This window comes from Nocardioides sp. SR21 (genome assembly GCF_022761125.1).
GTDB lineage: Bacteria > Actinomycetota > Actinomycetes > Propionibacteriales > Nocardioidaceae > Nocardioides.
Map to the genome: position 1 here is coordinate 55,267 of NZ_JAKWJR010000003.1, position 111,330 is coordinate 166,596.

112 protein-coding genes (2 of these 112 cut by a window edge) are annotated in these 111,330 nt (G+C 71.5%); 64 read left to right on the top strand and 48 right to left on the bottom strand.

The features are described 5' to 3' along the window. The 3 genes in view from MJ604_RS06255 to MJ604_RS06265 are tightly spaced (each overlapping or abutting the next) and all read left to right on the top strand, a layout consistent with a single transcriptional unit that may run on beyond the window. Positions 1–728, top strand: partial view of a glycosyltransferase family 4 protein gene (locus MJ604_RS06255; RefSeq protein WP_243057451.1) — the 3' portion only. 532 nt of this gene lie to the left of the window's left edge; 728 of the gene's 1,260 nt are visible here — the last part of the coding sequence; its start codon lies off the left edge, out of view; its stop codon occupies positions 726–728. After that, on the top strand, positions 728–1,480 hold the full coding sequence (locus MJ604_RS06260) for a class I SAM-dependent methyltransferase (protein WP_243057452.1): 753 nt from the start codon (positions 728–730) through the stop codon (positions 1,478–1,480). The genes MJ604_RS06255 and MJ604_RS06260 overlap by 1 nt, the downstream gene beginning before the upstream one ends. After that, complete coding sequence (locus MJ604_RS06265; protein ID WP_243057453.1) at positions 1,477–2,604, top strand: prenyltransferase; 1,128 nt, start codon at positions 1,477–1,479, stop codon at positions 2,602–2,604. Before MJ604_RS06260 ends, MJ604_RS06265 begins: the two co-directional genes overlap by 4 nt. On the opposite strand, the gene MJ604_RS06270 is transcribed toward MJ604_RS06265, so the two are convergent. Then, entirely contained in the window at positions 2,575–3,219 is a 645-nt protein-coding gene (locus tag MJ604_RS06270) for a class I SAM-dependent methyltransferase (RefSeq protein WP_243057454.1), read from the bottom strand. The two genes, MJ604_RS06265 and MJ604_RS06270, sit on opposite strands and share 30 nt — an antisense overlap. A 49-nt stretch (positions 3,220–3,268) precedes the next feature. Between MJ604_RS06270 and MJ604_RS06275 the strand changes: the two genes are divergently transcribed. Together MJ604_RS06275 and MJ604_RS06280 are read left to right on the top strand one after the other, a co-directional pair. Then, complete coding sequence (locus tag MJ604_RS06275; protein ID WP_243057455.1) at positions 3,269–5,317, top strand: acyl-CoA dehydrogenase; 2,049 nt, start codon at positions 3,269–3,271, stop codon at positions 5,315–5,317. A 10-nt stretch (positions 5,318–5,327) separates the two neighbouring features. After that, positions 5,328–5,843: a hypothetical protein gene (locus MJ604_RS06280; protein WP_243057456.1), complete on the top strand. Its 516-nt coding sequence runs from the start codon at positions 5,328–5,330 to the stop codon at positions 5,841–5,843. A 27-nt stretch (positions 5,844–5,870) separates the two neighbouring features. Here MJ604_RS06280 and MJ604_RS06285 read toward each other — a convergent pair whose 3' ends face one another. Further along, a complete protein-coding gene (locus MJ604_RS06285) occupies positions 5,871–6,884 on the bottom strand; it encodes a S1C family serine protease (protein ID WP_243057457.1) in 1,014 nt (337 codons plus the stop codon). A 134-nt stretch (positions 6,885–7,018) separates the two neighbouring features. Here MJ604_RS06285 and MJ604_RS06290 point away from each other — a divergent pair, with 134 nt between their 5' ends. Beyond that, complete coding sequence (locus MJ604_RS06290; protein ID WP_243057458.1) at positions 7,019–7,393, top strand: YciI family protein; 375 nt, start codon at positions 7,019–7,021, stop codon at positions 7,391–7,393. A 48-nt stretch (positions 7,394–7,441) separates the two neighbouring features. On the opposite strand, the gene MJ604_RS06295 is transcribed toward MJ604_RS06290, so the two are convergent. Together MJ604_RS06295 and MJ604_RS06300 are read right to left on the bottom strand one after the other, a co-directional pair. Further along, positions 7,442–8,110, bottom strand: coding sequence for a Type 1 glutamine amidotransferase-like domain-containing protein (locus MJ604_RS06295; RefSeq protein WP_243057459.1), 669 nt, complete (start codon positions 8,108–8,110; stop codon positions 7,442–7,444). Between the two features lie 112 nt (positions 8,111–8,222). Next, complete coding sequence (locus tag MJ604_RS06300) at positions 8,223–8,558, bottom strand: VOC family protein (protein WP_243057460.1); 336 nt, start codon at positions 8,556–8,558, stop codon at positions 8,223–8,225. 67 nt (positions 8,559–8,625) lie between these two features. Between MJ604_RS06300 and MJ604_RS06305 the strand changes: the two genes are divergently transcribed. Further along, entirely contained in the window at positions 8,626–8,826 is a 201-nt protein-coding gene (locus MJ604_RS06305; RefSeq protein ID WP_243057461.1) for a helix-hairpin-helix domain-containing protein, read from the top strand. A 17-nt stretch (positions 8,827–8,843) separates the two neighbouring features. On the opposite strand, the gene MJ604_RS06310 is transcribed toward MJ604_RS06305, so the two are convergent. Further along, on the bottom strand, positions 8,844–10,082 hold the full coding sequence (locus MJ604_RS06310; protein WP_243057462.1) for an alpha/beta hydrolase: 1,239 nt from the start codon (positions 10,080–10,082) through the stop codon (positions 8,844–8,846). A gap of 121 nt (positions 10,083–10,203) precedes the next feature. Here MJ604_RS06310 and MJ604_RS06315 point away from each other — a divergent pair, with 121 nt between their 5' ends. Continuing rightward, the gene (locus tag MJ604_RS06315) at positions 10,204–11,667 is read left to right on the top strand and encodes a wax ester/triacylglycerol synthase family O-acyltransferase (RefSeq protein ID WP_243057463.1); all 1,464 of its coding nucleotides are present in this window, start codon (positions 10,204–10,206) and stop codon (positions 11,665–11,667) included. Here the strand turns inward: MJ604_RS06315 and MJ604_RS06320 are convergent. Further along, complete coding sequence (locus tag MJ604_RS06320; protein WP_243057464.1) at positions 11,630–12,541, bottom strand: alpha/beta fold hydrolase; 912 nt, start codon at positions 12,539–12,541, stop codon at positions 11,630–11,632. The two genes, MJ604_RS06315 and MJ604_RS06320, sit on opposite strands and share 38 nt — an antisense overlap. Positions 12,542–12,643: 102 nt before the next feature. Here MJ604_RS06320 and MJ604_RS06325 point away from each other — a divergent pair, with 102 nt between their 5' ends. Genes MJ604_RS06325 through MJ604_RS06345 form a run of 5 tightly spaced genes read left to right on the top strand, consistent with a single transcriptional unit; the run spans position 12,644 to position 17,247 of the window. Further along, the gene (locus MJ604_RS06325; RefSeq protein ID WP_243057465.1) at positions 12,644–14,806 is read left to right on the top strand and encodes an acyl-CoA dehydrogenase; all 2,163 of its coding nucleotides are present in this window, start codon (positions 12,644–12,646) and stop codon (positions 14,804–14,806) included. Continuing rightward, the gene (locus MJ604_RS06330; protein ID WP_243057466.1) at positions 14,803–15,288 is read left to right on the top strand and encodes a MaoC family dehydratase N-terminal domain-containing protein; all 486 of its coding nucleotides are present in this window, start codon (positions 14,803–14,805) and stop codon (positions 15,286–15,288) included. The genes MJ604_RS06325 and MJ604_RS06330 overlap by 4 nt, the downstream gene beginning before the upstream one ends. Beyond that, positions 15,285–15,713 carry a Zn-ribbon domain-containing OB-fold protein gene (locus tag MJ604_RS06335; protein WP_243057467.1) on the top strand — a complete coding sequence of 143 codons (429 nt, stop codon included), beginning with the start codon at positions 15,285–15,287 and terminating at the stop codon, positions 15,711–15,713. Before MJ604_RS06330 ends, MJ604_RS06335 begins: the two co-directional genes overlap by 4 nt. Continuing rightward, complete coding sequence (locus MJ604_RS06340; protein ID WP_243057468.1) at positions 15,710–16,087, top strand: MaoC family dehydratase; 378 nt, start codon at positions 15,710–15,712, stop codon at positions 16,085–16,087. The genes MJ604_RS06335 and MJ604_RS06340 overlap by 4 nt, the downstream gene beginning before the upstream one ends. Continuing rightward, positions 16,084–17,247, top strand: coding sequence for a lipid-transfer protein (locus MJ604_RS06345; RefSeq protein WP_243057469.1), 1,164 nt, complete (start codon positions 16,084–16,086; stop codon positions 17,245–17,247). Before MJ604_RS06340 ends, MJ604_RS06345 begins: the two co-directional genes overlap by 4 nt. Before the next feature lie 112 nt (positions 17,248–17,359). Here MJ604_RS06345 and MJ604_RS06350 read toward each other — a convergent pair whose 3' ends face one another. Together MJ604_RS06350 and ppk2 are read right to left on the bottom strand one after the other, a co-directional pair. Next, positions 17,360–18,091, bottom strand: a complete 732-nt coding sequence (locus tag MJ604_RS06350) for a dienelactone hydrolase family protein (protein ID WP_243057470.1) — start codon at positions 18,089–18,091, stop codon at positions 17,360–17,362. Next, positions 18,088–18,897, bottom strand: a complete 810-nt coding sequence (gene ppk2, locus MJ604_RS06355; protein ID WP_243057471.1) for a polyphosphate kinase 2 — start codon at positions 18,895–18,897, stop codon at positions 18,088–18,090. The genes MJ604_RS06350 and ppk2 overlap by 4 nt, the downstream gene beginning before the upstream one ends. 16 nt (positions 18,898–18,913) lie before the next feature. On the opposite strand from ppk2, the gene MJ604_RS06360 reads away from it, so the two are divergent. From MJ604_RS06360 to MJ604_RS06385, 6 genes are read left to right on the top strand one after another with little or no spacing between them, the layout of a single operon-like run. After that, positions 18,914–19,420 carry a 2'-5' RNA ligase family protein gene (locus MJ604_RS06360; protein WP_243057472.1) on the top strand — a complete coding sequence of 169 codons (507 nt, stop codon included), beginning with the start codon at positions 18,914–18,916 and terminating at the stop codon, positions 19,418–19,420. An 11-nt stretch (positions 19,421–19,431) separates the two neighbouring features. Beyond that, the gene (locus tag MJ604_RS06365; protein ID WP_243057473.1) at positions 19,432–20,316 is read left to right on the top strand and encodes an aminoglycoside phosphotransferase family protein; all 885 of its coding nucleotides are present in this window, start codon (positions 19,432–19,434) and stop codon (positions 20,314–20,316) included. A 9-nt stretch (positions 20,317–20,325) separates the two neighbouring features. Next, positions 20,326–21,516: a DUF480 domain-containing protein gene (locus MJ604_RS06370; protein ID WP_243057474.1), complete on the top strand. Its 1,191-nt coding sequence runs from the start codon at positions 20,326–20,328 to the stop codon at positions 21,514–21,516. Next, complete coding sequence (locus MJ604_RS06375; RefSeq protein WP_243057475.1) at positions 21,513–21,860, top strand: glutaredoxin domain-containing protein; 348 nt, start codon at positions 21,513–21,515, stop codon at positions 21,858–21,860. Before MJ604_RS06370 ends, MJ604_RS06375 begins: the two co-directional genes overlap by 4 nt. Positions 21,861–21,913: 53 nt before the next feature. Beyond that, entirely contained in the window at positions 21,914–24,661 is a 2,748-nt protein-coding gene (locus MJ604_RS06380; protein WP_243057476.1) for a LuxR family transcriptional regulator, read from the top strand. Continuing rightward, positions 24,658–27,381, top strand: a complete 2,724-nt coding sequence (locus tag MJ604_RS06385; RefSeq protein WP_243057477.1) for an AAA family ATPase — start codon at positions 24,658–24,660, stop codon at positions 27,379–27,381. Before MJ604_RS06380 ends, MJ604_RS06385 begins: the two co-directional genes overlap by 4 nt. A 76-nt stretch (positions 27,382–27,457) precedes the next feature. Here MJ604_RS06385 and MJ604_RS06390 read toward each other — a convergent pair whose 3' ends face one another. Further along, positions 27,458–28,264, bottom strand: a complete 807-nt coding sequence (locus MJ604_RS06390) for an alpha/beta fold hydrolase (protein WP_243057478.1) — start codon at positions 28,262–28,264, stop codon at positions 27,458–27,460. Between the two features lie 65 nt (positions 28,265–28,329). On the opposite strand from MJ604_RS06390, the gene MJ604_RS06395 reads away from it, so the two are divergent. From MJ604_RS06395 to MJ604_RS06410, 4 genes are all read left to right on the top strand, one after another. Then, a complete protein-coding gene (locus MJ604_RS06395; RefSeq protein ID WP_243057479.1) occupies positions 28,330–31,056 on the top strand; it encodes a LuxR family transcriptional regulator in 2,727 nt (908 codons plus the stop codon). 89 nt (positions 31,057–31,145) lie between these two features. After that, positions 31,146–31,970: an alpha/beta fold hydrolase gene (locus tag MJ604_RS06400; RefSeq protein WP_243057480.1), complete on the top strand. Its 825-nt coding sequence runs from the start codon at positions 31,146–31,148 to the stop codon at positions 31,968–31,970. A gap of 11 nt (positions 31,971–31,981) precedes the next feature. Next, positions 31,982–32,809 (top strand): alpha/beta hydrolase, encoded by an 828-nt coding sequence (locus MJ604_RS06405; protein WP_243057481.1) that lies wholly within the window; start codon positions 31,982–31,984, stop codon positions 32,807–32,809. 20 nt (positions 32,810–32,829) lie between these two features. Next, a complete protein-coding gene (locus tag MJ604_RS06410; RefSeq protein WP_243057482.1) occupies positions 32,830–33,558 on the top strand; it encodes an MBL fold metallo-hydrolase in 729 nt (242 codons plus the stop codon). Here the strand turns inward: MJ604_RS06410 and MJ604_RS06415 are convergent. Further along, the gene (locus MJ604_RS06415) at positions 33,545–34,978 is read right to left on the bottom strand and encodes a glycoside hydrolase family 5 protein (RefSeq protein WP_243057483.1); all 1,434 of its coding nucleotides are present in this window, start codon (positions 34,976–34,978) and stop codon (positions 33,545–33,547) included. The genes MJ604_RS06410 and MJ604_RS06415 overlap by 14 nt on opposite strands. Before the next feature lie 33 nt (positions 34,979–35,011). After that, complete coding sequence (locus MJ604_RS06420; RefSeq protein ID WP_243057484.1) at positions 35,012–36,034, bottom strand: PP2C family protein-serine/threonine phosphatase; 1,023 nt, start codon at positions 36,032–36,034, stop codon at positions 35,012–35,014. A gap of 95 nt (positions 36,035–36,129) precedes the next feature. Between MJ604_RS06420 and MJ604_RS06425 the strand changes: the two genes are divergently transcribed. Continuing rightward, on the top strand, positions 36,130–36,477 hold the full coding sequence (locus tag MJ604_RS06425) for a RidA family protein (protein ID WP_243057485.1): 348 nt from the start codon (positions 36,130–36,132) through the stop codon (positions 36,475–36,477). Between the two features lie 2 nt (positions 36,478–36,479). Here MJ604_RS06425 and MJ604_RS06430 read toward each other — a convergent pair whose 3' ends face one another. Together MJ604_RS06430 and kstD are read right to left on the bottom strand one after the other, a co-directional pair. Continuing rightward, entirely contained in the window at positions 36,480–37,325 is an 846-nt protein-coding gene (locus MJ604_RS06430) for a MaoC/PaaZ C-terminal domain-containing protein (protein ID WP_243057486.1), read from the bottom strand. Then, positions 37,326–38,990 carry a 3-oxosteroid 1-dehydrogenase gene (kstD, locus tag MJ604_RS06435; protein ID WP_243057487.1) on the bottom strand — a complete coding sequence of 555 codons (1,665 nt, stop codon included), beginning with the start codon at positions 38,988–38,990 and terminating at the stop codon, positions 37,326–37,328. It abuts the gene before it with no gap. 35 nt (positions 38,991–39,025) lie between these two features. Between kstD and MJ604_RS06440 the strand changes: the two genes are divergently transcribed. From MJ604_RS06440 to dmpG, 3 genes are read left to right on the top strand one after another with little or no spacing between them, the layout of a single operon-like run. Next, positions 39,026–39,832 carry a 2-keto-4-pentenoate hydratase gene (locus MJ604_RS06440; RefSeq protein ID WP_243057488.1) on the top strand — a complete coding sequence of 269 codons (807 nt, stop codon included), beginning with the start codon at positions 39,026–39,028 and terminating at the stop codon, positions 39,830–39,832. 1 nt (position 39,833) lies between these two features. Then, a complete protein-coding gene (locus MJ604_RS06445; protein ID WP_374458339.1) occupies positions 39,834–40,730 on the top strand; it encodes an acetaldehyde dehydrogenase (acetylating) in 897 nt (298 codons plus the stop codon). Continuing rightward, positions 40,727–41,794: a 4-hydroxy-2-oxovalerate aldolase gene (gene dmpG, locus MJ604_RS06450; protein WP_243057490.1), complete on the top strand. Its 1,068-nt coding sequence runs from the start codon at positions 40,727–40,729 to the stop codon at positions 41,792–41,794. Before MJ604_RS06445 ends, dmpG begins: the two co-directional genes overlap by 4 nt. 11 nt (positions 41,795–41,805) lie before the next feature. Here the strand turns inward: dmpG and MJ604_RS06455 are convergent, their stop codons facing one another. Further along, complete coding sequence (locus MJ604_RS06455) at positions 41,806–42,099, bottom strand: hypothetical protein (RefSeq protein ID WP_243057492.1); 294 nt, start codon at positions 42,097–42,099, stop codon at positions 41,806–41,808. Positions 42,100–42,400: 301 nt separating this feature from the next. Here MJ604_RS06455 and MJ604_RS06460 point away from each other — a divergent pair, with 301 nt between their 5' ends. Beyond that, entirely contained in the window at positions 42,401–43,648 is a 1,248-nt protein-coding gene (locus tag MJ604_RS06460) for an HNH endonuclease signature motif containing protein (RefSeq protein ID WP_243057493.1), read from the top strand. A gap of 267 nt (positions 43,649–43,915) precedes the next feature. Here MJ604_RS06460 and MJ604_RS06465 read toward each other — a convergent pair whose 3' ends face one another. Both MJ604_RS06465 and MJ604_RS06470 read right to left on the bottom strand, forming a co-directional pair. Further along, complete coding sequence (locus tag MJ604_RS06465; RefSeq protein WP_243057494.1) at positions 43,916–44,638, bottom strand: SDR family NAD(P)-dependent oxidoreductase; 723 nt, start codon at positions 44,636–44,638, stop codon at positions 43,916–43,918. Then, entirely contained in the window at positions 44,635–45,657 is a 1,023-nt protein-coding gene (locus MJ604_RS06470) for an alcohol dehydrogenase catalytic domain-containing protein (RefSeq protein ID WP_243057496.1), read from the bottom strand. Before MJ604_RS06470 ends, MJ604_RS06465 begins: the two co-directional genes overlap by 4 nt. 54 nt (positions 45,658–45,711) lie before the next feature. Here MJ604_RS06470 and MJ604_RS06475 point away from each other — a divergent pair, with 54 nt between their 5' ends. From MJ604_RS06475 to MJ604_RS06485, 3 genes are read left to right on the top strand one after another with little or no spacing between them, the layout of a single operon-like run. Then, positions 45,712–47,631 (top strand): NAD(P)/FAD-dependent oxidoreductase, encoded by a 1,920-nt coding sequence (locus tag MJ604_RS06475; RefSeq protein ID WP_243057497.1) that lies wholly within the window; start codon positions 45,712–45,714, stop codon positions 47,629–47,631. Continuing rightward, positions 47,628–48,209, top strand: coding sequence for a TetR/AcrR family transcriptional regulator (locus tag MJ604_RS06480; RefSeq protein WP_243057498.1), 582 nt, complete (start codon positions 47,628–47,630; stop codon positions 48,207–48,209). The genes MJ604_RS06475 and MJ604_RS06480 overlap by 4 nt, the downstream gene beginning before the upstream one ends. Next, the gene (locus MJ604_RS06485) at positions 48,202–49,116 is read left to right on the top strand and encodes an alpha/beta hydrolase fold domain-containing protein (protein WP_243057500.1); all 915 of its coding nucleotides are present in this window, start codon (positions 48,202–48,204) and stop codon (positions 49,114–49,116) included. Before MJ604_RS06480 ends, MJ604_RS06485 begins: the two co-directional genes overlap by 8 nt. Here the strand turns inward: MJ604_RS06485 and MJ604_RS06490 are convergent. Then, positions 49,113–50,120, bottom strand: coding sequence for a lysylphosphatidylglycerol synthase transmembrane domain-containing protein (locus MJ604_RS06490; protein ID WP_243057501.1), 1,008 nt, complete (start codon positions 50,118–50,120; stop codon positions 49,113–49,115). The genes MJ604_RS06485 and MJ604_RS06490 overlap by 4 nt on opposite strands. A gap of 116 nt (positions 50,121–50,236) precedes the next feature. On the opposite strand from MJ604_RS06490, the gene hsaA reads away from it, so the two are divergent. Genes hsaA through MJ604_RS06510 form a run of 4 tightly spaced genes read left to right on the top strand, consistent with a single transcriptional unit; the run spans position 50,237 to position 53,844 of the window. Further along, positions 50,237–51,403 carry a 3-hydroxy-9,10-secoandrosta-1,3,5(10)-triene-9,17-dione monooxygenase oxygenase subunit gene (hsaA, locus tag MJ604_RS06495; RefSeq protein ID WP_243057502.1) on the top strand — a complete coding sequence of 389 codons (1,167 nt, stop codon included), beginning with the start codon at positions 50,237–50,239 and terminating at the stop codon, positions 51,401–51,403. Next, a complete protein-coding gene (hsaD, locus tag MJ604_RS06500) occupies positions 51,404–52,300 on the top strand; it encodes a 4,5:9,10-diseco-3-hydroxy-5,9,17-trioxoandrosta-1(10),2-diene-4-oate hydrolase (RefSeq protein WP_243057503.1) in 897 nt (298 codons plus the stop codon). Next, entirely contained in the window at positions 52,297–53,196 is a 900-nt protein-coding gene (gene hsaC / locus MJ604_RS06505) for an iron-dependent extradiol dioxygenase HsaC (protein ID WP_243057505.1), read from the top strand. Before hsaD ends, hsaC begins: the two co-directional genes overlap by 4 nt. 12 nt (positions 53,197–53,208) lie before the next feature. Then, entirely contained in the window at positions 53,209–53,844 is a 636-nt protein-coding gene (locus MJ604_RS06510; RefSeq protein WP_243057506.1) for a flavin reductase family protein, read from the top strand. A gap of 236 nt (positions 53,845–54,080) precedes the next feature. Here MJ604_RS06510 and MJ604_RS06515 read toward each other — a convergent pair whose 3' ends face one another. The 7 genes from MJ604_RS06515 to MJ604_RS06545 form a co-directional block, all read right to left on the bottom strand. Continuing rightward, complete coding sequence (locus tag MJ604_RS06515; RefSeq protein WP_243057507.1) at positions 54,081–54,224, bottom strand: hypothetical protein; 144 nt, start codon at positions 54,222–54,224, stop codon at positions 54,081–54,083. Between the two features lie 140 nt (positions 54,225–54,364). After that, on the bottom strand, positions 54,365–55,495 hold the full coding sequence (locus MJ604_RS06520; RefSeq protein WP_243057509.1) for an NAD(P)/FAD-dependent oxidoreductase: 1,131 nt from the start codon (positions 55,493–55,495) through the stop codon (positions 54,365–54,367). A gap of 17 nt (positions 55,496–55,512) precedes the next feature. Beyond that, positions 55,513–55,908, bottom strand: a complete 396-nt coding sequence (locus MJ604_RS06525; protein WP_243057510.1) for a cupin domain-containing protein — start codon at positions 55,906–55,908, stop codon at positions 55,513–55,515. 4 nt (positions 55,909–55,912) lie between these two features. Continuing rightward, the gene (locus tag MJ604_RS06530; RefSeq protein ID WP_243057511.1) at positions 55,913–56,866 is read right to left on the bottom strand and encodes an acyl-CoA dehydrogenase family protein; all 954 of its coding nucleotides are present in this window, start codon (positions 56,864–56,866) and stop codon (positions 55,913–55,915) included. Beyond that, the gene (locus tag MJ604_RS06535; protein WP_243057512.1) at positions 56,866–57,711 is read right to left on the bottom strand and encodes an acyl-CoA dehydrogenase family protein; all 846 of its coding nucleotides are present in this window, start codon (positions 57,709–57,711) and stop codon (positions 56,866–56,868) included. The genes MJ604_RS06530 and MJ604_RS06535 overlap by 1 nt, the downstream gene beginning before the upstream one ends. Next, positions 57,708–58,862, bottom strand: a complete 1,155-nt coding sequence (locus MJ604_RS06540) for an acyl-CoA dehydrogenase family protein (protein ID WP_243057514.1) — start codon at positions 58,860–58,862, stop codon at positions 57,708–57,710. Before MJ604_RS06540 ends, MJ604_RS06535 begins: the two co-directional genes overlap by 4 nt. After that, positions 58,863–60,314, bottom strand: coding sequence for a FadD3 family acyl-CoA ligase (locus MJ604_RS06545; RefSeq protein ID WP_243057515.1), 1,452 nt, complete (start codon positions 60,312–60,314; stop codon positions 58,863–58,865). A gap of 21 nt (positions 60,315–60,335) precedes the next feature. Between MJ604_RS06545 and MJ604_RS06550 the strand changes: the two genes are divergently transcribed. From MJ604_RS06550 to MJ604_RS06565, 4 genes are all read left to right on the top strand, one after another. Next, positions 60,336–61,514: an acyl-CoA dehydrogenase family protein gene (locus MJ604_RS06550; protein ID WP_243057516.1), complete on the top strand. Its 1,179-nt coding sequence runs from the start codon at positions 60,336–60,338 to the stop codon at positions 61,512–61,514. Next, the gene (locus MJ604_RS06555) at positions 61,511–62,293 is read left to right on the top strand and encodes an SDR family oxidoreductase (protein ID WP_243057517.1); all 783 of its coding nucleotides are present in this window, start codon (positions 61,511–61,513) and stop codon (positions 62,291–62,293) included. The genes MJ604_RS06550 and MJ604_RS06555 overlap by 4 nt, the downstream gene beginning before the upstream one ends. Continuing rightward, positions 62,286–62,855: a TetR/AcrR family transcriptional regulator gene (locus tag MJ604_RS06560; RefSeq protein WP_243057518.1), complete on the top strand. Its 570-nt coding sequence runs from the start codon at positions 62,286–62,288 to the stop codon at positions 62,853–62,855. Before MJ604_RS06555 ends, MJ604_RS06560 begins: the two co-directional genes overlap by 8 nt. 76 nt (positions 62,856–62,931) lie before the next feature. Next, positions 62,932–64,080 (top strand): acetyl-CoA C-acetyltransferase, encoded by a 1,149-nt coding sequence (locus tag MJ604_RS06565; RefSeq protein ID WP_243057519.1) that lies wholly within the window; start codon positions 62,932–62,934, stop codon positions 64,078–64,080. Here MJ604_RS06565 and MJ604_RS06570 read toward each other — a convergent pair. The 7 genes from MJ604_RS06570 to MJ604_RS06600 form a co-directional block, all read right to left on the bottom strand. Beyond that, the gene (locus MJ604_RS06570) at positions 64,064–64,291 is read right to left on the bottom strand and encodes a hypothetical protein (RefSeq protein WP_243057520.1); all 228 of its coding nucleotides are present in this window, start codon (positions 64,289–64,291) and stop codon (positions 64,064–64,066) included. The two genes, MJ604_RS06565 and MJ604_RS06570, sit on opposite strands and share 17 nt — an antisense overlap. Further along, positions 64,288–64,458 carry a hypothetical protein gene (locus MJ604_RS06575; RefSeq protein ID WP_243057521.1) on the bottom strand — a complete coding sequence of 57 codons (171 nt, stop codon included), beginning with the start codon at positions 64,456–64,458 and terminating at the stop codon, positions 64,288–64,290. Before MJ604_RS06575 ends, MJ604_RS06570 begins: the two co-directional genes overlap by 4 nt. After that, complete coding sequence (locus tag MJ604_RS24165; RefSeq protein WP_243057522.1) at positions 64,455–65,504, bottom strand: Rho termination factor N-terminal domain-containing protein; 1,050 nt, start codon at positions 65,502–65,504, stop codon at positions 64,455–64,457. The genes MJ604_RS06575 and MJ604_RS24165 overlap by 4 nt, the downstream gene beginning before the upstream one ends. Positions 65,505–65,596: 92 nt before the next feature. Further along, positions 65,597–66,379 carry an isocitrate lyase/phosphoenolpyruvate mutase family protein gene (locus MJ604_RS06585; RefSeq protein ID WP_243057523.1) on the bottom strand — a complete coding sequence of 261 codons (783 nt, stop codon included), beginning with the start codon at positions 66,377–66,379 and terminating at the stop codon, positions 65,597–65,599. A gap of 14 nt (positions 66,380–66,393) precedes the next feature. Then, positions 66,394–66,750: a hypothetical protein gene (locus MJ604_RS06590; RefSeq protein ID WP_243057524.1), complete on the bottom strand. Its 357-nt coding sequence runs from the start codon at positions 66,748–66,750 to the stop codon at positions 66,394–66,396. 12 nt (positions 66,751–66,762) lie between these two features. Beyond that, positions 66,763–67,212: a hypothetical protein gene (locus tag MJ604_RS06595; protein WP_243057525.1), complete on the bottom strand. Its 450-nt coding sequence runs from the start codon at positions 67,210–67,212 to the stop codon at positions 66,763–66,765. A 9-nt stretch (positions 67,213–67,221) separates the two neighbouring features. Continuing rightward, complete coding sequence (locus tag MJ604_RS06600; protein WP_243057526.1) at positions 67,222–68,469, bottom strand: hypothetical protein; 1,248 nt, start codon at positions 68,467–68,469, stop codon at positions 67,222–67,224. Positions 68,470–68,542: 73 nt separating this feature from the next. On the opposite strand from MJ604_RS06600, the gene MJ604_RS06605 reads away from it, so the two are divergent. Next, a complete protein-coding gene (locus MJ604_RS06605; protein ID WP_243057527.1) occupies positions 68,543–69,529 on the top strand; it encodes a GNAT family N-acetyltransferase in 987 nt (328 codons plus the stop codon). Here the strand turns inward: MJ604_RS06605 and MJ604_RS06610 are convergent. From MJ604_RS06610 to MJ604_RS06625, 4 genes are read right to left on the bottom strand one after another with little or no spacing between them, the layout of a single operon-like run. After that, positions 69,526–70,608 (bottom strand): nitronate monooxygenase family protein, encoded by a 1,083-nt coding sequence (locus tag MJ604_RS06610; RefSeq protein ID WP_243057528.1) that lies wholly within the window; start codon positions 70,606–70,608, stop codon positions 69,526–69,528. The two genes, MJ604_RS06605 and MJ604_RS06610, sit on opposite strands and share 4 nt — an antisense overlap. Further along, positions 70,605–71,360, bottom strand: a complete 756-nt coding sequence (locus MJ604_RS06615; RefSeq protein WP_243057529.1) for a CoA-transferase subunit beta — start codon at positions 71,358–71,360, stop codon at positions 70,605–70,607. Before MJ604_RS06615 ends, MJ604_RS06610 begins: the two co-directional genes overlap by 4 nt. Positions 71,361–71,371: 11 nt before the next feature. Then, positions 71,372–72,265 carry a CoA transferase subunit A gene (locus MJ604_RS06620; protein ID WP_243057530.1) on the bottom strand — a complete coding sequence of 298 codons (894 nt, stop codon included), beginning with the start codon at positions 72,263–72,265 and terminating at the stop codon, positions 71,372–71,374. Continuing rightward, positions 72,262–73,017 carry an enoyl-CoA hydratase family protein gene (locus tag MJ604_RS06625; RefSeq protein WP_243057531.1) on the bottom strand — a complete coding sequence of 252 codons (756 nt, stop codon included), beginning with the start codon at positions 73,015–73,017 and terminating at the stop codon, positions 72,262–72,264. The genes MJ604_RS06620 and MJ604_RS06625 overlap by 4 nt, the downstream gene beginning before the upstream one ends. A 45-nt stretch (positions 73,018–73,062) precedes the next feature. Here MJ604_RS06625 and MJ604_RS06630 point away from each other — a divergent pair, with 45 nt between their 5' ends. Further along, on the top strand, positions 73,063–73,812 hold the full coding sequence (locus MJ604_RS06630; RefSeq protein ID WP_243057532.1) for an SDR family oxidoreductase: 750 nt from the start codon (positions 73,063–73,065) through the stop codon (positions 73,810–73,812). Next, positions 73,809–74,696 (top strand): SDR family oxidoreductase, encoded by an 888-nt coding sequence (locus tag MJ604_RS06635; RefSeq protein WP_243057533.1) that lies wholly within the window; start codon positions 73,809–73,811, stop codon positions 74,694–74,696. The genes MJ604_RS06630 and MJ604_RS06635 overlap by 4 nt, the downstream gene beginning before the upstream one ends. A gap of 8 nt (positions 74,697–74,704) precedes the next feature. Here MJ604_RS06635 and MJ604_RS06640 read toward each other — a convergent pair whose 3' ends face one another. Continuing rightward, positions 74,705–76,951, bottom strand: a complete 2,247-nt coding sequence (locus MJ604_RS06640; RefSeq protein WP_243057534.1) for a TIM-barrel domain-containing protein — start codon at positions 76,949–76,951, stop codon at positions 74,705–74,707. A gap of 36 nt (positions 76,952–76,987) precedes the next feature. Then, positions 76,988–78,151: a steroid 3-ketoacyl-CoA thiolase gene (locus tag MJ604_RS06645; protein WP_243057535.1), complete on the bottom strand. Its 1,164-nt coding sequence runs from the start codon at positions 78,149–78,151 to the stop codon at positions 76,988–76,990. A gap of 109 nt (positions 78,152–78,260) precedes the next feature. Between MJ604_RS06645 and MJ604_RS06650 the strand changes: the two genes are divergently transcribed. Next, positions 78,261–79,499, top strand: a complete 1,239-nt coding sequence (locus MJ604_RS06650) for a cytochrome P450 (RefSeq protein ID WP_243057536.1) — start codon at positions 78,261–78,263, stop codon at positions 79,497–79,499. Between the two features lie 13 nt (positions 79,500–79,512). Here MJ604_RS06650 and map read toward each other — a convergent pair whose 3' ends face one another. After that, positions 79,513–80,280, bottom strand: coding sequence for a type I methionyl aminopeptidase (gene map / locus MJ604_RS06655; protein WP_243057537.1), 768 nt, complete (start codon positions 80,278–80,280; stop codon positions 79,513–79,515). Positions 80,281–80,369: 89 nt separating this feature from the next. Between map and MJ604_RS06660 the strand changes: the two genes are divergently transcribed. Genes MJ604_RS06660 through MJ604_RS06670 form a run of 3 tightly spaced genes read left to right on the top strand, consistent with a single transcriptional unit; the run spans position 80,370 to position 82,347 of the window. Further along, positions 80,370–80,960, top strand: a complete 591-nt coding sequence (locus MJ604_RS06660) for a ClpP family protease (protein WP_243057538.1) — start codon at positions 80,370–80,372, stop codon at positions 80,958–80,960. Next, a complete protein-coding gene (locus tag MJ604_RS06665) occupies positions 80,957–81,559 on the top strand; it encodes a ClpP family protease (RefSeq protein ID WP_243057539.1) in 603 nt (200 codons plus the stop codon). Before MJ604_RS06660 ends, MJ604_RS06665 begins: the two co-directional genes overlap by 4 nt. Positions 81,560–81,588: 29 nt before the next feature. Beyond that, positions 81,589–82,347 (top strand): maleylpyruvate isomerase family mycothiol-dependent enzyme, encoded by a 759-nt coding sequence (locus MJ604_RS06670; RefSeq protein WP_243057540.1) that lies wholly within the window; start codon positions 81,589–81,591, stop codon positions 82,345–82,347. A 67-nt stretch (positions 82,348–82,414) separates the two neighbouring features. On the opposite strand, the gene MJ604_RS06675 is transcribed toward MJ604_RS06670, so the two are convergent. After that, positions 82,415–82,717 (bottom strand): helix-turn-helix transcriptional regulator, encoded by a 303-nt coding sequence (locus MJ604_RS06675; protein WP_279235507.1) that lies wholly within the window; start codon positions 82,715–82,717, stop codon positions 82,415–82,417. A 204-nt stretch (positions 82,718–82,921) separates the two neighbouring features. Here MJ604_RS06675 and MJ604_RS06680 point away from each other — a divergent pair, with 204 nt between their 5' ends. Next, the gene (locus MJ604_RS06680) at positions 82,922–83,461 is read left to right on the top strand and encodes a GNAT family N-acetyltransferase (protein ID WP_243057541.1); all 540 of its coding nucleotides are present in this window, start codon (positions 82,922–82,924) and stop codon (positions 83,459–83,461) included. Here MJ604_RS06680 and MJ604_RS06685 read toward each other — a convergent pair. The 4 genes from MJ604_RS06685 to MJ604_RS06700 are packed head-to-tail and all read right to left on the bottom strand — an operon-like array spanning position 83,431 to position 87,280. Further along, positions 83,431–84,078, bottom strand: a complete 648-nt coding sequence (locus MJ604_RS06685; protein WP_243057542.1) for a DUF402 domain-containing protein — start codon at positions 84,076–84,078, stop codon at positions 83,431–83,433. The genes MJ604_RS06680 and MJ604_RS06685 overlap by 31 nt on opposite strands. Positions 84,079–84,082: 4 nt before the next feature. After that, positions 84,083–85,249, bottom strand: a complete 1,167-nt coding sequence (locus MJ604_RS06690) for a thiolase domain-containing protein (protein ID WP_243057543.1) — start codon at positions 85,247–85,249, stop codon at positions 84,083–84,085. Then, positions 85,249–86,301, bottom strand: a complete 1,053-nt coding sequence (locus MJ604_RS06695; RefSeq protein WP_243057544.1) for a thiolase domain-containing protein — start codon at positions 86,299–86,301, stop codon at positions 85,249–85,251. The genes MJ604_RS06690 and MJ604_RS06695 overlap by 1 nt, the downstream gene beginning before the upstream one ends. A gap of 25 nt (positions 86,302–86,326) precedes the next feature. Next, the gene (locus MJ604_RS06700; protein ID WP_243057545.1) at positions 86,327–87,280 is read right to left on the bottom strand and encodes a Zn-ribbon domain-containing OB-fold protein; all 954 of its coding nucleotides are present in this window, start codon (positions 87,278–87,280) and stop codon (positions 86,327–86,329) included. 81 nt (positions 87,281–87,361) lie between these two features. Between MJ604_RS06700 and MJ604_RS06705 the strand changes: the two genes are divergently transcribed. Genes MJ604_RS06705 through MJ604_RS06725 form a run of 5 tightly spaced genes read left to right on the top strand, consistent with a single transcriptional unit; the run spans position 87,362 to position 92,072 of the window. Continuing rightward, positions 87,362–88,405, top strand: coding sequence for an LLM class F420-dependent oxidoreductase (locus tag MJ604_RS06705; protein WP_243057546.1), 1,044 nt, complete (start codon positions 87,362–87,364; stop codon positions 88,403–88,405). A 45-nt stretch (positions 88,406–88,450) separates the two neighbouring features. Further along, positions 88,451–89,113, top strand: a complete 663-nt coding sequence (locus tag MJ604_RS06710; protein ID WP_243057547.1) for a sortase domain-bontaining protein — start codon at positions 88,451–88,453, stop codon at positions 89,111–89,113. Between the two features lie 21 nt (positions 89,114–89,134). After that, positions 89,135–89,884: an NAD(P)-binding domain-containing protein gene (locus MJ604_RS06715; protein WP_243057548.1), complete on the top strand. Its 750-nt coding sequence runs from the start codon at positions 89,135–89,137 to the stop codon at positions 89,882–89,884. 22 nt (positions 89,885–89,906) lie between these two features. Further along, positions 89,907–91,511 (top strand): fatty-acid--CoA ligase FadD8, encoded by a 1,605-nt coding sequence (gene fadD8 / locus MJ604_RS06720; protein WP_243057549.1) that lies wholly within the window; start codon positions 89,907–89,909, stop codon positions 91,509–91,511. Between the two features lie 33 nt (positions 91,512–91,544). After that, a complete protein-coding gene (locus tag MJ604_RS06725) occupies positions 91,545–92,072 on the top strand; it encodes a cytochrome b/b6 domain-containing protein (protein ID WP_243057550.1) in 528 nt (175 codons plus the stop codon). On the opposite strand, the gene MJ604_RS06730 is transcribed toward MJ604_RS06725, so the two are convergent. Continuing rightward, positions 92,029–92,871, bottom strand: coding sequence for a phosphatase PAP2 family protein (locus tag MJ604_RS06730; protein WP_243057551.1), 843 nt, complete (start codon positions 92,869–92,871; stop codon positions 92,029–92,031). The genes MJ604_RS06725 and MJ604_RS06730 overlap by 44 nt on opposite strands. Before the next feature lie 181 nt (positions 92,872–93,052). Between MJ604_RS06730 and MJ604_RS06735 the strand changes: the two genes are divergently transcribed. From MJ604_RS06735 to MJ604_RS06760, 6 genes are read left to right on the top strand one after another with little or no spacing between them, the layout of a single operon-like run. Then, the gene (locus MJ604_RS06735) at positions 93,053–94,348 is read left to right on the top strand and encodes an ABC transporter substrate-binding protein (RefSeq protein WP_243057552.1); all 1,296 of its coding nucleotides are present in this window, start codon (positions 93,053–93,055) and stop codon (positions 94,346–94,348) included. 34 nt (positions 94,349–94,382) lie between these two features. Next, positions 94,383–95,336, top strand: a complete 954-nt coding sequence (locus MJ604_RS06740; protein ID WP_243057553.1) for a carbohydrate ABC transporter permease — start codon at positions 94,383–94,385, stop codon at positions 95,334–95,336. Positions 95,337–95,346: 10 nt separating this feature from the next. Next, positions 95,347–96,186 (top strand): carbohydrate ABC transporter permease, encoded by an 840-nt coding sequence (locus MJ604_RS06745; RefSeq protein ID WP_243057554.1) that lies wholly within the window; start codon positions 95,347–95,349, stop codon positions 96,184–96,186. Positions 96,187–96,200: 14 nt separating this feature from the next. Then, positions 96,201–97,217, top strand: coding sequence for a LacI family DNA-binding transcriptional regulator (locus tag MJ604_RS06750; protein ID WP_243057555.1), 1,017 nt, complete (start codon positions 96,201–96,203; stop codon positions 97,215–97,217). Then, complete coding sequence (locus MJ604_RS06755; protein WP_243057556.1) at positions 97,214–99,499, top strand: glycoside hydrolase family 3 N-terminal domain-containing protein; 2,286 nt, start codon at positions 97,214–97,216, stop codon at positions 99,497–99,499. Before MJ604_RS06750 ends, MJ604_RS06755 begins: the two co-directional genes overlap by 4 nt. Next, positions 99,499–100,467, top strand: a complete 969-nt coding sequence (locus MJ604_RS06760) for an alpha/beta fold hydrolase (RefSeq protein ID WP_243057557.1) — start codon at positions 99,499–99,501, stop codon at positions 100,465–100,467. The genes MJ604_RS06755 and MJ604_RS06760 overlap by 1 nt, the downstream gene beginning before the upstream one ends. A gap of 7 nt (positions 100,468–100,474) precedes the next feature. On the opposite strand, the gene MJ604_RS06765 is transcribed toward MJ604_RS06760, so the two are convergent. Beyond that, positions 100,475–101,266, bottom strand: coding sequence for a crotonase/enoyl-CoA hydratase family protein (locus MJ604_RS06765; protein WP_243057558.1), 792 nt, complete (start codon positions 101,264–101,266; stop codon positions 100,475–100,477). A gap of 46 nt (positions 101,267–101,312) precedes the next feature. Between MJ604_RS06765 and MJ604_RS06770 the strand changes: the two genes are divergently transcribed. The 3 genes from MJ604_RS06770 (at position 101,313) to MJ604_RS06780 (ending at position 104,401) form a co-directional block, all read left to right on the top strand. Continuing rightward, the gene (locus MJ604_RS06770) at positions 101,313–102,974 is read left to right on the top strand and encodes an acyl-CoA synthetase (RefSeq protein WP_243057559.1); all 1,662 of its coding nucleotides are present in this window, start codon (positions 101,313–101,315) and stop codon (positions 102,972–102,974) included. 31 nt (positions 102,975–103,005) lie between these two features. Beyond that, a complete protein-coding gene (locus MJ604_RS06775; protein WP_243057560.1) occupies positions 103,006–104,109 on the top strand; it encodes a nitronate monooxygenase family protein in 1,104 nt (367 codons plus the stop codon). Between the two features lie 142 nt (positions 104,110–104,251). Beyond that, positions 104,252–104,401, top strand: coding sequence for a hypothetical protein (locus tag MJ604_RS06780; protein WP_243057561.1), 150 nt, complete (start codon positions 104,252–104,254; stop codon positions 104,399–104,401). Here the strand turns inward: MJ604_RS06780 and MJ604_RS24170 are convergent. From MJ604_RS24170 to MJ604_RS06795, 3 genes are all read right to left on the bottom strand, one after another. Continuing rightward, the gene (locus MJ604_RS24170) at positions 104,398–105,447 is read right to left on the bottom strand and encodes a hypothetical protein (protein WP_243057562.1); all 1,050 of its coding nucleotides are present in this window, start codon (positions 105,445–105,447) and stop codon (positions 104,398–104,400) included. The genes MJ604_RS06780 and MJ604_RS24170 overlap by 4 nt on opposite strands. A 165-nt stretch (positions 105,448–105,612) precedes the next feature. Next, positions 105,613–106,866 (bottom strand): DUF1501 domain-containing protein, encoded by a 1,254-nt coding sequence (locus tag MJ604_RS06790; protein ID WP_243057563.1) that lies wholly within the window; start codon positions 106,864–106,866, stop codon positions 105,613–105,615. A gap of 5 nt (positions 106,867–106,871) precedes the next feature. Next, positions 106,872–108,422: a DUF1800 domain-containing protein gene (locus MJ604_RS06795; RefSeq protein WP_243057564.1), complete on the bottom strand. Its 1,551-nt coding sequence runs from the start codon at positions 108,420–108,422 to the stop codon at positions 106,872–106,874. A gap of 237 nt (positions 108,423–108,659) precedes the next feature. On the opposite strand from MJ604_RS06795, the gene MJ604_RS06800 reads away from it, so the two are divergent. From MJ604_RS06800 to MJ604_RS06810, 3 genes are all read left to right on the top strand, one after another. Continuing rightward, on the top strand, positions 108,660–110,006 hold the full coding sequence (locus MJ604_RS06800; RefSeq protein WP_243057565.1) for a hemolysin family protein: 1,347 nt from the start codon (positions 108,660–108,662) through the stop codon (positions 110,004–110,006). Further along, positions 110,003–111,094, top strand: a complete 1,092-nt coding sequence (locus tag MJ604_RS06805; protein ID WP_243057566.1) for a hemolysin family protein — start codon at positions 110,003–110,005, stop codon at positions 111,092–111,094. The genes MJ604_RS06800 and MJ604_RS06805 overlap by 4 nt, the downstream gene beginning before the upstream one ends. An 85-nt stretch (positions 111,095–111,179) precedes the next feature. Then, positions 111,180–111,330: the start of a CDP-alcohol phosphatidyltransferase family protein gene (locus MJ604_RS06810; protein ID WP_374458334.1), read on the top strand. The gene runs 413 nt beyond the window's last position; 151 of the gene's 564 nt are visible here — the first part of the coding sequence; it begins with the start codon at positions 111,180–111,182; its stop codon lies beyond the right edge, outside the window.

A 111,330-nucleotide genomic window follows, 5' to 3' on the forward strand; every position in this document is an offset into this window, starting at 1 on the left:
CCCGCCAGGCGCGCAAGATCCTGACCCCGTCGGAGACGTCGAAGCGCGACATCGCCAAGGACTTCGGCGTGGACCCGGCCCGGATGCAGGTGATCCTGCTCGGCGTCGACGACCTCTTCGTGCCGCCGACCAAGCCGCGCGTGCCCGGCCGGATCATGGCGATGGCCAGTGCCGACGCGCCGATGAAGGGCATCTCCACCCTCCTCGAGGCGTTCGCCAAGCTGCGCACCGAGCGCGACGTCGAGCTGTTCCTGGTCACCAAGCCCAAGCCGGGTGGCCGCACCGAGAAGCTCATCGACAAGCTCTCGATCCAGGACTCCGTCCGCTTCGTGCACGGCATCAGCGACGCCGAGCTGGTCGAGCTGATGGGCTCCGCCGAGCTCGCCTGCGTGCCGTCGCTCTACGAGGGCTTCTCGCTCCCGACCGCCGAGCTGATGGCCTGCGCGACCCCGCTGGTCGCCTCCGACGCCGGCGCGATCCCCGAGGTCGTCGGCCCCGACGGCCTCTGCGCCGACCTGGTCACCGCCGGTGACGTCGGCGAGCTCGAGCAGGCGATCGCGGCCCTGCTCGACGACCCCGAGCGCCGGGCGCGGTACGGCGCCGCCGGCCGCAAGCGGGTCGAGGAGATGTTCAGCTGGCGAGCCGTGGCGCAGAAGGTCGCCGTGGCGTACGAAGAAGTGATCGCGGACTTCCGGGTCTCGACGAGCTCGACCACCGAGGAGAACTAGTGCTGACCGTTGACTTCGACCGCCTCGGGCTGCTGCCGGGGGACCGCGTGCTCGACATGGGCTGCGGCGGCGGGCGGCACGCATTCGAGATGTACCGCCGGGGCGCCGACGTGATGGCCTTCGACATGGACGCCGACGAGCTCGCCGGCGTGCTCGAGATCTTCGGCGCCATGAAGGAGCAGGGCGAGGTCCCCGAGGGCGCCCATGCCGACATCAAGCAGGGCGACGCGCTCGCGCTGCCGTTCGCGGACGGCGAGTTCGACCGGATCGTCGCGGCGGAGGTGCTGGAGCACATCCACGCCGACGTCGACGCGATCAAGGAGCTGGTCCGGGTGCTGCGGCCCGGCGGCACGATGGCGATCACGGTGCCGCGCTGGCTGCCCGAGGTCATCAACTGGAAGCTCTCGGACGAGTACCACAACGCCGAGGGCGGTCACATCCGCATCTACACCGACCACGAGCTGATCGACAAGGTCACCAAGGCCGGGAAGTTCAACGACGGCGAGCCCGGCGACGCGATGGTGTTCGAGGGCAAGGACTACGCCCACGGGCTGCACGCGCCGTACTGGTGGATCAAGTGCGCGGTCGGCGTCAACAACGACGACCACCCGGCCGCGAAGGCGTACCACAAGCTGCTCGTCTGGGAGATCATGAAGCAGCCCAAGACGCTCCAGTACGCCGGCAAGGTGCTCGACCCGCTGATCGGCAAGAGCATGGTCCTGTACTTCCGCAAGCCGGAAGATCTCTCGTGAGCCTTCCCTACGTCGAAGGCATCCTCACCGCTGACCAGGTCGCCGACAGTGCGGCCGCGATCGCAGCCATGCAGGAGCCGTGCGGTGCGGTGCCGTGGACGACCGGCGAGCACGTCGACATCTGGAACCACGTCGAGGCCGCGATGGCGATGCTGGTCGGCGGGCAGGTCGAGGCCGCCGAGCGCGCCTACGCCTGGGTGCCGACGATGCAGCACGCCGACGGCTCGTTCCCGATGAAGATCGTGAACGGCGTGGCCGACGACGACCGCGGTGACGTCAACATGACGGCGTACCTCGCGGTCGGCGTCTGGCACCACTGGCTGGTGCGCCGCGACCTCGAGTTCGTGAAGCAGTACTGGCCGACCGTGCGCTCCGCGCTCGACTGGGTGGTCGCGCAGCAGGTCTCGTGGGGCGGCATCAACTACACGCCGACCGAGGACTACTGCCTGCTCACCGGCAACTCCAGCATCTACCAGTCGCTGCGCGCCGGCGTCGCGCTCGCCGACCTGCTCGACGACCCGCAGCCCGAGTGGGAGCTCGCCGGCGGCCGCCTCGGCCACGCCGTGCGCGAGCACCGCGACCTGTTCGAGGACAAGTCCATCCACTCGATGGACTGGTACTACCCGGTCCTCGGCGGCGCGGTGCGCGGCCGCGACGCGTTCGAGCTGCTGGACAGCCGCTGGGACGACTTCGTGCGGCCCGGCCTCGGCATCCTCTGCGTCAGCACGAACCCGTGGGTGACCGGTGCCGAGACCTGCGAGCTGGTGATGGCGCTCGACTCCCTCGGCGACCACCGCCGCGCGCTGACGCTGCTGAAGGACGTGCAGTTCCTGCGCGAGGACGACGGGCGCTACTGGACCGGCTGGGTGTACGGCGACGCGGACATCGACCCCGAGTCCGGCGAGCCGCGCAACGTGCACTGGCCCGACGAGCACACGACGTACACCGCCGCGGCCGTGATCCTCGCGGTCGACGCCCTCGGTGAGGTCGCCGGCCACGGCACCGCCGGCTCCGGGATCATGCGCGGCACCTCGCTGGCGCCGCACTTCGCCGAGCTCGCGCTCGAGTGCGGGTGCCCGTCAGCCGACCCCCTCTCAGTTGACGGAGTCGCCCGCCTGTCCTGACGTTCGCCGCAGCACCCGCATGGAGCCCAGCGCCTCCACCTCGGTGAAGGCGCCGCTCTCGAGCGCGCGCAGGAAGACGTGGTACGGCGGCTGCCCGCCGTCGGCCGGGTCGGGGAACACGTCGTGGATGACCAGCAGGCCGCCGTCCATCACCCACGGCGCCCAGCCGGCGTAGTCGTTCTGCGCGTGGATCTCGGCGTGGCCGCCGTCGATGAACAGCAGTGACAGGGGAGTGCGCCAGTGGGCGCTGACCGTGGTGCTCCTGCCGATGAGCGCCACGACCTGGTCCTCGAGGCCGGCCCGGGCGATCGTGCGCCGGAAGACCGGCAGGGTGTCCATCAGCCCGAACTCGTCGTCGACCAGCGAGGGGTCGTGGTGCTCCCAGCCGGCCTGGTTCTCCTCCGAGCCGCGGTGGTGGTCGACGGTGAACACGACGCCGCCGACCTCGCGCGCGGCGGCGCCCTGGTAGATCGCGGACTTGCCGCAGTAGGTGCCGACCTCCAGCGCCGGTCCGTGCGGGAGGCGCTCCAGGGCGTAGCGGTGCAGCAGCATGCCCTCGTCCTCGGGCATGAAGCCCTTCGCGGCCAGGGCGTGGTCGATCCAGTCGGTGCTCACGGCACGACTCTAGTAGGATTGGAACACGTTCTAGTTTTCGAGGAGCCCCATGTCGATCGGAATCTCCGACGAGCACGTCGAGCTGGCCTCGAGCCTGCGCAAGTGGGCCGCCGACCTGAAGGGTCGTGAGCTCGCGCGGGCCGCCGAGGAGGACGCCTCGGCGACCTTCGACTCCGCGTGGGCGGCGGTCAGCGAGATGGGCGTGCCGACGATCGGGATGCCGGAGTCCGCCGGCGGGGGAGGCGGTACGACGCTCGACGTGGCCGTCGCGCTCGAGGCGTGCGCCCACGAGCTGGTGCCCGGCCCGCTGCTCGGGCCGGCTGTCGCTGCCGCGCTCGGCCTGGACGCCGACGGCGTGATCGGACTGGCCCTGGGCGACGTCGTCTGGGACGCGCCGTCGGCCACCCATGTGCTCGCCGACGTCGACGGATGGACGCTGCTCCCGCGCGACGCGGTCGAGCTCACCCCGTCGCTCGGCCTCGACCTGTCGCGGCGCTTCGGGTCCCTCACGGTGCTCGACGCCCCCGCGGGTACGCCGGTCGACATCACGACCGCCCAGGTGCGGCGTACCGCCGTGACGCTGGGGGCCGCCGAGGCCGCGGGCATCGCGCGCTGGTGCCTGGCGACCGCGGTGGAGTACGCCAAGGTGCGCGAGCAGTTCGGCCAGAAGATCGGCAGCTTCCAGGCGATCAAGCACCTCTGTGCCGAGATGCTCGAGATCGCCGAGTCGGTCACCGCCGCCGCGTGGGACGTCGCGTCCGCGGCGTCCGGCGACGAGGAGCAGTGGGCCTTCGCCGCCGACGTGGCGGAGGCCATCGCCTTCGACGGCGCGGTCGAGGTCGCGAAGTCCTGCATCCAGGTGCTCGGCGGGATCGGCTTCACGTTCGAGCACGACGCGCACTTCTACCTGCGCCGGGCGCTCACCCTCCGCGGACTGCTGAGCGACGGGGACGAGGCCGCCGAGCGGCTCACCGCCGCCGCGGTCGCGGGAGTACGCCGGCGCGTGCACCTCGACCTCGAGGGCCGCGACGAGGCGATCCGCGCCGAGGTGCGGGCGACCGTGGCGCGGATCGCCGAGCAGCCGGACGACCAGCGCCGGGCCGCGTTCGTCGAGACGGGGTACCTCACGCCGCACTGGGCGCCGCCGTACGGCCTCGGGGCGGACGCGGTCACGCAGATCGTCATCGACCAGGAGCTCGCCGCGGCCGAGCTCACCCGGCCGGACATCGTGATCGCCGGCTGGGCGCTGCCGACGATCCTCGAGCACGGCACCGACGCGCAGCGCGAGCAGTTCGTGACGCCGTCGCTGCTGGGTGAGCTGGTGTGGTGCCAGCTGTTCTCCGAGCCGGGTGCCGGGTCCGACCTCGCCGCGCTGCGCACCCGCGCCGAGAAGGTGGACGGCGGGTGGAGGCTCAACGGCCAGAAGGTCTGGAACTCCGTCGCCGAGCGCGCCGACTGGGGCATCTGCCTGGCCCGCACGAACCCGGATGCCCCCAAGCACCGGGGCATCTCGTACTTCCTCGTCGACATGCGGACACCGGGGATCGACGTGCGGCCGCTCCGTGAGATCACCGGGAAGGCGCTGTTCAACGAGGTGTTCCTCGACGACGTGTTCGTGCCCGACGACATGGTGGTCGGCGAGGTCGACGACGGCTGGAAGCTGGCCCGCACGACGCTGGCCAACGAGCGGGTCGCGATGGCCACCAGCCGGCTCAGCAAGAGCACCGAGAGGGCCGTCGAGCTCGCCGGCGCCGGCGTCACCGCCGCGCAGCGGGTCGCGGTCGGCCACTCGATCGCGCTCTCCACGGTCTGCTCGCTGCTCGGGGTCCGCTCGACGATGCGGTCGCTGGCCGGGCTCGGGCCTGGCGCGGAGTCGAGCGTGGCCAAGCTGCTCGGGGTGCGCAACCGCCAGGACGGCGCGGAGCTCGTGGTCGCGCTGCACGGCGACATGGTCGCGCTGGGCGGCGGCCCAGACCCTGACGCGGTGCGCGCCGACGTCTGGGAGATGCTCAACACCCGCTGCCTGTCGATCGCGGGCGGCACCACGCAGATCCTGCGCAACGTGGCCGGCGAGCGGATCCTCGGCCTGCCCCGCTAGCCTCCGAGGCATGAGCGAGCTGGACCAGGAACTCCGGGGCACCTGGACGTCGCGAGCGATCGCCCGCTCCGGCGCAGGGGGACTGCTGTACGGCGCGATCGTGACCGGTGCTGTGCTCGTGGTCAGCGGCACGCACCACGCGTCGATGCGCACGATCCTCGCCGCCTGGGCGTTCGTGCTGGTGACGTACTGGCTCGCCCACGTCTACGTGCACACGACGCAGTCGCAGTTCGAGGGCGACCACCGCAACTTCGTGCTGCGGTCGCTCAGCGCGATGCGCGAGGAGCTGTCGGTGCTGGCGGGCGGCGTACCCGGGATGGCGGTGTTCCTGATCGTCTACGCCGGCGGCGAGGACACCGTGGCCGCCGCGAAGGTCGCGATCTACTTCACGGTGCTCATCCTGGCCATCGTCGGCTACCTCGGCGGCCGGCACGCCGGCCGGTCGCAGTGGGCGGCGCTCGGCGAGGCCGCGGGGGCGGCGCTGCTCGGCGGCGTGCTCGTGGTCGCGAAGATCCTGCTGCACTAGTGTCCTGAGGACTTCGGATTCAGGCCACTAATCGGTCGAGCCGACCACGACCGTCGCAGTGCGGGACTCGCCGTCGCGCAGGTAGGTGACCTCGACCTCGGAGCCGACCTCCAGTCCGATCTCGATCCGGGTCAGGTCGTCGGGGTTGCGGACGACGTTCCCGTCGATCTCGGTGACGACGTCGCCCACCTCGATGCCGGCGTCGGAGGACGGTGGCGCGGCGACCTGGACGAACAGTCCGCTCGCGAGGCCGTCCTGGACGCCCTGGCCCTGGAGGCCGAGGGTCGGGTGGGCGACCTGCCCGGTCTCGATCAGCTCCGCGACGACGGGCGTCATCAGGGACGTCGGCACGGCGAAGTTCAGGCCGACGCTCCCGGTGTCGCCCTCCGGCGACCGGCCGGCGGTGTTGATCCCGACGAGGCGGCCGCGGCAGTCGACCAGCGCGCCCCCGCTGTTGCCGGGGTTGATCGAGGCGTCGGTCTGGATCGAGCCGACCAGGAACGTCGTACCGCCCTCGGCGGTCGGGACCTGCACCGTGCGACCGGTGGCGCTGACGATGCCCGCGGTCACGGTCGAGCTCAGGCCGAGCGGGGCGCCGAGCGCCACCACGGGCTGGCCGACGCGGACGGCTCCGGAGTCACCGACCACGACCCGGTCCGCGTGCTCGTCCGCGTCGTCGGTCTCGAGCACCGACAGGTCGGTCACCGGGTCGCCGCCGACCAGCGTGGCCGGCGAGGTGTGGCCGTCGGCGTACGTCACGCTCAACGACGCGCCCCGGCGGGCGAACGCGGTGACGTGGTCGTTGGACACGATGTAGGTCCCGTCCTGGTCGAGGACCACGCCCGAGCCGCTGCTGGTGCGGTCGCCCTTCGTGACGGTCACTGTCACCACCGACGGCAGGACGTCACCGGCGACGTCCTGGACGTCGCACGAGCCGGCCGGGTCGACCGCGTGCCAGACGACGGTGGCGAGTGCTCCGCCCACGAGGCCGCCTGCGAGCGCGACGGCGGCCCCGATGGCGATCATCCGGCGGCGCTCCACGGCGGCTCCCTCCGACCGGACGAGCGTAGCGTTCGCGGTCGGAGAAAACTTTCGCGCTCGGTGTCGAAAAGGCCGCCGGCCGTTCGATGTACCTGCGAGAAGCAAGCCACCAGCAACCAGTAGGAGTGATCGAGATGCCGCGTTTCATGGGATTCGTCCGGATGGAAGAGGGCCAGGGCATGGCGCCGCAGTCGCTGTTCGACGCGATGGACACCTACATCGGCGAGCAGGCCGCGAAGGGCGTCTTCCTCGACGGCGGCGGGCTGTTCGGCACCGAGGACACCGTGAACTTCATCTCCAGCGGGGGCGAGGTCAGCCGCGTCGACGGCCCGTACGCCGAGGCCAAGGAGGTCGTCGGAGGCTGGGCGCTGATGAAGTACGACTCGCTCGAGGAGGCCATCGCCGGCCAGCAGGAGTTCGCCGAGCTGCACGCGAAGCACTGGCCCGAGGCCACCGTGGTCGCGACGCTGCGCCAGGTCGCCGAGGAGCCGGAGGAGACCGGCGCCTGACCTCCGGTGCTGCCGGCGCGCACGTGGCCGCCGGCGGCACCGGCGTCGTCAGGTCAGCAGCTTCCAGGTCCCTTCCGACACGACCTCCACGGTGCCGCCGACGACGGTGAGGGCCGTCTGGTCGTCGATGGCGTAGGCCGGGCCGGAGATGCCGGCCGCCCACTGCTGCGCCACGGCCATGGAGTTGCCCGGCTCGCCGTCCGGCGCCAGGTGCGGGCAGATCGAGAAGTCGACGACGCCCAGGGTGCTGTCGTCGCCGGTCGGCGGTCGCCACTGGATGAAGTCGTCGCCGACCTCGGGGGTCATCACCATGCTGCCGGCGCTCAGCCCGACCCACACCGTGTCGGTCAGCGACGGGATCAGGTCGGCGAGGCCGGACTCCCGCATCCAGTGGCACAGGTAGAGCACGTCCCCGCCCGCCACCAGGAGGGCGTCGGTCTCCCGGACCAGCGGGACCCAGCGGTCCTCGTCGATGCTCGGCAGGGCGGTCAGCTCCAGCACGCCCATCGACTTCCAGCCCAGGTCGACCATCGGGTTCTGGCTCTTCCCGCTGATGAACTGCCACGCCCTCGCCCCTGGGCCGACCCACGGGTGTCCGTACTGCGCGGTGGGGATGCAGAGGGCGCTGGACTCGCCGATCGGCTTGCCCAGCAGCTCGACGAGCGCGTCGCGGATGCTGGGGTTCGAGATGCCCGCGGACGTGAGTAGCAGCTTCAAGGTCTCTCCCGGTCGGATCGCGATGTCTGTGGGGGCGTGACGTACCGACCCGGCGTCACCGCAGGACTCATCGGCCTCGATGGTGTCCGGGTTGCTCGAGGTGCGAGCCGGATCAGGCCGGTCCGCCGCCGAAGCCGATCTCGTTGCCGTCCTCGTCGCGGAAGATCGCCTTGCGGACGCCGTTCTCGTACGTCTCGGTGCGTGCCGGCTCCAGGCCACGCGAAGCAGCGGAGGCGAGGAACCCGTCCAGGTCCTCGAGGAAGACGGTCACCATCGCGTGACCGGCGTGCTCGGGCTCGAGCGCCACGTACAGGTAGCGGTGCTCGGCGACCTCGAAGACGCACTCGGTGTCGTGGGCGTGGAACGCGGGAGCCCGGCCGAGCAGCCGCTCGACCCAGGTGACGCCGCGGGCGTAGTCGGTGACGCCGACACCGGCGAACAGGTCCATGTCGGTTCGACCTCCTGGGTATCGCGGAGTCATCGGTCGCGCCGCGCTGTCTGCGATAGTCGGTCGGGTGAGTGCGGAGGCGCAACGTCAGGACCGCGGTCGGGACTTCGATGGCGTCCGGATCGGTCGACCCGCCACCGGGGCCCTGATCGATGCCGGCTACCGCGTGATCGGCGATCTGCCGGACGACCTGGGCAACCTGCTCGAGCTGCACGGCGTCGGCCCGAAGGCCGTGCGGCTGCTGGTCGAGGCGAGGGCGTCCGGGTAGGGGCCAGCCCGTCCGGGTCAGCCTCGCCCGTGCTCGCGACGCCAGCCGTTCCAGTGCCAGTGGAGGTACCGGTCGATCGCGCGGACGACGTGCGCCGACCGGATCGACGGGAACACGTCGAACGCGTGCTGGGCGCCGGGGAGCTCGGCGTACACGACCGTGGCGCCGGAGATCTCGCGCAGCCGGGAGACGAACAGCCGCGCCTGCTCGACGTTGACGAGCGTGTCGTGGGCACCGTGGAGGACGAAGAAGTCCGGCGCCTCCTTGGTGATCCGGAGCAGGGGAGTGCCGGCCTCGAACACCTCGGGCGCGTCCTCCCAGCCCTGCCGGACCACCCGCGGGGCGAGGAAGAGGTCGCGCATCTGCGCGGCGCTGCGCAGGCCGGTCGAGCCCGCGAAGTCGTAGACCCCGTAGTGGGGCACGGCGACCGCCACGCTGGTGTCGGCGTCCTCGAAGCCGGGCTGGTACGCCGGGTCGTTCGGGGTGACCGCGGCGAGCGCGGTGAGGTGCCCGCCGGCCGAGCCGCCGGTGATCGCGATGTAGTCGGGGTCGCCGCCGTACTCCTCGATGTGCTCGCGGATCCAGGCGATCGCGCGCTTCACGTCAACGATCTGGGCGGGGAACGGGTCGCGCGGCGCGAGCCGGTAGTTGATCGCGACGCACACCCAGCCCTTGGCGGCGAGGTGCTGCATCAGCGGGATGCCCTGCTGGTCCTTGTTGCCGATCGTCCAGCCGCCGCCGTGCACCTGCAGCAGGACCGGAGCACCGGAGACAGGCTCCGCAGGGCGGTAGATGTCGAGCAGCCCGCGCTTGCCGTGCTCCGGCGCGTACGCGACGTTCTTCTCGACCACGACGTCGAGCGCGCGCATCCGGAACGGGTTCGCGAGCCTGCGCCACGGGGTCGCGAGCTCGGCCGGCGTGGGCTTCGCGTCGAGCTGCTCGAGGTAGTCGTAGCCGAGCCCCTCGACGAGGGCGTCCTCGGCGTCCTTCTGCACCCGGCGGGACTGGTCGAGCAGGAACGCCTGGCCGGCGAGGTTCGCCGCTGCCAGCGCGAGGCCGGCGACCGAGCGCCGCCGGCCGCGTCGTACGACGTGCGCGGTGGTGTCGGCCGCGGTGAGGGCGAACAGGTGCTGGGCGAGCTCCGAGGTCAGCCAGCCGAACGCGAACGCCGGGACGCCGGCTCGGAAGCCGGGCGCGGGACGGATCGCGTTCGCGGTGAGGGCAGCGGTGACGACCTGGCGGCGGAGAAAGGCCATAGGTCCCACGTTAGAACGTGTTTCCAGCGGAGAGACTGGTCTGAGAGGCGGGTCACGCGTGTCCTCCCCGACGGCGGCTCGTTCACAGACGAGAACGTGTTCCACCGGAGGGAGAAGGTTGATGGACCGGCTGTCGGGGCTCGACGCGAGCTTCCTGTACCTCGAGACGCCCGCGCAGCTGATGCACGTCTGCGGCGTGATCGTGCTCGACGCCAGCACGATCCCCGAGGGCTACACCTACGCCTGCTTCCGCGCCGAGCTGGACCGCCGCGTGCGCGACGTACCGGAGTTCACCCGCAAGCTGCGCAAGGTGCCGCTCGGGCTCGACCACCCGATCTGGGTCCACGACAAGCACTTCGACATCGATCACCACGTGCACCGCCTCGCACTGCCGTCGCCGGGCGGGTACGCCGAGCTCGTCGAGCTCACCAGCCACCTCGCCGGGCTGCCGCTGGACCGCTCGCGGCCGCTGTGGGAGATGTGGGTGATCGAGGGGTACGTCGGCGCGGACGGCCAGGAGCGGGTCGTGGTGTTCTCGAAGATGCACCACGCGACCGTCGACGGCGTCTCCGGGTCGAACCTCATCTCGCACCTGTGCAGCCTCGAGCCGGACGCCGACCCGATGGCCGAGGCAGGGGAGCCGCGCACCGTGCGCGAGCCGGGCCACCGCGAGCTGTTCGGCCGATCGGTCGTGAGCATGGTGACCCGACCGCTGAACGCCGTCCGCCTGGTGACCCCGTCGGTCGAGCTGGTCACGAAGACCATCGGCCGCGCGCGAGCGGGCACGGCGATGGCGGCGCCCTTCTCGGCGCCGCGGACGTCGTTCAACGGCACGATTACCGGCCACCGCGGGATCGCCCTCGCGGACATGGACCTCGAGGACGTGCGCCAGATCAAGAACGCCACCGGCACGACCGTCAACGACGTGGTGCTGGCGGTCGCCGGCGGCGCGCTGCGCGGCTACCTGGAGGACCGCGACGAGCTGCCGTCGAGCTCGCTGCTCGCGACCGTGCCGGTCTCGGTGCGCGAGGAGTCGCGGCACTCGAGCGGCGCCAACAAGGTCTCGGCGCTGTTCGCCAAGCTCGGCACGGACACCGACGACCCGCTCGAGCGGCTGCGCGACCTCGCCGAGCGCAACAGGAACGCCAAGGAGCACCACTCCGCGATCAGCGCGGACTCGCTGCAGGACTGGGCGGAGTTCGCGGCGCCGCGGACGTTCGGCCTGGCCGTGCGTGCGTACGCCGGCTTCAAGCTGCCCGAGCGGCACCCGGTCGTGCACAACCTGGTGATCTCCAACGTCCCCGGCCCGCCGATCCCGCTGTACTTCATGGGCGCGCTGATCGAGGGGCTCTACCCGCTCGGGCCGGTCTTCCACGGCGCCGGGCTCAACGTCACGGTGATGTCCAACAACGGCTCCGTGCACGTCGGGCTGATCGCCTGCCAGGAGTCGATGCCGGACATCGAGGACCTGGTGCGCCGCTTCCCGGCCGAGCTGGCGAGGCTGAAGGCCGCCGTGGTGGCGGACTCCCGACCGACCAAGCGGCCGGTCAAGCGGACGCGGAAGCCCGTCGGCGCCTCGCGTTGACGGTGTTGACCGCGTCGAGCAGCGCGGGCACGAACCGCTCGGACTCCAGCACGCACGCCGCGTGACCGGCCGGGATGTCGTGGACCGTCGCCCCGGGGATCTTGCGGGCGAGCGCGACCTGGTTGTCCGGTGACAGCACCTTGTCCTTGAGGGTCACCACGACCGCCACGGGTACGTCGATCCGGGACAGCCACGGTCGCGAGTGGTGGCGGCCGAGCGCCGCGACGGCCTGACCCACGGCCCAGGGACTCGTGCTGCGGAACTCCGCCAGCGCCCAGTCGTGCATGTCGGTCGGGCGCAGGTCCAGCGCGGCGGCGGCGGTCCTGGCCGCGCGCACCGCCGTACGCGATCGCGAGAGGCCGCGGGTCGCGCCCATCGCCAGGCCCATCGCGGCGTGGAAGGCGCGCTCGGTGATCGTCGAGCGGAACCGATCGGTGGTCGCGCACAGCACCAGGCCGCCGACCTTGTCGGGGTGCTGGCGCCAGACCCGCTGGGCGATGATCGAGCCCATCGAGAAGCCGGCGATGATCGGGGCGTCCAGCCCGAGCTCGTCGATGAGCGCGGCGACGTCGTCGGCGCAGTCGTGGATCGAGAAGTCGTCGGACTGGATGCCGCGGCCGTGCCAGCGCTGGTCCATGGTGATCACGCGGTAGCGACGCGACAGGGGCCCGATCGACGGGAACCAGGTCAGCAGCCCGGTGCACCCGACGGCGTGCAGCAGCACGACGGTGGGGGAGTCGCGCCGTGGGCCCGGTGTGTCGGTGACGTACGCCGCGCCGCGGCCGGGCAGATCGACCATCCGGCCCTCGGGGATGCGCACGTAGGGCACGTAGACCGAGCTGGTCAGCAGGCTTCGGGGGGTCGGCAGTCGCACGGTCACCTCTCGGGTCGTGTCGCTGTGTCATTTCGGTGGGGAGTAGAACACGTTACAGTTTCCGCATTCCGTCCGTTGGTGAGACGTCGGTAGGAGAGGCACGTGACGCAAGACCTGGAGGCCACCGAGGCCGTCCGCAGCGTGGTCCGAGAGGCCCTGGACCGTGCGGGGGACGACCCTGATGCGACCTGGCAGGCGTTCGCCGACGCCGGCCTGCTCTCGCTGCCCGTACCCGACGCATGTGGTGGGGAAGCCCTCGGTCTCACCGAGGTGGCCGTGCTGCTGCGCGAGACCGGCCACCGCGTGGTCCAGCTCCCGGTCTGGGAGACACTCTGCTGCGGCGTGCTGACGCTCGCCGCCGCCGGTTCGGAGGAGCAGCAGCAGGCGCTGCTCCGGGGCGTGGCCACGGGCGAGACGATCCTGACGCCGGCGCTGCGCGAGCTCGCGCCGACGACGTACGCCGGTGGCGCCGTGACCGGCCGCAAGATCGGCGTGACGTACGCCGACAAGGCCTCCCGGCTGCTCGTCACGGCGTCGTCGGACGACGGCCCCGTGGTCGCGCTGGTCGACCCGGCCGACCCGGGCGTGACGCTGCTGCCGTCGCACTCGTCGATGGGCGCGACCCAGCACACCGTCGTGCTCGCCGGCGCGCACGCCGAGCTGCTCCCGGGCGCCGACGCGGCGCGGATCCTGGACGAGCTGGCGACCGCCGGCCTCTGCCTGACCGCGGCCGGCGTGGTCGCCGGGGCCCGCGACCTGACGGCGACGTACATCAAGGGCCGGACGCAGTTCGGCCGGACGCTGGCGGAGTTCCAGGCGGTCGCGATGCAGATCGCCGACGTGTACATCACCTCGCGCACCCTCGACCTCGCCTCGGCCAACGCGGCCTGGCGGATCGGCGAGGGCCTCGACGTGGCCGACGACCTCGCGGTGGCGGCGTACTGGACCTGCCACGAGGCCCCGGGCGCGATGCGGACCTGCCACCACCTGCACGGGGGCATGGGCGTCGACGTCACCTACCCGATGTACCGCTACTTCTCCTGGATCACCGACATCTGCCACGCGCTCGGCGCGCAGGCGGAGGACGTCGCGATCGAGGACCCGGTCGCCAAGAACCTCGAGCTCACCGCCGAGCAGCGGGCGCTGAAGGCCGAGCTGCGGGAGTACTTCGGCAACCTCGCCGACGAGAACGAGCACCGCGACATGGGGCTCGACCGGCACGGCGAGACCTACCAGCGTGTCGTACGGCAGATGGGCACCGACGGCTGGATGGGCGTCGGCTGGCCGAAGGAGTACGGCGGGCACGGGCTCGGCGAGATCGAGCAGACCATCTTCGCCAACGAGGCGCAGCGTGCCGACGTGCACCTGCCGGCGGTGACGCTGCAGACGGTCGGGCCGACGCTGATCAGGTACGGCACCGAGAAGCAGAAGGACCTGTTCCTCAAGCGGATCCTGGCCGGCGACGTGCACTTCGCGATCGGCTACAGCGAGCCCGACGCGGGCACCGACCTCGCGTCGCTGCGCACGACCGCGCGGCGCGACGGCGACCACTACGTCGTCAACGGGCAGAAGCTCTGGACGACCGGCGGCCACCAGGCCGACTATCTCTGGCTCGCGGTGCGCACCGACCCGGACGCCCCGAAGCACAAGGGCATCTCGATCCTGATCGTCGACACCAAGGACCCGGGCTACTCCTGGACGCCGATCATCACCGCCGACGGCTCGCACCACGTGAACGCGACGTACTTCAACGACGTGCGGGTGCCGGTCGACATGCTCGTCGGCGAGGAGAACCAGGGCTGGAAGCTGATCACCACCCAGCTCAACCACGAGCGCGTGATGCTCGGGCCGGCCGGCCGCATCGAGGGTCTGCGCGACCGCGTCGCGGAGTGGGCGACGAAGGCCGGCGTCATCGACCGGCCCGACGTACGCCGGGTGATGGGCGAGGCGACCGCGGTCTTCCGCGTCAACGAGCTGCTGAACTGGGAGGTCGCACGCGCGGCCGCGGTCGGTGAGATCTCGGTCGGCGACGCGTCGTCGTCGAAGGTCTTCGCCGCCGACCAGGTGCAGCACCTGTCGGCCGACCTGGTCGACATCGTGCACCGCTACGGCGACCCGGCCGACGAGGAGACCGACGAGCTGATGACGTACCTGGACGCGCAGGCGAAGCGGAACCTGGTGCTCACCTTCGGCGGTGGCGTGCAGGAGGTGCAGCGCGAGCTGATCGCGATGTTCGGCCTCGGGCTGCCGCGGGTGCCGCGATGAGTGACCCGATCCTGGCCGAGGCCGAGCGGATCAAGGCGCTGGGAGAGTGCTCGGAGTCGTGGGCGCCGTACGAGGTGAACCAGGCGACGATCGGGACCTGGCTCGATGCGATGGGCTACGAGAACGAGCGGTTCCGCAACGGCGAGGCGCCGCCGTCGATGGCGCAGGTGTGGACGATGCCCGGGCTCGGCAAGCGCCGGCCGCCGGAGGACCCGCTGAGCCGGATGACCGAGTTCCTCACCGAGCAGGGCTACACCGCCGTGCTCGGCACGAACTGCGAGCAGAGCTACGAACGCTACCTCGAGGTCGGCGAGCGGCTGCGGGTGACCAGCGCGCTGGAGTCGGTCGTGGGGCCGAAGAACACCGCGATGGGCGAGGGCTACTTCGTCACGTCGCGGAACACCTGGTACGTCGGCGACGAGGTGGTGGCGACCATGCTGTTCCGGGTCCTGAAGTTCATCCCGAGGGAGAAGTCCTCGTGATCCGGCCGATGATGGGCCGCGACTCGCAGTTCTTCTGGGACGGCACCGCCGCCGAGGAGCTGCGCATCCAGAAGTGCAACAGCTGCAGCGAGCTGCGCTTCCCGCCGGGGCCGGCGTGCCCGTCGTGCGGCGCCCTCGACCGTGGCCACGTCGTCACCGCCGGCACCGGCACGGTGTTCTCGTACGTCGTGCACCGGCACCCGCCGGTGCCCGGCAAGGAGCTGCCGATCGTGATCGCGCTGATCGACCTCGACGAGGGCGTCCGGATGGTCGGCGAGGTGGTCGACGTGGCTGACGACGAGATCGAGATCGGGATGCCGCTGCGCGTGGACTACAACCGCATCGACGACGACCTGACCCTGCCTGTGTGGCGTCGCGATACGCCTCGTCCCTCGGCTACTCGACGACCGGAAGAAGAGCGATGAAGCCTGGCGACGTGATCCCCGAGTGGTCGCTGCCGATGACCCCGACCACGATCGTGAGCACCGCGATCGCCACGCGGGACTGGCAGGACGTCCACCACGACCGCGACATCGCGCAGGCGGCCGGGTCGAAGGACATCTTCATGAACATCCTCACCAGCAACGGGCTGGTCGAGAAGTACGTCGTCGACTGGGCCGGCCCGGACACCGAGCTGAAGGGGATCTCGATCCGGCTCGGCGCGCCGGCGTACCCCTACGACACGCTGACGTTCAGCGGCACCGTCGAGTCGATCGAGGACGGCATCGCCACGATCTCGGTCGTCGGCCGGGTGTCGCTGGGTGACCACGTCACCGGGACCGTGAAGGTGGTCGCATGAGCCTGTCCGGGAAGGCCGCGATCGCGGGCATCGGCGCCACGGAGTTCTCCAAGGAGTCCGGCCGCTCCGAGCTGCAGCTCTCCGTGGAGGCCGTCCAGGCCGCCTTGGCCGACTGCGGTCTGACCGCCGCCGACGTGGACGGCCTGACGACGTTCACGATGGACACGTCCTCGGAGATCGCGGTCGCCCGTGAGCTGGGGATCCCGGAGCTGCGCTTCTTCAGCCGGATCAACTACGGCGGCGGGGCCGCGTGCGCGACGGTGCAGCAGGCAGCGATGGCGGTGGCGACCGGTGTCGCGGACGTCGTCGTCTGCTACCGCGGCTTCAACGAGCGCTCGGAGTCGCGCTTCGGCCAGGTGTCGGTCGCGGCGGCCACCCAGGTGAACACCAACGGCCTCGACAACGCGTGGACGTACCCGATGGGCCTCGGCACGCCGGCCGCCACCGTCGCGATGCAGGCGCGCCGCTACATGCACGAGTACGGCGCCACCTCGGAGGACTTCGGCCGGGTGGCGGTCGCCGACCGGCGTCACGCCGCGACCAACCCCCACGCGTTCTTCTACGGCAAGCCGATCACGCTGGAGGACCACCAGGCCTCGCGCATGATCGTCGACCCGCTGCACCTGCTCGACTGCTGCCAGGAGTCCGACGGCGCGGTGGCGCTCGTCGTGGTCTCCGCCGAGCGGGCTCGTGACCTGAAGCAGAAGCCGGCGTACATCTCGGCGGCGGCACAGGGGAGCGGGTCGGACCAGTTCGTGATGACGTCGTACTACCGCTCCGACATCGGCATCCCCGAGATGGGCGTGGTCGGCCGCGAGCTGTGGCGCCAGTCCGGCCTGGGCCCGAGCGACATGCGGATGGGCATCCTCTACGACCACTTCACGCCGTACGTCCTCATGCAGCTGGAGGAGCTCGGCTTCTGCGGCCGCGGTGAGGCCCCCGGCTTCATCGCGGGCGGCGCCATCGAGGTCGACGGGAAGTTCCCGCTCAACACCCACGGCGGCCAGCTCGGCGAGGCCTACATCCACGGCATGAACGGCATCGCCGAGGGGGTCCGCCAGATCCGCGGCACCTCGGTCAACCCGGTCCCCGATGTCGAGCACCTCGTCGTCACCGCCGGCACCGGCGTCCCCACCTCGGGCCTGGTGCTGTCGGTCTGAAGGTTGAATCGGGACTTTCGGTCCGTTCAATCGGGAGTTTCGGCGTTCCTTTGACGAGAACTCCGGACTCGACGGACGGAAAGTCCGGACTCGACGGACGGAAAGTCCCGATTCAACGTCGGAGCTTCTCGGCGAAGAACGCGAGCACGCGGTCGACGCCCTCCTGCTGGCGGTGCTCGGTCAGCGTGGAGTGGCCCTTGCCGGGGAACTCGACTCGGATGAACGCGTCCCCGATCTCGTGGGTGAGCGTCTCGAAGCGGGTGCCGACGGCGCGGTCGCCGCGGTAGCGCAGGCCGAGGACCTGGCAGCCGCCGGCGGCGCGTTCGCGTACGGCGGCGAGGTCGGCGGGGGAGAGGTTCAGGTCGGCGGCTCGCGCCTTGCCGACCGGGAACGGCAGCGACGGCTGGGCGAGCACCGGCGCGGCGACCGCGGTGTCGACCATCATCGCCAGCGCGAACCCGCCGGTGAAGCACATGCCGAGCGCGCCGACACCCGGCCCGCCGAGCTCGGCGTGCAGTGACCGCGCCAGGCTGCGCAGCCAGACCGCGACCGGTGACGTCTGCCCGGTCGCCATCGTCGTGAACTCCCGACTGACGCAGACCTTCGGGAGCACCGATGCGATCGCGCCGACCGACATCGGCCGCTCCGGCGTACCGAACAGGTGTGGGAGGACGACGGTGTAGCCCGCGGCGACGACCTCCTCGGCGAAGCCGATCACCTCCGGCGTCAGCCCGGGGATCTCGTGGATGACGATCACGCCCGGCCCACTTCCCTTGCGGTACGTCGGGTGCGTGACCCCGTCGGCGGCATGCTGGCCCTCGGTCCAGGTCGAGAGCGCGCTCATCGGTCCACCAGCGTCGCCACGTGGTCGGGGACGTACGACGACAGCTCGCGCGGCGGCCGCTCGTACCCGGTCGAGGCCGGGCGCTCGGGCACCTCCAGCGGCGGCTGCTCGATGTCGGTGTACGGGATCGTGGACAGCAGGTGGGACATCATGTTGAGCCGCGCCTCTCTCTTCACGTCGCCCTCGACGACGTTCCACCGGGCCTCGGGGATGTCGGTGTGCACCATCATCAGGTCCTTCGCGCGCGAGTAGTCCTCCCAGCGGCGGACCGACTCGAAGTCCGTGGTGGACAGCTTCCAGCGGCGCATCGGGTCGTCGACGCGGCCGCGGAACCTGCGCTGCTGCTCCTCGTCGCTGACCGAGAACCAGTACTTGCGCAGCAGGATGCCGTCCTCGACCAGCAGCCGCTCGAAGATCGGGCACTGGTGCAGGAACCGCTGGTGCTCCTCGGGGGTGCAGAAGCCGAGGACGTGCTCGACGCCGGCGCGGTTGTACCAGGACCGGTCGAACAGCACGATCTCGCCGCCGGCGGGCAGGTGCTCGACGTACCGCTGGAAGTACCACTGGCTCTTCTGGCGGTCGGTGGGCGTCGGCAGCGCCGCGATCCGGGCGACGCGCGGGTTGAGGTACTGCGTGATCCGCTTGATCGCGCCGCCCTTGCCGGCGGCGTCGCGGCCCTCGAAGACGATCACGATCCGCGCTCCGGTGGCGCGGACCCACTCCTGCACCTTGACCAGCTCGGCCTGGAGGCGGAACAGCTCGTCCTCGTACGCGCCCTTGCCCAGGCGCTTCTGCGGCTTGCTCATGGTGCAGCCTAGACACGTGCCCAGGCTCCATGCGCTCGAACTCGTGCCCGACGACACCGGTCAGGAGGCCGTACGTCGCGACTGGCAACGGCTGCGTGACGCGGGCCTGCCCAGCCAGCTCGACCACGACGCCCCGACCAACGCGCCGCACGTCAGCGTGGTGTCCGCGCCGGAGCTGCCCGACGCGGCGATCGACGTCGCGCACGCGCGGCTCGGGGCGCTGCTGCCGATCCGGGCCAGGTCCACCGGTCTCCTGGTGCTCGGCGGCAGCCGGGTCACGATCGCGCGGGCGGTCGACATCGACGACGACGTCGTACGCCGGGTGCTCGCGGTGCGGGTGCAGGTGCCGGACCGGCAGCACGTGGGCTGGCTGCCGCACGTGACGCTGGCGCGGCGCGTGGACCGGTCGCTGGTGCAGCAGGTGGTCGACGTGCTCGGCCACGACGACCTGGTGCTCACGCTGACCGAGCTGCGCCGGTGGGACCCGGAAAAGAAGTTCGTGACGACGCTGGCCCAGGCCTAGTCTCGGCGGCGATGCACGACGACGACGTCCCGACCACGGCCGAGCAGGTCGCCCGCATGGTCGCCCAGCAGCACCCGCAGTGGAGCCACCTGCCGGTCACGCCGGTGTCCGAGTTCGGCACCGACCACTGCCTCTTCCACGTCGGCGACGAGCTGGTCGCCCGGATGCCGCGCGTGGGCTGGGCCGCCGACCAGGCCGCGAGCGACGCGGCGTGGCTGCCGGTGCTGGCACCGCACCTCCCGGTGACCGTGCCCGCTCCGGTCGCGCTCGGCGAGCCCGACGACGACTACCCGTTCGCGTGGTCGGTCGCGCCGTGGCTGCCCGGGACCACGCCCACCGCCGACAACGCGGACCCGCGCGCCCTCGCGGCCGACCTCGGTGGCTTCGTCCGCGCGCTCCACGCGGTCGACGCCACCGACGGCCCGCGCAAGACCGGCACCGACCGGGGTTCGCCGATCCGCGGCCTCGACGAGTACGTGCGACGAGCGATCGAGGAGTGCGGCGACCGGATCGACACCGCCGCGGTGACGGCGGCCTGGGAGGACTGCGTCGCGGCGCCCGACTGGGCCGGCGACCCGGTGTGGATCCATGGGGATCTCATGCCGGGGAACCTCCTGGTGCGCGACGGCCGGCTCAGCGCGGTCATCGACTGGGGTGCGCTCGGCACCGGCGACCCCGCGCCGGACCTCGCGCCCGCCTGGTACACGATCCCGTCGGCGCGCCGCGAGCTCCGCGAGGCCGTCGAGTACGACGACGACACGTGGCGCCGCGCCCGCGGCTGGGCGCTCGGCCCGGCGCTGACCGGCATCCCGTACTACTGGGACACGGTGCCGGCGTTCGCCCAGCGTGGGCAGCGGACCGTCGCCGCCGTGCTGGCGGACCTCGACGGTCAGTAGGGTCCTGCCATGGCCGAACTCCCCGTGCTCGACGCCGAGGAGCAGCGGGTCCTGGGCGCGTTGCTGGAGAAGCAGCGCACCGTGCCGGACACCTACCCGCTGTCCCTGAACTCCTTGCGGACCGCCTGCAACCAGAGCAGCAGCCGCGACCCCGTCACGGAGTACGACGAGCAGACCGTCGAGCAGGTCGGGCGCCGGCTCAAGGACCGCGGCCTGGTGCGGATCGTCTGGGCGGCGACCGGCCGGCGGACGCTGAAGTACCACCAGGTGCTCGACGAGGCCCTCGAGCTGTCCGACGACGAGCGCGCCCTGCTCACGGTGCTGCTACTCCGTGGCCCGCAGGCGCCCGGCGAGCTGAGGACCCGCACCGACCGGCTGCATGCGTTCGAGGACCGGCACGTCGTCGAGCAGACCCTCACCCGGATGGCCGAGCGCGGGCTCGTGCGCGAGCTGCCCCGCCGCGGCGGCGACCGTGACAGCCGCTGGATCCACCTGCTGGGCGCCGAGGAGGCGCCCGCGGCACCGGCCCCGGCGGTCGACGTGCTGTCACACGGCGCGGACGCGCGTGACGAGCGGGTGCGCGCGGCGTACGACGCGGTCGCCGCGACGTACGCCGAGGCGCTGTCCAACGAGCTCACCGCCCTGCCGTTCGAGAGCTGGCTGCTCGACCGCGTCGCCGCGCACGCCGACGGCGGGCCGGTGGTCGAGGTCGGCTGCGGGCCTGGCCACGTGACGGCCCACCTCGCCGACGCCGGTGCCGACGCCCTCGGCATCGACCTGTCGCCGCGGATGGTCGAGGAGGCGCGCCGCCGCTACCCCGACGGCAGCTACGAGGTCGGCGACCTCCGCAAGCTGATGCGGCCGACGACCGCCGACGGTTGGGCTGCGGTGCTCGGGTGGTACTCGCTGATCCACCTCGCGGCGTCCGAGCTGCCCGTCGCGGTGTCCGGCCTCACCCGGCCCCTGGCGCCGGGTGGATGGCTGGTGCTGGCCCTGCACGCCGGGTCGGAGGTGCGCCACGTCGACGCGTGGTTCGACCAGGAGGTCGAGCTGGACTTCGTGCTGCACGAGCCTGCCGACGTGGTGGCGGTCGTGAAGGCCGCCGGCCTGGTGGACGTCGAGTGGTACCGACGCGGCGCGCTGGAGCACCGGGGCGAGACGTCCGAGCGCCTCTACGTCGTCGCGCGGAAGCCCTCGTGATCTCGGCGCTGCTCCTGCTCACCGCCGTACTGGCGTTGGTCGTGCTGCTCACCCCGATCGCGTTCCCGCGCTCCCCGGGCGACGAGCAGGGTCGCGCGCTGGCAGAGCGCAACGGCGTCCCGCTGATCTACTGGCGACCCGGCTGCAGCTTCTGCATCCGGCTGCGGCTCTCGCTCGGGCTCGCCGGCCGCCGGGCCGTGTGGGTGAACATCCGCCGGGACCCTGAGGCCGCCGCCCGGGTGCGCTCGGTCAACGACGGCAACGAGACCGTGCCGACGGTCTTCGTCGGCGGCGAGCACCGCACGAACCCGTCCCCGTCGTGGGTGCGCGAGCAGCTCATCTGATCAGGTGTCGAACACGCTCCCACTCGGCGACCGGATCCCTTTACTCTTCGAGCGTGGGCCAGAACGGGAGCGGTCTCTGGGCCGGGGAGCGCGACGGTCTCGTCGGACGTGACGAGACGCTGACGAGCCTGCGCACTCTGCTCGACTCGGGCAGCCGAACGGCGGTGGTCACCGGCATCGCCGGTGCCGGCAAGACCTCGGTGCTCGCCGTCGTCTCGCGTGCCGAGAGCGCAGACGGCCGGCTGGTGCTGCCGATCACCTGCCACGAGAGCGACCAGGACCTGGCGTACGGCGTGCTCGTCGACCTCCTGGCCGCCGTCCCGGGCGCCGAAGACGTGCTCGATCGGCTGATCTCGTCGGCCGAGTCGGCCGAGTCGGCCGAGTCGGCCGTGGCGGCCGTGGCGCCCGATGCGCTACGGCTCCGGCTCGACGTGCTCGATGCCCTTGACCGTCTGGCCGAGCAGCGGCCGGTCGTGCTGCTGGTCGACGACGCGCAGTGGGCGGACCCGAGCTCGTTGTCGGTGCTCGCCTTCGTGGCCCGCCGGATCGCCGCGTCCGCCGTGTCCATCGTGGTCGCGACGCGCCAAGCCGACGGACCGGAGGCCTTCGGCGGGCATCCGGTCGTCGACCTTCCCCCGCTCGACGATGCCGACGCGCGTCGTCTGCTGAGCCGCGCGGGTCTCCACCTCGACCTGCTCACCCTTCCCTCCGTCGTCGAGCGAGCGGACGGGAACCCGCTCGCCCTGATCGAGCTCGCTCGCGCCCTCACGGCCGGTCCGGGGCGGCAGGTGCCCTCCAGCGTCGAGTCCTCGTTCCGACGGCAGGTCGAGCTGTTGCCGCCGGCCACCCGCGACCTGCTCGTCCTGGCGGGAGCGGGCGACGGCGACGTCCGGATGCTCGGGCGGGTACTGGGGGGCGAGCAGCTGGCGGAGGACCTGGCTGCCGCTGAGGCGAGTGGCCTGGTGCGGGTAGCGGAACAGCGGGTGGTCTTCGTCCACCCGCTGGCCCGGGCCGCGGCGTACGCCTCGGGGTCGACGGCGGGCCGGCTCCGAGCGCACCGCCTGCTGGCCGATGCGTACGCCGACGACATCGACCGTCAGGTGTGGCACCGCGCGGCGGCGACCGTCGTACCCGACGAGGACGTCGCCAGTGCCCTGGCCGCGGCATCCGGGCGCGCCGCGGTACGCGGCGCGGGCACGGAGGCAGCCCGGTTGATGCTCCGGGCCGCCGAGCTGACACCCGACCGGGGAGCGGGTGAGACCCGCACGCTCGAAGGGCTCGTGCTGAGCTCGACCGCCGGCCACTTCGAGCGGGTCGTGCGCGACAGCGCGGCCCTCCGCGCCTCGGCGGAGGATGACTTCGTCCGCGCCCGTGCTGGGCACATCCACGCGTACGCGCTCACCCAGGTGGGCCGTGAGATCGAGGCGCGGCTCGCCCTCCTCGACGTGCTCGACGAGCTCGGCGAGATCGAGCCCTTCTGGGGGTGGAGCTCGTTGACCACCTTGGCCGTGCTGAGCTACCGGAGCGGGAGCGATGCCGAGGTCCTGCGGGACTGGCTCGGCCGCTTCGAACGGCTTCGGCGTGATGACGACCCGTTCGCGCCGCTGGTCGCCGGCGCCCGCGCCTGGGTCGTCGCCCAGGTCAATCCGCTCGAACGACCGGCCGACGTTCTGGAGCTCGTCCACCGAGCGCCGGTGCTCGAAGAACCGTTCCCGGTCAGCCTGCGAGCGACCCAGGAGATGATGCTCGGCGCGGCCGCGTGGCAGCTGGATGAGACGGACGTCGCCCTGACCCGGCTGCACCGGGCCGTCGAGCTGATGCGCCGGGCCAACGCGCCGGGGGAGATGACGCAGACCCTGATGGCCCTCGGGCACGTGCAGTTCTCGACGGGGGCGTACGACGCCGTCGACGAGAGTGCCCGGATGGTGCTCGACCTCGCCGAGGCGCGCAACCAGTCCTATGCCTCGATCGACGGGCTCGAGGTCCGCGCCAGGGTCGCGGGCATCCGCGGGGAGACGGCAGCGGCCCGCGAGCTGTGTGACCAGATCCTGGTGTCCTTGCCGGTCGGCGGCACGGTCGCGCTCGAGGCGAGCGTGCGCGTGATCCTGTCCTGGGTGCACCTGGCCGAGCAGGACGCCACCGGAGCTTGGGAGCAGCTGCGGTGGATCTTCCGTGAGGACGGCGAGCCACGCCACCTCTTCATCGGCTACCTCAACCTCGCGCACTACGTCGCGACGGCGGTGCGGGCCGGGGCCGGCGGGTCGGTCGGACCGGTCCTGGAGCTGGCCGAGCGCCGATTGGCCACCGGTGGTCCTCGGCACCGGTTCCAGCTCGCCGCCGCGCAGGCGCTGGTCGCGGCCGAGGACGCCGAGCCCTTCCACCTGGCAGCTGTGACCAACCAGGCGGCCGCCCGCTGGCCGTTCGACCTCGCCAACGCCCAGCTGGAGTACGGCATCTGGCTGCGCCGCCGTTACCGCCAGTCCCAGGCGCGCCTCCAGCTCCAGCCGGCCCTCGACACGTTCACCCGGCTCGGCACCCGGGCCTGGGCCGACATCGCCCGGGCCGAGCTGCGCGCCGCGGGCGTCGCCACCGAGCCGGTGGAGTCGACAGCCTGGGCCTCGCTCACGGGTCAGGAGCGGGAGGTGGTCCGCCGAGCGGCGGCCGGCATGACCAACCCGGAGATCGCCGCGGCGCTCTACCTGTCGCCGCGGACGGTGTCGTCGCACCTGTACAACGCGTTCCCGAAGCTCGGGGTGACGTCGCGAGCGCAGCTGCGCGACGTCGTCGGAGACCCGCCATGACCGGCATCTCGGTGGGCGGACTCTGGGCCGGGGAGAGCGGCGGCCTCGTCGGACGCGACGACACGCTGGCCAGGCTGCGCGACCTGCTCGACTCGGGGAGCCGGACCGCGGTCGTGACCGGGATCCCCGGTGCGGGCAAGACGTCCGTGCTCTCGGTCGTGGCTCGTGCGGGAGGTGCGGACGGCCGGCTGGTGCTACCGGTGACCTGTCACGACAGTGACCGAGACGTCGCGTTCGGTGTGCTCGTCGACCTGTTGATGAGGGCGCCTCGCGCCGAGGCCCTCCTCGAGCTGGTCGTCCCGAGCACCACGCGGCCAGCCCCGGTCGACGCCCTGCGCCTGCGACTCGAGATGCTCGCGTGGCTGGAGCGGCTCGGCGAGGAGCAGCCCGTGGTGGTCGTCCTGGACGACGCCCAGTGGTGCGACGACAGCTCGCTGTCAGTCCTCGGCTTCGTGTCCCGCCGGTTGGCGGGATCGCAGGTGTCCATCGTCGCGGCCGCGCGGGGCGACGCTGCGCCGGCCGCGCTGTCGGGCAGTCCCGTGGTCGCGCTTCCTGCCCTGAGCGAGCGCGACGCGGCGATCCTGCTCCGGCGGTCCGGGATCGACCTGGACGTTCTCACGCTGCCGCGCGTGCTCGACCGCGCGGGCGGCAATCCGCTGGCGCTCTTGGAGCTGGGCCGGGTCGCGGCCGAGGGCGAGCCGCACGAGACCGTCCCCTCGAGCGTCGAGAAGGCCTTCGGTGCTCAGGTCGCGGCCCTGCCGGCCGCGACCCGGACGGTGCTGCTGCTCGCTGCCGCCTGTGAAGCCGAGCTGCCGGTGCTGGGCCGCGTGGTCCCTCCGGAGCAGCTGCTCGTCGACCTGGCCCCGGCCGAGACCGCCGGCCTGGTGACCGTGGTCGACCGTGTCGTCCGGTTCCGGCACCCTCTCGTGCGATCGGCGGTCTACTCGACGGCATCGGCGGCCGACCGGCTGGCGGCTCACGAGCTCCTGGCCGTGGCCTACGAGGGCGACCTGGAGCGCTACGCCTGGCATCGCGCCGAGGCGACCGTCGTACCCGAGGAGGAGGTGGCTGCTGCCCTGGCCGCCGCCGCCGACCTCGCGACGCGCCGGGGCGCGAGCTCGGAGGCGGCGCGGTTGATGGTGCGATCCTCCGAGCTGAGCGAGGGGTCCGTCGAGCGCGAGGGCCGGCTCCTGCAGGCCGTGCACATCCATCTCGGTGCTGGCCACTTCGACTGGGCCGCCGAGGTAGGAATCCAGCTGCGGGCGGAGACGGACGATCCGGTTGTCGAGGCCACGGCCGCCAACCTCGCCGCGTACGCCCTCGCTCAGACCGAGCGGTTCGGTGCCGCCCGCCGGATGTTGGTCGAGGTGCTCGACCAGTTGCGCGACGCGGACCCGGACCTCGGCTGGGCCTCGCTCACCACCTTGGCCGTGCTCTTCTACCGCGTAGGCGGCGACAGCAGTGAGGTGGCCCGGTGGTTGGAGGTCTACGAGCAGGCCACCGAGCAGCTGCCACCCGACCAGGTTCCGCCGCTCATCCCCGCCGCCCGGGCCTGGGTCCGGATGCAGGTCGAGCCGACCAGCCGTCCGCCCGACCTGCTGGAGCTCGTGCGGAGCGCGCCCGTGCTCGACGGGCCGCCGGAGCTCACGACCTCGAACGAGGTGCTGCTGGGTGCTGCCGCGTGGCTCCTCGACGAGCCGGCCGTCGCGATCGAGCGGTTCGAACGGTCACTCGCCATGATGCGGCAGACCGACCGACCGGGCGAGATGACCCAGACCCTCGCCACGCTGGCGCTCGTGCAGTTCGCCGTCGGCGACTACGACACCGTCGAGCAGTCGTGCCGGCTGGTGATCGACATCGCCGAGGCGCGCAACCAGCCCACCGCGATCACCAACGCCTACGACCTCCTGGCGCGGGTGGCCGCCGTTCGCGGAGACGTGGACCGCGCCCGCGATCTCTGCGAACGAGTGCTGCTCGAGATCCCGGTGGGCGAGGCACTGGCGCTCGAGGTGGGCATCCGCGTCACGATGTCCTGGGTGCGGCTCGCCGAGCGCGACGTGCAGGGCGCGTGGCACGAGATCCGCTGGATCTTCGACGAGGACGGCCAGCCTCGGCACCCGCACATCAGCTACCGCGAGCTCGGGCACTACGCCGCCATAGCGGCTCGAGCCGATGCGACCGACGAGCTGGCGCGGGTCGTGGCGGTCGCCGAGAAGCGGCTCGGGGACGGCGCCTCCTACCGGCTCCATCTCGCGCGTGCCCGCGCGCTCCTGGCCGGCGAGGATGCGGAGCCGTGGCACCTCGCCGCAGTGCGGGAGCCGAGCGCCGGGCAGTGGCCGTTCGACCTCGCCAACGCGCAGCTCGAGTACGGCGCGTGGCTGCGGCGCCGCTACCGGCAGGCCGAGGCACGTCTCCACTTGCAGGCGGCAGTGGACACGTTCGCTCGGCTCGGCACGCGGGCCTGGGAGGAGTTCGCTCGCGCCGAGCTCCGCGCCGCCGGGGTGGCGACCGAGGTCGTCGAGCCGTCGGCGTGGGCGGATCTGACCGGCCAGGAGCGCCAGATCGTGCGGATGGCGGCGGACGGGATGACGAACCCCGAGATCGCGGCCGCGCTCTACCTCTCGCCGCGCACGGTGTCGACGCACCTGTACAACGCGTTCCCGAAGCTCGGGGTGACCTCGCGGGCGCAGCTGCGCGACGTCGTACCGGAAGTGACGTAGGTGACGTAGGGGATCTACGTCAGTCGTCCGATACCGGGAACGCTCGGAGACTGGGAGCGTTCCCGGTATGGACCTGTCAGCCCGCGGCAGCCTTACGGATCAGGGACACGACCGTCCCGGGGTGGCTCATCATCGCGACGTGCGAGCTGTCGATCACGACGGTGGTCGCGCCGGCTCGCTTCGCCATCGCGCGCTCCGCCTCCGGCGGGATGATCCGGTCCTGCTTGGCGACGAGGTACCAGCTCGGGATCTCCTCCCAGGCCGGCGGGCCGGAGGGGGAGACCAGGGCTGCGAGAGCGCCGGGTCGCTGGGTCGCGGCCATGAAGCGGGTCGTCTTCTTGGGCAGGTCCTGGGCGAACAGCCGGTGGAACCACTTCGGGTCGATGTAGGCGTCCGCGTCACCCTCGGCCGCGCCGGGGAACGGCCGGAGCACCAGGTGGTCGATGACATCGGTGTGCCCGCCGCCCAGCGCATTCGCCTGCGCGACGCTCTCGCCCTCGGCCGGCGCGTACGCCGCGACGTAGACGAGCGACTTCACGTTCTCGTTGCCGGTGGCGGCGTTGGTGATCACCGCGCCGCCGTACGAGTGGCCGACGAGGACGACCGGGCCCTCGATGGTCGTCAGGAACTGGCGCAGGTAGTCGGCGTCGGAGATCGGGCCGCGCAGCGGGTTCGAGAACGCGATGACCGCGAAGCCGCGGTCGGTCAGCTTGTCGGCGACGGCCTGCCAGCCGCTCGAGTCGGCGAAGGCGCCGTGGACGAGGACGATCGTGGGCTTGGCGGCCGGCGGCGGCTCGGGCGCCGCCTGGGTGGGTACGGCGACCAGCGGCGTCAGCGCGACGAGCGCGGCGGCCGCCAGCAGTCGGGTGAGTCTGGAGCTCATGGGTTCCTCCTGGGTCGGATCGGACCTGACCGATGCTCGACGGCACGCGGGCGGGGGTGGACCACGTGAGCCACGTAGTCACCCGATCGGGGCTCCTGGGCCGCACGGCAGAGCAGCGCCAGCTGACGCTCCTGCTCGGGCACGTCCGCAACGGGCAGGGCGGCGCGCTGCTCCTGCTCGGCGAGCCGGGCATCGGCAAGAGCGCGCTCGTCGACGACGCGGTGCGGGCCGCGGCCGGCGTCCACCTCCTCCGGCTCGAGGGCTACGAGGACGAGTCCGCGATCCCGTACGCCGGCGTCGTGCGGCTGGCGATCCCGTTGCGCGACCACGTCGCCGAGCTCCCGCCGCGGCAGCAGGACGCGCTGCGCATCGCCGCCGGTGTCGCCGAGGGGCCGGCGCCCGACCGCTTCCTGGTCGGCCTGGGCGTGCTCGGCCTGCTGACGACCGTCGCCGAGGCGCAGCCGGTCGTCTGCGCGATCGACGACGCGCACCTGCTCGACCCGGAGAGCCTGGAGGTGCTCGCGTTCGTGGCGCGGCGCATCGAGGTGGAGCCGGTCGGGCTGGTGTTCGCGGCGCGGGACGAGAACGACGTCCGCGCTCGTCTCGGTGGCGTCCGCGACCTGGTCCTCGGTGGTCTGGAGCCCGAGGCCGCCACCGCGCTGCTGAGCCAGGCGCTGCCCGAGCCGATCGACCCCGTCGCGGCCACGCAGGTCGCGGACGCCACCGGCGGCAACCCGCTTGCCCTCATCGACCTCGCCCAGGAGCTGTCGGCGGACCGCCTGAGCGCGGTCGGGATGAGCGACGACCCCGTGCCGATCGGCCGACGCCTCGAGGACCACTACGTACGGCGGGTGCGTGCCGCGGAGCCCCGCGTGCAGGAGTGGGTGCTGCTCGCGGCCGCCGACTCCACCGGCAACCTCGACCTGGTGCGGGCCGCGGCGCTGTCGCTCGGGATCGACGACGAGATCGGCGACCAGGCCGAGCTCGCCGGCCTCGTGGAGCTGGGCGACGACCTTCGGTTCCGGCACCCGCTGGTCCGCTCGGCGGTCTACAACGCGGCGAGCGGTGCCGCGCGGCGGCGGGTGCACCGGGCGCTGGCCGAGTCGGCCGGTTCGATGGACCTCGTCGAGCTCGAGGCCTGGCACGCGTCCCGCGCCACGCTCGGCGCCGACCCGGCGGTCGCGCACCGGCTCGAGCGGGCTGCCGACCTCGCCGCGGCGCGTGGTGGTCTCGCCTCCCGGTCCAGCCTGCTCGCCCGAGCAGCGGACCTGACCGCGCCGGGTCAGCTGCGCTCGGCCCGCCTGGTCGGCGCGGCAGAGGCGGCCCTCGCGGTCGGTGCCGCGCAGACCGCGAGGGCGCACCTCGACGCGGTCGCCGACACGACCGACCCGGTGCTGCGCGGCCGGATCCTCCGCGTCGACTGCCAGCTCGCGTTGTTCACGGTGGACGCGACGAAGCTCGCCCGCTGCACCGCGATGCTCGTCGAGGCGGCCGACCTGTTCCGCGGCGTCGAGCCCGAGCGCGAGCAGGAGGCCCTGCTGCAGGCGTTCCAGTTCCTCATGACCGCGGACCGCCGGGCCGAGGGCGTCACGCCCGCGGATCTCGGGCGCCGGCTCACCGAGGCCGCCACCGTCGCGGACGGCACCTACGCGACCATGCTCACCGGCATGGGCGCGCTGATGCTGCTGCCGTACGACGAGGCGGTGCCGCTGGCGCGGGCGGCGTTCGACGAGATCGGCAAGCTGCCCGACCACCGGCTCGTGGGCATGGCCTCCGCGATCGGCTCGCTCGGCATGTTCCTCTGGGACGACGCCGGCCGCCGCGACCTGATGGAGCGCGCCTCGGTGCTCGCCCGCCAGGCCGGCGCTCTGCAGGACCTCGACGCGCTGCTCTGGGTCACCTCGCTCGCCGAGCTCTGGGGCGGCACGGTGCGCCGCGCGGTCGAGAGCGTCGAGCACGTGCGGGAGGTCCGCCGCGTCATGGGCTACGACGCGGAGAACGTCATCAACGTGGCCGTGATGGCCTGGACCGACTACCCGCGCGAGGTCGTGCACGCGGTCGCCGAGGGGGCCGGCGCCGTCGGCTTCGGCGGCGTGTGGGCCGCGGGGATGGCCTCGCTCGCCACCCGCGACCTCGCGGAGGGCCAGTACGGCGACGCCTACGACAAGCTGCTGCCGCTGGTGGAGGAGCCCTTCCTGCAGGTCGGCCCGGCATACTTCCCGGACTTCGTGGAGGCGGCCGTCCGCAGCGACCGGCCCGAGATGGCGGCGCGGTTCGCCGCCGACCTCGAGGAGCGGGCGCGGGTCAACGGCTCCGACTGGTGCGCCGGTGTCGCCGCGCGGTCGCGGGCGCTGGTCGACCCGGACGACGACGCCTACCGGGCGGCGATCGAGCTCCTCGAGGGCACCACCGCGCGGGTGGACCTGGCCCGCGCGCACCTGCTGTACGGCGAGTGGCTGCGGCGCACCCGCCGCCGGGCCGAGGCCGCCCGCCAGCTGTCCACGGCGTGTGAGCTGCTCGAGCAGACCGGCGCGACCATGTTCCTGCCGCGCGCCCGCGCGGAGCTCGAGGCGACCGGCACCGCGGTCGACGCGGGCGGGGCCGCGCCGCGCCACGAGCTGACGCCGCAGGAGCTGTCGATCGCCCGGCTGGCCGCCGAGGGCCACACCAACGCGGAGATCGGTGGGCAGCTCTTCATCAGCCCGAACACGGTGGACTACCACCTGCGCAAGGTCTTCCAGAAGCTCGCGATCTCCTCGCGCCGCCAGCTCGCCGACCGCCTCGGCACCTGACACTACGAGGTTCACGTGGTCCGCACCCACCGCACCGGCCCCAGGCTCGACGTACCCACCGAGCGAACCATCGACCAAGGGAGCACCCTATGCCTCACGTGACAGCCGACGACGGCGCGCAGATCTTCTACAAGGACCTTGGTGCCGACGGAACGCCGGTCATCCTGAGCCACGGCTGGCCGCTCAACGCGGACGCCTGGGAGGCGACCGCGCTGTTCCTGGCCGAGCACGGCCACCGCGTCATCGCCCACGACCGGCGCGGCCACGGCCGGTCCAGCCAGACCTGGCACGGCAACGAGATGGACACGTACGCCGACGACCTCGCCTGCCTGATCGAGAAGCTCGACCTCAACGACCTCACGCTCGTCGGCCACTCGACCGGCGGCGGCGAGATCGTCCACTACGTCGGCCGGCACGGCACGGCGCGGGTGGCGAAGCTGGTGCTCGTCGGCGCCGTACCGCCGCTGATGCTGCAGACCGACGACAACCCCGAGGGTCTGCCGATCGACGTGTTCGACGGCATCCGGGCGGGGGAGAAGGCCAACCGCTCGCAGCTCTACCGCGACCTCGCCGACGGTCCGTTCTTCGGGCACAACCGGCGCGGCGACGTGGCGCAGGGCTTCCGTGACGCGTTCTGGCTGCAGTCGATGGCGTGCGGCCACCGCGCGGCGTACGAGTGCATCGCGGCCTTCTCGGCCACCGACTTCCGCCCCGACCTCGAGAAGATCGACGTCCCGACGCTGGTGATCCACGGCGACGACGACCAGATCGTCCCCTTCGAGGTCGGCGGGAAGCGCTCCGCCGAGCTCATCGCGAACGCGCAGCTGAAGGTCTACGAGGGCAGCGGTCACGCGCTGCCCGACACCGACCGGGACCGCCTCCACGCCGACCTGCTCGCGTTCATCGACAACTGAGGAGACACACCATGACCGACCGACCCGACACCATCGTCCTCGTCCACGGCCTCTGGATGACCCCGCGCAGCTGGGAGGGCTGGGTGGCGCACTACGAGGCGAAGGGCTTCAAGGTCCTGACCCCGGCGTACCCCGGCTTCGAGATCGAGGTGGAGGCGCTGCGGGAGAACCCCGACGTGATCGCGAACCTCACGGTGCCCGAGACCGTCGACCACCTCGCGCAGGTGGTCGAGTCGGTCGACGTGCCGCCGATCATCATGGGCCACTCCTTCGGTGGCACCCTGACGCAGCTGCTGCTGGCCCGCGGCCTCGGGTCGGTCGGTGTCGTCGTCGACTCGGCGCCGACCGAGGGCGTGCGGGTGAACCCGATCTCGCAGGCGAAGTCCCTCTTCCCGGCGCTGAAGAACCCGGCCAACCGCCACAAGGCGGTCGGGTTCACCGCCGAGGAGTTCCACTACGCGTTCGCCAACACGCTCAGCGAGGAGGAGTCGCGCAAGGTGTGGGAGCGGTACGCGATCGCCGCGCCGGGCAACTGGGTCTGGGAGTTCGGGCTGTTCGCGAACTTCAAGCCCGGCCACCAGGACACCTGGGTCGACTACAAGGCCGACCGGGCGCCGCTGCTGTTCATCGGCGGCGAGAAGGACCACATCATGCCGCCGTCGGTGAACAAGTCGAACGCCAAGCACTACAAGCACTCGCCGGCGATCACCGAGTACCACGAGTTCCCGGAACGCGACCACTGGACCTGCGCCGCGCCCGGGTGGGAGGCGGTCGCCGACCACGCGCTCGAGTGGGCGCTCCGCCACGCCCAGCCGGACCGGCCGTGGGCTGCCGCCTGACGCACCTGGGCGGTCCGACCGTGCTGGTCGAGCTGGACGGCTGGCGGATCCTCACCGACCCGACGTTCGACCCGCCGGGGCGGGAGTACGCCTTCGGGCTCGGTACGTCGTCGACGAAGACCGCCGGGCCGGCGCTGGACAGCGAGCAGGTCGGCGGCCCCGTCGACCTGGTGCTGGTCAGTCACGACCACCACGCCGACAACCTCGACGACCGCGGCCGGGAGCTCCTCCCGGCCGCGGGCGCCGTGGTCACCACGTCGTCCGGCGCCCGCCGGCTCGGCCTGCCGAACGTGCGCGGGCTGCGCGCCGGCCAGACGCTGACGCTCGAGGGCGTGGACCGGCCGTCGCTGACGGTGCGCGCGACCCCGTGCCGCCACGGTCCGCCGCTGAGCGGCCCGATCGTGGGCCAGGTGATCGGGTTCGCGCTCACGCTCGGCGACGCCGAGGAGGTGGCCGTCTGGATGACGGGGGACACGGTGCTGCACCGGCCGGTGCGGCGGTACGCCGACTGGCTCGACGTCGACGTGCTGCTTCTCCACATGGGCAGCGTGCAGTTCCCGATCACCGGTCCGCTGCGGTACTCGATGAACAGCGCGGACGCCGCCCAGCTCGTGCGGCGTACCGATCCGCGGGTCGTCGTACCCGTGCACTACGAGGGCTGGTCGCACTTCCACGAGCCCGAGTCCCACGCGCGCGCCGCGCTGCCGGCGGCCACCTGGCTGGAGCCCGGAGTGGCTACCGAGGTGTGATCGTCAACGTCCAGAGCGCGTTCTTCGCGACCCTGCCGGTGAGGGTCACCGTGCGGGCGCCGGTGCGGCTGGGCGCCGAGACCTTGGCGGTCACGCCGCGCGGCACCTGGACGGAGAGCCGGTCGCCGAAGCCGCTCGGCACGACCAGCTGGGAGGCGGCCCCGGCCTTCGGGACGAAGGTGAGGCGGTAGCGGCGCTTGGAGGCGACCTCGTTGATCGCGGTCCCGGCGAGCGCCAGCGGGTAGGGGCGCCAGGCGGCCGCGCGGCCCGGGTGCAGGTGGCCCTCGTCGTCGGCGAAGATGCAGTAGCCGCCGCCGGTCGCGCTCTCGCAGGCGTACCAGATCGCCCAGCCCGTCGCGAAGCGCGGGAAGCTCGCGACCTGCTGCCGCACCAGCTCCCTGTTGCCCGGGTGACTCTCGTCCGCCGTGATCGGACCCCACTCGCCGACGATCACCGGCATCCGGTGCCGGCGGGGGTACGTCGTCACCGCGGACTCGTACATGCCGACGAAGCCGCTGGAGGTGTCCCAGTCGTCGCCGTCCTCGACCGAGGTGGAGTAGGCGTGCGGGGCGTAGCCGATCCGGTCCTTGCCCGGACGCGGGTCGTCGAACGCCGGGAGCCCGGTGGGCTGGCCCTCGCCGACGAGGACGGTGGGCTCGACCCAGAGCCAGGAGCGCTGGTCGACGGTGCGGATGCCGGCGATCACGCGCTCGTACATCTCGCCGAGCTCGGTGTCGGACTTGATCATCGGCTCGTTGAACAGGTCGTAGCCGAGCAGCGCCGGCGCCCCCGCCAGCTGGTCGGCGAGGTAGGTCCACGCGGCCACCTGCGCCTGCTGCAGGTCCTCGTCGCGCCACAGGTGGGTGAACGCCGCCTGCACCGCCGGGTGGTAGTAGTTCATGAACCAGTTGCCCTCGACCGGCTCGAACTCGATGCCGTCGGTGCGGGTCGCCCACGCCGGGATCCCGTCGAAGCCGAACGCCGGGCCGAAGACGTCCTGGTGCCAGTCGATGAGCACCAGCAGGCCGTACTTCTCGCCCCAGGCGAGCACGTCGCGGATCTTGCCGACGTACGCCGCGTCGTACGCGCCCTGCGTCGGCTCGACCTTGCGCCACTGGATCGGGTAGCGCAGCAGGGTCAGGCCCGCCGCTGCCATGTTGGCGACGCCCCGCTCGGTGATGTCGTCGACCTTGCCGAGGTTGGCGCCGTGCAGCTGGAGGGCGCGGCCGTGCCGGTCGGCGAGCAGCGTGTTGCCGAGCGCGTCGCGCACCGTCCCGGTCGGGAAGGACACCTGCGTCGTGACCACGCCGGGAGGCGGGGGCGTCACCGCCTCGGCGGGTGCGGTCGGGCCGAGGGCGAGCAGGAGGCCGGTGGCCAGGGCGATCGGGCGGGAGACGATCCGGAGGGGGAGGCGCGGCATGCCCGCATGTTAAGCAGCCGAAGACCGTCCGTATTAGGAAACGGGACGTTCGAGGAGCACGAGCGCGAGGTCGTCGCCGAGGACGCCGCCGCGGACGTGGTGCCGGACGGCGTCCAGGATGCCGTCGAGGGCGTGCTGGCCGGCCAGCGGGATCGCCAGCTCGGCCAGGTCGAGGAACTCGCCGCGCTGGTCGCGCGCCTCGCTCAGGCCGTCGGTGTAGAGCAGCAGCCGGTCGCCGGGAGCCCAGGGCATCTCGGCGGCGGCGAACGTGGCCGGCAGGCCGGTGCCGAGCGGCAGGCCGTGCGGGACCTCGACGGACGTGAGCCCGTCGCGGTGACGGAGCAGGAGCGCCGGCGGGTGGCCGCAGCTGACGACCGCGAGCCGGTCCGCTCCGATGGTCTCGACGAGCAGCGCGGTCACGAACTCCTCGTCGTCGAAGAAGGGCACGAGGTAGTCGTCCATGTCCATCGCGACGTCGGCCAGGGTGGACTGGCGCGCGGCCGCCTGACGGAAGGCGCGGATCACCCGGGCGGCCTGCTCGACGCCGCCGATGCCCTTGCCGCGCACGTCGCCGATCAGCAGGCGGGTGACGTCGTTGGTGAAGTAGCAGTCATAGAGGTCTCCGCCGACCAGGGCACCCTCGACCGCGGACTCGTAGCGGGCCGTGATGTCGATGCCGCCGGCCTGGTGGGGGAGCACGGGCAGGATCGCGCGCTGCGCCGCCTCGGCGATCTGGGCCATCTGCGCGTAGCGCCGCTCGCGGCGTACCCGCACCTCGGCGATGGCGACGGCGGTCCCGCCGATCAGCAGGACGCCGACGATCCGCACGGTCTGCTGGGGGGTCCCCAGCGAGTCGTCCCAGAACCCGGACGCGATCGCGGCGGCCAGGGACAGGGCCCACACGGCCGCCGTCGACACGGTCGGGAGCACCGCGCACGCGATCAGCGGGGAGATCGCGAAGAGACCGGTCAGCACGGCCACCGAGGAGTCGAGCCAGATGTCGAGAGCGACCAGCAGCCCCAGGCACGCGAGCGAGGCGGTCCAACCGATCCTCACTGCGCGTTGGTCCGGGGTCACCGGGGAAGACTAGACGCCCGATACCCGTTTGGGTGCCAGGACCGCCCATCCGGGTGGGGACTACCGTGCTCGGCGTGGCAGCGATCTTCGAGCACCTGCGCGAGGCGGGCGGGTTCCTGTTCGTCTCCGGCCAGACTCCGCTCACCCCTACGGGTGAAGTCCCCGAGGGTGGCGGTGAGCAGGCGGCCCTCGTGATGGAGAAGGTCGCCGCGGTGCTGGCCGAGGCCGGCTCCTCGCTCGAGGACGTCGTGAAGGTGACCTACTTCCTCACCGACATCGGCGACCTCGCGGCGGTGCGTACGGCGCTCGACGCCGTGCTGCCGCACCCGCGGCCGGCGGCGAGCCTGGTCGAGGTCTCCGCGCTGGTCGACCCGCGCTTCCGGGTCGAGATCGAGGCGACGGCGTACCGCCCCCACCCCTAGCCTCAGTAGCTGAGGACCACGTCGCCGAGCACGGGCGCGCCGTCGCGCTCGCCCCCGGCGACCGAGGCGGCGGCGACGATCCGGCCGTCCTCGTCCCAGCCGCGGATCCGGATGGTCTCGCCGGGGTACACGACGCCCGCGAACTTCACACCGAAGCCGGTGACGCGGGTCGCGTCGCCGCCGAGCAGGGTGTCGGTGAGCGTGCGCAGCACGATGCCGTAGGAGCAGAGCCCGTGCAGGATCGGTGCCGGGAAGCCGGCGGCCTTCGCGAAGTCCGGGTCCGCGTGCAGCGGGTTGCGGTCGCCGCAGAGCCGGTAGAGCAGCGCCTGGGTCGGGGCGACGTCGTACGTCGTGTCCGTGTCGGGCGCCCGCTCGGGCAGCTCGACGGGGGAGGAGCTGCCGCGGTCGCCGCCCCAGCCGCCCTCGCCCTTGACGAAGATCGACGAGCGGGTCGTCCACAGGTGCTCGCCGGACGGTGACGTCGCCGTGCCCTCCTGCCAGATGACCGCGGCCTTGCCCTTGTCCCAGATCTCGCTGATCCGGGTGGTGACCGTCGCGGAGCCGGAGGTCGGCAGCGGACCTGCCACCGAGACCGACTGCGAGCCGTGCACGACCTGGGCGAGGTTGATGTCGCAGCCGGGCAGGTCGAGCGGCGGCGGGTCGCTCGCGTGGAAGGTCGGCGCGACGACCCCGAAGGACGGCAGCACCTGCAGGCCCGCGGACTCCAGCGTGTACGACAGGTCGGTGGCGCCGATCGCCAGGTGGTAGAGCAGCACGTCGCTCTCGGTCCAGCTGAAGTCGAGCGAGCCGAGCTCGGCGCCGATCGCGACGTCGGGGTCGATGGGCATTCAGTTCTCCTGTGCGATGTTCTCAGCGGCGAGATAGCCGAACGTCAGGGCGGGGCCGATGGTCGCGCCCGGGCCGGCGTAGGTGTGGCCCATCACGGCGGCCGACACGTTGCCGGCGGCGTACAGCCCGGCGATGACGGACCCGTCGGGGCGCACCACGCGGCCGTGCTCGTCGGTGACCAGGCCGCCCTTCGTGCCGAGGTCGCCGGGGACGATCTTGACGGCGTAGAACGGGCCCTCGTCGATCGCGTGCAGCGAGGGGTTCGGCTTCACGGTCGGGTCCGAGTAGTACTTGTCGTACGCCGACTCGCCGCGGTGGTAGTCCGCGTCGACGCCGGCCTTCGCGAACTCGTTGAACCGGTTCACCGTCTCGGTCAGCGCGCCGGGCGGGACGTCGATCTGCTCGGCGAGATCCTCGATCGACGAGGCCTTCTTGATCGTGCCGATCTTGTACCAGCGGCCCGGGAAGGGCTGGCGCGGGAAGAGTCCGGCGAAGATGTAGCGGTTGCGGTAGCGCTGGTCGATGATCATCCAGCTCGGCACGTGGCCGACGCCGGTGGCCTCGCCGTCGTACATCGCGTGCACGGCCTCGACGTACGGCAGCGCCTCGTTCATGTACCGCTGACCGGCCTGGTTGACGATGATCGAGCCCGGGAGGTTGCGCTCGGCGAGCGCGAACCACGGACCGGACGGCAGCGGGATCGTCGGGCCCCACCAGGAGTCGTCCATGAGGTCGGTCTGCGCGCCGGCCGCGATGCCCGCGAGGATGCCGCCGCCGGTGTTGAACTGCGAGCCGGTCGTCCAGTCGATCGACGTCGGCTGGGGCTGGTACTTCTCGCGCATCTCGAGGTTGCGCTCGAAGCCGCCGCTGCCGAGGATCACGCCGAGTCGCGCCCGGATCACGGTCTCGCGGTCGTCGTACAGCACGCGCACCCCGACCACGCGACCGTCCTCGATGACGAGGTCGGTGAGCTCGGTGTCGTAGTGGACCGGCACCTTGGCGTCGATGAGGCCCTTGCGCAGGCCGATCGCGATCGCGTTGCCCATCGCGAACATCTTGCGGCGCATCACCATCGCGACCATCCGGCGCACGAAGATCTTCGCCATCGTCACGGGGCCGCGGAGGGTCCGCAGGCCGAGGCTGATCTTCCGGAAGTCGGCCTGCGTGACGATCATGTTCGCGGGCGCCTTGGTGTACTGCGGGTGCAGCCGGTCGAGCTCGTCGCCGAGGAAGCGTGCGTCCAGCGGGATCGGCTCACAGGACCGGCCCGCGGGACGGCCGCCGGGCGCCTCGGGGTGGTAGTCGGCGTAGTCGGGGACCCACGTGAACCGCAGCGGAGTGTTGTCGCGGACGAAGTCGAGCACCTCGGGGCCGCGGTCGAGGTAGGTGTCGCGCCGCACCTTCGGGACCACGTCGCCGACGATGGAGTCGAGGTAGGTGCGCGACAGCTCCGGGTCGTCGTCCTGGCCGGCCTTCTTCAGCGCGTAGTTGTTCGGGATCCAGACCCCGCCACCGCTGCGCGCGGTCGACCCGCCGAAGTACGAGCTCTTCTCGATCAGCACCGTGTCGAGGCCGCGCTTCTTCGCTGCGAGCGCCGCGGTCATGCCGGCGCCGCCGGCGCCGACCACCACGACGTCGACGTGCTCCGGGAGGGGGGTCGTCATGGTCAGAAACTATAACAAGTTCTACTATCGTTCCCGTGACCTCACCGGATGCGATCGCCGCCGCCGTCGCGCGACTGACCCAGGCCCAGGAGACCCGGGTGCCGTGCGCGCCGGTGCGCGACCTGATCGGCACCGACGACCTGGATGCGGCGTACGCCGTCCAGCAGGGCCTCGTGCAGGGTCGGCTGGCCGCCGGCGCCACGGTCGTCGGGCGCAAGATCGGCGCGACGTCCGAGGCGGTGCAGACCCAGCTCGGGGTGAACCAGCCGGACTTCGGCTACCTGCTCGACGTCATGGACGTGTCGGCAGGGGCGGATGGCGACCCGATCTCGATGCGCACGCTGCTGCAGCCGCGGGTCGAGGGCGAGGTCGCGTTCCGGCTCGGCCGCGACATCGACCCACCTGACGGAGCGGAGATCACCATCGACGTGGTCCGCGACGCGGTCGAGGTCGCGCTGCCGGCGCTGGAGATCGTCGACTCGCGGATCGCCGACTGGAAGATCGGGTTCACCGACACCGTCGCCGACAACGCGTCCAGCGGGCTGTTCGTGGTCGGGACCGACGGCCGGTCGCTCGACGAGCTCGAGCCGCGCGACGTGACGATGTCGCTGACCATCAACGGCGAGGAGCGCTCCGCCGGCAACGGCGCCGCCTGCCTGGGCGACCCGCTCGAGGCGCTGCGGTGGCTCGCGGTCCAGGCCCAGCGCTACGGCGAGCCGCTGCGCGCGGGCCAGCTGATCCTGTCCGGGGCCCTGGGCCCGTTCGTGCCGTTCGCCCCGGGGGACCGGGTCGTGGCGACCATCAGCGGCTTCGCGCCGCTCAGCGTCACCTTCGAGGAGTGATCTGATGTCAAAGCTGACCGCAGCCATCGTGGGGCCGGGCAACATCGGCACCGACCTGATGTACAAGCTGCTCCGCTCCGACGTGATCGAGCCGCGCTGGATGATCGGCGTCGACCCGGCCAGCGAGGGCCTGCGGCTCGCGGCCGAGAAGGGCCTCGAGGCGTCGCATGAAGGCGTCGACTGGCTGCTCAAGCAGGACCAGCTCCCCGACCTGATCTTCGAGGCGACCTCGGCGTACGTGCACCGCGAGTACGCGCCGCGCTACGAGGAGGCCGGCATCCGGGCGATCGACCTGACGCCTGCCGCGGTCGGTCCCGCGGTGATCCCGCCGGTCAACGGCGAGGAGCACGTCGCCGCGATGAACGTCAACATGATCACCTGCGGTGGTCAGGCGACGATCCCGATGGTCGCCGCGGTGTCCCGCGCGGCCGCGGTGTCGTACGCCGAGATCGTCGCGTCGGTGTCGAGCATGTCGGCGGGGCCGGGCACCCGCGCGAACATCGACGAGTTCACCCGCACCACCTCGGCCGGCGTCGAGACGATCGGCGGAGCCCAGCAGGGCAAGGCGATCATCATCCTGAACCCGGCCGAGCCGCCGATGATCATGCGCGACACGATCTACTGCGCCGTCGCCCCGGACGCCGATCGCGATGCGATCGTCGCCAGCATCTTCGCGATGGAGAAGGCCGTGCAGGAGTACGTCCCTGGCTACCGGCTGCTCCAGGAGCCGCAGATCGACGACCCGTCGCCGGCTACCCGTGGCCAGACGAAGGTGTCGATCTTCGTCGAGGTCGAGGGCGCGGGTGACTTCCTGCCGCCGTACGCCGGCAACCTCGACATCATGACCGCCGCGGCCACGCAGGTCGGCCAGAACATCGCTAGGAGCGTGCTCTCGTGACTGACATCAACACGCTGGACCGGACCTGGTCCGCCGACCTGGATCTTCGTCTCACCGACACCTGCCTGCGCGACGGGTCGCACCACAAGCGGCACCAGTTCACCGCGCAGGAGGTCCACGACATCGTCGAGGCGCTGGACAACTCCGGCGTACCCGTCATCGAGGTCACCCACGGCGACGGCTTGGGCGGCTCGTCGTTCAACTACGGCTTCTCGAGGACGCCCGAGCAGGAGCTGATCAGGATCGCGGCGGAGACCGCGAAGCGCGCCAAGATCGCGTTCCTCATGCTTCCCGGCGTCGGCACCAAGGACGACATCCGTGCCGCGCAGGACAACGGCGGCCAGATCTGCCGGATCGCCACGCACTGCACCGAGGCGGACACCTCGATCCAGCACTTCGGCCTGGCCCGTGAGCTCGGCCTCGAGACCGTCGGCTTCCTGATGATGAGCCACACCCAGCCGCCCGAGGTGCTCGCCAAGCAGGCGCGGATCATGGTCGACGCGGGCAACCAGTGCGTGTACGTCGTCGACTCCGCGGGCGCGCTCGTGATGGAGCAGACCGCCGACCGCGTGGCCGCTGTCGTCGCCGAGATCGGCCACGAGGCCACCGTCGGCTTCCACGGCCACGAGAACCTCGGCCTCGGTGTCTCCAACACCGTGATCGCCGCCCGCGCGGGCGCCACCCAGATCGACGGGTCGGTGCGCCGCTTCGGCGCAGGTGCCGGCAACACGCCGCTCGAGGCGTTCGTCGGGGTCTGCGACAAGCTCGGCTGGAAGACCGGCATCGACTTCCTCACCATCGTCGACGCGTCCGAGGACGTCATCAAGCCGGCCATGCCCGAGGAGTGCCAGCTCGACCGGATGACGCTGATGATGGGCTACGCCGGCGTCTACTCGTCGTTCCTCAAGCACGCCGGCAACGCGGCGGACCGCTACGGCGTCTCCGGCGCCAAGATCCTGCTCGAGGCCGGCCGCCGCAAGCTGATCGGCGGTCAGGAGGACCAGCTCATCGACATCGCGCTGATGCTGAAGGCCGAGCAGGACAAGGCAGCCGCCAACAGCTGACGTGCCGCGCGTCAGGCCGTGATGAGGGCCAACGCGGTGAGCAGGCATCCGCACGTGGTCACCAGGACGGCCGACACGCAGGCGGTGCGGGCGCGCTCGGTCGTCGAGACGTGCATGCCCAGGGCGCACGCGATCTGCGCGAGGACCAGGACGATGAGCGGCCCGGCCACCCACAGCCCTGCGAGCCCCGGCTCGGCTCCGGCATAGCGGCCGACCTCGGCCGCGTACGCGTCGCGGTAGACCGCGACGGCCAGGACCGTGCCGACGACAGGTGCCAGCCAGATGAGGGGTCGCACCGAGAGCACGACCCCATCCTGGCGAAGGTTCGAGGGGGCGTCCACGTCACGGCACCACCTGGCTCTCGGTCGCCTGCGGGTTGCTGTGTGGTTGCGACCGACAGGGCTTCTTACGCGGGTACGGCCGCAACGGGCTGGCGCTGCTTCCCGGCTTTCGGTCGTGGCCTCCGGTGGTTGAGGAAGGCGCGTTAGCGCCTGTCTCGAAACCACCACCAAAGTGCTCAGAACTATTTCTCGGAAGTGTCCACATCCCGGTCAACCACGGGCTTTTCGAGGCCTCACTGTCGGTGGTCGGTGCTTGGGTTGAACCATGACAGCGATCGCCACTCCGAGACACCGCGTGTCGGTGGCGACCGCGCACGTCCAGTCGGAGCTCGACGCCGTTGCCGACGCATCGGTGTGGTCGATGGACGCCGCGGAGACCGCTGACACCCTGGTCGCGCTGACCCGCGCCGAGGCCAAGCTGGCCGAGCTGAAGGCACGCGTGGCCGCGCATGCCGACGACCTGCACGTCGGGCAGGAGGTCGGCGCCGCCTCCGCGGCGAGCTGGCTGGCGCACACCACCAACACCACCCGACCGGCAGCGGCCGGCACCGTGAAGCTCGGCCACTCCCTCGAAGCGCATCCCCTCACGCGGGACGCGCTCGCTCACGGCGACGTCCTGGTCGACCAGGCCCGCGTCATCGTGCACGCCGTCGACCAGCTCCCCGACGACATCGACCGCGACCTCGTCGCCAAAGCCGAAGCCCACCTGGTCGCCGAAGCCCAGCACCACGACGCCAAGGGTCTGCGGGTGTTGGGCAAGCACCTGTTCGAGGTGATCGCGCCCGACGAGGCCGACGCCCGCGAGGCCGCGATCCTCGAGGCCGAGGAGAAGGCCGCCGCCAAGGCCTGTCACCTGGCGATGTACGACGACGGACACGGCAAGACCCACGGCCGGTTCACCATCCCCACCGCCGTCGAAGGCGCCCTGCTGCGCAAGATCCTGCTCGCGATCACCGCACCCAAGCACCAGCACGCCACCCACGGCGCGGGAGCCGAACGCCTCCCCACCCCCGAGGCCATGGGGCAGGCGCTGTGCGAGCTCATCACCCGCTACCCCACGAACAGGCTCCCGAAGAGCGGCGGCCTGCCCGCCACCCTCCTGGTCCTCATCGACGAAGACTCGCTGACGGGTCGTGTGGAGAAGGCCGGGGTGCTCGACACCGGGGAGGGGATCAGCCCCGGCGCGACCCGGCGGCTGCTGTGCGAGGCCGAGGTCATCCCCGTCGTCCTCGACGGCGACTCCCAGCCCCTCGACGTCGGACGTGGGCGGCGGCTGCACACCAAGGCCCAGCGCCACGCGATGGTCGTGCGCGACCGAGGCTGTCGCGCCGCAGGCTGCGACCGCACCCACACCCTCCAAGCCCACCACCAGATCGCATGGGCCCACGGCGGCCACACCAACCTCGACAACGCCGTCACGCTCTGCCACTGGCACCACCAACGCGCACACGACACGACCTACGAGACCACCTACCTGCCCAACGGCAACGTCACCTTCCACCGACGCCAATAGCCACCCGAACCATCGCTTCAAACGGTGACCACCACGGTCGACCACGACGAACCCGCAAGCCAACCAACCACCGCAACCACCTACGGGTGACCACAGACTGCGGCGACCCCGTTATCCGAAAACCAAGAACCGGTACCACCCACGCACCCGCAGGCCGCCCAGCCTCCGCCACCCCGCGCAGGCCATCAGGCGCCCGCGCGGTCAGGTGGTTTCGAGGCTCGCTCCGCTCGGGCGGGCGACGAGCCTCGGACCAACGTCCTCGCAGTCTCAGTGCTTGCAGATCAGCCCGCCGTCGACGACGACCTCGGTGCCGGTGACGAAGGACGCGTCGTCGGAGAGCAGGAACGCGACGACGGTGGCGATCTCGCGTGGCTGAGCCATCCGCTGCAGCGGGGTGGCCTGCTCGAACTCCGCCTTGATCTCGGGGATGTCGAGGGCGGGCTGCAGCATCGGGGTCACCACGAAGCCGGGGCAGACGGCGTTGACGCGGATGCCCTCGGGGCCGAGCTGGGCGGCCATCGACCGGGTCAGGCCGAGCATCCCTGCCTTCGAGGCGCAGTACGACGGGATCCACGGGTTGGCGGCGATGCCCTCGATCGAGGAGATGCCGACGATCGACGGGCCGGCGGCTCGGTCGAGGTGGGGGAGTGCTGCCTGCGAGAGCAGGGCGTGCGCCCGGAGGTTCACGTCGAGGACGGCGTCCCAGGACTCGGCGGTGAAGGCGCCGACCGGCTCCGGCGTCACCCGCCCGGCGGCGTGCACCAGCCCGGTGAGCCCGCCGAGCGCGTCCACCGCCTCGGCCACGGGCGCCTCGAGGTCGCCGGTGACGTCGACGACCTGGCCGTGGGCGCCGATCCGTGCGGCGACCTCGAGCGTGTCCGGGGCGAGGTCCCAGATCGCGACCTTCGCGCCGCGCTCGACCAGCACCTCGGCGGACGCCAGCCCGATGCCGGACGCGCCACCGGTGACGATGACCCGCTTGCCGTTCACAGGACGAACCGCGCCTTGATGCAGTCCGAACCACGTGCTCCGACAGCGGCGTACGCCGCCGCTGCGTCGTCGAGGTCGAACGTGTGCGTGAACAGGCCGCCGGTGTCGATGCGGCCGTGCTGCACGAGCGGGACCAGGGCCCCCCAGGTGCGGTGGACCGGAGCGGTGGTCATCCGCAGCGTGATGCTGCGGTAGACGCCCATCAGCGCGCCGAGCGGGTAGGGGTTCATGTCGTGCACCCCGATCAGCGAGACGGTGCCGCCGGCACGGACGACGTTGAAGGCGTCGTCGATCGTGGCGTCGATGGCGACCGCGTCGACCACCGAGTCGGCGCCCCGCCCGCCGGTCGCCGCCATGACCGCGTCGTGCAGCGGCCCGTCGACACTCACCGCGCCCCCCTTCGCCGCGAGGTCGCGACGGCCGGCGACCGGGTCGTAGGCGAGCACCTGCCCGGCACCCTGGAGCAGCGCTGAGCGCACCGCGCACTGACCGACCGCGCCGAGGCCGAGGACGACCACGGTGCCGCCCGGCGGGATGTCCGCGCGCTGCGCGCCGGCCCAGCCGGTGCCGAGGTTGTCGGTGAGCAGCAGCGCGGCCTCGTCGTCGACCCCGTCCGGGATGCGCAGCAGCTGGAAGTCGGCGGCGGGTACGGCGAGCAGCTCGCTCTGCCCGCCACCGAGCTCGCCGGACCCGAACACCTTCGGGCCCTGGACGCAGGTCACGGGGTCGCCGGTCGCACACCCGACACAGTCGCCGCAGCCCGCGACCGAGGCGACGAGCACGCGGTCGCCGGGACGGAAGCGGCGTACGTCGGCGCCGACCTCGACGACCTCGCCGATCACCTCGTGGCCGACGGCCACCGGGAAGAACGGGAGGTCGCCGTCGTAGAAGTGCAGGTCGGACCCGCAGATGGCGGCGGAGCTGACGCGGACCAGCGCGTCACCCGCGCCGGTGAGGGTCGGATCCGGGACGGTCTCGACGGAGATCTGGCCGGGCCCGGTGACGGTGACGGAGCGCATGGCGCACACCGTAGGGCTGTTTACACATTCTGAAAAGTGTGTACTTTACGGCGCATGCGCAACGTGCACGCCGGCCTGCCGTTCACGGCCGCCGAGTTCTCCGACGAGCAGCTGGCCGCCGCGCTGGAGGACCTGTCGGTCCCGGCGCTGCTGGTGTCCTGCGTGCACATGAGCCGGCCCGAGGACCGGGCCGCGATCCTCGCGAGCGAGCTGCGCCCCCAGGGGAGCTTCCTCAACGAGTACCAGGGCTTCCTGGACGCCGACGCCCAGGCGAGGGCCCGTGCCTTCGCCCTCGACGTGGTCCGTGACTGGCGCGACCGCGGCTGCCCCGAGCCGGAGCCCGTCTCGCCCGCGATGGTCAAGCAGCTGATGGAGTGGATCGTCGGGGCAGCGGTCGGCGACGAGTACGTGCCGCTGGTGCTCGAGGAGCTCGAGCTCGACGGTGCGGACGAGCGCGCGGGCGCCCCGGTCGCCGGCGCCGCGGACTACCCCGTGGTCATCATCGGCGCCGGGATGTCGGGCATCCTCGCCGCGATCCGGGTCTCCCAGGCCGGCTTCCCGTTCGTGATCGTCGAGAAGAACGCCGGCCCCGGCGGCACCTGGTGGGAGAACTCCTACCCCGGTGCGCGCGTGGACGTGGGCAGCCACTTCTACTGCTACAGCTTCGAGCCCGCCGACCACTGGACCGAGTTCTTCCCGCAGCAGCCGGAGGTGCAGGCGTACTTCCAGGGTGTCTTCGACAAGCACGGGCTGGGGGACCACACCCGCTTCTCCACCGAGGTCGTCGGCGCGACCTGGGACGAGGCGGCGGGGACCTGGTCGGTCGAGCTCGACACCGGCGAGTCCCTCGTCGCCCGGGCCGTGGTGGCGGCGGTCGGCCAGATGAACCGGCCGTTCGTGCCCGACGTCCCGGGCGGCTTCGACGGGCCGGCGTTCCACACCGCGCGGTGGGACCACGACGTCGACGTCACCGGCAAGCGGGTGGTGATGGTCGGGGCCGGCGCGACGGGCTTCCAGGTCGCGCCCGCGATCGCGGACCAGGTGAAGTCGCTGACCGTCCTCCAGCGCACCGCCCAGTGGATGTTCCCGAACCCCGGCTACCACGACCGGGTGGGTCCCGGCGTCGGGTGGGCGATCCGGCACCTGCCGTTCTACGGCCGCTGGTTCCGGTTCCTGATCTTCTGGCCGAGCTGCGACGCCGCGTTCGCCGCTGCGAAGGTGGACCCGGACTGGGAGCCCCAGGCGACCTCGGTCAGCGAGATCAACGACATCGTCCGCACGATGTTCTCCGAGTGGATCACCAGCCAGCTGCCCGACGACCCCGAGCTGGTCGCGAAGGTCGTGCCGGACTACCCGGCGACCGGCAAGCGCACGCTGCAGGACAACGGCAGCTGGCTGCAGACGCTCAGCAGGGACAACGTGACCCTGGTGCGCGCGGGCGTCGACCGGCTCGAGGCCGACGGCGTCGTCGACGACCAGGGGGAGCTCCACCCGGCCGACGTGGTCGTCTGGGCGACCGGGTTCCGGGTCAACGACTTCCTGCTGCCGCTGCGCATCATCGGGCGCGACGGCCAGGACCTGCGCGAGACGTGGGGGAGCGCGCCGCGCGCCCACCTCGGGGTGACGGTCAGCGGCTTCCCGAACCTCTTCCTGCTCTACGGCCCGAACACCAACCTGGCCAGCGGCGGCAGCATCATCTTCGCCTCGGAGTGCGAGGTCACGTTCATGGTCGAGTGCCTCCGGCTGCTCGCCGAGAGCGGCAGCGCGGCGATCGAGCCCACGCGTGCGGCGTACGACGACTGGTACGAGCGGGTCCAGGCCGAGGCGCAGACGATGGTGTGGGCGTCGCCGCACATCGAGCACAACTACTACAAGAACGCCGAGGGCGACGTGCACGGGATCAACCCGTTCCGGATCGTCGACTACTGGGGCTGGACCCGCCGCCCCGACCCGGCCGACTACCAGCTGTCGTGACCGCCCGGGACCGCTCGCGCGAGCGCATCCTCGACGCCGCCGAGGTCTGCCTGCGGCGCGACGGGATCCGGCGTACGACGGTGCAGGCGGTCGCCGACGAGGCCGGGCTGTCGCGGGTGTACGTCTACCGGTTCTTCCCGGACAAGTCGACGCTGGTGTCGGCGGCGCTGATCCGACGCGACGAGGCGTTCTGGGCGACCGCGAACGCGCGGGTGTCCGCAGCTGCGTCGTTCTCGGAGATGGTCGCCGAGGCCGTGGCGATGTCGAGCGAGTCCCCGCTCGGACCGCTGGCGCTCGCGCTGGCCGAGTCGGAGCCGCAGGAGTTCGCCGAGGTGATGGGCACCTTCGTCCACGAGGTCGTCCCCGGCCTGGCCGGCTTCTGGGTCGAGCAGCTGACGGCCGCGCAAGAACGCGGGTTGGTCCGCGCCGACCTCGACGTCGTCGCGGGCGCAGAGTGGGTGATCCGCATTGTCGTCTCGCTGGTCGGGGTCCCGGGCCGGGCCGTGGACATCACCGACCGTGCCTCGTTGGTCGCGCACCTCGACGCGTTCCTGAGCCCGGCGTTCGCCGATGCTTAGCCGTCTGGGGGCGGGTCGCTTCCACCCCGAGCTCCGCGCCGGCTCCCGGTTGCTGCCGCGTGCCGCGGTCAGCCCGCGGCTCGTTCCGCTGCTGCGCAAGGGGATCCAGCGGCTGCCTGCCGACCCCGACTTCGTCGAGAGCGCGGTCTCGCCGACCGCCGCGGTCCGGGTGTACCGCCCGGCGCACGCGCCGTCGCCGAGCCCGGCGCTCCTCTACATCCACGGTGGGGGGCTGCTCATCGGCAGCCCGTTGCAGGACGAGGCGGCGCTGCGGTCCATCGCCGACGAGCTCGGCGTCGTGGTCGCGACGGTCCGGTACCGCCTCGCTCCCGAGCACCGGTACCCCGCCGCACGCGACGACTGCTACGACGCACTGCGCTGGCTCGCGGACCAGCCCGGGGTCGATCCCACCCGGGTGGCGATCGGTGGCGGCAGCGCCGGGGGTGGGCTGGCGGCAGCGACCGCCCTGCACACGCGCGACCGTGGCGGGCCGGCCCTGTGCCTGCAGCTGCTCGTCTACCCGATGCTCGACGACCGCACCGCCGTCCGGCCCGACCCGGACAGCGCCTGTCGGCGGCTGTGGAGCAACGAGGCCAACCACTACGGCTGGTCCAGCTACCTCGGCCACCAGCCCGGCCTGCCCGGCGTCGACCCGACGGCGGCGCCGGCGCGGTGCGACGACTTCGCCGGACTTCCACCGGCCTGGATCGGCGTCGGCACCCTCGACCTCTTCCACGACGAGGCGCTCGCGTACGCCGCCCGGCTCCGGGCCGCGGGCGTCGCGTGCACGACCGGCGTCGTACCGGGCGCGTTCCACGGCTTCGACGCCTTCGCTGGCAAGCCCGTCGTCCGCGAGTTCCGGGCCAGCCAGGTGGCGGCGCTGCGGTCCGGGTTCGGGCTCGACTAGCGCCGCCGGATCCGCCAGCCCGCCCACGCGAAGGCGCCGAGCGGGATCGGCAGCCAGAACGAGAACAGCCGGTAGAGCAGCGTCGCGATGATCGCGGTCTCGGTGGGGACCCCGATCAGCGCGAGCATGCCGGTGAGGCCGACGTCGACGAAGCCGACGCCTCCGGGGGTGATCGGGATGATCGCGAGCGCCTGCGAGACGACGAACGCGAGCAGCACCTCCGACGGCCGCGCGTGCACGCCGAACGCGACCAGGGCAGCGACCAGGGAGGCGTAGTCGAACATCCGGCTCGCGGCCATCGCGAACACCGACCGCCACCAGCGGCCGCGGAACGCCTCGGCGATCCGCACGCGCTGGCCGAGCAGCCCGGCGGCGACCCCCGTCGGCGTGACCGAGCGGCGCACCCAGTGCAGCGTCCAGCCGATCCCGCGGCCGGCGACGTCGAGCACGCGCGGCCAGGTCAGGACGGTCACGCCGATCGTGACGATCACGGCGGCCAGGACCACCGAGACGACCAGGCCCAGCTGGAGCTGCTTGGCCGGCGGCGGCCCGATGAGCAGTGCCGGGATCGTCAGGATCGGCAGCAGGAACAGCACCGCGTTGTTGAGCAGCGCGATCGCGCCGAGCCCCGACGCGACCGACCGCGGCTCCTGGCCGTCGTCGATGAGGATCTTCGCCTGGATGACGCCCCCGGTCGCCCCTCCGCCCGGAAGGACCTTCGCGGCCGCGCTGCCGGCCAGCTGCGCGGTGGCCGTCGTACCCCACCCGGGCCGGTCGGGGGTGAGCGCGAGGCGGGTCAGCCACCACAGCGAGACGAGGCGCCCGACCTGGAGGAAGGCGAGCACGAAGAACCAGGGGACGTCGACCGTCGCGAGCTGCGGCCAGGACGCGAACATCGTCACCAGGCTCGGGGCCACGATGTAGAGGCCGATCGCGGTGATCGTCAGCCCGACCGCCCGTCCGCCCCACCGCTTGACCAGCGTGCGGTGCGAGCGTTCGGTCATGGCGCCACGCTCCCGGAGAGGTGGGGTGCCCGGGTTCACCCGTGGCGGGTGGTTCTCGACCAAAACGAGAACGTGTTCTAGTATCGGTCCTGTTCACTCAGTGACAGGAGATGTCGATGTCCCAGGCCGTTCTGGACGGAGTCCGTGACCTGCTTCCCGCAATCCGGGAGCGGGCTGACGAGGCCGAGCGACTGCGCGTGGTCCCGGAGGCGTCGATCAAGGAGCTGGAGGAGGTCGGATTCTTCCGGCTGCTCCAGCCTCGGCGGTTCGACGGCCACGAGTCCGACCCCGTCGACTTCTACACGGCGGTCCGCGACATCGCCGGCGCGTGCGGCTCGACCGGCTGGGTCTCCAGCGTCGTCGGCGTGCACCCGTGGCAGGTCGCGCTGTTCCCCGACGAGGCACAGCAGGCGGTGTGGGGCGCCGACACCAGCACCCGGCTGAGCTCGTCGTACGCCCCGACCGGCAAGGCCACCGTCACCGACGGCGGCTACATCCTGTCCGGCAAGTGGAGCTTCTCGTCCGGCTGCGACCACTGCTCGTGGGTCCTGCTCGGCGGCCTGGTCTTCAACGCCGACGGCAACGTCGTCGACTTCAAGACGTTCATGGTGCCGCGCGAGAACTACACGATCAACGACGTCTGGCACATGGTCGGCCTGTCCGGCACCGGCTCCAACGACATCGTGGTCGACGACGTGTTCGTGCCCGAGGCGTTCACGCTCAGCATGGGCGACACCGGGCGCTGCTTCGGCCCCGGCCAGGAGCAGAACACCTCCGACCTCTACAAGCTGCCATTCCACTCGATCTTCACCGGCACGATCACCACGCCGATCATCGGCATGGCCCAGGGCGCGTACGCCGAGCACGTCGACATGCAGCAGAAGCGCGTGCGCGCGGCGTACCTCGGCGAGAAGGCGTCGCTCGACCCCTTCGCCGCCGTCCGCATCGCCAAGGCATCGTCGGAGATCGACGCCGCCTGGGCGCTGCTGGTCGCCAACATCCGCGAGGAGCAGGCGCACGTCGCCAAGGGCGAGCAGATCCCGCTCGGCCTGCGTCTGCGGGTCCGCCGCGACCAGGTGCTCGGCACCCAGCGCGCGATCGACGCGATCGACTCGCTGTTCGAGGCGTCGGGCGGTCGCGCGCTCACCCAGGGCACGTACCTGCAGCGGGCGTGGCGCGACGCGCACGCCGGCCGGGTGCACGCCGCCAACGACCCGGAGCGGGCGCTGCAGATGTACGGCGCTCACGAGTTCGGGCACAAGGTCGACCCGGGGATGTACTGAGTGACGATCACCAAGGAATCGGTCCAGCGCTCGGCGAAGGCCGGCGAGATCACCCTCAACTACTACGAGGCCGGTGTCTCGACAAGCTCGACAACCGGTGAGGCCCTCGGGGGCGGCCTGCCGCTCGTCATGCTGCACGGCGGTGGGCCGGGAGCGTCGGCGTGGTCGAACTTCGGCAGTGCGCTGCCGAAGTTCGCCGCGTCGTTCCGGACCCTGCTGGTCGACCAGCCGGGCTTCGGCGGCTCGGACAAGCCGCCGGTGGTCGGCAACTACTACCGGCACTCGGCCGACCACGTGGTGAAGCTGCTCGACGAGCTCGGCATCGACCGCGTGCACCTGCTGGGCAACAGCCTCGGCGGCGGGACGGCGATGCGGTTCGCGCTGTCGTACCCCGACCGTGTCGGCCGGCTGGTGCTGATGGGTCCGGGTGGTCTGTCGCTGAACCTGTTCCACGCCGACCCCACCGAGGGCGTCAAGCGGCTGATGGACTTCGGCGCCAACCCGTCGCGCGAGGCGCTGCGGGCCTTCATCTCCACGATGGTCGTCAACCAGGACCTCGTCACCGACGAGCTGGTCGAGGAACGCTTCGCGGACGCCACGGCGCCCGGCGCCCAGGACGCGATGCGCTCGATGGGCATGTCGTTCTGGAACCCGGAGACCGCCGAGGACGGCATGCTCTGGCGCGAGGCGCACCAGCTGCGCAAGCACACGCTGCTGACGTGGGGCCGTGAGGACCGCGTGAACCCGCTCGACGGCGCGATGGTCGCCCTCAAGCTGATTCCCAAGGCGCAGCTGCATGTCTTCCCGAACTGTGGGCACTGGGCCCAGATCGAGGCGGCCGACGAGTTCGCCGAGATCACCACGGCCTTCCTCGCTCGGCACAAGGAGCGCGCATGACCATCGACGTGAAGAGCATGGGCTACGTCCGTGTGGCCAGCACCGACCTCTCGCAGTGGACGACGTTCGCGGGAAAGGTCCTCGGTCTCGCCGAGGGGCGCGGCCCGAACCCGGACCACCAGTACTGGCGGATCGACCAGGTCTCCGCCCGGCTCGTCGTGTTCCCCTCCGACGTCGACCAGCTCGAGTGCGTCGGTTGGGAGCTCGCCGACCACCGCGCGCTGCAGGAGGCGCGCGAGCACCTCGCGAAGGCCGGCGTGGACTTCCAGGAGGGCACCAAGGAGGAGCTCGCCGAGCGTCGGGTGCAGGAGCTGGTCCGCTTCAGTGACCCGTGGGACAACGTCTTCGAGCTGTTCCACGGCATCACCTACGAGTCGCGGCCCGTGGTGACGCCGTACGCCGCGAACTTCGTGACCGGGGACCAGGGGATGGGCCACATCGTGCTGCCGGTCCTCGACGACGTCGAGGCGCTGCGGTTCTACACCGATGTGCTCGGCTTCCGGTTGCGCGACTCGATGAGCATGCCGGGGGAGTTCGTCGGGAAGGAGCCCGGCTCGAAGGTCTGGCTGCGGTTCCTCGGCGTGAACCCGCGGCACCACTCGCTGGCGTTCCTGCCGATGCCGAACCCGTCCAAGTGCGTGCACATCATGCTCGAGGTCGACGAGCTCGACCACGTGGGCCGCGCGCTGGAGCGGGTGCGCAAGCACGGCGCGCCGCTGTCGGCGACGCTCGGCCGGCACATGAACGACGAGATGATCTCGTTCTACGTGAAGTCGCCCGGCGGCTTCGACGTCGAGTTCGGGACCGACGGCCTCACCGTCGACGACGGGCGCTGGGTCGCCCGGGAGTCGACGGCGGTGTCGTACTGGGGTCACGACTTCGGCGGCGGCCGGTGAAAGACTGATCCCATGACCTCGGACATTCCGGAGGGGATGAACCCGGACGCCCGGGAGACCTGGCCGAGCCCGGAGCTGATCAGCTCCTGGCTGGGCGACCAGGACATCGACTTCGAGCTGCGACCCGGCGAGGACATCGTCGTCCACGACGACCCGGAGCACGTCGCCGCCGCGCGCCGGTTCCGCGACGTGCTGGGGCAGTTCGCCTCGGGCGTCACCGTGGTGACGGGCATGAGCAACGACGCGCCGGTCGGCCTGACCTGCCAGTCGTTCTCCAGCGTGTCGCTGGACCCGCCGCTGGTGCTGTTCATCCCGGCCAAGACCTCGCGGGCCTGGCCGCTGATCCAGCGCTCCGGCCGGTTCTGCGTCAACTTCCTCGGCGCCGACCAGGCCGAGCTGTCGAACACGATGGCCAGCCGCGGCACCGACAAGTTCGCAGACGTGAAGTGGACCCCGGCGCCGACGACCGGCTCACCGGTCCTCGACGGCGTGCTCGCGCACGTCGACTGCACGATCCACCAGGTGCACGAGGCCGGCGACCACTACGTCGTCATCGGTCGGGTCGCCGAGCTGGCCGTCCACGACGACGCCGCGGCCGAGCCGCTGCTGTTCTACGCGGGCCAGTACCGCACGACCGACCCGCGCTGACCCCGCTCCGAAATGCGTTCGACCCACCCGATTCCGTTCGGGTGGGTCGAAGAGGTTCAGAGGTCAGACGCGAATACGGGTCTGGTTCGCGGTCGACGTCGGCCATTCCTCGGCCGCGGTGGCGTCCTCAGTGAGGGTGTCGACGTCCTGGTCCTGAAAGGTCTCGTTGGCATCCACGTAGGTGAGCCTAGGCGTCAGGTGGGCCCGACTCGCGGCGCGGCGGCGTGAGGTTCGTCTCAGCTGGCGGGGAGCCGGTCCTGGTCGTCCTTGGCGAAGCCGGTCCACGTCGTACGGCGGGGGTTCGCGACCGAGCGCGGGAACCCGTCCAGATCATCGGTGTCGTCGAGAAGTGCATCTGCGGCGATGGCGAAGGTGGTCATGCTCCGAACATAGGAGTGACGTGTGTGACGGGCGAGGTTTCGGGCGAAATCCGCGTGGAAACCGCTGATCGGTCCAGAGCGATCGGTAACGGCTCGTCCACGAAACGTCCACAAGCCTTCCCACACAAGGGATTCGAGCGCTACGGCGCCCACTCGCGGCCGAACCAGCGCCGCACCCTGTCCGCCCCGAACGCCACCTTGTCGGCCGCCAGGTCCCGGCTCGGGCCCTCAAGGGCCCCGGTGGGCGCCTGGCCGCTCAGGAACGTGACGTCGACCTTGCCGACCTCGCCGCCGCCGAACTCGAGGTAGCAGGTCCCGTGGCCGTCGTACGACGCCGCCGTACCGCCGCGAGCTCGGGCGATCAGCTGCTCGGCCACCACCGCCGCCTGGCCCTCGGCGAACACCCCGGCCTTGGGGGTCCCGACGCTGGTGACGTCGCCGACGGCGTACACGTCCTCGTAGCGGGTGCGGAGGGTCGCCGGGTCCACCGGGATCCATCCGTCCTCGGTGAGGCCGGCGTCGACCACGACCGCGGGCGCCCGGTGCACGGGGACGCCGAGGAAGAGGTCGAACGGCAGCTCGGACCCGTCCGCGAGCACCGCCTTGCCGGCCTCGAGCGAGCGCACCATCGCGCCGGGATGCCAGGAGATGCCGCGCTCGGCGAAGGCGGCCAGGAGCGCCGACGACGCGCTGGGGGATGGCGGGATCGGGACGCCGAGGGGCATCACCAGCGACACCGTCGAGGTGTCCAGGAGGCCGCGCGAGGCGAGCAGGTCGTGCACCAGCAGCGCGGTCTCGCTCGGCGCCGGCGGGCACTTGAACGGCGTGGAGGTCACGGCGACCACGACATTCCCGCCCGGGAACTCCGCCAGGACGTCGCACAGCGCGAACGCGCCGTCGACGGTGTAGAACTCGTGGCCGTGCTCGACCAGGCCGGGCGTGGCGCCCGGGTGCAGGTCGGCGCCGAGCGCCACGACCAGCACGTCGCCCTCGAGCGGTCCGGCGTCGGTCTCCACCCGGCGGGCGACCGGGTCGATCGCGCGCACCGTCGTCTGCACGAACGTCACGCCCGGCGGCGCGAGGTCGGCGTACCGGTGCAGGACGTGGTCGGCGCTCGCGCGGCCGAACATCACGTCGAGCTTGGAGAAGCCGAAGACGAAGCCCTCTGACTTGTCGATCAGCACGACCTCGGCCTCGGACCCGAGGGCCTCGTCGAGGGTCGTGGCCAGCTCGAGCCCGCCGAAGCCGGCACCCAGGATCAGCACGCGCATGGGCGCCAACGTAGTGGCTAGGGGCCGTGCGGGGGAGGTGGTTCGTCGACGTTCACGGTCGGGACACCCCCGCCGACGCGCGCGATCACCGCGAGCGACGGCTCCCGGCCGGGGTTGCTCTCCCGGTGGACGGTGTACGACGGCACGTGCACGTAGTCGCCGGCGACCGCGTCGAGGTAGCCCTCGTGGCCCTCGAACTCGAGCCGGAGCACGCCGCGGACGACGTACAGGCTGGACTCGTTCCTGTCGTGGTGGTGCCAGCCCGAGGTGAGGCCGGGCGCGGTCTCGACCTGGCCGGACCACAGCAGCGGCAGCTCGAAGGCCAGCCGGCGCTGCATGCCCGAGGTCGGGTCCGCGGTGGTCAGGTCGGCCGGCGTGAGCACGCGCAGCGGTCGGGGGAGCTCGAGACCCATGGCCTCAGAGTGCCACGCGCGCCCGGTGCTCGCGGGGGCTGTCGAACAGCTGGGACAGCGCGTGCGCGCGCTTGAACACGAGCTGTGCGTCGTGCTCCCAGGTGATCGCGATGCCGCCGTGCAGCTGCACGGCCTCGCCGGCGATGTGCGAGAGCGCGTCGCAGCAGTAGGACTTCGCGACGTGGGCGAGCCGCTCGGCGTCGTCGGCGTGCGTGGCGACGGCGTACGACGCCGCCCACGACGCGGTGCGCGACATCTCGAGGAGCACCAGCATGTCGGCCATCCGGTGCTTGAGCGCCTGGAACGAGCCGATCGGCCGCCCGAACTGCACCCGCTCCTGCGAGTACGACACGGTCATGTCCAGCGCGCGCTCGGCGCAGCCGACCGCGAGAGCGGCGACGCCGACGGCGCCGACCAGCCTGGCCCGGTCGCGGGCCTTCGTGGCATCGCCGATCGGGTTCGTCGAACCGCCGGTCACCGTGGCGAGCCGGACCGTCTGGTCCATGGTCGGGACCCAGGCCCGGTCCGCGTCCTGGAGCTCGACGAGTCCGTCGTCCGTCGCGGCCACGAGCACGGTCGCGACGTCGCCGTCGAGCACGGGGCCGCTGCCGTCGACGAACGCCGCGACCTCGCCCTCGGCGATCCGGGGGAGCAGGCGCTGCTTGGCGTCCTCGTCCGCGCCGGCGAGCAGCGCCTCCGAGGTCACCAGCGATGACAGCAGCGGCGACGGCGCGAGCGAGCGGCCGACCTCCTCGAGCGCGACCAGCGACTCGAACAGCGAGAACCCGGCGCCGCCGTACTCCTCGGGGATCCCGAGCGCCGGCACGCCGATCTGCTCGCAGAGCGTCTGCCAGAGCGTCTGGTCGTACTGCTCCACGCGCGCGTCGGCGCGCTTGCCCAGCAGCGAGCGGACCGTCGAGGCCAGCTCGCGCTGCTCCTCGGTGAGCGCGAAGTCCATCAGACCAGACCTTCCAGCACCTGCTGGCGGTGGTAGGCCGGCGTGCCCCACGCGGTCACCAGGGCGCGGACCTTGGTGAGCCAGATGCTCAGGTCGAACTCCTGGGTGTAGCCGATCGCGCCGTGCACCTGCAGGCCCGTGCGGGAGGAGCGGTACGCCGCGTCCGCGCACGCGATCTTGGCGGCCGACACCGGGACCTCGCCGAGGGCGGCGCCGAGCACCAGCGGACGGGCGAAGTCGAGCGCGATGCGCACGTCGGCGAGCTGGTGCTTGATCGCCTGGTACGACCCGATCTCGCGGCCGAACTGCCGGCGCTGCTTCACGTACGTGACCGAGTCGGTGAGGATCCGCTCGCCGGCCCCGAGCAGCTGGGCCGACGTCGCGAGGACGGCCCGGTCGAAGGCGGCCTCGTCGGTCGCGCCCTCGCCGGTGACGCGGAACAGGCGCCGGGCGCGGTCGACCGACCCGACCGGATCCCCGACCTCGGCGGCCCGTGCGCTGCCGGCGTACACCTCGTCGGCGACGTCGGCGTCGAGCGCGTACGGCACGTGGGGCGGGAGGGCGACCGTGGCGATGCCGTCCGCGCGGCCGAGGTAGGCGACCGACTCGACCCACGGGCCCGGGACCGCGTGGTAGCCGAGCCGCTCGAACGCGAGCACCAGGAACACCGGCTCGTCGGCCAGCGAGGTCACGCCCATCTCGGCGAGCCGGCCCCACAGCTTCAGGCCCGGCTCGTGGTCACCGTCGGCCCAGGCCCGGGCGACGGCGACGGTGTCGGCGTTGGCCAGCAGGGAGTCCAGGGCGCCCGCGAAGTCCAGCTGGTCGCCGTCGAGGACGAACTTCACTTGCGGACCTCCCGAGGCAGGCCGAGGATCCGCTCGGCGACGATGTTGCGCTGGATCTCGTTGGTGCCGGCGTAGATCGGGCCCGACAGCGCGAACGTGTAGCCGTCGAGCCAGCGCGACTCGACCTCGGCCTCCGGGCCGAGCAGGTCGAGCGCGGTCTCGTGCAGCGCGATGTCGAGCTCGGACCAGAACACCTTGTTCACCGAGCCTGCAGCACCGATGTCGCCACCGCCGGCGAGCTTGGTGACGGTGCCCCATGTGTAGAGCCGGTAGGCCTGCGCCTTGATCCAGGCGTCCACGACCCCGTCGGCGTCGGCGCCGGTGGTCGAGCCCGTCGAGACCCGTTCGCGGTACAGGTCGACCAGCCGGTCGGCGGCCGCGCAGAACCGGCCCGGGGAGCGCAGCGACAGGCCGCGCTCGTTGCCGGCGGTCGACATCGCGACCCGCCAGCCGTCGCCGGGATCGCCGAGCACGTCGGCGTCCGGGACGAACACGTCGTCGAAGAACACCTCCGCGAAGCCCGCCTCGCCGTCGAGCTGGGCGATCGGCCGCACGGTCACGCCCTCGGCGTCGAGCGGGAACAGGAAGTAGGTGAGCCCGTTGTGCCGCTCGGCCTCCGGGTCTGACCGGAAGAGTCCGAATCCCCAGTGCGCGTACGTCGCGCGCGAGGACCAGGTCTTCTGGCCGTTCAGGACCCAGCCGCCGCGCTCGTCGTCGCGGGCGGCGGTGGACCGCAGCGAGGCGAGGTCGGAGCCGGCCTCCGGCTCGGACCAGCACTGTGCCCAGATCTTCTCGCCGGTGGCCATCGACGGCAGGAACCGGTCCTGCTGCTCCTTGGTGCCGTGGTCGAAGAGGATCGGCGACAGCAGGAAGATGCCGTTCTGGCTGACCCGCCCGGGCGCCCCGGCGCGGTAGTACTCCTCCTCGAAGATCACCCACTCGACGAGCGAGGCGCCGCGCCCGTGGTACTCCTCGGGCCACGAGACGACCGCCCACCTGGCGTCGGCGAGCCGCTGCTCCCACTCCTGGTGGGCGACGAAGCCGTCGGCGGTGTCCATCGAGGGCAGCGGCTCGCTCGGCACGTTGGCCGCCAGCCACGCGCGTGCCTCGTCGCGGAACGCGCTCTCGCTCTCAGTCAGGTCGAGATCCACTTAACCCCTCAGCTCTGTCTTCAACACCTTGCCGGACAGGTTCCGCGGCAGCGCGTCGACCAGCTCGACGTACCTCGGCACCTTGAAGTTCGCGAGTCGCTCCTTGGCGAAGGCGATGACGTCGTCGGCGGTGGTCGAGCTCGCCGAGACCACGACGAACGCCTTGCCCACCTCGCCCATCCGCTCGTCGGGCACGCCGACGACCGCGACGTCGGCGACGCCGTCCAGGCGGGCCAGCGCCTGCTCGACCTCGGCCGGGTACACGTTGAACCCGCCGGAGATGTACATGTCCTTGAGTCGATCGGTGATCGAGAGGTTGCCGTCCTCGTCGAGCACGCCGATGTCGCCGGTGTGGAGCCAGCCGTCGTCGTCGATCGCCTCGGCGGTGGCAGCCGGGTCGTCGAGGTAGCCGAGCATCACGTAGTCGCCGCGCACGAGCAGCTCGCCGCCCTCGGCGATCCGCGTCTCCATGCCGGGGATCGCGCGGCCGCAGGTGGTCGCGACGGTCTCGGCCGAGTCGCCCTCGCGGCACATCGTGACCACGACCGCCTCGGTCATGCCGAACGCCGTCACGACCTGGTCGATCTTCAGCTCGTCGCGCATCCGCTCGATCAGCACCACAGGTACGACGGCCGCGCCGGTGACCGCGAGCCGCAACGACGAGAGGTCGCGCTCGGCCCGGCCGGGCGCGTTGAGCAGCGAGGTGAAGATCGTCGGCGCACCGGGGAGCACGGTGATCCGCTCGTCCTCGATGAGGCGCATCGTCGCGTCGAGGTCGAACGTCGCGACCGGGTACAGCGTCGCGCCGGTGAGCAGGCCAACGACGATGCCGATCTTGTAGCCGAACGAGTGGAAGAACGGGTTCACCACGAGGTACCGGTCGTCCTGTCGCACCCCGCCGAGCTCGGCCCAGGCGCGGGCGACGCCGATCGTCTGCCGGTGGGCGCTCATCGCGCCCTTGGAACGGCCGGTGGTGCCCGACGTGAAGAGGATGTCGGCCACGTCGTCGGGGGAGAGGTCCGCCGGTGCCGCCGGACCGGGGTCGCGGGACACGAGGTCCTGGAGGGTGACGACCTGCTCGGTCACGCCTGCGTCCGCCAGCTCGCGCACCTGGTCGCGTCCGAGGAACCCGTCGTGCACCACGACGACCTTCGCGTCGGTGCGCTCGACGACGTCGGCGACCTCGGTCCCGACGTAGCGCGAGTTGACCGGCACCAGCACGCCGCCGGCGTACGACACCGCGAGGGCGGCGACCGCCCAGTCGATGCTGTTCGGCCCCCAGATCACGACGCGGTCGCCGGGGCTCAGCCCGTACGCCGCGCTGGTGCGCTCGACGAGGCGCAGGAGGTCCGTGTAGGAGACCGTGCGCGGGCCTTCGATGTACGCCGGGTGGTCGCCGAAACGCTCCGCGGCGTCGCGGAGCAGGGCGGGCAGCGTCTCCAAACCAAGCATTTGCTTGGTACAGTACCACCCGTGGACCTGAACTACTCCGAGGAGGACCAGGCTTTTCGCGCCGAGGTGCGGGCCTGGCTCGAGGAGCACCTGACCGGCGACTGGCTCGCCCTGCGCGGGCTGGGCGGCCCGGGTCGCGACCACGAGGCGCACGAGGAACGGGTCGCGTGGAACCGGCTGCTCGCCGAGCACGGGTGGACCTGCCTGGGCTGGCCGACGGAGCACGGCGGCCGCGGCCTGAGCCTGGTGCAGCAGGTGATCTTCCACGAGGAGTACGCCCGCGCGGACGCACCGGTGCGCGTCAACCACCTCGGCGAGGAGCTGCTCGGCCCGACGCTGATCGCCTTCGGCTCCGAGGAGCAGAAGCGGCGGTTCCTGCCGAAGATCGTCGCGGTCGAGGAGCTCTGGGCGCAGGGCTACTCCGAGCCGAACGCCGGCTCCGACCTGGCCAACGTGCAGACCAAGGCCCGTCTCGAGGGCTCTGCCGACGACGGGGAGTGGGTGATCGACGGCCAGAAGGTGTGGACGTCGAACGCGCACGAGAGTCAGTGGGTGTTCGTGGTCGCGCGGACCGAGCCCGGCTCCGAGCGGCACCGCGGGCTGTCCTTCCTGCTGGTCCCGATCGACCAGGACGGCGTGGAGGTCCGGCCGATCGAGCAGCTCACCGGCGGCTCCGAGTTCAACGAGGTCTTCTTCACCGGTGCCCGAACGGCCGCCGACCTGGTGGTGGGCGAGCCCGGTGACGGCTGGAAGGTCGCGATGGCGCTGCTCGGCTTCGAGCGCGGCGTGTCCGTGCTCGGCCAGGTGGTCGGCTTCGTCCGCGAGCTGGACGCGCTGCTCGACGTCGCCAAGCAGAACGGCGCGATCGAGGACCCGGTCGTGCGCGACCGGCTGGCCTCGCTCGCCGTCGAGCTCGACGTGATCCGCTTCCAGGCGCTCCGCGGGCTGTCCTCCGACGACCCCGGCCAGGACTCGATCTTCAAGCTGGTGTGGGCGAACTGGCACAAGCGGCTCGGTGAGGTGGCGATGGACGTCGTCGGCGCCGACGGCCTCACCGCAGGAGCGCCGTACGACCTGGACCGCTGGCAGCGGCTCTTCCTGTTCTCGCGTGCCGACACGATCTACGGCGGCAGCGACGAGGTGCAGCGCAACATCCTCGCCGAGCGTGTGCTCGGCCTTCCCCGAGAGGCACGCGGATGACCGCCCCCGACTACGTTCCTGGACACAACCTGCTCGCCGGCAAGGTCGTCGCGGTCACCGCGGGTGCCGGCGCCGGCATCGGCGCGTCCGTCGTACGACGCGCGCTCGAGGAGGGCGCGAAGGCCGTCGTCTTCAGCGACACCCACGAGCGCCGGCTCGCGGAGGCGGAGGCGACGCTGAGCGCGGAGTTCGGCGCGGATCGCGTGCGCCAGCTGGTCTGCGACGTCACCGACGAGGCGCAGGTGACGGCGTTCCTGGACGTGGCCGACGAGCTCGGCGGCGCGGACATCGTGATCAACAACGCCGGGCTGGGCGGCACGGCGAGCATCCTCGAGATGACCGACGAGCAGTGGTCGAAGGTCCTCGACATCACGCTGACCGGCACGTTCCGCTGTATCCGCGCGGCCGGCAACCGGATGGTCGCCGCGGGCAAGAAGGGCGTGATCGTCAACAACGCCTCGGTGATCGGGTGGCGGGCGCAGGAGGGCCAGGCGCACTACGCCGCGGCCAAGGCCGGCGTGATGGCGTTGACCCGGTCGGCCGCGATGGACCTGGCGCCGCACGGGATCCGCGTCAACGCGGTCTCCCCGAGCCTGGCGATGCACCCGTTCCTCGCCAAGGTGACGTCCGACGACCTGCTCGCCGAGCTGACCGACCGCGAGGCGTTCAAGCGCGCGGCGGAGCCGTGGGAGGTGGCGAACGTGATGGTGTTCCTCGCCAGCGACTACGCGTCGTACATGACCGGGGAGGTCGTCGCAGTGAGCAGTCAGCATGCCTAGGCGGGACGACCTGCTGGAGATCGCAGCAGAGCTCTTCGCCGAGAAGGGCTTCAAGAACACCACGGTCCGCGACATCGCGGACGCGGCCGGGATCCTGTCGGGCAGCCTCTACCACCACTTCGACTCCAAGGAGTCGATGGTCGACGAGATCCTGCGGACGTTCCAGGAGGAGCTGTTCGCGGCGTACGACGAGGTGATCGCCAGCAAGGACGACGCGCGCACCAAGATCGAGCGTGCGGTGCGGCTGTCGTTCGAGGCGATCGACCAGCACCGCTACGAGGTCGCGATCTTCCAGAACGACGCGGACCACCTCGGCGGCTTCGAGCGGTTCGGCTACCTGGCCGAGCGCAACGCCCAGTCCCGCGAGGTCTGGATGACGCTGCTCAACGAGGGCGTGAAGACCGGCGCCCTGCGCAAGGACCTGAACGTCGAGCTCACCTACCGCTTCATCCGCGACACCGTCTGGGTCGCGGTGCGGTGGTACCGCCCCGGCGGCGAGCTCAGCCACACCGAGGTGGCGGACCAGTACCTCACCATTCTTCTCGATGGGATCGCACAGTGAACGAGCGAAGCGAGCGAACAATCCAGGACAGCCGGACGTGTGTCTCGTGCGCGCACGGAGCGAAGCGAGTACGCGCATGAGTGAGGCCTTCATCGTCGACGCCGTCCGGACGCCGGTCGGCAAGCGCGGGGGAGCGCTCGCGGGCGTCCACTCTGCCGACCTCGCCGCGCACACGCTGGCCGCGCTGATGCGGCGTACCGGCGTGGACCCGGGCGCCGTCGACGACGTGATCCTGGGCTGCTGCGACACCATCGGCTCGCAGGCCGGGGACGTCGCGCGCACGGCGTGGCTGGTCGCGGGGCTGCCGGACCACGTGCCGGGCGTGACCATCGACCGCCAGTGCGGCTCGTCGCAGCAGGCCGTGCACTTCGCCGCGCAGGGCGTGCTGTCCGGCACGCAGGACCTCGTGGTCGCCGGCGGCGTGCAGAACATGAGCGCGATCCCGATCTCGGCCGCGATGATCGTCGGGCAGCAGTACGGCTTCTCGACGCCGTTCGCGGAGTCGCCGGGCTGGCAGGCGCGGTACGGCGACCAGGAGGTCAGCCAGTTCCGCTCCGCCGAGATGATCGCGGAGAAGTGGGACCTGTCGCGCGAGGAGATGGAGGAGTTCGCGCTCGCCTCGCACGAGCGGGCGCGCACGGCCATCGCCGAGGGGCGCTTCACGAACGAGATCGAGGCCTTCGAGGACTTCGACACCGACCAGTGCCCGCGCGAGACCACGCTCGAGAAGATGGCCGGCCTCGAGCCGCTCGCACCCGGCGGCCGGATCACCGCCGCGATGGCCTCGCAGATCTGCGACGGCTCGGCCGCGATCCTGCTCGCCTCCGAGCGCGCGGTCGCGGAGCACGGCCTCACCCCGCGAGCGCGGATCCACCACCTGTCGGTGCGGGGGGACGACCCGGTCTGGATGCTGACCGGCCCGATCCGGGCGACCAAGCACGCGCTCGACAGGACCGGCCTGTCGGTCGAGGACATCGACCTGTTCGAGTGCAACGAGGCGTTCGCCCCGGTGGTGCTCGCCTGGATGCGCGAGATCGGCGTACCCCACGACAAGGTCAACGTGAACGGTGGCGGCATCGCCCTCGGACACCCGATCGGTGCTACCGGCGCGCGGCTGATGACCACGATGCTCAACGAGCTCGAGCGCACCGGTGGTCGCTACGGCCTGCAGACGATGTGCGAGGGCGGCGGTCAGGCCAACGTCACGGTCATCGAGCGTCTGTAGGCCCGAGGAGCCGTTCGGCCCGAGCGAGGAGCACGCGGGCGTCGCCCAGGCGCGCCGCGGCGACGGACGGCGTGGCGGGTGCGAGGACGATGTCGGCCTCGATCCGCAGCAGCCTGACGCCGAGAAGGCGTGCCCGGACGTTGGCGTGGACGATCGCGCCGGTCCCGAGCGACTCCGACTCGCCGGCGCCGTCCGCGCCGGCCCGCATCATGACGCTCGCATCTCCTTGCCTCGCAGGGACGAGACCACGGCGCTCGCCGCCGTCACCACCCCCATCACGGCGAGGGCGGTGACGCCGGAGGCCACCACCGTCCTCACGTCCAGGTGATCGGACTTGCTGACCACGGGCACGGGCGCGCTCTTTCCCAGCAGCTTCATGATCCCTGTCCCTTCTTCGTCCTCGGTGCCGTTCTCGCGGTGGACCGCTTCGGGGTCGCCTTCTTCGCAGCGGTCTTCTTCGCAGCGGTCTTCTTCGCAGCGGTCTTCTTCGGGGCGGCCTTCGTCGCAGTCGCCCTCTTCGGGGCAGCCTTCTTCGGGGCGGCCGTCTTCGTGGCGCGGTTCTCCCGAGATCGCGCCTGCGTGATCGCCGAGACCAGCTGGTCGTGCCGCATCCGCGAGCGCCCCTCGATACCGAGACCCGCCGCGATCGGCTGCAGCTCGGCGATGGTCCGCTGGCTCATCGGCCCGGCGACACTGGTGACGTCGGCGCTCGTCTCGAGCGCGGCGGTCGTGGCGGCGGCGTTGTGGCGCAGCTCCTGGGCGGAGCGGACCTGGTCGTCGGCCTCGGTGGCCTGGTGCTCGGCGCGCGCGGCGAGCTCCTCCGCGGCCTGGTGCGCCCGACGGGCCGCCTCCATCGCCGACTCTGCCGCCTCGTCGGACATCTGGCGAGCGGCAGCCATCTGCTCCTCCGCGGCCGCGATGTCCTCGCGTGCCTCCTCCTGCGCGGCCAGGGCCTGGGCCTCGACATCGCGCCGTTGGGCGGCGAGCTCCTCCTCGAGAGCGCGCAGCTTCTTGCCCTCGTCCTCCTCCGCCGCCTCGCGGTCTGCCGCGACCGCCTCGTCGGCGCGGCGGCGCGACTCCGCGACGCGCGCCTCGACGGCCGCGTCCCGTTCTCGAGCCGCTTCGGCGAGGCGTTGCCGGTGCTGCTGCTCCACCGCGCTGGCCCGTTCGGCGAGCTCGTGCGCCCGCTGGGCCTTGCGGACCGCCTCCTGCTCGGCGGCCCGCGCGCGTTCGACCGCCGCGCGCGCCTCCTCGAGCCGGCCGTCGACGCGGTCGCCGTTCTGCAGGGTCTTCCGTGCCCCCGCGGTCACCGCCTCCACGGGTGGTGCGAGTGTCTTCGATGCCACCCAGGCTGCATTCCTGGGCAGGTCGACCACTCCCGTCTTGGTCTTCTCCGCCAGCCAGGCGGCAGGATTCCACGCCACGTCGAGCTCCCTCCCGGATCTCTTTGCGTCCCCGGTCTCTCTCCCTACGCCGGGGGTACCCGCTCTGTGACGTGGCTAACAGGCGGGCTCGATCAGTTGAGCATCCGCATGGTCGGCGGGACCCCACCGCCCCGGTGCACGTCCTCGACCAGCTCCTGGAGCGCCGTCAGGGCGACGTTCTGCGACATCGGCCCGTAGGAGAGCCGCGCGACACCGAGCTCCTGCAGACGGGCGAGGGACGGTACGCCCGGGATGCCGATCATGGTGAGCCGCTGCGGACCGTAGGCGTCGACGAGCGTCGACACCTGGTCCTCGTCGAGGCGGGCGGGCACGAAGACGACGGGCGCGCCGGCGTCGAGGAACGCCTTGCCGCGCGTCACGGCGTCCGCGAGGACCTCCGCCTGGTCGCGGTCGCGGCCCCTCACGAAGGCGTCCGTGCGGGCGTTGAGGACGAAGTCGACGCCCTCCTGCTCGGCGACCTTCATGATCTTCTCGACGTTGGCCGCGGCCTCGGCCAGCGGGCGCATCTGGTCCTCGATGTTGGCGCCGACGATGCCGAGCCCGATCGCGCGGCGGACGGTCTCGGCGGGGTCGCCGTACCCGCCCTCGAGGTCGGCGGTCACGGGCAGGTCGGTCGACGCCGCGATCCGGGCGGCTGCCTCGAGCATCAGGTCGACGGGGATCTGCTCGCCGTCCTCGTAGCCGTACGACGCCGCGATCGAGTGGCTCGCGGTCGCCAGCGCCGTGGTGCCGTCGACGGCCGCGACGACCTTCGCGCTGATGACGTCCCAGACGTTGACCACGGTGAGCAGGTCGGGCGCCTGGTGCAGCTGCAGGAGGGTGGATGCCTTGTTCTGGGTGCTGGAGTCGGCCATGTCGGCCACGGTACTCAGCGGAAGGTGAGCCACAGCCCGACGAACGTCGGTACCACGCCGATCAGCAGCCAGGGCGAGAGCATCTTGAACTGGTGGATCGCGCGGAACACCGCGACCGCGATGACCCCGAAGGCGCCGGCCAGGATGTTGAGGCCGATCTGTGCGTCGGTGCGGGAGTCGTCGACGTACATCGCCGCGATCACCAGGCCGAAGGCCAGGTGCACGATCGTGGTGGCGGCGAGCACGGAGAGCACCCACTTCTGCACCGGCTCGAGGTGCATCGAACCGCTCGCGCGCGACTTCACCTCGCGGCGCGGGTTCGCGGGGTCCATCAGGTGACGGGGACGCTTCTTCGCCTGGGGCTCGGACACGCCCCCATCCTCTCAGGCGGCGGCTGGGACCCGACGGCGGGCGAACACCAGCGAGCAGAACAGCACGAGGTACGCCACGATCGCGGCCAGTGCGGCGCCGAGTGCGATGCCGAAGCTGAGGTCGTAGAGGTCGTCGGAGTAGCCGAAGAGCTGCGTCAGCAGCGAGAGCTGGCTGTCCTCGGTGTCACCGAAGTCCGGCATGAACGCGCCGAACGCGAAGAGCGCCAGCCAGGTGATCATCTGCGCCCAGGCCTGGAACGTCGTGAGCGCCCGGGGGCGCCCGTCCTGGGTGTACGCCAGGATCGTGCTGATCAGGAGCGCGATCAGCACCACCGGCACGACCGAGAACAGGAACACCAGCAGGAACCAGCCGCCCACGCCGAACACGATGCGGCCCATCCAGACCCACACGAGCAGGAACAGGTTGACGGGGATCATCCAGAGGAGAACGGCGCGGCCCACGGCCGCACACTAGGGCTCCAGCCACCAGGGGCTCGTGTAGGCCACGCCGAAGTCGTTGCCGGGGTGGCCCTCTGGTCCAGACGTCCCGTTGCGCTGCGAGGGGTCGGCGATCCGCACGAGGAACCAGTCGCCGTCGGCGACGTCGACCGGCACGTCGAAGGTCACGAGCGGCCCGACCTGGAACTCCTCGACATGTGCGACCGTCGGGGCGCCCGAGCCGGAGCGCAGCACCTGCGCGGTCAGCGGGCGGCCCACCCAGTCGTCGTCCCTGGCCAGGTCCAGCCGGATGCGGACGACGCCGCGCTCGATCGGCAGGGTCGAGCCCATCCGGCGCGGGCGGCCGTCGTACGGCGTCGCGGTGGCGTCCACGCGCAGGCCGGAGGTGCGGGTCGCGAAGAACCGCCGGGCCCGCATCGCCTGCTTCACCCCGCGTCGCGTGTGCTGCTCCACCCAGAGGCCCGTGCGGCCCTTGCCCTCGGGGAAGCCCCAGTCGGTGCCGTGCTCGTCGGTGACGCCCGTGATCCCGGTCCGCCAGCCGGCGTCGAGGCAGGCCACCAGGGGAGAGGTCTTCCCGTCCGCCCAGCCCTCGAACAGGAAGTCGTCGGTCCGGTTGAACATCTCGAGCGACACCACCCGGTCGCGCACCCGCGGGTCGTAGGTGAACTCCTGGAAGCGGCCGGGCTCGCGGCCGGGATGGTTGAAGCCGGCGAGGCCGCCGGCGCCGCCGTCGAGAACCAGCCCCGGCTCGCGGCGCAGCCAGTCCAGCAGCGGCTGCATCAGGCCGGCCTGGAGGACGTCGACGTAGTGCTCGGTGAACCACACGTTCACGTGCCCGAGCAGCGGCTCGGACCACTCGAAGCCCCGGATGGCGGTGAAGGTCCCGTCGAGGTTCGCGGCGTCGGCGTACGCCCCGGTCTGCTGCCAGCCGCTCCGGGTCAGCCCGCCGAGCTGGGTGTACTCGGGCGGCAGGATCCCGGCGAGCACGTCGCCGAGCAGGTTGTCAGAGATCGTCGCGTGGTCGGTCAGGGCGGCGACGTCCAGGCCGGCGTCGCGCATCGACTGGAACGCGAGCGCCGGGTCACCGTCACCGTCCGAGAGCAGCGTGTGGTTGTGCAGGTCGGCGTGCACGAGACGGGTGCCGCGCGTCAGCCGCGAGCGGCGGCCCGCTCCGGTGCCGGCGATCGCGGGCACCGTGGGCGCCAACGACCCGGCGAGCAGCAGTCCACCGGCAGCTCCGAGCGCGGTACGTCGCGTCATTCCCTCGCACATGACCGTCCAACGCCGGAAACTCGGATGCGTTCCGCCCACGACGGAGTCATCCTCGAGAACTATGGACATCCAGCAGGTGTCGTGGGACGACGCAGAGGCGGTACGCCGCACGACGGAGATCAATGAGGCGGTCCGCCTCTTCGAGCAGCCGTGGTCGCACCCGTACCTCGCCGAGACGACGGCGCTCTCGATGCGCTACGGCTGGGACGGCGAGCCCACGGACCACTACCTCGTCACCGTCGACGGCACCGACGTGGCGGTCGCGCAGTACGAGACGGCGACGTACGACAACCACCACATCGCGTGGTTCGGCGTCGACGTGCACCCCGAACACCGTCGGAACGGGCACGGCTCGGCGGTCCTCGCGTTCCTCCTGGAGCGGGCGAGGAAGGACGGCAAGACGTCGGTCGGGATGGACAGCTGGGCGATGTCCGGGCCGGAGGCGTTCGCGGCTCGGCACGGCTTCGAGCGCAAGCAGGTGTCGGTCAACCGGCGCCAGCGGCTCGCGAAGGTCGACCGCGCCACGCTGGACCGGCTGCACGACGAGGCCCTGGCCGCGGCCGCCGACTACGAGCTCGTACGCCGCGTCGGGGCGACACCCGAGGCCGAGCTCCCGGCGCTCGCGAAGCTGACCGAGGCGATCAACGACGCGCCCCTGGACGACCTCGAGATCGACGACGAGGCCTACCCGCCGGAGCGGATCGTCGCGTACGAGTCCGCGCAGGCGGGGCAGGGGCACGTCCTGCACCGGGTCTACGCGCGCCATCGCGGGACCGGCGAGCTCGCCGGGCACACCGTGGTCGCCGTCGAGGGGCTGCGCCCGTCGATCGCGCACCAGCACGACACGTCGGTCGTGCGCTCCCATCGCGGGCACCGGCTCGGGGTGCTGCTGAAGACCGACATGGTGCGCTGGCTGGCCGAGACGCAGCCGCAGGTCGAGACGATCGACACCTGGAACGCCGAGTCCAACGACCACATGATCGGTGTCAACGAGGCGCTGGGCTACGAGATCCTGTCCCGGGCCTACGCCTACCAGCGGTCCCTCTAGACGAGGTACGACCTGGTCCGGCGGATCTCGTCGGCCGCCTGCCGCACGACGCGGTTGATCAGGTCCTCGCAGCTCGGCAGCTCGTCGATCACCCCGACGACCTGTCCGCTGGCGAGCACGCCCGCGGACGTGTCGCCGTCGACCAGTCCGGCCTTGAGCATCATCGGCGTGTTCGCGGCCAGTGCCATCTGGCCGAGGCTGCGGCCCTGCGCCTTCTTCATCGCCCGCCCGTCCTTGGCGAGGCCGGCCCACGACATCCCGCTGGTGCGCTTGAACTCCAGGGTCCGGCGCATCGTCGGGCCGAGGCGCTTGAGCGCGCTGGTGCCCTCGAGCTCCTCGACCAGCTCGGTGCGCAGCATCCGGTGCGGCATCCCGTCGACCTTCGCGGTCACCACGGTGTCGGTGAGGCCCTTCTCCAGGTAGAGCCGCTTCACCGCGTCGGGTACGGCGGAGTCCTGGGTCAGCAGGAAGCGCGTGCCCATGCCGATCCCTCCGGCGCCGTACGACAGCGCGGCCGCGAGGCCACGCCCGTCGAAGAAGCCGCCCGCGGCCACCACCGGGATGTCAGCCCCCGAATCGAGCAGGGCGTCGAGCACGGTCGGGAGCAGCAGCGTGGTCGGCACCGGGCCGGTGTGCCCGCCGCCCTCGCCGCCCTGCACCATCACGGCGTCGGCGCCCCACGAGGCGACCTTGACCGCGTGCTTGGCCGCACCGATCGACGGCATCACGACGATGCCGTGCTCCTTGAGCTTGGCGATCAGCTCGGGCTTGGGCGCGAGCGCGAACGACGCGACCTTCACCCCGTGGTCGATGAGCAGCTGGCAGCGGTCGGGCGCGTCCGCGGCGTCGGCGCGCAGGTTCACGCCGAACGGCTGGTCGGTACGCCCCTTGACCTCGACGATCGCGGCCTCGAGCTCGGCGAACGTCATCGTCGCGCTGGCCAGGATGCCGAGCCCGCCCGCGTTCGCCGTACCGCTGACCAGGCGCGGGCCGGACACCCAGCCCATGCCGGTCTGCACGACCGGGTGCCGGACGCCGACCAGGTCCGTGAACGGCGTGCGGATCAGCTGCTCGATCACTGCGGGACCTCCTTGAAGCGCAGACCCTTGGGGTCGAGCACCTCACGGATGATGATCAGCTCCTCCAGGGTGGGCTCGCGCGTCGTCGGGACGTCGGCCGGCAGGTCGAGCTCGAAGCCGGTGGCCTCACGGACCTCGTCGACGCTCACGCCCGGATGCACGCTGAGCAGGCGCACCGTCTCGTCGGCACCCTTGACGTCGAAGACCCCGAGGTTGCTGACGATCCGGTGGATGTCGTTGTAGCGCGTCGCCGCCGGCCCGGCCTCCCGGGCGAGCTGCGGCCCGACCCCGGAGACGATGTCGACGCGCTCGACGAAGACGCGGGGGGAGTGCTTCGGGACCCAGTACGACGTGCGGTTGTTCACGGTGTTGCCCGGCGCGCCGCGGCTGCCGAGCAGCTGGCGCTTCGGCTGCGCCCAGGCGCCGATCGCGGAGATGTTCTGGTTGCCGTGCCGGTCCACCTGGGTCGCGCCCATCATCACGTGCCGCTTGCCGTAGGCGACCACGTCGAAGACCTTGCGGAACGGGATCCAGCCCTCCACCACGTCGCCCTTGGCGAACAGCGGGGGGACGCCGGCGAGGAACAGCGACTCACCGTCGGAGATCACCAGGTCCGGGTTGCTGGTCAGCTTGGCCAGCCGGACGCCGAGCATCGGCAGCAGCCCCATCGGGCTGCCGAAGATCTCGCCGTCGTCCTTGAACGCGTCCGCGATGGCCGCGGCGCACACATCCGCGCGGGTGCTGGCAGTCATTTCTGGCGCGCTCACTTGGCCTCCTCGGCGAACGCCGCGACGGCGGCTTGGTACGACGCTTCGTCCCCGCTGAGGAAGCGCTCCTCGAAGGCGGCCCACTCGTCGTCGGTCCCGCCCGCGGCGGCGGCGTACGCCCGCTGGAACCTCTCGTCCCGCTCGTAGTCGGGGGAGCACATCGTGAAGTGCGCGCCGTTCGGCGTCTCGACCACGCCGGTGACCATCATCCGGCTGAGGAGCAGCCGCTGGACCGGGGTGTCGACGGTCAGGCCCGCGGTGTCGACGACCTGCTCGACGCTCACGTAGCAGCGGTCGGCGGCCATCGCGAAGAGGTCGTCGAAGTACGGGTCGGGGCCGAGGTACGTCGCGTTGCCGTGCTGGTCGGCGCGGTTCAGGTGCACCAGCGCCACGTCGAGGTTCAGCGCGGGGACGGCGACCAGCTCCTCGTGCTGGTGGTCCGGGCCGGCGTACGGGCTGGTGACGGTCTTGATCCACGGCTGGTTGACCAGCACGTCCGAGCCCAGCCCGGCGCGCATCGGCAGGAACGGGAGGCGCTGCGCCGCGGCCTGGAGGCCGGTCTGGAACATGCCCTCGTCCAGCTCGACGAGCTCGGGGATCGTGCCCTCCTGGCGGGCCTTCTGGAAGTTCGGCTCGAGCGGGATCGAGTCGAGGCTGACGAACGCGTAGACGAGCTTGCGGATCTTGCCCGCCCGGGCGAGCAGGCCGACGTCGGCGCCGCCCCAGCTGACGATCGTCAGGTCCTTCAGGTCGGAGCGGAGGATCGCCCGGACCAGCGCCATCGGCTTGCGCCGCGGGCCCCAGCCGCCGATGCCGATCGTCATCCCGTCCTTCAGCTCGGCGACGACCTCGTCGATCGTCATCCGCTTGTCGCGTGGTCCCTTGCTCACTGCTTGCTCTTCTCCGTCCCGGCGAACTCGTCTCGGAGCTCGTCACTCACGCCGGCGAGGTTGAGCTCCATCGTGAAGCCCTGCTCGAACCGGTAGCTCTTGTTCACGTCGATCGGGTCGATGCCGTTGAGGCACTCCTTGGCGGCCCGGATCACCCGGGTGTCGTGCGCGGCGATCTCGCCGGCCACCTTCAGCGCGGCGTCGTCGAGCTGGTCGCGCGGGACCACCTCGAGGACGGAGCCGAACTGCACGAGGTCGGCGGCCTTGATGGTGCGCGCGGTGAAGTAGAGCGTGCGCATCATGTGCTGCGGCACGAGCCGCGCCATGTGGGTGGCCGCGCCGAGCGCGCCCTGCTTCACCTCCGGGACGCCGAAGTACGCGTCCTCGCTGGCGACCACGCAGTCGGCGTTCCCGACCAGCCCGACGCCGCCGCCGAGGCAGAAGCCGTTGACCGCGGCGACGACCGGGACCGCGCACTCGTAGACCGCCTTGAACGCCGCGAAGCAGCCCTTGTTGGCGCCGATGAGGGCGTCGAAGCCCGTGGTGTTCTGCATCTCCTTGATGTCGACGCCCGCGTTGAACCCGCGGCCCTCGGCCCGCAGCACGACGACCTTGGTGTCCGGGTCGCGACCGGCCTGGTCGAGTGTCGTCGCCAGGTCGAACCAGCCCTGGACGGTCAACGCGTTCACCGGCGGCGCGGCCATCGTCACCACCCGGATGCCGTCCGGGCGCAGTTCGGAAGTGATCGGCATGGTGTCTCCTGTCGGAACCAAGCAAGTGCTTGGTAGGGTACCAGTATGACGCTCGCCGTGGACCTCTCCGGACGCGTCGCGCTCGTCACGGGCGGGACGCGCGGCATCGGGCTCGGGATCACCCGGTCGCTGCTCGCCGCGGGCGCGACGGTCGTGACCTGCTCGCGCTCGGACGTCGAGCCCGTGGCCGGTACGACGCACCGGGTCTGCGACGTGCGCGACCCGGACGCGGTGCAGGCACTCGTGGGTTCGCTCGACCGGCTGGACGTCCTGGTCAACAACGCCGGTGGCGCTCCCGCGGCCGACGCCGCCACCGCGTCCCCGCGCTTCCACGACAAGATCGTCGGGCTCAACCTGCTCGCGCCGCTGCTCTGCTCGCAGGCCGCGAACGCGGTCATGCAGCAGCAGGAGACCGGCGGCGCGATCGTGAACATCTCCTCCATCTCGGCCAACCGGCCCGCCCCCACGATCGCGGCGTACGGCGCCGCGAAGGCCGGCCTCGACGCGTTGACCGCGTCGCTGGCGATGGAGTGGGCGCCGAAGGTGCGCGTGAACGCGATCGACGTCGGGCTCTGCCGCACCGAGCAGACCGACGACCACTACGGCGACGACGCGTCGGTGGCCGCGATCGAGCGGACCATCCCGATCGGCCGGATGGCGCGGCCGGAGGAGGTGGGGAACGTCGCGGCGTTCCTCGCGAGCGACCTGGCGTCGTACGTCTCCGGCGCGACCGTCGCCTGTCACGGCGGGGGAGAGACGCCCGCCTTCCTGTTGGTTCAGAAGGGACTCACATGACCAAGCTCCTCGAGGGTCGCGTCGCGATCGTCACCGGCGCGGGCCGCGGCATCGGCCGCGCGCACGCGCTCGAGCTCGCCTCGCACGGCGCGGCCGTGGTCGTGAACGACTTCGGCGTCTCGCTCGCCGGCCAGAGAGACTCCGCGGCAGAGACTCCGGCCGAGTCGGTGGTCGCCGAGATCGAGGCGGCCGGCGGTCGGGCGGTCGTCAACACCGCCGACGTCGCCGACTTCGAGCAGGCGGCCGCGATGGTGCAGCAGGCGATCGACACGTACGGCGGCCTCGACATCCTCGTGAACAACGCCGGCTTCGTCCGCGACCGGATGCTGGTGAACACCTCCGAGGAGGAGTGGGACGCGGTGATCCGCGTGCACCTCAAGGGGCACTTCGCGCCGCTGCGCCACGCCGGCGCCTACTGGCGGGCCGAGGCCAAGGAGGGCCGTCAGCGCGCGGCCCGCGTCATCAACACCTCGTCCGGCGCCGGGCTCCAGGGCTCGGTCGGCCAGGCGACCTACTCCGCAGCCAAGGCCGGGATCGCCGGCCTCACGCTGGTCGCGGCGCAGGAGATGGGCCGGTACGGCGTCACCGTCAACGCGATCGCCCCGGTCGCCAAGACCCGGATGACCGAGGGCGCCTTCGACACCTCCGCGATGGCGCTGCCCGAGGACAACTCCCCGATCGTCGCCTGGCTCGCGTCCGAGGAGGCCGGTGACGTCACCGGCCGCGTCATCGAGATCGAGGGCGGCAGGATCACCGTCGAGAACGGCTGGGCGCACGGCCCGTCGAACGACCTCGGCCGCCGGTGGGGGGCGGCCGAGGTCGGGCCGGCGCTGCGTGACCTGCTCGCGGCCGCGCCGACGCCGGAGCCGGTGTACGGCGCCTAGCCCAGGGGTCAGCCGAGCGGCTCGGTGCCGCAGCGGCCGAACCACGGCAGCTGACCGAGCGGCGCCTTCACCGTGACGCTCCGCTCGCCCGTGCGCTTCGCGCCGGACCCGTGCAGCTGCCAGCAGCCCTCGGGCAGGTAGACCGAGCGCGCGGTCGCGCCCTTCTCGACCACCGGGGCGACGAGCAGGTCGGGCCCGAGCAGCCACTCCTGGTCCTGGTCCCAGCCCTCGCGGTCGTCCGGGTGCTGCCACCACAGCGGCCGCGTGACCGGGACGCCGGTCTTCTCGGCGTTCTTCCAGAGCTTCGTCAGCAGCGGCCGGGCGCGCAGGTGCAGCTCGGACAGCTGCTTGTAGATGCGCACCGTCTGCGGGTCGTACGACCACGGCATGTGCGTGCCGTTGCGACCGCTGCCGTGCAGCCGGAAGATCGGGCTCAGCGCCGCCCACTCGGCCCAGCGGATGAACAGCTCCTTGGTCGTCTGGCCGGTCGTGTAGTCGAAGTAGCCGCCGATGTCGGTGGCGAAGCCGTAGGCGCCGCCGACCCCGCGGTTGAGCATGTCGGTGGTGAGCGAGGCCAGGCCCGAGGCGCGGTCCCAGTCGGTGGTCTCGTCGCCGGGGAAGTTCGAGTACTCGTACTTCGCGGTGCCGGGCAGGCCGCTGTAGCCGGCGCGCGTGAAGAACCACGGGTGCCGCTTCGGGTGCGCGCGGTGGTACCGGTCGAGCTCCTGGCGGGTGGCCTTGGCCATCAGCGTGAGGTACTCGTTGTGCCGCGTCACGCCGGTGGTGCCGTCCGCGAAGTGCATGTCGAAGAGGACCTGCTCGCCGTAGTCCGACATGAAGCCGTCGAAGCCGAGGTCGAGGGTCTTGCGGACCATCTTCTGCCAGAACGCGACGGCCTCGGGGTTCGTGAAGTCGATGAGCGCGAAGCGGCGGTCGTCGGTCCCGGTGACGTAGTAGGGCTCGCCGTTCGCGTGGGTGACGGCGTACCCGGCCTTGACCGGGGCGGTGTCCACGCTGAGCCACGGGCGGAGGTACGACAGAGGGTGGATCCCGCGCTTGCGGAGCTCGCGGATCATCGTCGCCTGCGGCTTGGGCCGGACCCAGGTGTGCAGCTCCATGCCGTAGTTGTTCGGCGTGCCGGGGAAGCCCGAGCCCTCGATCCGGTACGCCGTCAGCGGCATCTTGTAGGCGTCGATGTTGGCCAGGTCGAGACGCAGCATCATCTCGTAGTTCTCGACCGTCTCGAGCCGGTTGCGGACCAGCCGGTCGATCATCGGGCCGAGTGCCCACCGCGGCGGCATCGAGTGCCGGCCGGTCATCTCGGTCAGCGTCGCCGCGGACCTGCGCGGTCCGCCGGGGGCCACGATGTAGTCGAGGTGGGACGCCGACGCCGTGACGTTCCAGGCGTCCGTGCGGTCGACGGCGAGCTTGAAGCGGGCGAGCTCGGGCTGGGGGAGCAGGAAGCCGTACCTCGTGGTCCAGAACATCGCCTGCGGGTAGAACGCCCCGGCCGGCCCGTTCGGGTACATGTTCGGCTCGCCCGGCGTGGTGCTCTCGCTCGCGAAGTTCTGCTGGTTCACGAAGCTCGACAGCACCCGGCCGCGCTGGTCGAGGCGGTCGTGCCGGCCGCCGAAGCCGAAGAAGCCGTCCTCCTCGCCCGGGACGTCCGAGGTCTCGAACGAGTCGCCGAGCATCGCGACGCCGTCGGTGGGCACGGCTTCGACCTGGACGCGTACGGCGTCCTCGCCCTTCGCGCCGATCCGCACCACGAGCTCCCGGCCGCTCGGGTCGTTGGTGGAGAGCGTGAGCACCAGGACGTCGCCGTCGTGATCGACCTCCTCGACGTCCTGGGCGGAGTACCACGTGCCGCTCCGCGTGCCGCTGCGCAGGTTCGCGATCCACTCGGAGTCGGGGTACTGCTCGAGGTGCTCCTCGCCGACCATGAAGGACAGCGGCGAGTACAGCGTCGTCGTGTCCTGGTTGTCCAGGCCCGTCCCGACGGGGTCGGTCGTCGCCGGTTCGGGGATCGTGTCCTCGGCGGCGTGCGCGACCTCGCGCAGCACGGTGTTCCCGGCGCCGTCGGTGACGCTCAGGCGGAACGGGCTCTGCTCGACGACCACGCGCGCGCCGCCGGCGTCGACGACCAGCGGGTCGTCGGCGCGCTCGGGTGCGGCGCCGGCCGGGCCGGCGTACGTGAGCGGGACGAGGGTGAGCCCGAGGGCCGAGGCGGCCAGGGCGGCTGTGATGCGGGACACGACGACAGGGTACGTCCTACGGACGGACCCCGTCGGTTAAATCCTCTCGATCACGGTCCCGGTCGCCATCGCCCCGCCGGCGCACATCGAGATCAGCGCGGTCGTGGCGTCCCGGCGCTCCAGCTCGTGCAGGGCGGTCGTGATCAGCCGGGTGCCGGTCGAGCCGACCGGGTGGCCGAGCGCGATCGCGCCGCCGTTGACGTTGACCTTGTCCAGGTCGACGCGGTGCTGACCGGCCCACGAGAGCACGACCGAGGCGAACGCCTCGTTGACCTCGAACAGGTCGAAGTCCGAGATCGCCATGCCGGTGCGGTCGAGCACGCGCTGGGTCGCGTCGATGGGTCCGTCGAGGTGGTAGTACGGGTCGGATCCGACCAGGCAGTGGGTCTTGATCCGGGCGCGCGGGGTGAGGCCGAGGGCGCGGGCCCGGTCCTCGTCCATGATCAGGACGGCGGACGCGCCGTCGCTGATCTGCGAGGACGTGCCGGCGGTGTGCAGGCCGTCGGGCAGCACGGTCCGCAGCCCGGCGAGGCCCTCGAGCGTGGTCTCGCGCAGGCCCTGGTCGGCGTCGACCGTCCGCGTCTCGCCGGTCGGCGTACCGTCCTCGCCGAGCACCGGCGCCTCGAGGGCGAAGATCTCGCGCTTGAACCGGCCCTCGTCCACGGCGACGCGCGCCTTCTGCTGCGACGCGAGGCCGAACGCGTCCAGGTCGGCGCGGGTCAGGCCCCGGTTGCGGGCGATCCGGTCGGCCGCCTCGAACTGGTTGGGCATGTCGATCGACCAGTCGTCGGGCCGCGGGTCGCCGGTGCCGGCGGGGACGTTCGCCCCCAGGCCGATGCGCGACATCGCCTCGACCCCCGCCGCGATCCCGATGTCGATGCTGCCCGCGGCGACCATGTCGTGCACGAGGTGCGCCGCCTGCTGGCCGGAGCCGCACTGCGCGTCGACCATCGTCCCGGCGGTGTGCTGGGCGAGGCCCGCGTGCAGCCACGCGCGCCGCACCATGCCGTTGGACTGCTCGCCGGCCTGGGTGACGCAGCCGGCGACCACCTGGTCGACCAGGTCGGAGTCGATCCCGGCGCGGGTGAGGACCTCGTTCATCGCCTGGCCGATGAGCACGGCCGGATGGACTCCGGCCAGCCAGCCCTTGCGCTTGCCGAGGGGAGTGCGGACGGCGTCGATGATGACCGGAGTACCCATGCTCCAAAACTAGAACACGTTCTTGTCGGCGACAACCTTTGACTCCGTACCATCGGTATGTATCCTCTGTCACTAGAACGTGTTCCACTCTCGATCGCGAGGAGTCCCAGTGACCGCAACCGTCCTGCCGACCGGATTCGACTTCACCGACCCGGACGTGAATCACCGGGCGATCCCGCACGACGAGTTCCGCCTCGCGCGCCAGAACTCCCCGATCCTCTGGATCGACCAGGCGCCGACGTGGACGTCCGGCTTCGCTCCGGAGGGACAGGGCGGCTACTACGCCATCACCCGGCACGAGGACGTCGCCGCGATCTCCAAGGACAGCAAGAACTGGTCGACGGCGGAGAACGGCGCGATCATCCGGTTCCCGAGCGAGATGCTGCGCGAGCAGATCGAGCTCCAGCGCGTCATCCTGATCAACCAGGACCCGCCGGAGCACGCGACCACCCGCGGCATCATCTCCCGGGGCTTCACGCCGCGCTCGATCGCCGAGCTCGAGGAGACGATGGTCCGGCGGGGCAACCAGATCGTCCAGGACGCCGCGAAGCGGGGCACCGGCAACTTCGTCGAGGAGATCGCCGCCGAGCTCCCGCTGCAGGCCATCGCCGACCTGATCGGCGTCCCGCAGGACGACCGACACAAGCTGTTCGAGTGGTCCAACCAGATGCTCGCGGGGGAGGACCCCGACTACGCCGGCAACCAGGACGTCGCGGCGGCCGAGATCCTCGGCTACGCGATGACGCTCGCCGCGGACCGCCGGGCGAACCCGCAGGACGACCTGATCACCAAGCTCATCAACGCCCACAAGGGCGAGCGCGGCCTGACCGAGGACGAGTTCGGCTACTTCGTGATCCTGCTCGCCGTGGCGGGCAACGAGACCACGCGCAACGCGATCTCGCACGGGATGAACGCCTTCCTCGACAACCCGGAGCAGTGGGAGATCTGGAAGCGTGACCGCCCGGCGACGATGGTCGACGAGGTCGTCCGGTGGGGGACCCCGGTCACCGTCTTCCAGCGCACCGCGCTCAACGAGGTCGAGGTCAGCGGCCACACGTTCAAGAAGGGCGAGCGGGCGGCGCTGTTCTACGCCAGCGCGAACTTCGACGAGTCCGTCTTCGAGGATCCCTTCACGTTCAACATCCTGCGCGACCCGAACCCGCAGCTCGGCTTCGGTGGGCACGGCGCCCACTACTGCCTGGGCGCCAACCTGGCGCGCCAGGAGATCCGGGTGATCTTCGACGCGCTGGCCGACCACGCGCCGGACATCACCAAGCTGGCCGAGCCGACCCGGCTGCGGCACTCCTGGATCAACGGCCTCAAGGACCTCCAGGTCAAGTACGCCTAGATCGCCCTCGGGCTCAACCGCGGGCGGTCAGCACCAGGGGGCCGTCCGCGGTGATCGCCACGGTGTGCTCCATGTGTGCACCGCGCGACCCGTCCTTGCTGCGGAGGGTCCAGCCGTCGGCGTCGGTGTAGATCTCGTCGGTCGTGTGCAGGAACCACGGCTCGATGGCGATCACCAGGCCGGCCTTGAGCTTGAGGCCGCGGTGCGGGCGGCCGTCGTTGGGAACGTGCGGCTCGCCGTGCATCGTGCGGCCGACGCCGTGGCCGCCGAACTGCAGGTTGATGCCGAGGCCCGCTGCGCGCGCGACGTTGCCGATCGCGGCCGAGATGTCGCCGAGCTGGTTGCCCACCCGGGCCGCCTCGATGCCGGCGTCGAGCGCGCGTCCGGCGGTAGCGATGAGGTCGAGGTCCTCCTGGCGCGGCGTACCGACCACGACGCTGAGCGCGGAGTCCGCGACCCAGCCGTCGACGCTCGCGGCGAAGTCGACGCTGAGCAGGTCGCCGTCCTGGAGCACGTAGTCGTGGGGGAGTCCGTGCAGCACCGCGTCGTTCACGGAGGTGCAGAGGACCTTGCCGAACGGCGAGGCACCGAACGACGGGTGGTAGTCGATGTAGCAGGACTCGGCGCCGCGGTCGCGGATCATCTGGTGCGCGATCTCGTCGAGCTCGAGCAGGTTCACCCCGACGTCCGCGGCCTCCGAGAGCGCGGTGATGACGTCGGCGACGAAGCGGCCGGCGGGTCGCATCTGCTCGATCTGGGCCGGGGTGCGGAGCTCGATCATGGGTGCGAGCCTACGGTCCTCTGCTGTGGGCTTATCTGCTCGGGGCGGATTCGCTTCCGTGCCGGCGTACGGCGGCCGACGCTGGCTGCATGACCCGAACACACGACGAACAGCTGGCCACCCGGCTCATGCACCAGCGCATCCTGGTGCTCGGGGAGCCGGTCGACGACCCGATCGCGAACCGACTCTGCGCCGAGCTCCTCCTGCTCTCGGCCGAGGACCCGCACCGCGACATCAGCCTCTACATCAACTCGCCCGGCGGCTCGGTCAGCGCGGGACTCGCCATCTACGACACCATGCGGCTGATCCCCAACGACGTCAGCACGCTGGCGATGGGGTTGGCGGCGAGCATGGGCCAGTTCCTGCTCTCGGGCGGGACGCCCGGCAAGCGCTACGCGCTGCCGCACTCCCGGGTGCTGATGCACCAGGGATCCGCCGGGTTGGGCGGCACGGCGATCGACATCGAGATCCAGGCCGAGAACCTCGAGCACACCAAGGGCGTGCTGCTCGGGCTGATCTCCGAGCACACCGGCCAGCCGCTCGAGACCGTCACCCGTGACTCGCTCCGTGACCGGTGGTTCACGGCCGAGGAGGCGCTGGCGTACGGGTTCGTCGACAAGGTGCTGGACGACCTGCCGTCCCCGGTCCGGCCGGCCGCGACGTTCGGGGTGGCGCGATGAGCAGCTACACGATCCCGAGCGTGGTGGAGAAGACGCACCGGGGGGAGCGTGCCGTCGACATCTACAGCCGGCTGCTGACCGACCGCATCGTGTACGTCGGCACCGAGATCGACGACGGCGTCGCGAACGTCGTGATCGCGCAGCTGCTGCACCTCGAGAGCGAGAGCCCGGACACGCCCATCAACCTGTACCTCAACTCGCCCGGTGGCTCGGTCACCGCGATGCTCGCGATCTACGACACCATGCAGTTCATCCGGTCGTCGGTCGCGACGACGTGCGTGGGACAGGCGGGTTCCTCGGCGGCGGTGCTCCTGGCCGCCGGGGCGCCCGGGCTGCGGACCGTGCTCCCGCACGCGCGCGTGGTCCTGCACCAGCCGTCCGGCGGGGGACAGGGCACCCTGCCCGACCTCGCCGTACAGGCCAAGGAGATCGCGCGGATCCGCGCCGAGATGGAGGCGATCCTGTCGCTGCACACCGGGCAGTCGGTCGAGCGGTTGCGCGAGGACACCGACCGGGACCTGATCATGACCGCGGCCGAGGCGGTGTCGTACGGGATCGTGGACTCGGTGCTGGACTCGCGGAAGGTCTCCCCGGAATGAACGGGGACGCCTGAGCGGTTGGCGCTGTCATGACCTCACTCGTCGACCGCGCCCTGGCCGCCCTCCGCACCGAGCACGACACCCTCGCGGCGCTCCAACCTCTGTCCGAGTCCCAGCTGACGTCGCCGAGCGGCGCCTCGGAGTGGACGGTGGCGGCTGCGCTGTCCCACCTCGGCAGTGGCGCCGAGATCGGTCGCCGGTCGATCGCCCAGGCGGCGGGCGAGTCGGTGGCCGATGAGTCGAACGAGGAGATCTGGGCGCGCTGGGACGGCGCGACCCCGGCCGAGCAGGCCGCTGCGTTCGTGGAGCACGACGCGGCGTACCTCGCGACGGTCGGCGGTCTGTCGGACGAGCAGAAGGCGTCGCTCGTCGTGGACCTCGGCTTCCTGCCGAACCCGGTGCCGGTGCTCGTTCCCGTCGCGATGCGGCTCAACGAGGTGGCCAACCACTCGTGGGACGTGCGGGTGGGCCTGGACCCGTCGGCGGAGGTGTTGACGTCGTCCGCGGAGGTGCTGGTGGAGCTCTTCGAGGGGCCGCTGGCGTTCCTGCTCGGCTTCGCCGCCAAGCCGGACCAGGTCGCGGAGCCCGTGCGGCTGGCCGTGCCGGGTGGCGGCATCGTGATCGACGGTGCGGTGTCCGTGACGTCGTCGCTGCCGGACGCCACGGCCACCCTGTCCGGCCCCGCGGGCGCGACGGTGCGCGCGCTCAGCGGTCGGCTGCGTGACGCCGACGAGGTCTCGGGGAACGTCTCGGTCGACGACCTGCGCCGGGTGTTCCCGGGCTACTAGGGAGAAGCACGCGCTGGATCGAGTAGCCCCGCGGCCGAGGAACGAGGCCGCTACGGGCGTATCGAGATCAGGCCGCGAGCGCGACCGGCCCCCGCAGTCGCTTGCTGACGCGGATCGTGAGGTCGACCAGCCGGAGGTCCAGCGCGCCGGCGACGGCCTGCAGCACCTCCGAGCTCGGCTCCTTGCGTCCCCGCTCGATCTCCGAGAGGTACTGCGTCGACACCCCCGCGTCCTGCGCGACGTCGGCGAGCGTCCGCCCGGCACTGCTCCGCTCCTCCCGGAGCTCGTGGCCGACCGCTTCGCGCCACAGCGGCTCCGGCTCGGTCGTCCTGTGGTCGTCTGGCCTCGGGAACGCGATCAGCTCACCCATGTGGCGACACTAGATCGGTACGTCGCTCGTCGCACCGACCGTTCGCGCACGGCGAACGGGTCCGGTGGTGGAGGCGCGAGCGAAGCGAGTCTCGTACCCACCTGCGCCCCGGTGGTCGAGCTTGTCGAGACCCCCGCAGCCGACCGACCTCGTAGACCGGAAGTCACGGGCGCCGGCACCACGTCTCGGTGCACGATGGCACCCATGTCCTTGCCGACCCCGACGCTCGAGACTGATCGCCTGCTGCTGCGCCCGTTCCACGAGGCGGACGCCGACGACCTGTGGGAGATGCACAGCAGCGCGAGCGTGCTGCGCTACTGGGACTCGCCGCCGTGGGCGGAGCCCAGCCGTGCCGAGCGGTTCCTCGCGACGACCCGGCAGCTGGCGGAGGAGGGCACCGGGGCGCGGGTCGCGATGGTGCGCGACGGGGCGTTCGTGGGCTGGTGCGCACTGGTCCGGTGGAACCCGGACCTCCGGAGCGCGGCGCTGGGGTACTGCCTGAACGAGGCCGCGTGGGGACAGGGGTACGCGACCGAGGGGGTGCGCGCGTTGCTGGGCTGGGCGTTCGCCACGCTCGACCTCAACCGCGTGCAGTCCGAGGTGGACACTCGCAACGCGGCGTCGGCGCGCGTGCTGGAGAAGCTCGGCTTCGTGAGGGAGGGGACGCTCCGGGAGGACTGCGTCGTCGACGGCGTGGTGTCCGACTCCTGGGTCTACGGGCTGCTCAGGCGGGAGTGGGCGTAGGTCTCCCAGCCGTCGCAGAACGGCGGACCCCAGTCCGCGACGAGCGCCTCGACCGCTGCGGCATCGGACTCGATCGCGGCCGCCTGCTCGCGGGTGAAGACGCCTTGAGCGACGGCGAGCTCCAGCTCGTCCTCGTCCTTGCGTACGACGGTGCGGTCGGGGCTGACGACGACATCGAGGACGTGGTCGCTCGTGTAGAGGGTGCGGTCGTCGCGGACGTGCGGACGCTCGAGGTTGACGTACCAGCCGGCGAGGTCGCCGGAACCCTGGGCGAGGAGGAGCCAGACCGACCACGGCTGGCCGGTCGGTGCGATGCGGAGCTGGTCGTTGACGGCGTGCGTGCCGTGCTCCTGGACCAGCGGAGTGGTGAACAAGGTGTCGGGATCGTCTCGCTTGCCCCGGCCGTCGGCCCGGGCTGCGCGCATCACCGGAGTCGCGCAGCGCAACCAGGCGACCAACCCGTCGGCGTCGTCCCGGACGACGGTGACGGTGCAGGCGAAGTGGGGGAGTGTCGCGTCGACGGCCAGCGGGCCCGTGCCCAGTGGGCCCGCGCCCTCGCGCCAGACGACCTCGGTGCCGGCCGGCCAGTACGGCGGATCGCCCGACGGTCGGAGCATCGGCCTAGTTGGTCGGCTTCTCCGACCCGACGACCCACATCGCGAAGAACTGCGATCCGCCGCCGTACGCGTGGCCGAGCGCCTTGCGAGCGCCGTCGACCTGGTGCTCGCCGGCAGCGCCGCGGACCTGGAGCGCCGCCTCACCGAAGCGGAGCATGCCCGAGGCACCGATGGGGTTGGAGGAGAGGACGCCGCCCGAGCAGTTGACCGGCATCCGGCCGTCCATCGCGGTGGCGCCGGACTCGGAGAGCCGCCAGCCGCCGCCGTTCTCCTCGGCGAAGCCGAGGGACTCGAGCCACATCGGCTCGAACCACGAGAACGGGACGTAGATCTCGGCCGCGTCGATCTCGTCGATCGGGCTGGTGATGCCGGCCTGCTTCCAGAGCGCGGCGGCGGCGTCGCGCGACGCCTGCGGGTTGACCTGGTCGCGCTCGGCCGCGGTGGTGGCCTCGGAGCGCATCACGGTGCCGTGGATCCAGGCCGGGTTCGGCGAGGCCGCAGCGGTGTCCTCGTCGACGATCACGAGCGCGCAGGCGCCGTCGGAGGACGGGCAGGTCTCGTCGTAGCGGATCGGGTCCCAGAGCATCTGCGACGCGAGCACCGACTCGACGGTGGTGTCCGGGTTCTTCAGGTGCGCGTAGGGGTTCTTCAGTGCGTTCTGCCGGTCCTTCGCCGCGACGATCGCGCCGACGTGCGTGGGTGCCTCGGACCGACGGATGTACGACCGCACGTGCGGGGCGAAGTAGCCGCCCGCGCCGGCGTGCACCGGCATGTTGAACGGCAGCGGCACCGACAGCGCCCACATCGCGTTCGACTCCGACTGCTTCTCGAAGGCGACGGTCAGCACGCGCTTGTGCACGCCGGCCTGCACGAGCGACGACGCCACGATGGCGGTCGAACCGCCGACAGAGCCGGCGGTGTGCACGCGCAGCAGCGGCTTGCCGGCCGCACCGAGCGCCTCGGCGAGGAACAGCTCGGGCATCATCACGCCCTCGAACAGGTCGGGCGCCTTGCCGACGACGATCGCGTCGATGTCGTCGAGCGACATGTTGGCGTCGGCGAGGGCGCGGTCCATCGCCTCGCGGCACAGGCCGGCCATCGACACGTCCTCGCGCTTGGCCCGGTGGTGGGTCTGACCCACGCCGACCACTGCGGCGGGCTGCTTGCTCATCAGGAGCGTCCTTCCAGGGTGCACAGGAGGTTCTGCTGCAGGGCCGGGCCGGACGTCGCGTGACCCACCGCCTTGGAGATCTCGCCGGACCAGATCCGGGCGGCCGCCTCGCCGATCCGGATGCCGCCGCCGGAGAACATCGGGTTGCTGGTGAGCGCGCCGCCCGACGGGTTGATGCGTACGTCGTCGGCAAGGCCGAGCTCGCGACGCAGGATCAGCTCCTGGTGGCTGAACGGCGCGTGCAGCTCGGCCACCTCGACGCCGGACAGGTCGACGCCGGCCGCAGCCCGGGCCGCGGACGGCGACCGGGTCAGGTCGCGGGTGCCCATGCTCATCGGGTCCACGAAGTGCGACAGGCCGCTGATCCACGCCGGCTTCTCACGCACCTCGCGGGCCTTGTCGCCGGCGGCGAGCACGATCGCGGCTGCGCCGTCGGTGACGGGGGAGCAGTCGTGCTTGCGCAGCGGGTCGGCGTACATCGGCCGGGCCAGCAGCTCCTCGACCGAGGAGCCGCCCTTGCGGATCGAGTACTCGTTCTTCTCCGCGTCGGTCAGCGAGCGGTTGGCGACCTCGGCCATCGCGGCCTTGTCCCACACGCCCGCGTCGATGCCGACGCGCGCCTGGAGCGCGGCCAGCGACACGGTGTCCGGCCAGAGCGGCGTCATCGTGTACGGCTCCAGCTGGAGCGACAGCGAGCGGCGCAGCACGCCGGCCGATGACTTGCCGAACGCGTAGACGAGCGCGGTGTCGACCTCACCGGTCTGGATCTTGATCCACGCCTCGTACATCGCCCACGCGAGGTCCATCTCGACGTGCGACTCGTTGACCGGCGGGATGACGCCGATCGCGTCGACCGCCTGGACGAACGAGAACGACCGGCCGGCCAGGTAGTCGCTCGAGCCCGAGCACCAGAACCCGACGTCGCGTCGGGTCCACCCGGTCTGCTCGTAGCACTCGGCGAGGAGCGGCACGAGCAGCTCCACGCAGGTCGGCGACCCGTCGAACTCAGGCATCTGTCGCTGGGCGAACCCGACGACGGCAACGTCTCTCATACTCCGCACTCCATTTCGGGGCCCTTCAGAGGTGCTGCTTGTAGGTGTCGTACTCGGCGTCCGGGTCGCCGGTCGGCTCGAAGTGGTCGATGTTCTCCAGCGAGTACGTCCACTCCTCGCGCGGCTTCCACACCGCCTTCACGCGCATGCCCATGCGGACCTCGGCGGCCGGGACACCCAGGATCAGGTGCAGGACCGCGATGTCGGCGCCGTCGAGCAGCACGTACGCCGAGACGTACGGCGGCGTGATCTTCTGGCCGAGGAACGGCACGTTCACCACGCAGAACGTCGTGATCGTGCCGGTCTGCGAGACCTCGACCTCCTCCGCGGTCGGCGTCCCGTCCGCCGGGCAGGCGCTGCGCGGCGGCACGTAGACCTTCTGGCACGTGGGGCAGCGCTGGCCGAGGATGCGGCCCTCGTTCAGGCCGCGGTAGAACGCCGACTCCTCGGGGGAAGCGGCGTACAGGTAGTCGAGGGACACGGGCACGACGACGCCGGTGACCGGGTTGGTGCCGAGGGCCTCGACGCCCGTCGGACCTGCGTCGGTCGCCGGTTCGAACGCCTCGATGTCGGTGATCGCGCCGACCCGCTCGGCGCGCCAGCGCACCTGCACCCGCATCCCGGTCGAGACCTCGTCGGGTGAGGCGACGTCCAGCGCGTGCAGCATCGGTACGTCGGCACCGTCGAGCTGGATCAGCGCGAACGCGAACGGCCGGTCGAACGGCTGGTCCTTCACGGGCTCCGGCACCCACGTCCAGGACGTGACGGTGCCGACCGGCGCGACGTCGACGAAGTCCGTGATCGCCTCGTGCGTCACGGGGTCGAACTCCGGCGGCGGCACGACGACCTTGCCCTCCGAGGTGCGCCCGCCGACGATCTGGCCGTCGCGCAGCCCGGTGAGGAAGCGACCGATGACCGGACCGGTCGATCGGGTGTAGTCGAACGCTACGGTGACCGGTGCTGACAGTGTTCGTGTCATGGTCTGAAACTAGAACACGTTCTACAGTTCGACAAGGCTCACTGACCGAAATTCGGCAAGCACCCCACCAGAGGAGATGAGATGAAGCTCGGACTGCAGCTCGGGTACTGGGGCGCGCAGCCCCCTCAGGGCGTCGGCGAGCTCGTGGCCGCCGCCGAGGACGCCGGCTTCGACGCGATCTTCACCGCCGAGGCGTGGGGGAGCGACGCCTTCACGCCGCTGGCCTGGTGGGGCAAGGACACCAGCCGGATCAAGCTCGGCACCTCGATCGTGCAGATGTCCGGCCGCACGCCGACCTCGATCGCGATGCACCTGCTGACGCTCGACCACCTCTCCAACGGCCGGGTCATCCTCGGCATGGGCGTGAGCGGTCCGCAGGTCGTCGAGGGCTGGTACGGCCAGCCCTTCGGCAAGCCGCTGGCCCGCACCCGCGAGGTCGTCGACATCATCCGCAAGGTCCTCGCCCGCGAGGACAAGGTGACCAACGACGGCCCGCACTACCCGCTGCCGTTCCACGGCGAGAACTCCGTCGGCCTGGGGAAGCCGCTCAAGCCGATCGTGCACCCGTTGCGCGCGGACGTGCCGATCTGGCTCGGCGCCGAGGGGCCGAAGAACGTCGCGCAGACCGCCGAGATCGCCGACGGCTGGATCCCGATCTTCTACACGCCGAAGTCGGCCGGCATGTACCAGCCGTGGCTCGACGAGGGCTTCGCGCGACCCGGCGCGCGCCGTACTCGCGCGGACTTCGAGATCGCCGCCACGTGCCACCTCCAGGTGGTGAGCAACGCGGAGGAGAAGAAGCAGGTCCTCGAGTTCATGAAGCCGTTCGTCTCCCTCTACATGGGTGGCATGGGTGCGGCGGAGGCCAACTTCCACAACCAGGTCTTCGTCCGGATGGGCTACGAGGACCTCGCCAAGGAGGTGCAGAGGCTCTACCTCAGCGGCGAGAAGGACCGCGCCACCGCGCTGATCCCCGAGGAGCTCGTCGACGACATGCACATCGTCGGCACCGCGAGCGAGGTCAAGGAGAAGGTCGCGCAGTGGGAGGAGACCGGCGTGACCACGCTGCTGCTCAGCTGCCGGACCGCGGACGAGATCCGATCGGTCGCCGAGCTCCTCGCCTGAGCGACCCCGACGTCTGAAACCTCGCCGGGAGGGTACGACGGGTCCATGACCCCTCCCTCCCGGCTCCTCGGGGCGGCCGTGCTCGCGGCGGCCGTCGGCCTGTCAGGTGCGGTGCTGGCTCCAGCGGACGCCATGGCGCCCGAAGGCATCCAGGCCTCCCACCAGTTCAGCAAGGGCAAGCCGCGCGACGCGCGGCTCAGCATCCCGGCCGTCGGCATCCGCCGCGTGCCGGTGATCGCCTACCGGGGCTGGACCGACGACGGGCCCGGCACCCGCATCCAGAACCGTGGCGTCGCGGCCTCGTCGCACGGCCCGCGGGGCGGAACCGGACCGGGCGGCAAGGGCAACTACCAGGTGACCGGCCACCGGACGTCGCACGGCGGGATCTTCCGGCGTACGCCGTCGCTCGACGTCGGCGCGCGGATCGCCGTCGACGTCGGCAAGTTCCGCTACATCTACACGGTGACCCGCACCCGCTGGGTCTCGTTCCGCTCGGCGAAGTCCCTGCGCCAGCAGCGGGCGGCCGTGCCCGGCTACCCGGGCCGCGAGCCGAAGCGCGGCTTCATCACCGTGTCGACCTGTGCGACCCCCGAGGACCACGCGGCCGGGAACTACTGGACCGACCAGTACGGGAACCCCGAGCACCGCATCGACAAGATCGGGGTGCTCGTGAAGCGGGTGCGCAACCCCTGGTACGACGCGGGGTGACCCGGATGTCACAGTTGCGCCGTGACCACCTACGGCGTCCTGGGAGTCGGCTCGATCGCTGCTGCCATCGTGAACGGCCTCTGCGTCCAGGACGCACCCGACGTCCTGCTCTCCCCGCGGAGTGCGGGAACGGCCCACGCGCTGGCGGCGCGGTACGCCACCGTCACGGTCGCCGCTGACAACCAGGCCGTCCTCGACGGCTCGGACGTCGTGATCGTCGCGGTCCTGCCGGGCCAGGCCGAGGCCGTGCTCACGGCGCTCGACTTCGCGGACCGGCACGTCGTGATCAGCGTCGTCGCCGGCGTCGGCCTCGAGGACCTGCGCTCGTGGACGGGTACGACGGTCGCGCGGGCGGTACCGCTCCCCGCGGTCGCGGGACGCGACGGACGCACGCCCGTGTACCCACCGGCGCCCGAGGCGGTCGCCCTGTTCGACCTGCTGGGCGGCGCGATCGCGGTCGACGACGCCGCGACGTACGAAGCGCTGACCGCGTCGTCGGCCACGGTGGCCGCGCACTTCGCCTACCTGGGCGCGATCGCGGACTGGCTGGTGAGCAAGGGGCTCTCGCCCGAGGACGCCCGGGGCTACGTCGGGGCGACGTTCGTGGGCGCCAGCGAGTCCCTCCGGGGCACGCCCGACTTCGGGGAGCTGATCACCGAGGTCGCGACCCCGGGCGGGCTCAACGAGCAGTTCGCCCGGGACCTGGGAGCGCCGCCGGTCGCCGCCGCTCTCGACGGGGTCCTCGCGCGCCTCACCGTTGCCCAGAACTGAAACACGTTCTAGTCTCGCTCGCATGACCGACGCTCAGGCGAACACAGACATGCGCACCGGGACGCACAACGGACACCTGATGGTCGCCGCGCTCAAGCGGCACCGCGACAAGCCCGTCATGTACCTGGGCGACACCACGCTCACCGGCGGCCAGGCGGCCGACCGGATGAGCCAGTACGTCCAGGCCTTCGAGGCGCTCGGCGCCGGCCGCGGCACGGCGGGGGCGCTGCTCGCGCTCAACCGCCCCGAGGTCCTGTTCATCCTCGGCGCCGGCCAGACGCAGGGCTACCGGCGGACGTCGCTGCACCCGCTGGGCTCGCTGGACGACCACGCGTACGTCATCAACGACGCCGAGATCACCAGCATCACCATCGACCCGTACTTCACCGAGCGTGCTCTCGGGCTGCTCGAGAAGTGCCCGAAGCTCGAGAAGGTGCTGACGATCGGGCCGGTCCCGGAGGAGCTCAGCCACGTCGGCTTCGACCTGACCGCCGCGGCGGCGACGTTCGACCCGCAGCCCCTGAGTGCGGTGACCCTCGAGCCCGACCACATCGTCTCGATCACCTACACCGGCGGCACGACCGGCAAGCCCAAGGGCGTCATCGGTACGTCGCGCGCGATGAACACCATGACCCAGATCCAGATGTCGGAGTGGGAGTGGCCCGAGGCGCCGCGCTTCCTCATGTGCACGCCGCTCTCACACGCCGGCGCCGCGTTCTTCGTGCCCACGGTGCTCAAGGGCGGCTGCCTCTACGTGCTCTCGAAGTTCGATCCGGCCGAGGTGCTCAAGACGATCGAGGAGCAGAGGATCACGGCCACGATGCTGGTCCCGTCGATGCTCTACGCGCTGATGGACCACCCGGACTCGCGCACCCGCGACCTGTCGTCGCTCGAGACCGTCTACTACGGCGCGTCCGCGATCAACCCGGTGCGCCTCAAGGAGGCGATCGACCGCTTCGGCCCGATCTTCGCGCAGTACTACGGCCAGTCCGAGGCGCCGATGGTGATCAGCTACCTCGGCAAGGGCGACCACGACGACCAGCGGCTGTCGTCGTGCGGCCGCCCGTCGGCGTTCCTGCGTACGGCGCTGCTGGGCGAGGACGGCAAGCCGGTGCCGGTGGGGGAGCCGGGCGAGATCTGCGTGGCCGGTCCGCTGCTGGCCGGCGGCTACTGGAACCTGCCCGACGAGACCAACGAGACGTTCCGCGACGGGTGGATGCACACCGGTGACGTCGCCCGCGAGGACGAGGACGGCTACTGGTTCATCGTCGACCGCACCAAGGACATGATCGTCACCGGCGGCTTCAACGTGTTCCCGCGCGAGGTCGAGGACGTCGTCGCGGAGCACCCGGCCGTCGCCCAGGTCGGCGTGATCGGGACCCCGCACGAGAAGTTCGGCGAGGCGGTCACCGCGATCGTCGTGCTGCGCTCTGACGCGGCCTCCGACGAGGCGGCGATCGCGACCATGACCACGGAGATCCAGGAGATGGTCAAGGAGCGCAAGGGCTCGGTCCAGGCGCCCAAGCAGGTCATCGTCGCCGACTCGCTCCTGCTCACCGCGCTCGGCAAGCCCGACAAGAAGGCGCTGCGCGCCCAGTACTGGACCGGGGACCGAGCCGTCGGCTGACTGAGGGGGCACGGGGTGGGTACGACCTACCCCATGCGCCTGCGCAACGGTCCCGACGGCTACGGAGCGGTCACCAAGCTGCTGCACTGGGCGACCGTCCTCGCGGTGGTCGCACAGTTCGTCGTCGGCTACTCGATGGAGGTCGACGACTCCGGCCGCGGCCGGGGTCGCGGCCGCGGTGAGGGGTCCGGCCGCGGGCGCGGACGCGGGGGAGACGACGACGTCGACCTGTTCGACGGCAGCTTCGACCTCGTCGACCTGCACGTGCTGCTCGGCCTGTCGATCCTGGCTCTGGTCGGCGTGCGGATCATCTGGCGGGCGACGACGCCGCTGCCGCCGTGGGCGCCGCAGCTGACCGAGGGCAACCGGCGGTTCCTGCACGCGACCGAGGTCGCCCTGCTCGTCACGCTCGTCGTGGTGCCGGCGACCGGGATCGCGCTCGTGCTCGGGGCCGACGACCTGCTCGCGCTGCACGTCGGGGCCCACGTCGCGTTCTTCGCGGCGCTCGCCGCGCACCTCACGATCGTGTTGTGGCGACGGTTGCTGCCTCGAATGCTGTGACCGGCTCGGCGGCTCGCCTCCGGCCGGCGAACCAGCGGCGTACGCCGGTGTCGATGGCGAGCCCGAGAAGAAGCAGGCCGACGGCCACGACGCCGTCCAGCCACCAGTGGTTGGCGGTCGCGGAGACGACGAGCGTCGTGAGGATGACGTGCAGCAGGAAGACCCAGCGCCAGACGCTGGTGCTCACCGCGACGATGCCCAGGGAGACCACGGCCGCCCAGCCGACGTGGATCGACGGCATCGCGGCGAACTGGTCGGAGACGCCCTCCTGGACGTCGCTCGTGTAGACCGACATGCCGTAGAAGTGCGAGACGTTCTCGTAGCCGAGGTCGGGGAAGAACCGGGGCGGTGCGACCCGCACGAAGCGGATGATCAGGCAGCCCAGCGTGAGCAGCGCCAGACCGTTGCGCCAGTGCGGGAACTGGTCGCGGTGCCGCATGAAGAGCCAGACCAGGAAGGCGATCAGCGCCGGCACGTGGACGGTGGCGTAGTACCACGTCGACGCCTCACCCACCCACGCGTGGTCGAGCACGAAGTTCTGCAGCGCGAGCTCGCTGGGGAGGTGCAGGGCGCGCTCGACGTGGTCGATCTCCCGGCCCCGGGCCAGGGCACCGCTGGTCGTCGCCAGCGGCAGCATCCGCGCCAGCCGCCAGAGCGCGTAGAGGGCCGCGATCAGCGCGAACTCCCGCGCGAGCGGCTCGGCGTTCCTGGTGCCGGGACGCCACCGACGCAGGCCGAGCCAGACCGCGCAGCTGAGCAATGCCGCGACCGCGGCTTGGTCCCAGGTCGGCCACGGCACCGCTGGATCCTCCCAGTGGCGCCGTGGTCCCCGCAAAGGAACCAGCGCGAAAGCGTCCAGAAATCGATATGGAAAACGTTATCGACAACGATTGACAGCGGTCGCTCCGGCCTGGCAGGTTCACCCGTGGTGTGTGACGAACGTCCCATCGGTGCGGTGGGGCGGAATGGAGGAGTACTCAATGAGGTCGAAGACCCGACGCGCGGCCCTCGCCGCGCTCTGTGCCGGCGCGTTGACGCTGTCTGCCGCGGCTTGCGGCAGCGACGACGACTCGTCGGAGGGCGGTTCCGGCACCACGATCACGTGGTGGCACAACTCGAACAACGAGCCCGGCATGGGCTACTACGAGCAGGTGGCCAAGGACTTCGAGGCCGACCATCCAGGGGTGGACATCGAGATCAGCGCCATGGCCCACGAGGACATGGTCAGCAAGCTGGCGGCCGGGTTCCAGAGCGGGGACATCCCCGACATCTACATGGAGCGCGGCGGCGGCGAGCTCGCCGACCACGTCGAGGCGGGCCTGGTGCGCGACATCTCCGACGACGCGTCGGAGGAGATCGAGAAGATCGGCGGCTCGGTCGCGGGCTGGCAGGTCGACGGCCAGACCTACGCGCTGCCGTTCTCCCTGGGAGTCGTGGGGTTCTGGTACAACACCGAGCTGTTCGAGGAGGCCGGGATCACCGCGCCGCCGACCACGCTCGACGAGCTCGGTGACGCCGTCACCAAGCTCAAGGACGCGGGGATCGACCCGATCTCGGTGGGTGCCGGCGACAAGTGGCCGGCCGCGCACTACTGGTACTACACCGCGATGCGCGAGTGCTCCCAGGACGTGCTGTCCGACGCGGTCACCAGCCTCGACTTCTCCGACCCGTGCTTCGAGAAGGCGGGCGAGGACGTGGAGACGATCCTCGGGTGGGAGCCGTTCAACCCGGGCTTCCTGACCACCCCGGCCCAGGAGGGCGCCACCTCGGCCTCCGGCCTGCTCGCCACCGGCAAGGTCGCGATGGAGATGCAGGGTCACTGGGAGCCCGGCGTGATGCAAGGGCTCACCGACGACGGCAAGGGGCTGGGCGACAAGACCGGCTGGTTCCCGTTCCCGTCGATCGACGGCCAGTCCGGTGACCCGGCCGCGGCCCTCGGTGGCGGTGACGCCTGGGCGGTCTCGGACGGTGCTCCCGACGAGGCCGTGGACTTCGTGAAGTACCTGCTGTCCGACGACGTCCAGATCGGCTTCGCGGAGAACAGCATGGGTCTGCCGACGAACTCGGCGGCCAGCGGCTCCGTCGCCGACCCGGCACTGGCGGGTCTGCTCGAGGTCCGCGACGCGGCGCCGTACGTCCAGCTCTACTTCGACACCGCGTTCGGCACGTCCGTCGGTGGTGCGATGAACGACGAGATCGCCCTGCTGTTCGCGGGTGAGGCCTCGCCACAGGACGTCGTCGACGCGACGCAGGCGGCAGCCGATCAGGAGAGCTGAGCTGACCGTGACGCATGAGGGGGCCACGGGACCGGTGGCACCCACGCTGACGGAGGTGGTCACCCGGCGCGACGAGCGCCGGGTGGCCCCCCGGCCGGTAGGGACCGGCTGGCGCCAGCGTCTCGAGATCGTCATGTTCGTGTCACCGGCCCTGGCCCTGATGGCCGTCTTCATCCTCTGGCCGGTCCTCTCGGCGGTCCGGATGTCCTTCTACCGCTGGAAGGGCTTCGGCCCGATGGACCAGTGGGTCGGCCTGAACAACTACCGACTGGTGCTCCAGGACGAGGTCTTCACCGACGCGGTGATGCACAACTTCACCATCGTCGTGCTCTCGATTCTGATCCAGCTGCCGCTCGGGCTCGGGCTCGCGCTGCTGCTGAACCGGCGGATCCGCGGTCGCGGGCTGCTCCGCACGATCGTGTTCGTGCCGTACGTCGTGGCCGAGGTGATCGCGGGCGTGATCTGGTTCCAGCTGCTCCAGCCGCAGTACGGCGTGGTCGACACGGTCCTGACCAACATCGGCCTCACGCCACCGGAGCAGGGCTTCCTCGGGACGCCTGACCTGGCGCTGCCGACCGTGTTCGTGGTGCTCACGTGGAAGTACCTCGGGCTGGCGGTGCTGCTGTTCCTCGCCGGCCTGCAGGGCGTGCCGGACGAGCTCTACGAGGCGGCGCAGCTCGACGGGGCGAGCTGGTGGCAGACACAGCGGCGGGTGGCGATCCCGCTGATCGGCCCGACGATCCGTACCTGGGCGTTCCTGTCGATCATCGGCTCGCTGCAGCAGTTCGACATGATCTGGGTGCTGACCCACGGCGGCCCGGCGAACCGCACGACGACGATGGCGACGTACCTGGTCGAGCAGGGTACGGAGCGGGGTAACTACGGCATCGCCGGGGCCGCCTCGGTGCTGCTGTTCGTGATCGCGTTCGTGACGGCGGTGGCGTACCAGCTGATCGTGCTGCGGCGCGACACCAAGGTGGACCGGTGAGGAGGACGGCATGACGGACAAGCAGACGAAGGCGTTCGGCGCCGGCGGCCCGCTCGTGTACGTGCTCGCGCTCGTGGTGGTCGCGCTGACGCTCGGCCCCGTCCTGTACGGCGCGCTCGGCGGCTTCCGGAGCAACGAGCAGCTGGCGAGCGACCCGGCCGGCCTGCCCGACCCGTGGGTGTTCACGAACTACTCGACCGTGCTCACGAACTCGGAGTTCTGGCGCTACGCGCTGAACTCCACGGTGGTCGCCCTGATCACGACCGTGGTCGCGGTGCTGGCCGGCGTGATGGCGGCGTACCCGCTCGCGCGCTACCAGTTCCGCGGCCGCGAAGGGCTGTTCATGGTGTTCGTGCTCGGGCTGCTGTTCCCGGCCGCGGTCGCGATCATCCCGCTGTTCATCCTGGTGACCCGCGACCTCCAGCTCGGCAACACCTGGTGGGGCGTGGCGCTGCCGCAGGCGGCGTTCGCACTGCCGATCACCGTGGTGATCCTGCGGCCGTTCCTGATGGCCCTGCCGCGCGAGCTCGAGGAGGCCGCGCTGATCGACGGCGCCTCGCGCGTGGGGATCTTCTGGCGACTGGCGCTGCCGCTGTCGATGCCGGCGCTGGTCACCGTCGGTGTGCTGGCGTTCGTCACGTCGTGGAACGCCTACCTGCTGCCGCTCCTGCTCCTGCAGGACGACATGCGCACGCTGCCGCTCGGGGTGGCCGACTACTCGACCGAGCACTCGGCCGACACCGCCGGTGTCCTGGCCTTCACGACGATTGCGATGATCCCGGCATTGATCCTGTTCCTTGCGCTGCAACGACGGATCGTCGGTGGACTGACGGGGGCGGTCAAGGGATGAGCGAGGAGCTTGAGGTGACTTCCACCCACAACGGGCGGGTGACGATGCAGCAGGTCGCTGCCGAGGCCGGCGTGTCCGTGTCGACGGTGTCGAAGGTGATCAACGGGCGGTACGGCGTCGCGAGCGAGACGTCGGAGCACGTCAACAGCGTGATCAGCCGTCTCGGCTACGAGGCCAGCCTGGTCGCGCGCAGCCTGCGGAACACGCGGACGAACGTCATCGGCCTGCTGGTCATGGACTTCGAGCCGTTCAGCACCGAGGTGCTCAAGGGCGCCGCGGACGCGATCCGGGGCAGTGGCTACGAGCTGGTCGCGTACTCCGCGGGCGGTGGCGTCGACGACCACATCGGATGGGAGTCGCGCGCGCTGTCGCGGGTCATGGGGACGCTGGTCGACGGCGCGGTGCTGGTCACCCCGACGGTGACCGACGTGCGACACACGGGACCGATCGTGGCCGTCGACCCCCACACGGGACGCTCCAGCCTCCCGACGGTGACGTCGGACAACCTCCAGGGCGGCCGGCTCGCGGTCGACCACCTGCTCGGGCTCGGGCACCGGCGCATCGGGATGATCACGGGCCGCCCGGACCTGAGCTCCGCAGAGCTCCGCGAGCAGGGCTACCGGGACGCGCACGCGGCGGCCGGCGTACCGGTCGACGAGTCGCTGCTGGCGCTCGGCGGCTACGACCCGGAGCAGGCGCGCGAGGCCTCGCGGACGCTGCTCACGATGGCGGAGCCGCCGACCGCGATCTTCGCGGCGAACGACATCTCCGCGATGGTCACGCTCGAGGTCGCCGCCGAGCTCGGGATCGCCGTACCCGCCCAGCTCTCGGTCGTCGGCTTCGACAACATCCCCGAGTCGGCGCTCGCCGACCCGCCGCTGACCACCGTGCAGCAGCCGATGCGGCAGCTCGGCCACGACGCGGTCGCGATGCTCATCGCGCAGATCTCCGGCGAGGAGATCGCGGACACGCACCTCACCCTGGAGACGACGCTGGTCCCGCGCGGGTCGAGCGCGGAGGTCGCACGATGAGCGAGCTCTGGCGCAACACCGCCCTGGCGCCCGAGGCGCGGGTGGCCGACCTGATGGCGCAGATGACGGTCACCGAGAAGGTCGCCCAGCTGACCGGGATCTGGTGGATCGACCCTGCTGCGGGCGGCATGGCGCCGATGCTGAGCGAGAGCCTCGGTCCGCAGCCGCCGTGGGACGAGGTCGTCACCGACGGGCTCGGCCAGCTCACCCGCACCTACGGGACCGGCCCGCTGGAGCCCCGCGAGGGCATGCGGATCCTGGCGGAGCGGCAGCGCGACGTGATGGCGGGCAACCGGTTCGGCATCCCGGCCCAGGCGCACGAGGAGTGCCTCACCGGACTGGCGGTCTGGCGCGCCACGATCTACCCGGCGCCGCTGAGCTGGGCGGCGTCGTTCGACCCGGCCCTCGTCGAGCGGATGGCCGGCCGGATCGGTGACGCGATGCGCCGCCTCGACATCCACCAGGGCCTCGCGCCCGTGCTCGACGTGGTGCGCGACCACCGCTGGGGCCGGGTCGAGGAGACCCTCGGCGAGGACCCGTTCCTGGTCGGCCTGGTCGGGAGCGCCTACGTCCGCGGGCTCGAGCGCGCGGGCGTCGTGTCCACCCTCAAGCACTTCGTGGGCTACTCGGCCTCCCGCGCGGCGCGCAACCTCGCGCCGGTGTCCATGGGGCCGCGCGAGATGGCCGACGTGATGCTGCCGCCGTTCGAGATGGCGCTGCGCGCCGGCGCCCGCTCGGTGATGAACTCCTACACCGACATCGACGGGGTGCCGGCCGCCGCCGACCCGGCGCTGCTGACCGGGCTGCTGCGCGACCGGCTCGGCTTCACCGGCACGGTCGCGGCCGACTACTTCTCGGTCGCGTTCCTCCAGACCCTGCACGGGGTCGCGGGTTCCCTCGGGGAGGCCGCCGGGCTCGCGCTCGAGGCCGGGATCGACGTGGAGCTCCCGTCGCTCAACGCCTTCGGCGAGCCGCTGCTCGCGGCCATCGAGACCGGCCAGGTCGACGAGAAGGTCATCGACCGCGCGCTGTCGCGGGTGCTGCTGCAGAAGTGCGAGCTCGGGCTGCTGGACCCCGGCTGGGCGCCGGCCGAGCCGGAGGACGTCGACCTCGACGACCCGGAGTCGCGTGCGCTCGCGCTCGAGCTGGCCAGGCGCTCGGTCGTGCTGCTCTCGAACGACGGCACCCTGCCGCTGGCCGCCGGCGCACCGATCGCGGTTGTCGGGCCGCGCGCGGACACGTTCGAGGCGATGCTCGGCTGCTACTCGTTCCCCATGCACGTGCTGGTCCACCACCCGGACGCCGAGGCCGGGGTGGCGATCAGGACCGTGCGTGAGGAGCTGGCGGGCTCGTTCGACGTGACCTACGCCCTCGGTTGCCCGGTCGTCGGGGGCGAGGACGCCGACATCGAGGCCGCGGTGGTCGCCGCCGCGGGCGCGGAGGTCTGCGTCGTCGTGCTCGGCGACGAGGCCGGCCTCTTCGGCAACGGCACCTCGGGCGAGGGCAACGACGTCGCGACGCTGGACCTGCCCGGCCGGCAGGAGGAGCTGCTCGAGGCCGTGCTCGGCACGGGTACGCCGGTGGTCGCGGTCCTGCTCGTCGGGCGGCCGTACGACCTGAGCCGGCAGGCGGACCGCCTGGCCGGGCTGCTCTGCGGCTTCTTCCCGGGCGAGGAGGGCGCGCAGGCCATCGCCGACGTGCTCAGCGGCCGGGTGAACCCGTCGGGCCGGCTGCCGGTCAGCTTCCCGGGCGCCGGCTCGACGCAGCCGTCGACGTACCTCGCCTCGACGCTCGGGCGGCGTACCGAGGTGAGCGTCGTCGACCCGACCGCGCTGTACCCCTTCGGTCACGGGCTGTCGTACGCCGACGCCACCTGGGGCGACGTCTCGACGTCGACCCAGCGCTGGGAGACCGACGGCTCGTGCGAGCTCGTGGTGCCGCTCACGAACGAGAGCGACCGCGACGTGTCGGAGGTCGTGCAGGTCTACCTCCACGACCGGTCGGCGTCGGTGGTCCGGCCGGTGCAGCAGCTGATCGGCGCGGCCCGCGTGGACCTGGCGCCGGGGGAGAGCAGGGCGGTGCGCTTCGACCTGCACGCCGACCTGACCTCGTTCACCGGCCGCGAGCTGGTGCGCATCGTCGAGCCCGGCGAGGTCGAGCTGCGCGTCGGTGCCTCGAGCGCGGACATCCGCGCGGTGCTGACGCTCGACCTGGTCGGTCCCGGCCGCGAGGTCGGCACCGACCGCGTGCTCGAGCCGACGGTGTCCGTCGTACCGGCCTGATGCAGTTCGACTGGCCGCTCGACCAGCTGCGCGGCTACGACCCGCAGCTGGCCGAGCCACCGGACCTCGACGAGTTCTGGGCGGCGTCCCTCACCGACCGTGGTGAGGGGGCGTCGTTCGTGCACGTCGACAACGGCCTGCGCGCCGTCGAGACGTACGACGTCACGTTCCTCGGCTTCGGCGGTGACCCGGTGCGCGCGTGGCTGCACCTGCCGGCGGCCGCGCTCCGCAGCGGCCCGCTGCCCGGCGTCATGCAGTACCAGGGCTACAACGGTGGCCGGGGCCTCGCGCACGAGCACCTGCTCTGGGCGTCCGCGGGCTATGCGCACCTCGTCATGGACACCCGCGGGCAGGGCAGCGGCTGGACGACCGGGAGCACCGGTGACCCCGGCGGCAGCGGGCCGTCACAGCCGGGGTTCCTGACCCGCGGCATCGAGGACCCGCGCACCTACTACTACCGGCGCGTGTTCGCGGACGCCGTCGCGGCGGTCGAGGTGCTGCGCCGTCATGACCTCGTCGACGGCGCGCGGGTCGCGGTCGCGGGCGGCAGCCAGGGCGGTGGCATCGCGGCGGCGGTCGCCGCGCTCGCGCCGACCTCGGTGGCGGCGCTGCTCTGCGACGTGCCGTTCCTGTCCGACTTCCGCCGGGCGGCCGCGGTCGCGCAGACCGAGCCGTATCTCGAGCTCGTGCGCTACCTCGCGGCGCACCGCGACCGGGTCGAGCAGACGTTCGCGACGCTGTCGTACTTCGACGCCGCGGTGCTGGGCCGGAGGGCCACCGCGCCGGCGCTGTTCTCGGTCGCGCTGATGGACGCGACCTGCCCGCCGTCGACCGGCTTCGCGGCGTACCACGCTTATGCCGGGCCCAAGGACCTCGAGGTCTACGAGTTCAACGACCACGAGGGCGGCCAGGCGTTCCAGCAGGCCCGCCAGCTCGCCTGGCTGGCGGAGGCCTTCGCGTCCGCGTGACCAGCAGCTAGCGGCCCTGGAAGCTCGGGGTGCGCTTCTCGGCGAACGCTCGGGGACCTTCCTTGGCGTCCTCGGACGCGAAGACGGCCACGCCGACCCTGGCGTCGTCGGCCCAGCAGTCCTCCTCGTGCTTGCCCTCGGAGTCGCGGACGGTCTTGAGGATGGCCTGCACGGCGAGCGGGCCGTTCGCGCAGATGAGGTCGGCGATCTCGTGGGCCTTGTGCAGCGCCTCGCCGTCCGGGACGACGTGGCCGATCAACCCGATCTCCTTGGCCTCCGGCGCCTTGATCAGGCGGCCGGTGAGCAGCAGGTCCATCGCGATCGTGTACGGGATCTGGCGGGGGAGCCGGACCGCGGAGCCACCCATCGGGTAGAGGCTCCACTTGGCCTCCGCGACGCCGAAGCGTGCGGACTCGCCGGCGATCCGGATGTCGGTGCCCTGGAGGATCTCCGTGCCGCCGGCGACCGCGGGGCCCTCGACGGCCGCGATCAGCGGCACGGTCAGACGGAACCCCTTGAGCAGGCCCTTGATCACCGACGGGTCGAAGCCGGCCTTGAAGCTGTCGTCCGGCGAGCGCTTGGTCGCCGCCTTGAGGTCCATGCCCGCGCAGAAGAAACCGCCGGCGCCGGTGAGGATGACCACCCGGATGGAGTCGTCGCTGTTGGCCCGGTCCCAGGCCTCCTCCATGATCGCCATCATCTCGCCGGACAGCGCGTTGCGCGCCTCCGGGCGGTTCATGGTGACGACCAGCTTGTGGCCGTCCTGCTCGACGAGACAGTGGGGAGCGTCGGTGGTCATGGCGCGGAGCCTAGCCAAGAACGAGAACGTGTTCTAGTCTCGCCGCGTGGCCCTCAACATCGCTGACCTGTTTGAACACGCCGTCGATGCCGCCCCCGAGAACCTGGCCCTGAAGGTCGGCGACCGGGCAGTCACGTACGCCGAGCTGGAGGCGGACGCCAACCGGCTGGCGCACTACCTGCTGTCCCAGGGGGTGAAGGCCGGCGACCACGTCGCGATCTACGCCAAGAACAGCATCGAGCACGTCGTGGCGACGCTCGCGATCGTCAAGGTCCGCGCCACCACCATCAACGTGAACTACCGGTACGTCGAGTCCGAGCTGGACTACATCTTCGACAACGCCGACGTCGTCGCGGTCATCCACGAGCGGTCGTACGCGCCGCTGGTCGCCAAGTGCTGGCCGAAGCACGACAAGCTGAAGGTCGCCGTCGTCGTCGACGACGCGCTCGACCCGTCCGACAGCTCCGACTTCTCGTCGTACGGCGGCGTCCACTACGACGACGCGATCGCGGGCCAGAGCGCCGAGCGCGACTTCGGGGAGCGCAGCGCGGACGACATCCACATCATCTACACCGGGGGCACGACCGGCTTCCCGAAGGGCGTCATGTGGCGCCACGAGGACTTCTGGCGCGTGCTCGGCGGCGGCATCGACTTCTACTCGGGCGAGCCGCTGGAGGAGTTCGACCAGTCCAAGCAGGCGACCGACCCGCGGATGGTGACGTTCCCGCTCAGCCCGCTGATGCACGGTGGCGCCCAGGCGGGTCTGCTGATGCACCTGTTCGCCGGCCACCTGACGGTGCTCGAGCCGAAGTTCGACCCGGTCCGCACCTGGGAGATCATCGAGCGCGACAAGGTCCAGCTGATCTTCATGACCGGCGACGCGATGGCCCGGCCGCTGATCGAGGCGTTCGAGGAGAAGGCCGCGTCCGGCACGCCGTACGACGCCTCGAGCCTGTTCGCGATCTCCAGCAGCGCCGCGATCTTCAGCCCGCCGGTGAAGGCGCGGTGGATGGCGGCGTTCCCCAACTCGGTCTTCACCGACTCCGTCGGTGCCACCGAGACCGGGTTCTCCGGCATGGGGATGGGCGACCCCAACAACATCAACCCGGACGGCCCGGTCGTCGGCCTCGGCCCCGGCAGCGTCGTGCTCGACGAGAACAACAAGATCCTCGACATGGAGACCAGCGTCGGCAAGACCGGCCGACTCGGTCGCGGCGGCTCGGTGCCGGTCGGCTACTACAAGGACCCGGCCAAGTCGGCGGCGACGTTCCTCGAGATCGACGGCGCCCGCTACTCGGTGCCGGGCGACTTCGCCCGGATCGAGGAGGGTGGTCGCGTGACGCTGCTCGGCCGCGGCTCGAACTGCGTCAACACCGGCGGGGAGAAGGTCTACCCCGAGGAGGTCGAGATGGCGATCAAGGGCCACCCGGCCGTGTACGACGTCCTCGTGGTCGGCATCCCCGACGAGAAGTACGGCCAGGCGGTCGCCGCGGTCGTCGAGCTCCGCGAGGGGGAGTCGCTCGAGCTCGAGGACCTGCGCACCTACCTGCGCGAGCACCTGTCGGGCTACAAGCTGCCGCGGTCGCTGACGATCGTGGACCGGGTGCCGCGCAACGCGACCGGCAAGGCGCAGTACCCCGCCGCCAAGGAGATGGCGCTGGCCGGCTTCGCCGCCAAGGCAGCCACCGTCGACCCGACCTCTGTCTGACCGTCTCCGTCGATTCTTGGGAGAGACCACCATGCGTACCCCTCTGTGTGACACCTTCGGCATCGACTACCCGATCTTCGCCTTCACGCCGTCCGAGCACGTCGCGGCCGCGGTGTCGCGCGCGGGAGGACTGGGCGTGCTCGGCTGCGTCCGGTTCAACGACCCCGAGGAGCTCGAGCAGACGCTCACCTGGCTCGACGAGAACACCGACGGCAAGCCGTACGGCGTCGACATCGTGATGCCGATGAAGATCCCCACCGAGGGCAAGTCCATCGACCTCCAGGCGCTGATCCCGGAGGAGCACGTCACGTTCGTCGAGCAGACCCTGCAGAAGCTCGGCGTACCCCCGCTCCCGGAGGGCGAGGGCCGCGAGGGCGTCCTCGGCTGGCTGCACTCGGTCGCGCGCTCGCACCTCGACGTGGCGCTGAGGCACCGTCCGGTGCTGATCGCCAACGCGCTCGGCTCGCCGCCGGTCGACGTGATCGAGAAGTGCCACGAGCACGGCATCAAGGTCGCCGCGCTCGCGGGCGCCGCCAAGCACGCGCTGTCGCACGTGCAGAACGGCGTCGACATCATCGTGGCCCAGGGCTACGAGGCCGGCGGCCACACCGGTGAGGTCGCCAGCATGGTGCTGCAGCCCGACATCGTCGACGCGGTCGGGCCCGACGTGCCGGTCCTCGGCGCCGGTGGCATCGGCTCCGGCCGGCAGGTCGCGGCGTCGCTGGCGCTCGGCTCGCAGGGCGTGTGGACCGGGTCGATCTGGCTCGGCACCGAGGAGTACCAGAACCTCCAGTCGAACGCCGGCTGGACGACCGCGTTCACGCGCGCCACCTCGTCCGACACCGTGCGCACCCGGATCTACACCGGCAAGCCGGCCCGGCTCCTCAAGACCAAGTGGACCGAGGCCTGGGCGGAGGAGGACGCGCCGTCGCCGCTGCCGATGCCGCTGCAGAACCTGCTCGTCGCCGACGCGCACAACCGGATCAACGCCTCCGGCGACCCGGACGTGATCTCGATGCCGATCGGCCAGATCGTGGGCCGGATGAACGACGTGCGTCCGGTCGCCGACGTGATGGCCGACCTGGTCGCGGAGTTCGAGGAGACCGTCGGGCGGCTGGAGTCCATCCGCAAGTAGGCGCCTCGGTAAAGGCAGTCTCCAGGTATCCGCAAGGTCGCGCCGCCGCGCCGTCGCGGGTGCTGGATGACGCCCACCTCCGTGTCACCATCGTGGACGAGGGGAGAACGTTCCCCTCCACGAAGGTCTGGGGGGAACTTCGATGCGAGAGATCCTGCACGTCCTGATCACGGCCGTGGTCGTCCTGGTCGCCGCCGTCTGCACGCTCGTCCAGCTGAGCGACGCCGACCAGGCGCTGGAGCGGTTCGACGGTGACCCGACGGTCATCCAGCAGATGAGCAGCGGACGCTAGCTCAGGTCGGGGTGCGCCCGGCCGGCGATGAGCGGCAGGTCCAGGTACGTCTTGATGCCGGGCTCGGCGGCCACGACGTACGGGATCGAGTTCACGCAGTGGAAGGCCGTGGCGGTCACGCCCGGGTTGCGCTCGAGGCCTTCCTCGACGGTGTCGGGCTGCCAGCCCTTGATCGTCACCGTGCAGCTCGGGTCGCCCTGCACCTCGACCTCGAACCGCTCGCCCTGCGGGCCGAACTCCCACGCCGGGTCGAGGTTCTCCTCGCCCATCAGCCAGTTCACCGCGATCCGTACGACGCAGGTCTCGCCGACGAACGCCTCCCAGATGAAGCGCTGCCCGGCGACGTGGCCCGGCTCGATCACGCCGATGGGGGAGTCGATCGGCGCGGTCGCGACCGCGACCTCCTGCGACGTGCGCACCCGGGGCTCGGCCGCGAAGCCCAGCGCATCCACGCACATCCGCACCGACTGGATGAAGCCGCCCGACAGCAGGCCGAGCATCGGGCCGCCCATCGCCTCCTCGGGCTTCCCGCCGAACATCATGATGTGGCGGACGACGTCGGGTGCGTTGTACGTGCGGATGTCGGAGAACTCCTCGCCGCGCACGAACGTCACGGCCGACGAGAGCGCCGAGAACATCAGCGGGTGCAGCTCGGTGATGCCGCCGGGGTTGATGCCGGTCCCGTGCAGCGTCGTACCACCCTCGGCGCATGCGGCGGCGAGGGGAGCACCGTCCCGCTCGGACGGGTAGAACCAGCCGACCGGCGTGACGACGTTCTTGCCGCTGCGCAGGATCGCGGCGACCTCGTCGCGGTCGGGGATCAGCGGTGTGTAGACGACCGCGTCGGCCTCCATCGCGAGGATCTCGTCCTTGCTGGTCGTGGCGAGGACGCCGAGCGGATCGATCCCCAGGATCTCGCCGACGTCCATGCCGTTCTTGCTGTCGGAGTGCACCCAGCACCCGACGAGCTCGAGGTCGGGGTGGAGCAGGATGCCTTCGATCGCCGCCCGGCCGACGCCGCCGGTGGCCCACTGGATGACGCGCACGGCGCCACCCTCGCAACTAGAACGTGTTCTTGTCTAGGGGGTGGTGGGCAAACCGCAGGGGTCGCGCAAGCGAGCGGCGCTCGGCGCCGCGCCGGCACGGCGCGGGATCGCAACGCGGCCAGCGTGGATGCTGAGCGCCGCGTGCGAGTTCTCCGGACCGGCCACCTAGAGCGACGTCATCGCGCCGACGGTCTCCGGCTGGAACTTCGGGAACACCGTCGCCGTCGAGGCGCCGAAGCGCGAGGACACGACCTCGGCCAGCACGCTGCGGTAGTCGGTGGTCACCAGCAGGTCGGAGTCGCCGTCGTCGGTCAGGCCCGGCCAGGTGCCGTAGTACTTGCCGCCCTTGACCCCGGCGCCGGCCAGGAACATCACGTTCCCGTAGCCGTGGTCGAGGCCCATGCTGGCGTTCTCGACCACGCGGCGGCCGAACTCGCTGATCGTCACGAGCGTGACCTTGCTCGACTGGTCGCCGAGGTCCTCGAAGAACGCCGCGAGCGACTTCGCCAGGTCCGCGGCGTTGTTGTACAGCCAGCCGCGCTCGGAGGTCCCGAGGTCGGAGTGCATGTCCCAGTCGCCCTGGTCGACCGTGATGACCTCGACGCCGACGTTGCCGCGGATCACCCGGGCGACCTCGGAGAGCGCGCGGCCCAGGTCGGTGCGCGGGTACGTCGACGCGTGGTCGGGGGTCTCGATCACGGGGGCGAAGTCGTCGAGCGCGTCGAACACCGCGTGCATCGCGGTGCCCAGCGAGGTGTTGTTGCGGTCCCAGAGCTTGTGCAGCGACGCGCGGCGACCCTTGGTGATGTCCCACTTGTCGTCGCCGGGGATCCGCACCGACGCGACGTTGCCGGCCGACATCACCGGCTCGGGTCCGTAGAGCGAGGTGGGGACCACGCCGCCGCTGACGTTGAAGCCCTGCAGCGGGGAGCGTCCGGAGTCGGTGCCGATCAGCCGGTTGAGCCAGCCGGTGCGGATGTCCGAGCCCGGGTCCGCGTCCTCGACCTCCTCCATCGCGGAGAAGTGCGAGCGGTTCGGCGCGGCGAGGCCGGTCGCCTGGACGGCGGCCAGCCGGCCGGACTGCCAGAGCGGCAGCAGCGGCGCGAGCTGCGGGTGCAGGCCGAACATGCCGTCCTTGACCAGCAGCCGGTCGGCCGGGACGGCGATGCGGGGCCGAGCGCTGTAGTAGACCGGGTCGGCGTGCGGCACGACGAGCGAGAGCCCATCGGCAGCGCCGCGCAGCGACAGCACCACCAGGACGGAGTCGGCGGGCGTGCTGGCCGCGGCCGAGGTGGTGATCGCGGCGGAGCCGACGACCGTGGTGGCGCCGGCGAGCGCGAGCGCGCCGGAGAACAGGCCGCGTCGCGACATCCGCGCGAACTCGGGGCAGCAGGGCTGCTGGGGCAGGGGGGAGGTCATGGCGGTCACCGGGTCAGGAAGGCGGGGGAGTCGAGGAAGGTGGTCAGCAGCCGGTACATGTTCCACTTGACGAGGCCGTGGTCACGCGTGATCCGCTCGCGCGGCTCGACGTCGACGGCCAGGCAGCACGCCTCCAGCAGCTCGGCGGTCGAGCGCCGGTGCAGGATCACCTGCGACAGGTGGTCGACCATCACGTCGAAGCGGACCGGGAACTTCGGGGCCCACCACGCGGGCGGGTGGTAGGCGACGCCCTCGTTGGGCCACCAGCCGGCGCTCAGGGTCAGGTGCACGTCCATCGAGGCCAGCAGCCGCGACGGCGACGACCAGGCCCGGTTATCGATCGGCTGCCCGTCGGGTCGCGGCCAGTCGAAGGGCTTGGTGCCGATCCCGTCGGCCTGCCACAGCAGCGCGTTCGCGGCGTACTGGTCGCCGTCCTCGCCCTGCGGCGGCCGCTTGAGCCGGATGTCGAGAGCGCGGTACGTCGCGACCAGGTCCTCGCCGGGGTCGCGCACCTTGAGCCCGGCGGACCCGGCGAGCTCCTGCGTGTCGAACAGCGCCTGCAGCACCGGGACGATCTCGGTGTCGTTGTCGAGGTAGACCTCGGCCAGGTAGTCGATGAGCTCCTGCGACGGGTTGTCGCTCACGAACTTCACGGCGAGCTTGCGCGCGACCCGCTGGGCGGTGGCGGGGTGCTGGGCGAGGTAGCGGAGGTACTGCCGCGTGACCGGCCGGCCGTCGGCGTCGGCGTTCTCATGGGTGAAGTCCATGACCTTCACCGGGCCGCGCGAGTGCCACTTCTGGCGGTACTCCGCCACGAACGTGTCCCACATGTCGACGCTCCAGCCGGTGAGGATCCGGGCGGAGTCCTTGACGTCGTCCTCGGTGTAGTGGCCGCGGCCGACCGTGTGGAGCTCGAGCAGCTCGCGGCCGAGGTTCTCGTTCGGGTGCGACGAGCTCGAGCTGACGTTGTCGAGGTTGATCAGCATCGCGGGGTGCGTGATCACGCCGATCAGCAGGTCCTCGAACCGGCCGAGGGCGCCCTCGCGGATCACGTCGCCGTACTGCGTGCGCCAGAAGCCCTGCGCGTCGCCGTTGACCGGCACGTTGAAGTGGTTCTCCCAGAGCTCGGTCATCACCTCGAGCACCTGGCGGCGCGACCGGATCCGGCGCACGAGCAGCCAGCGCTGGTAGTCGGCCATCACCTCCCAGACGCCCTCGATCTCGTCGCGCTGGCGGTGCCAGAGATCGGTCGCGTCGCGGTACAGGCTCGGCCACCAGTCGCGCAGCCCGTTCGCGGCCGGGTCCGGGATCGACGCGGGGTCCAGCTGCGCGGCGAACCAGGCGCGCGCGCCACCCGCGGCGCGCACCTCCTTGGCGAGCGCCGGCGTGACGCCGTACGAGAACCGGCCGACCAGGTGCCGCGACCGGGCGCTCAGCAGCGGAGCGCCCTGGTAGCGCCCGGGGGTGTACGCCGGCGCAGCGTCGGCTCGGCCGGCGAGCCCGACGGCGGCACCGGTTGCCGCGCCACCGAGGACGAGGCGACGTCGAACTGCCATGTGGGGTGCTCCAGGGGGTAGTCACGGTGCCCGTTCGCTTCCCGAGTGGAAGGGCGGCCCGCGGCCGGGCAAAAGCGTAAGGGCACAACCGCGTGCGCGATGTGTCTTCGCTGAATGTCGTCCTTTCGGGCGGCCCGGTAGAGTGCTGCGAAACGCCCCCACCCAGTGAGGACACGACGTTCCGCCCATGGACGGCTCTCAAAGTCCGTTGCTCTCCCCTCCTGAGGGAGAGCGCCGATGACCTCGTGGTTGCTGTTGACCGCAGCCCTGCTCCTGATCGCGGCCTGCGGCGTGTTCGTGGCCGCGGAGTTCTCCTTCGTGACCGTCGACCGCGGCCAGGTCGACCGGGCCGCCGAAGCCGGTGACAGCGGTGCTCGCGGCGTGCAGAAGGCGCTGCGCTCGCTCTCGACGCAGCTCTCCGGTGCCCAGGTCGGCATCACGATCACCAACCTCGCGATCGGCTACCTCGCCGAGCCGGCGATCGCCGACCTGATCGCCGACCCGCTCGCGGCGGTCGGGGTCCCCGACGATGCCGTGCGCCCGATCGCGATCACGCTCGGCCTGGTGCTCGCCACCGTGCTGACCATGATCTTCGGCGAGCTCGTGCCGAAGAACCTCGCGATCGCGAAGCCGATGGCGGTGGCGAAGGCGACCCAGGGCTTCCAGCGCGGGTTCACCGCCGCGATCCGCGGACCGATCCGCGTGCTCAACGGCGCGGCCAACGCGATCGTGCGCCGCCTCGGCATCGAGCCGCAGGAGGAGCTCCGCTCCGCGCGCAGCTCGACCGAGCTCGCGTCGCTCGTGCAGCGCTCGGCCGAGCAGGGCACGCTCGAGCGGGAGACCGCCGAGCTGATGGAGCGGTCGGTCGAGTTCGGCTCGCGGACCGCCGGCGAGATCATGACCCCGCGGGTGCGCACCACCACGCTCGACGTCAACGACCGCGCCGCGGCCGTCATCGACACCACCCGCGCCACCGGCCACTCGCGCTTCCCGGTGCTCGACCAGGACGAGGTCGTCGTCGGCACCGTCCACGTCAAGCACGCGGTCGCGCTGTCGCAGGGGGAGCGGGCCACCACCAAGGTCAAGCACCTGATGGCGAAGCCGATCCTGGTGCCGGACTCCCTGCGCCTCGACCCGCTCCTCGCGCTGCTGCGCAAGGACGGCTACCAGCAGGCGGTCGTGCTCGACGAGTACGGCGGCTTCGCCGGCATCGTCACGCTCGAGGACGTCGTCGAGGAGATCGTCGGCGACATCTCCGACGAGCACGACCGGCTCAACAACAGCGCGCGGCTGCAGCGCGACGGCAGCTGGTCGCTGTCCGGCCTGCTGCGCCCCGACGAGGTCGAGGACGTCACCGGCATCGAGCTGCCCGACCACGAGGACTACGACACGATCGCCGGCCTGGTGCTGCGCGTGCTCGGCCGGGTGCCGTCGGTCGGCGACCTCGCGGAGGTCGTCGTACCCGATCGCACCGACCCGGACGAGCCGGGCGAGCGGCTCGCCGTGCTGACCGTCGAGCGGATGGAGGGGCTGCGCATCGACCGGCTCCGCCTGCGCATCCTGGACGGGGAGGACGTCTCGTGAGCGACTCCGCCGCGATCCTGCTGGCCGTCCTGCTGCTGGCGTTCAACGCGTTCTTCGTCGGCGCGGAGTTCGCGCTGGTGTCCGCACGGCGCAGCCAGATCGAGCCGCGCGCCCAGGCGGGCTCCCGCATGGCGCGCACGACCCTGCGCGCCATGGAGCACGTGTCGCTGATGATGGCCGGTGCCCAGCTCGGCATCACGATCTGCTCGCTCGGCCTCGGTGCCGTCGGCGAACCCGCCGTCGCGCACACGCTCGAGCCGTTGTTCGAGAAGCTGCACGTCCCGCACGAGATGCTGCACCCGGTCTCGTTCGTCGTCGCGCTGACGATCGTGGTGTTCCTCCACGTCGTGCTCGGCGAGATGGTGCCGAAGAACATCGCGCTGGCCGGCCCCGACCGGGCCGCGCTCGTGCTCGGCCCGCTGCTGCTCGGGATCGTCACGGTGCTGCGCCCGCTGATCGTCGGCCTCAACGCGATCGCCAACGGCGCCCTGCGGCTGATCCGCATCGAGCCCAAGGACGAGGTCAGCTCGACGTACACCCGCGAGGAGGTCGCCGCGCTGGTCGAGGAGTCCCGGGGCGAGGGCCTGCTCGCGGACGACGAGTACGACCGGCTGGCCGGCGCGCTGGGCTTCACGGAGAAGACCGTCGGCGCGGTGCTGATGACGCCGAACTCCCTCACGACCGTGCGACGCGGTGCCAGCGCCGCGGACGTCGAGGCGCTGTGCGGCACGACCGGGTACAGCCGGTTCCCGGTGGTCTCCGACGACGCCGACCTGATCGGCTACGTGCACATCAAGGACGTGCTGGAGCCCGACGAGCAGCGCCGGGTCCGCCCGATCGACGACAAGTGGATCCGGAAGTTCGCGCTGGTCTCGGCCGACGAGGCGCTGCACGACGCGCTCGAGAAGCTGCAGCGCGAGGGCGCCCACATGGCCCGTGTCGTCGACGCCGAGGGCTTCACCCTGGGCCTGGCGACCCTCGAGGACGTGATCGAGGAGCTGGTCGGCGAGATCCGCGACGCGGCGCACCTCGAGGACGTGCCCGTGTCGGGGTCTGAGGAATCGGAAGGGACGTCCACCGGCCGCTAAGGTTGCCCGGCAGAGGACACAGCAGAGGACCCAGGCAGACAGGCGAGCAGTGGCGGACGACTCGACGCGCAGTCGCGTGTGGACCGTGCCCAACCTGCTCAGCATGCTGCGGCTGCTGGGGGTGCCCCTCTTCCTCTGGCTGGTCCTCGTGCCGGAGGCGGACTGGTGGGCGCTGGCGGTGCTGATGCTCGCCGGCGTCACGGACTTCCTCGACGGGTACCTCGCGCGCCGGTTCG

Bases quoted from the DNA above. Each gene is read 5' to 3' on its own strand.
- MJ604_RS06310 (WP_243057462.1), bottom strand. From the start codon at position 10,082: ATGGCCTTTCTCCGCCGCCAGGTCGTCACCGCTGCCCTCACCGCGAAC.
- MJ604_RS06530 (WP_243057511.1), bottom strand. From the start codon at position 56,866: ATGGACTTCGCGCTCACCGAGGAGCAGCGCGAGCTGGCCTCGACGGTC.
- MJ604_RS06615 (WP_243057529.1), bottom strand. From the start codon at position 71,360: ATGACTGCCAGCACCCGCGCGGATGTGTGCGCCGCGGCCATCGCGGAC.
- MJ604_RS06705 (WP_243057546.1), top strand. From the start codon at position 87,362: ATGAAGCTCGGACTGCAGCTCGGGTACTGGGGCGCGCAGCCCCCTCAG.
- MJ604_RS06765 (WP_243057558.1), bottom strand. From the start codon at position 101,266: ATGACCACCGACGCTCCCCACTGTCTCGTCGAGCAGGACGGCCACAAG.
- MJ604_RS06560 (WP_243057518.1), top strand. From the start codon at position 62,286: ATGCCTAGGCGGGACGACCTGCTGGAGATCGCAGCAGAGCTCTTCGCC.
- MJ604_RS06670 (WP_243057540.1), top strand. From the start codon at position 81,589: ATGACCTCACTCGTCGACCGCGCCCTGGCCGCCCTCCGCACCGAGCAC.
- MJ604_RS06680 (WP_243057541.1), top strand. From the start codon at position 82,922: ATGTCCTTGCCGACCCCGACGCTCGAGACTGATCGCCTGCTGCTGCGC.
- MJ604_RS06400 (WP_243057480.1), top strand. From the start codon at position 31,146: ATGCCTCACGTGACAGCCGACGACGGCGCGCAGATCTTCTACAAGGAC.
- MJ604_RS06570 (WP_243057520.1), bottom strand. From the start codon at position 64,291: ATGATGCGGGCCGGCGCGGACGGCGCCGGCGAGTCGGAGTCGCTCGGG.
- MJ604_RS06345 (WP_243057469.1), top strand. From the start codon at position 16,084: ATGAGCCTGTCCGGGAAGGCCGCGATCGCGGGCATCGGCGCCACGGAG.
- MJ604_RS06275 (WP_243057455.1), top strand. From the start codon at position 3,269: ATGTCGATCGGAATCTCCGACGAGCACGTCGAGCTGGCCTCGAGCCTG.
- MJ604_RS06625 (WP_243057531.1), bottom strand. From the start codon at position 73,017: ATGCCGATCACTTCCGAACTGCGCCCGGACGGCATCCGGGTGGTGACG.
- MJ604_RS06605 (WP_243057527.1), top strand. From the start codon at position 68,543: ATGGACATCCAGCAGGTGTCGTGGGACGACGCAGAGGCGGTACGCCGC.
- MJ604_RS06790 (WP_243057563.1), bottom strand. From the start codon at position 106,866: ATGACCTCCCCCCTGCCCCAGCAGCCCTGCTGCCCCGAGTTCGCGCGG.
- MJ604_RS06545 (WP_243057515.1), bottom strand. From the start codon at position 60,314: ATGCTTGGTTTGGAGACGCTGCCCGCCCTGCTCCGCGACGCCGCGGAG.
- MJ604_RS06600 (WP_243057526.1), bottom strand. From the start codon at position 68,469: ATGACGCGACGTACCGCGCTCGGAGCTGCCGGTGGACTGCTGCTCGCC.
- MJ604_RS06575 (WP_243057521.1), bottom strand. From the start codon at position 64,458: ATGAAGCTGCTGGGAAAGAGCGCGCCCGTGCCCGTGGTCAGCAAGTCC.
- MJ604_RS06700 (WP_243057545.1), bottom strand. From the start codon at position 87,280: ATGACACGAACACTGTCAGCACCGGTCACCGTAGCGTTCGACTACACC.
- MJ604_RS06630 (WP_243057532.1), top strand. From the start codon at position 73,063: ATGACGCTCGCCGTGGACCTCTCCGGACGCGTCGCGCTCGTCACGGGC.
- MJ604_RS06315 (WP_243057463.1), top strand. From the start codon at position 10,204: ATGGACCGGCTGTCGGGGCTCGACGCGAGCTTCCTGTACCTCGAGACG.
- MJ604_RS06370 (WP_243057474.1), top strand. From the start codon at position 20,326: ATGGCCGAACTCCCCGTGCTCGACGCCGAGGAGCAGCGGGTCCTGGGC.
- MJ604_RS06755 (WP_243057556.1), top strand. From the start codon at position 97,214: ATGAGCGAGCTCTGGCGCAACACCGCCCTGGCGCCCGAGGCGCGGGTG.
- MJ604_RS06470 (WP_243057496.1), bottom strand. From the start codon at position 45,657: ATGCGCTCCGTCACCGTCACCGGGCCCGGCCAGATCTCCGTCGAGACC.
- MJ604_RS06645 (WP_243057535.1), bottom strand. From the start codon at position 78,151: ATGGGTACTCCGGTCATCATCGACGCCGTCCGCACTCCCCTCGGCAAG.
- MJ604_RS06385 (WP_243057477.1), top strand. From the start codon at position 24,658: ATGACCGGCATCTCGGTGGGCGGACTCTGGGCCGGGGAGAGCGGCGGC.
- MJ604_RS06390 (WP_243057478.1), bottom strand. From the start codon at position 28,264: ATGAGCTCCAGACTCACCCGACTGCTGGCGGCCGCCGCGCTCGTCGCG.
- MJ604_RS06675 (WP_279235507.1), bottom strand. From the start codon at position 82,717: ATGGGTGAGCTGATCGCGTTCCCGAGGCCAGACGACCACAGGACGACC.
- MJ604_RS06795 (WP_243057564.1), bottom strand. From the start codon at position 108,422: ATGGCAGTTCGACGTCGCCTCGTCCTCGGTGGCGCGGCAACCGGTGCC.
- MJ604_RS06460 (WP_243057493.1), top strand. From the start codon at position 42,401: ATGACAGCGATCGCCACTCCGAGACACCGCGTGTCGGTGGCGACCGCG.
- MJ604_RS06660 (WP_243057538.1), top strand. From the start codon at position 80,370: ATGACCCGAACACACGACGAACAGCTGGCCACCCGGCTCATGCACCAG.
- hsaA (WP_243057502.1), top strand. From the start codon at position 50,237: ATGTCCCAGGCCGTTCTGGACGGAGTCCGTGACCTGCTTCCCGCAATC.
- MJ604_RS06475 (WP_243057497.1), top strand. From the start codon at position 45,712: ATGCGCAACGTGCACGCCGGCCTGCCGTTCACGGCCGCCGAGTTCTCC.
- MJ604_RS06525 (WP_243057510.1), bottom strand. From the start codon at position 55,908: ATGGGTCTCGAGCTCCCCCGACCGCTGCGCGTGCTCACGCCGGCCGAC.
- ppk2 (WP_243057471.1), bottom strand. From the start codon at position 18,897: ATGAGCAAGCCGCAGAAGCGCCTGGGCAAGGGCGCGTACGAGGACGAG.
- MJ604_RS06685 (WP_243057542.1), bottom strand. From the start codon at position 84,078: ATGCTCCGACCGTCGGGCGATCCGCCGTACTGGCCGGCCGGCACCGAG.
- map (WP_243057537.1), bottom strand. From the start codon at position 80,280: ATGATCGAGCTCCGCACCCCGGCCCAGATCGAGCAGATGCGACCCGCC.
- MJ604_RS06695 (WP_243057544.1), bottom strand. From the start codon at position 86,301: ATGAGAGACGTTGCCGTCGTCGGGTTCGCCCAGCGACAGATGCCTGAG.
- MJ604_RS06710 (WP_243057547.1), top strand. From the start codon at position 88,451: ATGACCCCTCCCTCCCGGCTCCTCGGGGCGGCCGTGCTCGCGGCGGCC.
- fadD8 (WP_243057549.1), top strand. From the start codon at position 89,907: ATGACCGACGCTCAGGCGAACACAGACATGCGCACCGGGACGCACAAC.
- MJ604_RS06800 (WP_243057565.1), top strand. From the start codon at position 108,660: ATGACCTCGTGGTTGCTGTTGACCGCAGCCCTGCTCCTGATCGCGGCC.
- MJ604_RS06725 (WP_243057550.1), top strand. From the start codon at position 91,545: ATGCGCCTGCGCAACGGTCCCGACGGCTACGGAGCGGTCACCAAGCTG.
- MJ604_RS06555 (WP_243057517.1), top strand. From the start codon at position 61,511: ATGACCGCCCCCGACTACGTTCCTGGACACAACCTGCTCGCCGGCAAG.
- MJ604_RS06415 (WP_243057483.1), bottom strand. From the start codon at position 34,978: ATGCCGCGCCTCCCCCTCCGGATCGTCTCCCGCCCGATCGCCCTGGCC.
- MJ604_RS06290 (WP_243057458.1), top strand. From the start codon at position 7,019: ATGCCGCGTTTCATGGGATTCGTCCGGATGGAAGAGGGCCAGGGCATG.
- MJ604_RS06340 (WP_243057468.1), top strand. From the start codon at position 15,710: ATGAAGCCTGGCGACGTGATCCCCGAGTGGTCGCTGCCGATGACCCCG.
- MJ604_RS06300 (WP_243057460.1), bottom strand. From the start codon at position 8,558: ATGGACCTGTTCGCCGGTGTCGGCGTCACCGACTACGCCCGCGGCGTC.
- MJ604_RS06635 (WP_243057533.1), top strand. From the start codon at position 73,809: ATGACCAAGCTCCTCGAGGGTCGCGTCGCGATCGTCACCGGCGCGGGC.
- MJ604_RS06775 (WP_243057560.1), top strand. From the start codon at position 103,006: ATGCGTACCCCTCTGTGTGACACCTTCGGCATCGACTACCCGATCTTC.
- MJ604_RS06485 (WP_243057500.1), top strand. From the start codon at position 48,202: ATGCTTAGCCGTCTGGGGGCGGGTCGCTTCCACCCCGAGCTCCGCGCC.
- MJ604_RS06515 (WP_243057507.1), bottom strand. From the start codon at position 54,224: ATGACCACCTTCGCCATCGCCGCAGATGCACTTCTCGACGACACCGAT.
- MJ604_RS06350 (WP_243057470.1), bottom strand. From the start codon at position 18,091: ATGAGCGCGCTCTCGACCTGGACCGAGGGCCAGCATGCCGCCGACGGG.
- MJ604_RS06510 (WP_243057506.1), top strand. From the start codon at position 53,209: ATGACCTCGGACATTCCGGAGGGGATGAACCCGGACGCCCGGGAGACC.
- MJ604_RS06690 (WP_243057543.1), bottom strand. From the start codon at position 85,249: ATGAGCAAGCAGCCCGCCGCAGTGGTCGGCGTGGGTCAGACCCACCAC.
- hsaC (WP_243057505.1), top strand. From the start codon at position 52,297: ATGACCATCGACGTGAAGAGCATGGGCTACGTCCGTGTGGCCAGCACC.
- MJ604_RS06330 (WP_243057466.1), top strand. From the start codon at position 14,803: ATGAGTGACCCGATCCTGGCCGAGGCCGAGCGGATCAAGGCGCTGGGA.
- MJ604_RS06780 (WP_243057561.1), top strand. From the start codon at position 104,252: ATGCGAGAGATCCTGCACGTCCTGATCACGGCCGTGGTCGTCCTGGTC.
- MJ604_RS06430 (WP_243057486.1), bottom strand. From the start codon at position 37,325: ATGCCCATCGACCCCGACGTCGCGATCGGCGCCGAGCTCGGCTCGCTC.
- MJ604_RS06665 (WP_243057539.1), top strand. From the start codon at position 80,957: ATGAGCAGCTACACGATCCCGAGCGTGGTGGAGAAGACGCACCGGGGG.
- MJ604_RS06280 (WP_243057456.1), top strand. From the start codon at position 5,328: ATGAGCGAGCTGGACCAGGAACTCCGGGGCACCTGGACGTCGCGAGCG.
- MJ604_RS06735 (WP_243057552.1), top strand. From the start codon at position 93,053: ATGAGGTCGAAGACCCGACGCGCGGCCCTCGCCGCGCTCTGTGCCGGC.
- MJ604_RS06365 (WP_243057473.1), top strand. From the start codon at position 19,432: ATGCACGACGACGACGTCCCGACCACGGCCGAGCAGGTCGCCCGCATG.
- MJ604_RS06490 (WP_243057501.1), bottom strand. From the start codon at position 50,120: ATGACCGAACGCTCGCACCGCACGCTGGTCAAGCGGTGGGGCGGACGG.
- MJ604_RS06565 (WP_243057519.1), top strand. From the start codon at position 62,932: ATGAGTGAGGCCTTCATCGTCGACGCCGTCCGGACGCCGGTCGGCAAG.
- kstD (WP_243057487.1), bottom strand. From the start codon at position 38,990: ATGACGACCCCCCTCCCGGAGCACGTCGACGTCGTGGTGGTCGGCGCC.
- MJ604_RS06745 (WP_243057554.1), top strand. From the start codon at position 95,347: ATGACGGACAAGCAGACGAAGGCGTTCGGCGCCGGCGGCCCGCTCGTG.
- MJ604_RS06760 (WP_243057557.1), top strand. From the start codon at position 99,499: ATGCAGTTCGACTGGCCGCTCGACCAGCTGCGCGGCTACGACCCGCAG.
- MJ604_RS06520 (WP_243057509.1), bottom strand. From the start codon at position 55,495: ATGCGCGTGCTGATCCTGGGTGCCGGCTTCGGCGGGCTCGAGCTGGCC.
- MJ604_RS06405 (WP_243057481.1), top strand. From the start codon at position 31,982: ATGACCGACCGACCCGACACCATCGTCCTCGTCCACGGCCTCTGGATG.
- MJ604_RS06585 (WP_243057523.1), bottom strand. From the start codon at position 66,379: ATGGCCGACTCCAGCACCCAGAACAAGGCATCCACCCTCCTGCAGCTG.